A 112,661-nucleotide genomic window follows, 5' to 3' on the forward strand; every position below is an offset into this window, starting at 1 on the left:
ATGAGCTGCCGCGTCACCGCCGGCGACAGGATCGGCTCGCCCGCCGCCACCTTCCTGATGGCCTGCACCAGGTCGCCCGGCGCGATGTCCTTCAGCAGGAACCCGGCCGCCCCCGCCCGCAACGCCCGCAACACCTGCGCGTCGGCGTGGAACGTGGTCAGCACCACCACCTCGGGCGGCTCGGACGTGCGGCGCAGCGTCTCGGTGGCGGTCAGGCCGTCGATGCCGGGCATGCGGATGTCCATCAGCACGACGTCGGGCCGGTGCTCGCCCACCAGCGGCGGCACCTCGGACCCGTCGGCCGCCTCCGCCACGATCTCGATGTCGGCCACGCCGCCGAGGATCATCGACAGCCCGGCCCGCACCATCGCGTCGTCGTCGACGATCAGCACCCTGATCGGCCCGTCACCGGTCATCCCTCACCCTCTCCATCCGTCTCCGCCGGCCACGGCAGCCAGGCGCGTACCGCGAACTCCCCCTCCGGCGTCGGCCCGTGCTCCAGCCTCCCGCCCGCCAGCTCCGCCCGTTCGGTCAGCCCGATGAGCCCGGCGCCGGCGCCGGGGAGGCGCGCGCCGTGCCGCACCGCACCCTGGCGCGCCATCAGCGGGTTGCGGACCTGCACCGACAGCCCCTCGCCCGGGGCGCCCTCGACGGTGACGGTCACCGGGGCGCCGGGCGCGTGCTTGCGCGCGTTCGTGAGCGCCTCCTGCACGATGCGGTAGAGGTTGCGGCCCGGCCCCTCGGGCGCGCCGTCGGCCCGCAGGTCGAGCCGGACGTCGAGGCCCGCGTGGCGGCACTCCTCGACCAGCGCGGGCAGGTCGGCGAGCGTGGGCTGCGGCCGGTCGGGCACCGCGCCCTCACCCGCCTCGCCGCCGCTCCCGTCGGAGGCCGAGTGCCGCAGCACGCCGATCACCTCACGCAGGTCCTGCAACGCCAGGTGGGCGTTGGTCCTGATGGCCCCGGCCGCCCTGGCGATCTCGCCCGGCGGCGCGTCCGGCCGGAACTCCAGCGCGCCCGCGTGCAGGCTCAGCATCGAGATGCGATGCGCCAGCACGTCGTGCATCTCCCTCGCGATCCGCTCGCGTTCGAGCCGCTTGGCCTCCTCGGCGGCGCTGTCGGCGCGCTGCCGCAGCGACCAGACGAGCTGCCGCCTGGCCCTGACCACGATGCCCCACGCGAACACCGTCAGCACGAACGCCAGGCCGAGCGCCAGCGCCCACGTGCGGTCCTCGTCCGTCTGCGGGCGCAACGCGACGTAAGGGGCGAGCGTGACGAGGCCGAGCAGCGTGATCGGCCCGGAGATCTTGAACGGGCGGTGCACCGCCACCGTGAACAACGCCACCACCGACGCCCCGCCCACCAGGTCGAGATAGGAGGACAGCAGCGAGGTGACCACCGCGAACCCGACCGGCCACCTGCGCCGCAGCCACACCCCCGCGCACGCCAGCGCCCCCGTCACCTGCTCCACGAACAGCAGCGCCTCCGGCTGGCGCTGCGCCTGCAGATCCATCAGCGACAGGAAGGTCAGGCCGCAGGCGAACAGGAACATGAGGATGTCGACGATCCAGTCGCGCGTCGAGCGCCGTACGCGCCCGCCCGCGCGGCCGTCGCCCAGCAACACCGACGGCAGCGCCCACCGGTATTCCTGGGCGATGGCGCCGTCTCCCCGCAGTTCCGTCACGTTCATCGAGGTTAGGGCCTTCCAAGGGTGCGGCGACAGCGACCAAAGTCGGTGTCCTTCTCGACCAACGGCGGACGCGCGCGCCCCGGCCGCCGGGCGAGGCTGGACGGCATGCAAGCGGTGCTGAGGGTGTCCGGCTGGCTGCTGCTCCTGCAAGGGGTGGGCGGCCTGCTGAACACCCTGCTCGGATGGTGGCAGTGGGCCCGCGCCCTGCTCGTGGTGGACCTGCTGCCGGTTTTGAAGGGATATGAGGTGTTCGCGGCCATCGTGATGGGGGTGCTCGGCTTCGCGCTGCTCGCCGTCGCCGAGTCCCTGGAGAGAGCGGAGGACGGCGAATGAACGCGACCCGGCTGCGGCCGCCGCGACACCAGGTGGACCCGCGGGCCGTCGCCTGGTGGACGGTCCAGTGGCTCATCCTGATGGTGCCCGTCGCGGGGGCCGGCGTGGCCGCCTACTGGTTCCTCACCGAACGTCCAGGCTGGCTGGGCGCGGTCGTGGGGGTGTTCGCGGCGGGCTGCCTGGTGCTGGCGCTGGTGGCGCCGCGCGCCTCGTACCGGGTGGAGCGGTGGGAGGTCACCGACGAGGCCGTCTACACGCGCAAGGGGTGGCTCACGCACACCTGGCAGGTGGCGCCGATGTCCCGCATCCAGCGGGTCGACACCGCGCGGGGGCCGGTGCAGCGACTCTTCGGACTGGCGGACGTGACGGTCACCACGGCGTCGTCGGCCGGGGCCATCAAGATCGAGGCCCTGGACCACGAGGTGGCGGCGCAACTCGCCGACCGCCTCACCACCCTCACCCAGGCAACCCCGGGAGACGCCACGTGAACGGCCCACATGCCCCGGGAGGGGCACACGACCCGGGAAGGGCGGACGGCTTCGAAGCCGCGCACGGCTCGGAAGGCGTGCATGGTGCGGCACACGGTCCGCACGGCCCGGCAGGCGGCGCACTCGGCCCGAGCCGCGGCCCGCACGGCTCGACCGGCGGTGCGCATGGTGCCGACGGACGCGTGCCCGGGCCGGAGGGCGGGAGCCTGCGGCAGGGAGGCCGTGGGGCCTGGGCGGTCGGCGACGCGTCCCAGCCGCCCCTTCCCCAAGAGGCGCCCTCCCGTGCGCGGGCGGACATGCCACGGGCGGGGGCCGACGCGACCTTGCCCTCCCCTCCTCCATGGACAGCACCCCGTACGGGCGCGAGCGTGCCGGCGGAGTGGCGGGGGCTGGCGGCGCGGAGTTTGTGGGCGTCCGGGGTGAAGTCGCTGGCGATCGTCGCAGGGGCCTCCGCCGGGCTGGTGCGGTTCCTGGCGGGACGGGACTGGCCGGTGGGCGGCGTGGTGGCCGTCTGCGCGGGTGCGGCGGTGCTGATCGTGGCCGCCGTGGTCGCGTACGACGTGCTGCGGCTGCGCGCCACCCGCTGGCGGCTCACTCCGGAACGGCTGGAGCTGCGGTCGGGGATCACCGTCCGGCAGCACCGGTCGATCCCGCGCGACCGGGTGCGGAGCGTGGACCTGCGGGCCGATCCGGTGAACAGGTTGTTCGGACTGACCGTGGTCAAGGTGGGCACCGGGGAGCGGGCGGAGGACGGCGCGGAGCTCGCGCTCGACCCGTTGAGCAGGCACGACGCCGAGGCGTTGCGGCGCACGCTGCTGCACCAGGGCGAGGAGGCCGAGGCGGGTGGCGGGCCGCTGGCGGAGCTGAGCTGGTCGTGGATCAGGTACGCGCCGCTGTCGGTGTGGACGTTCACCGGCGCGGCCGTGGTGCTCGGCACGCTGTACAAGGCGCTCGACTCGTTCGGGCTGAAGGGGTTCACGACACGGCTGGCGGTGGAGGGGTGGGCGTGGCTGACGGCGCGGCCGCTGGTGACCGTCCCGCTGGTGCTGGCGGTGAACCTGGTGGTGGGGGCGGTCGGCGCGGCGCTGCTGTTCGCGGAGTCGTGGGGACGTTACCGGCTGGAGCGCGAGCCCGGCCGGCTCCGCCTGCGCAGGGGGCTGCTGACCAGTCGTTCGCTGACGCTGGAGGAGCGCAGGCTGCGCGGGGTGGAGATCGGCGAGCCGCTGCTGCTGCGGCTGGGCGGCGCGGCCAGGCTCCGGTCCATCGCGACCGGGCTGGGCAAGCGCGCCGACGACGAGACCGAGGACGTGGCCGCCCTCACCCCGCCGATGCCGCGGGCCGTGGCGCTGCGGGTCGCCACCGCGATCACGGGGGCCGGGGTGCCCGTGCTGACGGCGCATCCGCCGGCGGCCAGGCGCAGGCGGCTGGTGCGTGCGCTGGTCACGGCGGCGCTGATGCTGTCCGTGACCGTTGTGGTGGCGGCACTGGACTGGGTGGGTGCCGGGCTGGGCGGCTGGATGTGGCTGGTGCCGGTGGCGGTGCTGGCGTACGGGGTGTGGCATGCGGCGGCCGGGGCCGCGAGTCTCGGGCACGCGCTGACCGCTCGCCATCTGGTCGCGAGGAAGGGTGCGGTGGTCAGGCGTACGGTGGCGCTCGATCGCAGGGGCATCGCGGGCTGGACGTTCACCGAGTCGTACTTCCAGCGCCGCGCCGGGCTGCTGACGGTCTCGGCGACGACGGCGGCGGGCCGGGGGCACTACGAGGTGCTGGACGTGGGCCGCGGCGACGGCCTCGACCTGGCCGCGCGGGCCGTTCCTGGGCTGCTGGAGCCGTTCCTGACCCGGGAAAAGCAATGAGCCGCGTGATCCCCCACGGTTTGCCCATGCCCCTGTACTGGACAAACATGATCGCGCGGCTCAGGTGCTTGCAGACATAACGCTATTTGTCCCGCTTGCAACCGGGTTGCAGCCGCATTAACCGTTGCCACAAATCGTGAGTCAGAGTCACGATAGGCGGAGACGCCGGGCGTGCGCGGAGGGGCGCCGCGCGGCATCGACCGGGGCGCCTCATCCGGCGCCCCGGCCCCGCCCGAAGACCCCGCCCGAAGGCCCAGCGAAAGCCCTGCCCGAAGGCCCGTCCGTCCGAAGGGCCGTCCGTCCGAAGGGCCGTCCGTCCGAAGGGTGCGAGAACCTACCCGGCCGACTTCTCCAGGTACGCCTTGATCACGGTGAGCGCGCCGGCCATGGCTTCCTTCTCCGGCATCATCACCACCTCGGGCGAGTTGGTCGCCTTGTCCTTGGGCCGCTGGTGGCCGCTGTAGTCGACCTGGATGACGACCGGCCCCTTGCGCACGATCACCGAGCCGCTGGAGGCGGAGACCTCGCCGCTCCTGCTCCGCACGTACTGCTGGTACGCCTGGTCGCCCAGCCCCTTGACGTCGGTCAGCGCACCCCAGGTGATGCCGCCGATGGAGGACTTGGCGGTGGTCTTGGTACGCCCGTACTCACTCGCGTAGAACGCCTTGGCCGCGGACTCGTCCGCCGCCCCCGCCCGGTTCGTGAAGCGGTGCACGGTGATCAGCACGCTGCGGATCTTCGTGACGCCGGGCCCGCCGGAAAGCTCGCGGTTGAGCCAGCGGCACTCGGTCTGGGTGTCGGCGCCGGCCGCGGTGCCGCGCGCCCGCGTGGCGGGCTCGGGCACGAGCCGGGTGGCCGTCTCCGTCACGGCCTGGCACTCGGCGGGAAAGGAGGCGAGCACGGTGGGCGAGGGCGTGGCGCTGACAGTCGGCGAGACGGTGGCGGCGGCCGTCGGCTCGGCCTTCGCCAGCACGCCGGGATTGCTCGCCTGCCAGGCCGCCACACCCTTGGCGAAGTGCCCGATCAGGCCGCTGACCTCGCGGATGGCGTTCGCCTCCGTGACCGCCTGCGCGCTCTCGTTGCTCAGGATCTGGGCGTCCTTGCGCTGCTGGCCCGCCTGGAACTTGACCTCGATCGTCATGTCGCCGACGCGGGCGTGCGCGGTGCCGAACGCGTACCAGAGCAGCTTGCCGTCGCGGCGCCAGGTGTACTGGGCGAACGCGGCGTCGCCGACGCCCTGAACGTCTTTGACCGGGGAGACGTACTCCTTCTCGTCGGGGTCGAGCGACGGCTTGGCGGTCTCGCCGTACTTGCCGCTGCGGTACTCCATCTCGTACGACGTCTGCGCCATCGCCCGGCCGGTCTTGGCGCCCTCGCCCTTGTGCTGCTCGATCTTGACGTCGATCTCGCGGCTGCGCCAGAACTCGCCGAACGAGATGCGCTGGTTGATCCAGTTACAGCCGAAGTTGACCGTGTAGTCGCTGTCTCTGGCCGACCTGGAGACGGTCGCGCCGGGCACGAGCCGCTCGGCCTCCTCCTTGGACAGCATGGCGCACACGTCGGGGGCCTCGGCGGCGGACGCGGGCCGCTGGGCGGGCGACGACGAGCGGGTGCCGGGCGGGGCCGCGCCGCCGGAGCGCTGGCCGTACAGGAGGTAGGCCCCTACTCCGCCCGCCGCGACGAGCACGACGAGTGCGGCGGCGAGGGTGGGCATGAGCCAGGCCGGCCGCCGCTTCTGCGGAGGCTGCGGCATGGGCGGCACGGTGGGGGGCAGGTGGGGCGGCCCGCCCGGGTACCCGCCAGGCGGCGGTCCAGGCGGTCCAGGCGGTCCAGGCGGCATGGGAGGCATGGATGGCATGCCGGACGAATACGGCCCCCCAGACGGAGGCGACCCGGCAGGTGGCGGCCCGGCAGGTGGCGGCCCGGCAGGTGGCGACCCGGCAGGTGGCGACCCGGCAGGTGGCGGCGGCTGAGGGGGCCGGCCCGGCACCTGGTAAGGGTTGGTGGGCGGCTCGAACTCGCTACCGGGGTTCACGCGGACTCCTGAGGTTGCCCTGACTTGCGGGGAGACATGCTAGTCACGCCCTCCGCAAGGCGCCTACAGCATCTCTGACCGGCATGTCTCATTTCGCCAGCGCCGCCGCTACCAGCCGCGCCGCCGCGAGAGCGGTCTGCGGGTCCGCCATGGCGTCGGCCGCCTCGTCGCCGGGTGAGACGACGGCCGACACGTCCTCGCGGTGCCACACCACCTCTCCCAGCAGGTTGCTGGTGCGGAAGAGCAGGATGCTGTCGGCGGTGCCGCTCTCGGTGGAGTTGATGTAGAACCTGAAGCCGTTCTGGGCGATCGCCGTCTCCCCCACGCCGGTGACGTCCCTGACGGAGCCGTACGCCTGCCGCTGCCCCATGCCCTCGGCGGCGGCGCGGGTGCTCTTCTCGCTGGCGAAGCGGCGCCGCGCCACCTGGGGGCCGTCGAGGTCGCCGGTGGGCCGCTCGGCCCAGACGCGGACGACGAGGCTACGGGCGGGCAGGGTGCCCTCGCGGATGAGCCACTGGCACTCGCCGGGCCGGGTGAGGCTGCGTTTGGGGGTGCCTTTGACGAGCTGGGCGGCCTGGGCGTCGGTGAGCAGGGTGCACGGGTCGGGGGCGGTGGCGTACCTGCCGGTGTCGTGGCCGCCGAGCGCGGCGGCGGCGTACCAGCCGCCCGCGCCCAGCGCCAGGACGGCGGCGAGCGCGGCGGGCAGCAGCCACCACCTGCGGGATCGCGCGGGGGCGGAGGCGGGGCCGGCACCGGCGAGCCGGGTCAGCACCTGGCGGATCTGCAAAGCCGTGGGGCGGGCGGCCGGGTCTTTGGCGAGCATGGCCATGAGCAGGCCGCCCAGCTCGCGCCCGGCCCTGGCGGGGAACGGCGGCTCGTGCAGCAGCACCGCCGCGGCGACGGCGGCGGGCAGCGCCCGCTCGAACGGCGCGCGGCCCTCCACCGCCGTGTAGAGGCTCGCGCCGAGCGACCACAGGTCGGCGGACGGGCCGGACGGCTGCTCGTTGAGGCGTTCGGGAGCCATGTAGCCGGGCGAGCCGGCGCTGCCGAACACGTCGCCCCTGCCGCCCATGGGCGCGGCGATGCCGAAGTCGGTGAGCATCGCCGTGCCGTCGGACTCCAGCAGAATGTTGGCGGGCTTGACGTCCTGGTGCAGCAGGCCGTGCGCGTGGGCGACCTCCAGCGCCGACAGCACGCGCAGCCCGACGGCGGCGACGAACTCGGGCGGCAGCGGCCCCCGTTCCTTGATCACCTTGTCGAGCGAGCGGCCGGTGGTGAGGTCCATGATGATCCACGGCTGGTCGCCTTCGAGCACCACGTCGTGCACGAGCACGATGGCGGGGTCGCGCAGCCGCCCGGCGGACCTGGCCTCGTGCATGGCCCGGTCGGCGAACTCGGCGCGCTCGCGCGGGCCGAGCCCTTCGGGCACGCGCACCTGCTTGACCGCGACCTGCCGGTCGAGCATCTCGTCGATCGCCCGCCACACCGTGCCCGCGCCGCCCTGGCCGAGGCGCTCGATCAGCCGGTAGCGGCCCGCCAGCAGGTAGAGGTCACTGGGCATCGCGCAACGCCCGCACGCTCGCCTGCGCGGCTTTCAGGGCCGCCTGCCTGATGTCCTCGTCGGTCGGCTTCTCGCCGAGCGTGGTGTACTCGACGCTCACGACGAGGTTGGCCAGCCGGTAGTAGACGTGGGCGGAGACGACGCGGCCCGTGGGGCCCTTCAGCTCGAAGCCGAACGCCTCCTCGCCGACGCCGGAGAGCTGCCGCACCGGCGTGCGCGCGGCCCGCATCGACTTCTTCACGCCGATCTCGGGCCAAGTCCAGTCGATGCTGTCGTACTTGGCCCAGTAGCGCTGCTGGTTCTGGAAGAGCGTGCGGGCCGAGGACTCGGTCATGGACCACGGGTCGACGGTGTCGGAGTCCTTCTGCACTTGCAGGCCCACGCCGGTGCCGGGCAGCGGCCAGCCGCACTTGGGGCCGATCTCGTCGGAGTCGGGGCGCCCCTTGGGCGGGCTCTGCGTGCGCAGCAGCCGGCCCACCTCCTGCTGGTCGATGAGCGTGCAGACGTCCATCGGCACGGTGAACGCGCCGGCCGCGCCGGCGTCGCCGCGGTCGAGCAGCACGAACGTGGTCGCGCCCGCCGCCGCGAGCACCGCGGCCCCGGCGGCGATCCAGAGCGTGGCCCGGCGCCGCCGCCCGGCCGCGCGCGGCGCCGTCACCTCGGCGTTGACCGGAAGCTGCGGCGCGGGGCCGCCCGCCGCGACCTGGCGCAAGGCTTGCAGGACCACGCGCGGGTCGGGCCGGGCGGCCGGCCGGTAGGCCATCATGGCGGTCACCACCGGCCCGAGCGGCCCCTGCAGGTCGGGCACCGGCTGCGTGAGCGTGGCGCGGATGCGCTGGGCCGCCGAGCCCTCGTAGGCGGGCACGCCCCTGAGCGCGACGTGCAGCGTGGCGCCGAGCGACCACAGGTCGCTGGCTGGGCCGCCGGGCTCGCCCTCCAGCCGCTCCGGCGCGATGAACCCGGGCGAGCCGATCATCAGCCCCTGCTCGGTGAGCGTGGCCTGGCCCTCCTGGCGGGCGATACCGAAGTCGGTGAGCACCACCCGCCCGCTCTCGGTCAGGAACACGTTGCCCGGCTTGACGTCGCGGTGCTGCATGCCCTGGGCGTGCGCGGCCATCAGCGCCTCGAGCACGTCGGCGCCGACCCTGGCGGCGTAGCCGGGCGGCATGGGGCCGAACTCGCGCACGGTGTCGGCCAGCGTGCGGCCGCGCAGCAGCTCCATGACCAGCCAGGGGCGCTCCTGCTCGACGACCACGTCGTGCAGCGCCACGATGCCGGGGTGGCGCAGCCGCGCCATGGCCTGCGCCTCGCGCACGGCCCTGGTCACCAGGTCGTGGCGCTCCTTGTCGGACATGCCCTCGGGCAGCGTGAGCTCCTTGACCGCGACATCGCGATCAAGCATCTCGTCCCTGGCCAGCCACACTTTCCCCATGCCGCCCGCGCCCAGCGGACGCAGCAGGGAGTATCGGCCGGCAAGTCTTCCCGCGGACATAAAGGGAAGGGTAACTAAGGATCAAGAGGGGTGCTTACTCGTTCCTGTCGGTCTTCGTCTCTATGGTCTTGGTTCGTGGATGCGGTTCAAGGCACTCTCGACGAGCTCGGCACGCCGCTGAGCGAAGTCACGTTCGTCGTGTTCGACCTCGAGACGACCGGCGGCGCGCCCGCCGAAGACGCCATCACCGAGATCGGGGCGGTCAAGGTGCGGGCGGGCGAGGTGCTCGGCGAGTTCTCGACGCTGGTCGATCCCGGGGGGCCGATACCGCCGTTCATCTCCGTGCTGACCGGCATCACCGACGCCATGGTGGTGGCCGCCCCCAAGATCGAGACGGTGCTGCCGAGCTTCCTGGAGTTCATCAGGGGGGCCACGCTGGTGGCGCACAACGCGGGGTTCGACACCCGCTTCATCAAGGCGGCCTGCGCGGCGCTCGGCTATCCGCCGCCGGGCAATCCGGTGGTCGACACGGTCGACCTGGCCAGGCGCGTGCTGACCCGCGACGAGACGCCCAACGCGAAGCTGGCCACGCTCGCCAGGTTCTTCCGCAGCCCCGTCGAGCCGTGCCACCGCGCGCTCCAGGACGCCAGGGCGACGGTCGACGTGCTGCACGGGCTGATCGAGCGGGCCGGGTCCTTTCAGGTGCACACGCTGGAGGAGCTGAAGTCGTTCGTCCGGGCGCCGACGCCGGAGCAGCAGCGCAAGCGGCACCTCGCCGAGTCGGTGCCGCACGCGCCGGGCGTCTACCTGTTCGAGGACGAGCGGGGCGAGGTCCTCTACATCGGCAAGAGCACCAACCTGCGCAACCGCGTCCGCTCCTACTTCACCGCCGGCGAGACCCGCCCCCGCATCCGCGAGATGATCGGCATCGCCGAGCGGGTGCGGCACATCGTCTGCTCGACCGCGCTGGAGGCGGAGGTGCGCGAGCTGCGGCTGATCGGCGGCGCCAAGCCGCGCTACAACCGCCGCTCCCGCTTCCCGGAGAAGATGGTGTGGCTCAAGCTGACCACCGACGTCTTCCCGCGGCTGTCGATCGTGCGCGATCTCAAGGACGACGGCGCCACCTACCTGGGCCCCTTCAGCAGCACGCGGCTGGCCGACGACGCCCGCATCGCGCTGCACGAGGCCGTTCCGCTGCGCCAGTGCACCCAGCCGATCTCGCTGCGCACCCGCCGGGCCGCCTGCGTGCTGCACGAGATGGGCCGCTGCGGCGCGCCCTGCGAGGGGAGGGAGAGCCCCGAGGAGTACGCCGTGCACGTCGAGAGCGCCCGCCGCGCCATGACCCTCGACGCCTCCCCCGTCTTCAGCGCGGTCGCGGCCCGCATGGAGCGGCTGTCGGTCGAGCAGCGCTACGAGGAGGCGTCGGTCGACCGCGACCGGCTGGCCGCGTTCGTCCGCACCGCGGCCCGCATGCAGCGGCTCAGCGCCATCACCCGCATCCCGCAGCTCGTCGCCGCCAGCCCGGCCTTCGGCGGCGGCTGGGACATCCACGTGGTCCGCTACGGCCGGCTGGCCGCCGCCGGGGTCATGCCGAAGGGCACGCACCCGACCCCGTTCGTCGCCTCGCTCAAGGCCACGGCGGAGGTGGTCATCCCCGGGCCGGGGCCGGTGCACGCGGCCAGCGCGGAGGAGACGGAGTGCATCCTGCGCTGGCTGGAGTCGCCCGGGGTGCGGCTGGTGGAGGTCGACGGCGAGTGGAGCCTGCCCGCCCAGGGTGCGGCCCGGCACAAGGCTCGCATTGACCTCGCTTACCGGCATCTCGACCAACGTCGCCCTCGGGAGGGGCGACCTTTGAGGTGAAACGATAGAGTTGATACATGGTCACGGCTATCGTCCACATCAATGCAGAGGTAGACCGGATCCCGGAGGTCGCCCAGACGATCGCCGAGATCCAGGGCGTCAGCGAGGTCTACTCCATCACCGGCGAGTACGACCTGCTGGCCATGGTGCGGGTCGCGGCGTACGAAGAGATCGCCGAGGTGGTGCCGGGCCGCATCAACAAGGTCGCCGGCGTCCTGCACACCGAGACGCACATCGCCTTCCGCGCCTACTCCAAGCACGACCTCGACGCGGCCTTCTCGATCGGCTTCCCCGAGGCCGACTGACCCCGCGCCGGCACGTCCCACCGACAACGCCGAACGGGCCCGGACGAGAGCGTCCGGGCCCGTTCGGTTTGTGGCGTCAGGGTCAGTGCGTGATGCTGCGGTCGTCGCTCCCGCCGCTGCCGATGGCGGCGTGCTCGTCCTCGTGCTCGTGCCCGTGCCCGTCGTCCAGCGGGATCTTCTCCCCGCCGTACGCCCTGGACATGCGCCCGCGCAGCTTGCCGAGCGGCCCGCGCATGCCCTTCGGCGGGATGCCCGAGGCGTCCTCGTCGACCGGCAGCATGGGCACCGGCTCCTTGCCCCGCATGTGGGCCTCGATGTCCTCCGACGGCGGCGTGTGGACCTCGATGAACTCACCGTGCGGCAGCCGCTTGATCACGCCGGACTCCACACCGTGCGAGACGATCGCCTGGTCGGAGCGCTGCAGGCCGAGGCAGATCCGGTAGGTGATCAGGTAGGCCAGCGCCGGCCCGACGAAGACCAGCACGCGGCCCGCGTAGGTCGTGTGGTTCAGGCTCACGTGGAAGTTCGCGGCGATCTCGTCGTTGGCGCCCAGCAGCCACAGCACACCGTAGAACGTCATCGCGGCGATGCCGATCGAGGTGCGGTGCGGGTTGTTGCGCGGCCGGTCGGCGATGTGGTGCTCGCGGTTGTCGCCGGTCACCCAGCGTTCCAGGAAGGGATACAGCGCCAGGCCGGTCATGATGATGCCCATGGGCACCAGCGCCGGGATGATGACGCTCAGCGGCAGCGTGCCCGCGTTCGCGGTGCCGAAGAGGTTGATCTCCCACGGCGGCATGAGGCGCAGCGAGCCTTCGAGGAAGCCCATGTACCAGTCGGGTTGCGAGCCCGCGGAGATATCGGCCGGTGTGTAGGGACCGAACAGCCAGATCGGGTTGATCTGGGTGAAGGTCGCCAGACCGCTGATCACGCCGAGCGTGAACAGGAAGTACGCGCCCGCCTTGGCCATGAAGGCCGGGTAGAACGGCGCGCCGACCACGTTCTGGTTGGTGCGGCCCTTGCCCGGCATCTGCGTGTGCTTCTGCACCCACATGAGCACCATGTGCGCCGTGACCAGCGCCAGGAGGATGCCCGGGATGAGCAGGATGTGCAGCGAGTAGAACCGGGAGATGACATCCTCACCCGGATACTCCCCGCCGAACAGGAAGAACGTGATGTACGTGCCCACGAGCGGCAGCGAGATCGCCACGCCCTCGGTGATCCGCAGACCGGCACCGGAGAGCAGGTCGTCGGGGAGGGAGTAGCCGGTCAGGCCCTCGGCCAGCGCCAGGGTCAGCAGCAGCACGCCGATGATCCAGTTGATCTCGCGCGGCTTGCGGTAGGCGCCCGTGAAGAACACCCGCAGCATGTGGACCGTCATGCCGGCCACGAAGAGCAGGGCCGCCCAGTGGTGCATCTGCCGCATGAGCAGACCACCACGGACGTCGAAGCTGATCTCCAGCGACGACGCGTAGGCCTCCGACATCATGACGCCCTTGAGCGGCGCGTACGAGCCGTCATAGGCGACCTCCATCATGCTGGGCTTGAACCAGAGCGTCAGGAACGTCCCGGTCAGCAGCAGGATGACGAAGGAGTAGAGCGCGATCTCACCCAGCAGGAACGACCAGTGGTCGGGGAAGATCTTGCGCAGGTTGCGCTTGAGGAAGTTGGCGCCACCGAGGCGCTCGTCGAGGAAGTTCGACGGGCCGGCGATGGCCTTCGGCGTGGCCTTCAGCTCGCTCATGCCTGGCCTCCCTTCTCCCTGGCGGCGGCCTCCGCGTCACCGCGCTCCCAGTAGCTGGGCCCGACCGGCACCTCGAAGTCGCCCTGGGCGATGAGGTAGCCCTCGGCGTCGACGGTGATCGGCAGCTGCGGCAGCGGCCGCGCGGCCGGGCCGAAGATGACCTTGGCGCCGTCGGCGGCGTCGAACGTGGACTGGTGGCACGGGCACAGGATGTGGTGCGTGTTCTGCTCGTAGAGGGCGGCCGGGCAGCCCACGTGCGTGCAGATCTTGGAGTACGCCACGATGCCGTCGTGGGTCCAGTTGAGCCTCGTGCCGCTCTTGATCTCTTCCGGACGGAACTTGATCAGGATCAGCGTGGCCTTGGCCAGGGCGTTGAGGTCGTGCTGGTAGCCCTCGGGGACGACCGACAGGATGCCGCCGGGCGAGTTGAAGTCGGCGGCCCTGATGGGCTGGCCGGTGCCCTCGACGACGAGCCTGAGCGGCTTGCCCTCCTTGGTCTTGGTGCCCCACACCGTGTGGCGCAGCTCCTTGTTGAAGCGCGCGCCCGGCATCCGGCTGTTGTCCAGGTCGCGCAGCAGCACGAGCGGGACCAGGCCGAGCGGCGCCGCCGCCAGCAGCAGCGTGCGGCGCAGCAGCTTGTGCTTGACGAAGCCGCTCTCGTTGGCCCCCCGCACGAAGGTCTCGGCGACGACGTCACGGTCGGCCTCGTCGGAGGCCATCGTGTGGCGCTCCTGGATCAGGGAGTACTTCGGCATGATCTGGCGGACCCAGATCACGATGCCGACGGCCAGGCCCAGGATCGCGATGGTGAGCGAGCTGCCCAGCGCCAGGTTCGAGGTGCCTGTGGCCTCCGGGCTGCCGACCTGGAAGTACACGTAGGAGATGATGAAGGCGATGGCCGCGAGGAACGTGATCGTGAAGCAGAGCGCCACGATCTTCTCGGCCTTGCGGGCCTTGACCGGGTCCTGCAGCGTCACGCCGGGGACATCCTGGTCGGCCTCTGTCGTTTCCGCGGTGCCGAGCATCGAGGTGCCCGGCGCGGGGGTGCCGATGACGCGCTTGGGCACGCGCTCATCCGGCTGCTCGATCTCGTGCTCGTTGTCTGTCATGACTTCTGTCGCTTCTTCGCGGTGATCCAGATGGCGGCGAGTGCGAGGGCGGCGATGCCCACTACAAACGCTACGAGACCTTCGGTGACCGGGCCAATACGCCCGAGGGCGAAACCTCCCGGGTCCCTCTGCTCGCGAACCTGGGTGATGTAGGCGATCATGCTGCGCTTCTCTTCGGGCGTGATCGTCGTGTCGTTGAAGACCGGCATGGCCTGCGGACCCGTGACCATCGCCTCGTAGATCTGCGTCGGCGTCGCCTCGTTGAGGTTGGGCGCGTACTTGCCCTGCGTCAGGGCGCCACCGGCACCGACCCAGTTGTGGCACTGGATGCAGTTGGCGCGGAAGAGCTCGCCGCCCTTGCCGGCGTCACCGAGCTTCGGGTCGACCTGCTCGGCCCCGGGGACCTGCGGGCCGCCGCCGAGCGACTGCACGTAGGCCGCGATCTGCCGGGTCGTCGTCTCGTTGACCCACGGGGCCGGGGGCTTGCGGGGCGCCTGCGGGCCGGGCGCGGCGGCCGGCATGCGGCCGGTGCTCATCTGGAAGTCGACGGCCGCGGCCCCGACGCCGATGAGCGTGGGCGCCGTCATGGTGCCCTGCGCGTTGGTGCCGTGGCAGCTCATGCAGTGCTTCTCGAACAGGCTCCTGCCCTCGGCCACGTCGTCGACCTTGCCTGCCGCCAGTGCCGCGTCGGCAGGCTTACCCGCCTGGACAAAGGCGGCGTATACCATCCCGACCAGCGCCAACGCCAAAATCAGGACGGCGTATCTCGCGAGGGGATGCCGCCGCCAAGCGGTGATCCTAGTCACAGAGATCCCGTTCCTTAACGAATGATGTAGATGGTCGCGAAAAGACCGATCCAGACGACGTCTACGAAGTGCCAGTAGTAGGACACGACGATCGCGCTGGTGGCCTGCTCATGCGTGAAGCGCTTCGCGGCGTACGTGCGTCCCAGCATGAACAGGAACGCGATCAGGCCACCGGTCACGTGCAGGCCGTGGAAGCCCGTCGTCAGGTAGAACACCGAGGTGTAGGCGTTAGCGGACAAGGTCGCGCCCTCTGACGCCAGCTCCATGTACTCGTAAAGCTGCCCGGCGACGAAGATCGCGCCCATGAGGAAGCTGACGATGTACCAGAAGCGGAGCTTTCCGACCTGCCCCTTCTCTGCGGCCCACACGCCAAGCTGGCACGTCACACTCGACAGGACCAGGATGATCGTGTTGACCGTCGCGAACGGGATGTTCAGGTGAGCGCCCTCGGCGAGCTCCATGCCCGCCTGGTGCAGTGACGGGCCCCATTCGAGGCCCTTGCCCTCGCTCACCGACCGGATGGTGAAGTACATCGCGAACAGCGCCGCGAAGAACATGAGCTCGGAGGACAGCCAGACGATCGTGCCCACACTGACCAGGTTGGGTCTGCGGTACGACTGTGCTGTCGTCGTCGAAGTTATTGCGGATGCTGTCGCCACGGGCAGCATTATTGCGGCTCCGGTGGTCGGTCCGGCGCACGACCCCCCGTTAGCAGGTACAAACCGGGACCCAACCTGGGATAATTGCCACATAACACCCACCAGGCATGGTGGCCTGGGTATGTATCGCGGCACACCGGTACGATCCCAGGTGACCATACCGCTTCGACTGATAGTGAGCGCGACCGATGTCCACTGGGAGCACCGACGAGAAGATGAAGGTCCTCGTCTACAGCGACGACGCCGCAACCCGGGCCGAGGTGATCCAGGCCATCGGCAGGCGCCCCGCGGCCGACGTACCGCTCGTGGAGATCGTGGAGTGCGCCACCGAGCCCAAGGTCCACCAGTGGCTGGGCTCCGGCGAGATCGACGTGGCGATCCTCGACGGCGAGACGCAGCCCGCCGGCGGCATGGGCGTCTCCCGCCAGGCCAAGGACGAGGTCTACGACTGCCCGCCCATCTGCCTCATCATCGCCAGGCGCGACGACCGCTGGCTGGCCGAGTGGTCAAAGGCCGACGCCGTCGTGCCGCAGCCCCTGGAGCCCATGGTCCTGGCCGACACCGTGGCCGACCTGATGCGCCGCCGCAACTCCACCCGTCTCAACGCTAAGTAGGTGCCCATGGACTCCCGGACGACCTGGCCCTCCCTGCTTTCCGCTCTCCTGTCCGGAGAGCACCTCACTTCCGACGAGTCGGCCTGGGCGATGCGGGAGATCATGTCCGGCGCCGCGACGCCGTCCCAGATCGCCGGCTTCGTGATCGCGCTGCGCGCCAAGGGCGAGACCGTGGCCGAGGTCGTCGGGCTCGCCCGCACCATGCTCGACCTCGCCACGCCGCTGAGCGTCGAAGGGCCGGTCGTCGACATCGTCGGCACCGGCGGCGACCGGGCGCACACCGTGAACGTCTCCACCATGGCCGCCATCGTGGCCGCCGCGGCGGGGGCCAGGGTCGTCAAGCACGGCAACCGCGCCGCCTCGTCCTCGTGCGGCGCCGCCGACGTGCTGGAGCACCTGGGCATCCGGCTCGACCTCACCCCCGAGCAGACCGCCCAGGTGGCGCGCGACGCGGGCATCGCCTTCTGCTTCGCCCCCGTCTACCACCCCGCGCTGCGCTTCGCCGGCCCCACGCGCAAGGAGATCGGGGTGCCCACGATCTTCAACTTCCTGGGGCCGCTCACCAACCCCGCCCGCCCGTCCGCGCAGGCCATCGGCGTCTACGACCCCAACATGCTGCCCGTCCTCGCCGGCGTCTTCGCCGAGCGCGGCGTCTCCGCCCTCGTCTTCCGCGGCGACGACGGCCTCGACGAGCTCACCATCGCCGCCACCTCCACCGTCTGGGTCGTCAGAGACGGCACCGCGACCCAGACCACGTTCGACCCGGCGGTGCTCGGCATCCCGCGCGCCGACGTCGGCGCGCTGCGTGGCGGCGACGTCGCCTTCAACGCCCAGGCGGTGCACGACCTCCTGCGCGGCAAGACCGGCCCGGTACGCGACGCCGTGCTGCTCAACGCGGCGGCCGCCCTGGTCGCCCTCGACGGGCCCGGCGACGACCTCGACTCGGCCATGATCGACGGGTACGCCCGCGCGGTCCAGGCGGTCGACTCGGGCGCGGCCGCGGCCACCCTCGACCGCTGGATCGAAGCCAGCAGTTCCTTCCGCCCGGCTTCCTGACGGCCCCTCTGTCCGGGCTCCGCGCCTTCTCACCGGAGCCCGGCCCCTCGCTCACAGCGGCGCACCACCCGACGGCTCCCGCGCCCCCCAGTTCCCCCTGTCGCCGTGCGCGCCGCAGAAGGGCCTCAGCGCCGCGCCCGGCGCAGGTGGTGGCGAGACGGCGGCGTCGGCCCGCCTCCGCAGCGTCAGGCATCGGAGGCGGCGGCTCACGGGCGCAGCGAAGCGGCGCTCGGTGAAGCGGCGCTCGGCGAAGCGGCGGCACCCGTGCGTGGGTGTGGCTGACGCAGCAGCGCCACCCACGGGACCCGGCGTCAGCGCGCCGCAGCGGGCGGCCCCATGTGGCGACAGGGCCGTCCGGGGCGGCTCAGCGGAGGGCGAGGGTGGGGCCCGCCTTGAGGGAGCTCCACTTGAGCCACTGCCGCCAGTTCTGCTGCCAGTGCCCCCACCCGTTCGTGGGCTCCAGCTTCCGCGGCGACCCCGTGATGATGATCGGATCCCCGATCAGGGTGTTCTTGATGAACCAGGCAGCGTTGTCCGGGCTGATGTTCACGCACCCGTGACTGACGTTCGAGTTCCCCTGCGACCCCACCGACCACGGCGCGCTGTGCACGTACTCGCCGCTGTTGGAGATCCGCACGGTGTTGTACACGGTGAGCTGGTAGTAGCCGGGCGAGCCGGGCCCGATGCCGGGTGAGGTCATGACGGTGACGGGTTCGCGGGACATGGCGAGGTGGATGCCGGAGGTGGTGTAGTACTTCCACTGGCCGCCCTGCCCGGCGCTCATGGGCATGGTGCGGATCTTCTTGCCGTTGCGGCGGACGACGAGCACGTGCTCGTCGGTGCTGCCTCGGGTGATCTGCGATCGGCCGATCTTGAAGTCGAGACGGACGTCGCGTTTGCCGTACATGCCGGGCGCGCCGCGCACTCCGGCGAGCTTGGCCTCCACGCGGACCTTGGTGTGGGCGGGCCAGTACTTCTCGGGGCGGAAGTCGACGTGCTGGCTGTCGAACCAGTGCCAGGCCCCTTCGACGGGTTTGGAGCTGTGGACGGTGAGGTTGCGTTCGATGGCGATCCGGTCGGTGACGGGCTTGTCGAAGGCGATCATGATGGGCATGCCGATGCCGACGGTGAGGCCGGTGTCGTCCTTGTTGGGGGTGATGGTCTCGATGTCGAACGTCTTGTCGCCCTTGACGGTGGAGAACGCGCTGCGGGTCTCGCTCGACCGCCCCGAGGCGTCCACGGAGACGGCGGTGACCGTGTAGGAGGTGCCGGGCCGGGCGGTGCCGAGGCTGCGCCAGCGGGTGCCGTCGGAGCTCAGGACGCCCTTGAGCGGCCCGCCCTTGCCCCCTTCCACGCGTACGCTCTTCAGCGTGCCCCCGTGGACGGACACGACCACGGGCTGGTCCGTGGGCACGTTCGTGCTCTTGTCCGCCGGAGACACCCCTACGGGGGCGCCCCGCGCCCCGCCTGCCATGGCGACCCCTTCGGGGTCGTCGGCGGGGGCCGCCGAGCACGCCGTCAGCAGCGCCAGGGCCAGCAGGCCGGCCGTTCCATACGCTCCGCGCCCCACGAGTACTCCCTCGTCCACGATCGAGCCACTTCTGCCTCCTTTATTACCCTGAGTGATCAGATGGCCACATCCGCCCACTGGTAAAGAACACCAAAAAGCGGGCGTCCTCCCCCCAAGGGAGAACGCCCGCTCCAGGTGTGCGCGGCTCAGTGCGAGAAGTGGCCCCGGTAGTACTGGAACACGAACCCGATCATGGCCATGATCACGAGGAAGACCCCGATCAGGAACATCCAGAAGCCGATCACGAACCCGGCGAAGGCGAAGGCCGCCGCCAGGCACAGGAACAGCGGCCACCAGCTGCTCGGGCTGAAGAAGCCCAACTCGCCCGCGCCGTCGCTGATCTCGGCCTGCTTGTTGTCCTCCGGCTGCGCGCCGATGCGGCGCGCGGTGAACATCAGGTAGTAGCCCACCATGAACGCGAAGCCGACCGAGATGGCCATGGCCGTCGTGCCGACGGGCTCACCCTTGCCGGTGGCGGCCTTCGTCCAGAACCAGTAGGCGATGTCCACGCCGGCGAAGAACAGGCCGCACAGCAGGAACAACCATCCCTGCACCTTCATCAGGACTCAACCTCCGGGTGGTCGGACTTGGTGGAAGCGTGCGGGAACCGCTTGTCGAAGGCGGGGCGCTCGGACCGGATGCGCGGCAGCGAGGTGAAGTTGTGCCGCGGCGGCGGGCAGCTCGTCGCCCACTCCAGCGAGTTGCCGTAGCCCCACGGGTCGTCCACGGTGACCTTGGGCGCGCTGCGCCAGGTCTTCCAGACGTTGTAGAAGAACGGCAGCGTCGAGGCGCCCAGGACGAACGCGCCGACCGACGACAGGAGGTTGAGGTCGGTGAAGCCGTCGGCCGGGCTGTAGTCGGCGTAGCGGCGCGGGAAGCCCGCCATGCCGAGCCAGTGCTGGACGAGGAACGTGGTGTGGAAGCCGATGAACAGCAGCCAGAAGTGCAGCTTGCCCAGCTTGTCGTCGAGCATCTTGCCGGTGAACTTGGGCCACCAGAAGTAGAACCCGGCGAACATCGCGAACACGACGGTGCCGAAGACCACGTAGTGGAAGTGGGCGACGACGAAGTAGGTGTCGCTGATGTGGAAGTCGAGCGGCGGCGAGGCCAGGATGACGCCCGTCAGGCCGCCCAGCAGGAAGGTGATGAGGAAGCCGACGGAGAACAGCATCGGCGACTCGAAGCTGAGGTGGCCGCGCCACATCGTGCCGATCCAGTTGAAGAACTTCACGCCGGTCGGCACCGCGATGAGGAACGTCATGAACGAGAAGAACGGCAGCAGCACCTGGCCGGTCGGGAACATGTGGTGCGCCCAGACCGTGATGGACAGACCGGCGATCGAGATCGTCGCGCCCACGAGGCTGATGTAACCGAAGATCGGCTTGCGGCTGAAGACCGGGATGATCTCGGTCACGATGCCGAAGAACGGCAGCGCGATGATGTACACCTCGGGGTGGCCGAAGAACCAGAACAGGTGCTGCCAGAGCAGCGCGCCGCCGTTGTCGGAGGCGAAGATGTGCGTGCCGAGCTTGCGGTCGGACTCCAGCGCGAGCAGGGCGGCGGCCAGCACGGGGAAGGCCATCAGCACGAGCATGCTGGTCAGCAGCACGTTCCAGGTGAACATCGGCATGCGGAACATGGTCATGCCGGGGGCGCGCATGCAGATGATCGTGGTGATGAAGTTGACCGCGCCGAGGATCGTGCCCAGACCCGACAGGGCCAGACCCATGATCCACAGGTCGCCGCCGATGCCGGGCGAGTTGATCGCGTTCGACAGCGGCGTGTAGGCGAACCAGCCGAACGAGGCGGCGCCGCCCGGGGTGAAGAAGCCGGAGACGGCGATGAGGCTGCCGAACAGGTAGAGCCAGTAGCTGACCATGTTCAGGCGCGGGAAGGCGACGTCGGGGGCGCCGATCTGCAGCGGCATCAGCTCGTTGGCGAAGCCGGCGAACAGCGGCGTCGCGAACATCAGCAGCATGATCGTGCCGTGCATGGTGAACAGCTGGTTGAACTGCTCGTTGCTGGTGAACTGCAGCCCCGGCTGCGCCAGCTCGGCCCGCATGACGAGGGCCATCACGCCGCCGATGAGGAAGAAGGCGAACGACGTGATCAAGTACATGTGCCCGATGATCTTGTGATCGGTCGAGGACATCCACTTGGCGATGATCTGACCCTTGGTGCTACCCGAGGGCCGGACCGGCGCGGTCGTCAGGGGTTCGTGAATGGCGGTCACTGGGCACTCCCAGCCTGGTTGGTCGCGACGTACTGGTCGAACTCAGCCTGCGGAACGAGCTTCACGGAGAACAACATCCGGCTGTGGTCGACACCGCACAGCTCGGCACAACGGCCGGCGTAGACACCAGGCTTGTTGAGCGTCGTGATCTGGAACTTCCGGCCGGGGTCGCCCTCGGGGATGCCGGGGATGACGTCCCGCTTGAACAGGAACTCCGGCACCCAGAACGAGTGGATGACGTCGTCGGTCTCGAGGTCGAACTCGACCTTGGTGTTCACCGGCAGCACGAGCTGCGGGCCCGCCTTGTAGTCGCTCACCGGCACGCCGGCGACGGGCTTGGTGCCCTTGCCGTTCACCGTGGTGGTGAAGCGCCAGCTCCACTGGAAGGCCTCGACCTTGACCTTGACCGGCGCGTTGCCGTCGACCTTGGCCAGAGCCTCGCTGTCGCGGGCGGTGAAGAAGAAGAACACCGACACCATCACCAGCGGGATCAAGGTGTAGAGCATCTCGATCGGCAGGTTGTAACGCACCTGCGGCGGCAGCTCGGCCTTGGCCCTGCGCTTGCGGTGGAAGATGCACGCCCAGATGATCAGGCCGATGACGACGGCACCCGTGGCGAGTGCGGCGATCCAGGCCCCGTTCCACAGATTCTGGACGATCCCGCCCTGCTCGGTGATGTGGTCGGGAAGAAGGCCGCGAGACCAGTCGGCCTCGGGGACGTCATTAGCACACGCCGTAGCAGTGGCCAGCAGCAACGCCAAAGCGGCGGCGCGCGGCACCCTGCGCCGGGCCAACGAACGCCGCGTCGTACGGCGAGTCGGACTCACGGATCGCCTACCCCACAGATGAAGCCCAAGAGTCTTTCCCTTGGGCGCTCGTATTGCTCTTTCTGCATCAAGCACAGACTGACAAGCAGACACATTAGCGTGCAGGGGCCTCGCCCTACCGCGCGACCCCTCGGTGGCGCCGCAAGTGGGACGATGAGTCTCGTGGCTTACTTCGACGCGGCTTCGAGCGAACCGCTCCACCCTCAGGCGCGCGAGGCGCTGCTGGCGGCGATCGACTCCGGCTGGGCCGACCCCGCGAGACTCTATGGCGAGGCCCGCCGCGCGCACCTGCTGCTGGAGCAGGCTCGCACGGAGGTGGCCGAGGTGCTGGGCGCACGCCCCGACGAGGTGTCGTTCACCGCGTCGGGCACGCAGGCCGTGCATCTCGGCGTCCTCGGCACCCTACACGGAAGGCGCAGGGCCGGGCGTCATCTCGTGGTGAGCGCGGTGGAGCATTCCAGCGTGCTGCACGCCGGTCAGGTGCACGAGCGCGAGGGCGGCACGGTCGAGACGGTGGGCGTGGCGCTGAACGGGCGGGTGCACCTCGACCGGTTCGCCGAGGCGGTCGCGCGGCCCGGCACGGCTTTGGCGTGCCTGCAGACGGCCAACCACGAGGTCGGCACGCTGCAGCCGGTCGAGCAGGCGGCCGAGGCGTGCCGCGAGCACGGCGTGCCGCTGCTGGTGGACGCGGCACAGACGGCCGGGCGGCTGCCGGTGCCGCCGGGCTGGTCGGTGCTGACGGCCAGCGCGCACAAGTGGGGCGGCCCCGCCGGGGTGGGGGTGCTGGCGGTGCGCAAGGGCACGCGGTTCCGCTCGTACCTGCCGGAGGACGAGCGGGAGCGGCGGCGGGTGCCGGGCTTCGAGAACGTGCCGGCGATCGTCGCGGCGGCGGCGGCCCTGCGCGCGGCGGCGGCCGAGGCGGAGCGGGAGCAGGCGAGGCTTTCCTCGCTCGTCGACAGGATCAGGGAGACGGTCCCGAGGATCGTTCCTGACGTGGAGGTCATCGGCGACCCCGTTGACCGGGCGCCGCACATCGTGACCTTTTCGTGCCTCTACGTTGACGGGGAGGCGCTGCTGGGCGAGCTGGACAAGGCCGGATTCGCCGTATCGTCCGGAAGCTCGTGCACCGCTAGTACGCTTCGTCCATCGCACGTCCTCGAAGCGATGGGCGTGCTCACGCATGGGAATGTCCGGGTGTCGCTGCCCAGGGGCGCTTCCGCCGGCGAGGTCGACAGGTTCCTCGCCGTGCTGCCCGATCTGGTGCGCCGCATCCGCCAGGACGCGGGAGTCGCATGACCGAGGTGACGCAGCCGGCTTTGACGATCGACGCGCTGGGGAAGAAGTGCCCCGTCCCGATCATCATGCTCGCCGAGCAGATCAACCACGTCCCGCTGAACGCCGTGGTGGCCGTGCTGGCCGACGATCCCGCGGCCTACACGGACGTCCCGGCGTGGTGCAGGCTGAAGTCGCACCGGCACGTGGGGTCGTACGAGCTGCCGGAAGGCGGCTGGGCGATCCACGTCATGCGGAACTACTGAGCTTCCGGCCGTCCGCAAATCCCTGATTGGGCTCTGTCTGGTGGGTAGGGGCCCTGCGTACGAGTCCATCGACATGCAGGGGAAAGCCATGATCAGCGGACAACCGAACGAGACCGCCCGCGACGTCATGAGCACGGGAGCGGAGTGCATCGGCGCGCACGAGACCCTCGACCGGGCGGCGCAGATGATGCGGAACAGCGACGTGGGCGCCCTGCCCGTGTGCGGGCCGGACGACCGGGTCACCGGCATCATCACCGACCGCGACATCGTCATCAAGTGCGTGGCCGCCGGTCACGACCCGGCGCGGGTGACGGCTGGCGAGCTGGCCACCGGCCTGGTCTGGGTGGCGTCGGACGCCACCGTGGAGGAGGCGCTGGCGCGCATGGAGGAGCACCAGATCAAGCGGCTGCCGGTGATGGACGGAGGCCGCATCGTCGGCATGATCAGCGAGGCCGACCTGGCCAGGCACCTGCCTGACGACCAGCTCGCCGAGTTCGTGCACCGGGTGTACGCCTTCCGCTGACCGCGCGCGGGCACCGATCGTCGAGGCCGTCCCCTGCTCCGGGACGGCCTCGCTCGTGTCACGGGTGGTAGCAGCGGACGTGCTCGCCGACCTCGGCGGCGGCCTCGGCCCCGTACGCGGCGGCGAAGCGCTCCATGAAGCCCTTCTGGCCCAGCTCGTACTCCTGCCCGCCGACGCGCTCCAGCACGTGCGTGGCGGTGAGGTTGCCGATCTGCCCGCACCGCTCCAGCGACAGGCCCCAGGCCAGGCCGGACATGAAGCCGGCGCGGAAGGCGTCGCCGACGCCGGTGGGGTCGGCCTTGCCGCGCTCGGGGGCGGGGGCGACCTGGATGGAGGGCTCGCCGGCGCGGTCGATGACGGCGCCCTTGGGGCCGAGCGTGGTGACGCGGACGCCGACGCGGGACAGGATCTCCTCGTCGGACCAGCCGGTCTTCTGCTCGATGAGCCCCTTCTCGTAGTCGTTGGAGAACAGGTAGGCGGCGCCGTCGACGAGCTGGCGGATCTGCTCGTCCTCCATGCGCGCGAGCTGCTGGGAGATGTCGGCGGCGAACGGGATGCCGCGCTGGCGGCACTCGTCGGTGTGGCGCAGCATCGCGTCGGGGTCGTTGGGGCTGATCAGCACCAGGTCGAGCCCGCCCACGCGGTCGGCGACGGGCTGCAGCTCGATGAGCCGCGCCTCGGCCATGGCGCCGGTGTAGAACGAGGCGATCTGGTTGTGGTGCTCGTCGGTGGTGCACAGGAAGCGGGCGGTGTGCTGGGTCTCGGAGACGTGCACGGAGCCGCAGTCCACGCCGTGGCGCTCCAGCCAGGAGCGGTAGTCGGCGAAGTCGTTGCCGACGGCGCCCACGAGGATCGGGTTGAGACCGAGGCAGGCCATTCCGAAGGCGATGTTCGCGGCGCAGCCGCCGCGCCGGATCTGGAGATCATCGACCAGGAACGAGAGTGACACCCTGTCGAGTTGCTCGGCGATGAGCTGATCGCCGAAGCTTCCAGGAAAGGTCATCAGGTGGTCTGTCGCGATTGAGCCGGTCACGGCAATGCGCACGGGATTCTTCTTCCTCGTTGTCAGCAGGCCAATAGGCCCCACGAGAATACGCGAAGGTCCCGCGCGCACAAAGGCGAGCGGGACCTGCTTCGAGCGCCGTTCGAGCGCTAGTTGAACGAGTCACCACAGGCGCACGAGCCCGTGGCGTTGGGGTTGTCGATCGTGAACCCCTGCTTCTCGATCGTGTCGACGAAGTCGATGGAGGCGCCCATCAGGTAGGGGGCGCTCATCCGGTCGGTGACCACGCTGACCCCGCCGAAGTCCGACACGACGTCGCCGTCCATCGAACGGTCGTCGAAGAAGAGCTGGTAGCGCAGGCCGGAGCAACCTCCCGGCTGCACGGCGACCCGCAGCTGCAGGCCCTCCTCGCCCTGCTGCTCGAGCAGGCTCTTGACCTTGGCGGCGGCCGCGTCAGTCAGGATCAGGCCCTGTGCCGTGGTCTCGCTGCTCTCAACCGTCATCTGCTGACTCCCTAACCCGGCTGTCTGTTTCTGACGTCCTACTAATGACGCTACCAACACCTGGGCGTTGCCACACATTCCCGGGGGTCCGCTCGCTCCTCTGGGGCCCGGAATAACCACAAGGTCCCATGTGTCATGATGAGTATCGTCAAATCGACGATAAGGGGGTACGGCCATGGCTGCCCAGACGGGACTGCCGCTCTACGTCCTCGGCCGGGGTGCCGATCCGCACAGCGAGAAGGGGGTCGACTGCCCCGGCGAGCTGCCGCCCGCCTCCGATCCCGACCTCGTGGACCGCGCCAGGAAGGCGAAGGAGGCGCTCGGCGAGCGCCTGTTCGTGCTCGGCCACCACTACCAGCGTGACGAGGTCATCCAGTTCGCCGACGTGACCGGCGACTCCTTCAAGCTCGCCCAGCAGGCCGCCGCCCGGCCCGAGGCCGAGTTCATCGTCTTCTGCGGCGTGCACTTCATGGCCGAGTCGGCCGACATCCTGACCACCGACGCCCAGAAGGTCATCCTGCCCGACATGGCGGCCGGGTGCTCGATGGCCGACATGGCCACGTTCGACCAGGTCGAGGAGTGCTGGGAGGCCCTGGAGGACGCCGGGCTGGCCGACCAGGTGATCCCCGTCACGTACATGAACTCCAGCGCCGACATCAAGGCGTTCTGCGGCAGGAACGGCGGCGCGGTCTGCACCTCCTCCAACGCCCGCCGCGCCCTCGACTGGGCCTTCGAGCAGGGCCAGAAGGTGCTGTTCCTGCCCGACCAGCACCTCGGCCGCAACACGGCGGTGCTGGAGATGGGCATGTCGCTGGAGGACTGCGTGGTGTGGAACCCGCACCGCCCCAACGGCGGGCTCACCCAGGAGGAGCTGGAGCGCGCCAGGATGATCCTGTGGCGCGGCCACTGCTCGGTGCACGGCCGCTTCACCGCCGAGTCGGTGGACGACGTGCGCGCGCGCATCCCCGGCGTGAACGTGCTCGTGCACCCCGAGTGCCGGCACGAGGTCGTGCTCAAGGCCGACCACGTGGGCTCCACCGAGCACATCATCAAGACGCTGGAGGCCGCGCCCGCCGGGTCGAGCTGGGCCATCGGCACCGAGCTGAACCTGGTCAAGCGCCTGGCCCAGACCTTCCCCGACAAGAACATCTCGTTCCTCGACCGCACGGTCTGCTACTGCTCCACCATGAACAGGATCGACCTGCCGCACCTGGTGTGGGCGCTGGAGTCACTGGTGCTCGGCGAGGTCGTCAACCAGATCACCGTCGACGACGACACCACCCACTGGGCCAAGGTCGCCCTCGACCGCATGCTGGCCCTGCCGTAGCGCCGTTTCCGGCTTCAGGCGAACTCGTAGCCGAGCGTCACGTGCACCGTGAGGCTCTGGCGGCCGGGGCTGAGCGACGGCTCACTCTCGGCCGCCATCGTCTGCGGCGCCGTCCGCCGCAGGGGCCGCGGCGGGCCGCCCGTGTCCTCCCGCACCTCCACCACGCGGCCCAGCGGGCGCCCGGCCAGCTCGGCGTACTGGGCCGCCTTGGCCGCCGCCTGCCGGAACGCCCGCGCCCGCGCCTCGGCCAGCGCCGGGCCGGGCTCGGCCACCTCGAAGGCCACGCCGTGCAGCCTGGCCTCCTCGCCCACGCCCACGACGGTGTCGATGACGTGGTCGCCCCTGCCGATGTCGCGCACGACGATCTCGAGCCCCTGCGCCGCCCGGTACGCCGACACCTTCGGGTACGACTCGTACTCGGGGCCCAGGGACAGCTCCGACGTGGACAGGTCGTCAGGTGCGATGCCCGCCTGCCGCAGCGCCTCGCCCAGCCGCGCCGCCGCGGCCCGCACGGCGGCGAACGCCTCGCCCGCCGACGCCCTGCGCACCTCGACGCCCGCGTACAGCCGCAACGTGTCGGGCGCGACCAGGACGGAGCCCTCGCCGCTCACCGTGATGTCCACGAGCTCCCAGCTCCCCTCGGGTGGGTTCGGACCTGATCCTAGGTCGGCGGGCGCGGCTACGGGGAGACCCGGCTGAACCGGAAGCCCATCCTGTCGAACTCCGCCTTCTCCCGCGCCGTGGCGATCACCCGGGCCGCCCTGCCCGCAAGATCGGTCACCACGGCCTCGTACCCGCCGCCGCGCTCCCGCCACACCGCCACGTGGCCGTCGTCCCACCAGCCGATGAGCCGGTTGCTGGCCACCGGGATCCGGACCGGCTCCGCGCCGCCCGAGGTGGGGTACGCGCACAGCGAGGTGCCGGCCGCGGCGCAGTGGGCCAGGAACCGGGTGCCCGACGGCGAGACGTCGTCGCCCTCCACCCACACCGGCGTGCCCACGTCCGACAGCGTGCGCAGGGGCCTGCCGTCGAGGTCGTAGAACCTCATCCGGCCGCCGGACCACGTGCCCACGGCCCGGCCGCCGGCGTCCCAGAAGAAGCGCCACTCCCCCGCGCCCTCGTCGCTGATCCGGAACGCCCGGCCCTTCTCCAGGGCCACGTCGACGATGCCGAAGCCGTACTCGGTGGCGTCGCCGTCGCTGCCCCGGTAGAGGGTGACCAGGCCGTACCTGCCGTCGGGGGACCAGCGGGGCGTGGTGGGGAAGATCGGCTTGCGGCTGACCTCCACCACGCGCCGGCGGCCGGTGACGTGGTCGACGACGGACACGGTGGCGAACAGGTCGGTGCTGTAGTCGACGTCGGTGCCCAGGGCCAGGTTGGTGGACGGGTCGAGGGCGTACTCGAAGTAGCGGGTCTCCGGGGTGAAGCGGCCGGTGGCGTGCTTCCTGACGTACAGGCGCCGGCCGCCGTCCACGGTGTAGGAGGCGAGCCTGATGGGGTCGCCGTCGCGCTCCTCCAGCCGTACCGACGTGCCGGGGAGGGTGAGCGGGCGGGCGGCGGGCGCGGTCGCGGGGGCCGGGAACGGCGTGCCGACGACCGCGTTCGTGCGTCCGGCGGTGCCGGACAGGCGGGCGGCGGTGAACGCGCCGGCCGCCACGAGCACGAGCACGCCCGTGACGCCGCCCGCCACCACCCAGCCGGTACGTCCGCGCCCGGCGGGCCGGCCCGCCGTGGCCGTGCCCTGCCGCAGCAGGCCCGTGGCCGATCCCGTCGGGGAGCCGGCCGGTGAGCCCGTCGGCGCGGCGGGCTCGGGGGCGCCCGGGGGCTCCTCCACCGGCCGCCGGCCGGTCACGTCGGTGGGGCCCTCCGGATCCCCGGGCGGCCGGCGGCCGGGCGCGTCGGCAGAGGTCGCGCGGCCGAGCAGGCGCATGAGGGCCTCGCTCGCCGACGGCCGCCGCGCGGGGTCCTTGGCCAGGCAGTCGTTGACCAGCGCGCGCAGGGCCGGATCGGTCAGGCACGCGGTGTCGGGCTCGGCGTGCATGATCCGGTTGACCACCGCGGGCACGCTGTCCTGCCCGAACGGCGGCTGCCCCGACGCCGCGAACACCAGCGTGCACGCCCACGCGAACAGGTCCGACTTCTCCCCCGGGCCTGACTCGGAGAGCTGCTCGGGCGCCATGTACGACGGCGTGCCGATGACCGAGCCGGTGAGTGTCGAGGCGATGTCGAGCGCCTTGGCGATGCCGAAGTCGATGACGCGCGGCCCGTCGGGGGCGAGCACCACGTTCGACGGCTTGAAGTCGCGGTGCACGATGCCCGCCTGGTGGATCGCGACCAGCGCCGTGACGGTTCCGACCGCCAGCCGGTGCAGGGTGGTGCCCGAGCGGGGGCCCTGCTCGCGTACGACGTCGGCGAGGGTAGGGCCCTCGATGTACTCGCTGACGATGTACGGCCGCCCGCCGAACAGGCCCGTGCCGACGACCTGGGCCGTGCAGAACGGCGCCACCCGCCTGGCCAGCGCCACCTCACGGACGAACCGCTCCGACGCCCCCGCGTCGCCCGCCAGGTCGGCGCGCAGCAGCTTGAGCGCCACCTGCGTGCCCTCCGGGCCGGTGGCGAGGTAGACGATGCCCTGCCCGCCCTCCCCGAGCCGCCCGGCCAGGCGGTACTCGCCCACCGTCGCGGGGTCCCCTGGTCTCAGGGCCGCGAGGTCCGGCATCGGCGACTCCCCTGTACGGCGTCCTTGCCGCCATTCTTACGGGTGAGCCGGGGTTCCGTCATGTGTTCGGGCAAGGGTACGTGATCTGGAACGGCGCTCGGCGGGGCGGGCGGGCGGCTCGGGCGGCTTCGCAGGCGTGCGGCGCGGGTGAAGGCGTCCCGTACCCGGCGGGCGCGCGGCTCAGGTGACGGCGTGGGCGATGGCCTGCGGGGCGTGGAGCTGGAGGTGGCGGCCGGCGCGCGGCAGGCGCACGTGCTCGGCGGCCAGCGCGTCCGCGAGCCGTCCGGCGCAGCCGTCCGGGTCGCCGGCGCTGAGCACGGTGACCGGCACGTCCGGGAACGGCTTCTCCTCGCGCAGCCGGCGCAGGTCGGCGGCCATACCGCGGCGGGCCAGCCACTCCCCCACCGCGGCGGCGAGCACCCGGCCCGTGCCGTAGACCCCCGACGGGTCGGGCAGCCCGGTGAGCAGCCGGTGCGCGGGCGGCCCGGCCACGCGGGCCAGGGCCGTCGCGCCCCAGGTACGGCCCAGCGCGGGCAGCCACCGGCAGGCGGTCCTGGCGAACGGCAGCGGCCGGCGCTCGGCCGTGCACGCGGGCTCCACGAGGACGAGCCTGGCCAGGCACAGCGGGTGCAGCCGGGCGAACGCCTCCGCGTGCCAGCAGGCGACGCCGTGGGCGACGAGCGTCACCTGCTGGGGGTGCGCGGGCGACAGCGCGGCCAGCCGGGCGGCCTCGTCGTACAGGGTGGGCGGGACGGGCGCGGACGGGCTCAGCCCGAGCCCCGGCCGGTCGAAGCGGATGACGCGGTGGCCGCCCGCGAGCCGCGCGGCGACGGCGTCCCAGTGGAACCAGGCGCCCGCGAGCCCGGCGGTGATCAGCACCACCGGCCCGGCCCCCTGCACGACGACGTGCGCCCGCCCGCGCCCGCCCGGCCCGGGAACGGCCCCCGCGCGGCTCCAGAGCGGATCGTCATCCGCGCGAACACCCTCGGCGCCGCTCCAGTCCGCGCGAACCCCGTCGGTGCCGCTCCAGGCCCGGGCGTCGTCCGTGCGGACGCGGGCGCCGCCCACGCCCCCCATGCGGCCGGGCGCGATCCGTGGCCCGGCCTCGTCGGCTGTGGCGTCGGCTGCGGCGTCGTCGGCGACGAGCAGGCGGAGGGCGACGTACACGAGCCACACCGCGATCATCGTGAGCTGGGCCCGGTGAGCGAGGCCGACGCCGTGCCCGGCGGCCTGCGCGCCCGCGGTGAGCAGGGTGGCGCCCAGGGTCAGCCACGTGAACAGCCATGACGCCCGCGCCCGCCACCGCGCGCTGAGCAGCACCATGGCGACCAGCACGGCGATCGTGCCGAGCACCCGCGCCGCCGCGTGCGCCACGTGCGCGGCGGAGGCCCCCTGGCGCCCGCACAGGGGGTCGCTGAGTGCGGCGCAGTCGAGCGGGAACAGCCCGGCCACCACCGTGAGGAGCCCGAACGCGGCCAGCGCCAGCCAGCCCGGCCACTCGCGGGCCACCCTGGGCACCAGCGCCACCCCGGCCAGGCACGCCAGCCCCGCGAGCACGTCGCTGACCCGGAACAGCCGCGTCCACGGCTGGTTCCTGGCGGCGAGCTCGCTGACGTACCCCTCGGTCCGGTCCACGGCGGGGGTGGTGAACTGGCCGGTCACCCAGGCGCTGGCGAGCACCGCCGTCACGATGAACGCGCAGGCGGCGAGGACGAACAACCTTCGCTCCACGTGACAATTAGATCACTATGGGCTACGGCCGCCCATGAGCGCCCCGGTCAGAGCCCTGGAGCGCCCCAGACAGGGAACCATCGGCTGAGGTCCTTCTCCAGCGGCAGCTCGCCTTCGAGGGCGCCTCTGGCCTGCAGTTCGAGCGGGTTGTCGCGCTTCTGCCCCGCCATCGGGGCGAACGGGTAGAAGGTGCCGCGTTTGTACAGGTAGACGACGGCCAGCCGCCGGCCGTCAGGAGCGGCGAACGACACCAGCGAGCACAGCAGCGAGGGCCCGAACCCGGCACCCTCCAGCGTGGAGTTGACCGCGTGCAGCTCGGTGACCAGGTCGCCGAGCGCTTCCGAGGAGCGCCGGACCAGCAGCCAGGTGTAGCCGTAGCCGTCGTCGGACTCCTCGACGCGCTCCCCCAGCAGCGCCTTGGCGTCGCTCTCGGCCGTGGCGAACGCGCCGCCCTCCGCGGCCCTGAACGCCACGGAGCCGAGACCGGTCGGTGTCAGCCCGGTCGCCGCCTGCAGCGTCACGGCCGCCGACGGCAGCGCGAACAGCGCGTCGAGGTTGGGCTTGACCGGTTTCGTCCGGCCGAGCAGCGCGTCGAGCCAGCCCATGCGTGCTCAGCCCCTTCCGAGCTGCTGAGAGATGGCGGCGAGCTGGTCGAGCCGGCGCTCCAGCGTCGGGTGCGTGGAGAACAGGTTCGCCAGCGACTGCCCCTTGGCCAGGGCCGGGGCGAAGTAGAAGGCGTTAAACGGCTCCGCCTCGCGCAGGTCGCGGGTCGGGATCCTGGCCATCTCGCCGCTCACCTTGGTCAGCGCGCTGGCCAGGGCCGACGGGCGCTGGGTGAGCAGGGCGCCGGCCCGGTCGGCGGCCAGCTCCCGGTAGCGCGACAGGGCGCGGGTGAGCAGGAAGCTGACGGCGTACACGATGACGGACACCAGCAGCACGATCGCGCCGACGGGCAGCCCTCCCTGGCCGCCGTTGCGGCGGCCGCCGAGCCCGCTGTAGAGCGCGAACCTGGTCATCAGCCCCGCCACGATGCCGAGGAACGAGGCGATGGTCATGACGGCCACGTCGCGGTGGGCGACGTGGGACAGCTCGTGGGCGATCACGCCCTCCAGCTCCTGCGGCTCGAGGCGGCGCAGGATGCCGGTCGTCACGCAGACGACCGCTCTGTTCTGGTTGCGGCCGGTGGCGAACGCGTTGGGGACGTCGGAATCCGCGATCGCCACCCGCGGCTTGGGCATGTCGGCCAGGGCGCACAGCCGGTCGATGAGGCCGTGCAACTCAGGGGCCTCCTGCGGCGAGACCTCCCGCCCGTGCATGGCGAACAACGCGATGCGGTCGGACAGGAAGTACTGCACCAGCAGCAGGCCGCCCGCCAGCACGAGGACGGTCAGCGCCCGGACGCCGAGGGCGATCAGGACGCCGACGAACACGACGTAGAGCAGCCCGAGCAGGAACATCGTCACGACCATGCGGCTGGTCAGGCCGCGGTCGGACGCGAACCGCGTGCGCACGGGGATCAGCCCGGGATGAGGCCTTGGTCGCCCAGCATCTCCCGGACCTCCTCGATCGAGGCGTCCGCGGGGGGAAGGATCAGCTCTGACGGCTCAAGGCTGTCGTCGGGAAGCGCCTTGCCCACGTGGCGCACCTTGTCGAGCAACGCGTGCAGCTTGACCCTGAACGCCTTCTCGTCACTGGCCTCGATGGCCGCTTCGAGCTCGCTGTCGAGCTCGTTGAGCACGGAGATGTCGTCGGCGGAGATCTCCACCTGACCCTCGCCCATGATCCTGACGATCATGCGCCCTCCCCAGGCTGGCGGTACTGCTGGGTCTGGCCGCCCTGCTGCTGGGGCTGCGCCTGCGGCTGCGGCTGGGCCTGCTGCTGCGGGCGGCCCTGCTCGATCGCCGACTGCGGCGCCGGGCCCTGGCCCAGCTCGGCCTTCATCCTGGCCAGCTCCAGCTCGACGTCCATGCCGCCGCCCATGCGGTCGAGCTCGGCCTGGATGTCGTCGCCGCGGGTGCCGCTGAAGTCGTCGAGGGCGCCGCTGGCCAGCAGCTCGTCGATGGCGCCGGCACGGGCCTGCATCTGCGCCGTCTTGTCCTCGGCGCGCTGGATCGCCAGGCCGACGTCGCCCATCTCCTCGGAGATGCCGGAGAACGCCTCGTTGATGCGCGTCTGCGCCTCGGCGGCGGTGTAGGTGGCCTTGATCGTCTCCTTCTTCGTGCGGAAGGAGTCGACCTTGGCCTGCAGCCGCTGGGAAGCCGTGGTCAGCTTCTCCTCCTCGGCCTGGAGGTTGTCGTGCTGCACCTTCAGGTCGGCCATCTGCGTCTGCAGGCTGGACCGGCGCTGCAGCGCCTCACGGGCGAGGTCTTCGCGCCCGACGGACAGCGCCTTGCGGCCCTGGTCCTCCAGGCGCTGGGCCTGCTTCTCGAGCCCGCTGATCTGCAACTCCACCCTCTTGCGCGAGGTGGCGACGTCGGCCACCCCCCTGCGCACCTTCTGCAGCAGCTCGAGCTGCCGCTGATAGGAGTAGTCAAGGGTCTCGCGCGGATCCTCCATCTTGTCCAGGGCCTTGTTGGCCTTGGACTTGAAGATCATCGAAAGTCTCTTCATCACGCTCATGCGCGTCGGCCGTCCCCTTCTAGGTCGTGCTGGTGTCAATCCCAATGCAGCGCAGCCGCCTTGGGATTACCCTACGCATAACGCACGGGGGCGTCACTAAGTTGCAGTCCAGGTAGGGTTGACGCGTGTTGCGACGCCGTTCCCAAACCTCCGTGGACGACACCCCCGTCCCCGTTGACGATCCTAAGCCCCAGGGTAAAGGTCGTCCCACACCCAAGCGCCGGGAAGCCGAGGGCAAGCGGCGCCAGTACGTCTCCGCGCCGAAAGACCGCAAAGAGGCGTACCGGCAGATGCGGGCCAAGCAGGCCGCCGAGCGCGAGAGGGCCCGCCAGGGCATGCTCGCAGGTGACGAGCGGTATCTTCCCGTTCGTGACAAGGGCCCCGCGCGCAAGTTCGCGCGCGACTGGGTCGACTCGCGGCGGCTGCCGAGCCAGTATTTCCTGCCGTTCTCGCTAGTGATCCTGCTGGCCACCTGGATCCCGTGGCCGATGGCGATCCGCGCGCAGGTGCTCGGCTACGTCGTCACGATCGGCTGGCCGATCATGATGATCGGCGTGCTCGTCACCTCCGTCTACGTGTCGTGGAAGGTGAAGAAGCTCGTCGCCGAGAAGCTGCCGGACGAGAGCGTCAAGGGCGTGGGCTTCTACGCGGCGATGCGGGCGCTGCAGATCCGCAAGCTGCGCTTCCCGCCGCCCCAGGTGCTGCCCGGCGGCAAGCCCGTCCAGCCCAAGCGCTGACCGCTACGGCTGCTCCAGCCCGAGCGCCGGCCGCTACGGCTGCTCCCACCGCAGCAGGCCGCGCGTGACCGCGGGCCGCCGTCCTTCGAGCGGGGTACCCCGCTCCAGGGCGTCGGCGACGGCCCGCACGAGCGCGTGGTACGACGGCATGCGCGGCTCCGTCGCGCCCCCGACGACGGCTCCGCCCGCGGAGTCCACGGCGGCGAACGTCCCTTCCTCCCGCTGGTAGAGGAACGGGATCAGCCGGCCGTTCCAGTGCTCGCCGGCGGGGTCGGTGCGCGGCCGCGCGCACAAGGCGCGCCAGGCGTCCCTGATCTCGCGCGTGCTGAGGTTGGTCGCGCCTTCCGACCAGAACCCGAGGCCGAACCCGTACGCGCCGCGCGAGCCGTTGTGGCGCAGCAGGGAGGCGCGCAGGTCGTCGGGGAAGTCCACGCCCATCTGCGCCTCGGCGATCGCGATCGTGCGGGCCCGGCCGGGCGCGCCCAGGGTGCGGTACGTACGCGGCGCGTTCGCCTTCAGCCACCGCTCGATCCGCCGCCACTGCAGGTTCACCGCCTGCCTGACCCGCGGGTCGATCGGCCGCACGGTCACGGGGCGGGGCGCGGGCGAGCAGGCGGGGTCAGGCGTCGCCGTCGGCGCGGCGCTCGGCACCTGCGTCGGAGCCTGGGTCGGGGCCTGCGTCGGAGCCTGGGTCGGAGCCTGGGTCAGCGCCTGGGCCGGGGCCTGCGCCGATGTCTGGCTCGGGGCCTGCGTCGGGGTCTGGGCTCGGGCCCGCGCCTGGCCGGCGTGCCCCGTCATGGCCGGTCGGCCGCTGTCCGGGATCAGGGCGGCCGTCAGGGTCACCGCGACGATTCCCGCGATGCCCGCCCACACCAGGCCCATCCGCGTGCGGCGGGCCGCCGGAGCGGGGGCCGGGGGGACGGTCAGCCTTTCTGGCATGCGGGCGCGGCGGCGCAGCCGTACCGCTATCGCGGTCAGGATGGCCGCCGTGAGCGCCAGCCGTACGAGCTTCAGCACGTCGCGCACCCTATCCCGAATCGGATCATCCCATGTGCCGGGATTAAGGTCGGATCCATGGAATTCCGTCACCTCGGTCGCAGCGGTCTCATGGTCAGCGAGATCAGCTACGGCAACTGGCTCACCCACGGCTCCCAGGTCGAGGAGGACGCCGCCAAGCAGTGCGTGCAGGCGGCGCTCGACGAGGGCATCACCACGTTCGACACCGCCGACGTCTACGCGGGCACGAAGGCGGAGGAGGTGCTCGGCCGCGCGCTCAAGGGCGTCCGCAGGGAGTCGCTGGAGATCTTCACCAAGGTCTACTGGCCGACCGGGCCCGGCAAGAACGACCGCGGCCTGTCGCGCAAGCACATCACCGAGTCCATCCACGGCTCGCTGCGCCGCCTGCAGACCGACTACGTCGACCTGTACCAGGCGCACCGGTACGACGCCGAGACCCCTCTTGAGGAGACGCTCAAGACGTTCGACGACCTCGTCCGCCAGGGCAAGGTCCTCTACGTCGGCGTGAGCGAGTGGACCGCCGACCAGATCGCCCAGGCCCTCAAGATCGCCGACGAGATGGGCTTCGACCGGATCGTGTCGAACCAGCCCCAGTACTCCATGCTGTGGCGGGTCATCGAGTCGGAGATCGTGCCGCTGTGCGAGCAGGAGGGCGTGGGCCAGATCGTCTGGTCGCCGATCGGCCAGGGCGTGCTGACCGGCAAGTACCTGCCCGGCCAGCAGCCGCCGGAGGGCTCGCGCGCGACCGACAAGAGCGGCAGCGCGATGATCTCCCGGTTCATGAACGACGACGTGCTCACCCGCGTCCAGGAGCTGAAGCCGATCGCGGCCGACCTGGGGCTGTCGATGGCGCAGCTCGCGATCGCCTGGGTCCTGCAGAACCCGAACGTCTCCAGCGCCATCATCGGCGCCAGCCGGCCCGAGCAGGTGCGTGACAACGTCAAGGCGGCCGGCGTCAAGCTGGAGGCCGACGTGCTCAAGCGCATCGACGACGTGCTCGGCTCGGTCGTGGAGCGCGACCCGGCCAAGACGCAGAGCCCGCCCAAGCGCCCGTAGCGCCCCGGGCATCGAAAACCCCTTGAGCCGCCACGGCGCTCAAGGGGTTTCTCGTGTGATCGCCCGGTCACTCCTGACGCAATGACAAACCCGTGTACTCGACGCGGTCCTCATCGAGCAGGGCGACCTGCTCGACTCCCGATTCCAGCAGGTCACGCCAGTTTTCGCCGAGCCACGACTCCGCGTCCGCCTGGCTCGGAAAGACCTCTCGCGGCAAGGGGCGGTCCGTTACCTCACCACCGTTTGCATTTTCATAACGCCATCGCCATGTCATGCCATACGCTCCTTCTCCGCGGCTTCGCCGGCGCACCCTCCGCAGGCACTGGAACCCTACTCCCGAGTCCGCCTGACTCTCCTTTACCTCCTCCGCCGCCGCTTCACCCTCACGCGCGGGGCGGCTCGCGGCCGCTTGTACGCTCGGCGCGGTGAAAGTCCTTCTCACCGGTACGGCGAGCGGCGCGGGCTGGCCCGAGCCCGGCTGCCGCTGCGCCTCCTGCTCGGCCCTGCCTCCGGCCCACCGGCGCCCGTTCGGGCTCGTCGTGGACGGCGCGATCCCCTTCCCCTTCGCCGATCCCCCCGCCGGGTACCGGGTCTGCGCGGGCGGGCTGGGGCTGGCCGGGCCCGACGGCTCCCGCCTGCTCCGCCTGCCGGAGGACCGGCCCGTGCCTCCCGGCGGAGACCGCTACGACCTCGTGCTCATCGACCTCCTCGGCCGGCCGGAACGCCTCGGGGAGCTGCGGCGGGCCGGCCTGGCGGACCGGGCGACGACGGTGGTGGCGGTCGGGCTCGATCACCGGGTCCGCTCGGAGGAGGAGCTGTCCCGGCGGCTGCGGCTCTGGGGCGCGATCGCCGTTCCCGACGGCGCCGAGCTGGAGGTCGTGTCAGGGGGGACCGGCGAGGCAATGGTGCGGCGGGCGCTGCTGCTCGGCGGGGCGCGGTCCGGCAAGTCGGCCGCGGCGGAGCTGCGGCTGGCGGCCGAGCCGTACGTGACGTACGTGGCCACCGGGCCCGACGGGGCGGGCGACGGCGAGTGGGCGGCGCGGGTGCGGGCGCACCGGGAGCGGCGGCCCCCGCACTGGGACACCGCCGAGACGACGGACCTGGCCGGCACGATCCGCGCGGCCACCATGCCGCTGCTCGTCGACGGGCTCGGGACGTGGCTGGCGGCGGTGTTCGACGAGCACGGGGCGTGGGAGGGGGATCGCGCGCCGGTCGCCGCCCGCTGCGACGACCTCGTGGCGGCGTGGCGGCAGGCGCCGGAGCCGGTCGTGGCGGTGTCGGACGAGGTGGGGATGGGCGTGGTGCCCGCCACGGCGAGCGGGCGCGCGTTCAGGGACGCCCTGGGACGGCTCAACGAGCGCCTGGCGGCCGAGTCGGAGTACGTGGCGCTCGTGGTCGCCGGCCGCCTCATCGAGCTCTGAGCCTCGGCCGAGGGACGAGGAGCGGGCCGCCCGAGGCGTCAGGAGCGGCCCCCCCGGGGGGTCAGGAGCGGGCCGCCCGGGCGTACCAGCGGCCGTCCACGCGGTCCACGTGCAGGGGGCGGCCGAAGCAGTCGCTGAGGTTGGCCGGGGTGAGCACGTCGGCGACCGGGCCCGCGGCGAGCACCCTGGCGTCGCGCATGAGCATGGCGTGCGTGGTCGTCGCCGGCACCTCCTCCAGGTGGTGGGTCACCGTGACGGTGGTCAGCACGGGCCGGGTGGCGGCCAGGTCCTCGACGGCGGTGATGAGGTCTTCGCGCGCGGGCAGGTCGAGCCCCGCGAACGGCTCGTCGAGCAGCAGCACCGCAGGGTCGGCCATGAGCGCCCTGGCGACCCTGATCCTGGCCCGCTCGCCCTGCGAGCACACGCGGAACTTCCGCTCGGCCAGGTCCTTGCAGCCGAGGTCGGCCAGCAGCCGGTGGGCGCGGTCGTGCTCGGCGTCGCCGTACTTGTCCCACAGCGGCACGCTCGTCGCCGTGTGCCCGGTGAGCACCACGGTGTGCGCGGTGGCGCCCTCCTCCTCCATCAGCTCCTCGTCGATGAGGCGCTGGCTCTCCGCGACGAGGCCGATGTGGCGGCGCAGCTCCCGCACGTCGACCCGGCCGAGCCGGTGCCCGAGCACCTTGACGGTGCCCTCACTGGGATGGCGCACGGCGGCCGCCAGCGACAGCAGCGTCGTCTTGCCCGCGCCGTTGGGGCCGAGGATCACCCAGTGATCGCCGTAGTCCACCTGCCAATCGACGCCGTCCAGTAGCGCTTTGCCGACAACCCGGACACCTACGCCTTCCAGTTCAACCACGTGCATCCCGCCACACTAGTGGGCCCTAGGATCCTGCGTTATGCGGCTGATGGACGGGCTGAGGTTCGCCCTGGGCACGTTGAGCGTGTTACCCGTGCGGGTCGAGCGGGTGGATCGGCAGGTGGCGGGGCAGGCGATGACGCTGGCCCCGGCGGTGGGGCTGCTGCTCGGGCTGCTCGCGGGGGCGGTGCTGCTGCTGCCCGCGCCGCCGCTGCTCGGGGCCGCGCTGGCGCTGGGGCTGCTGGCGCTGCTCACCCGCGGCCTGCACCTCGACGGGCTGGCCGACCTGGCCGACGGGCTGGGCAGCGGCAAGCCGGCCGACCAGGCGCTCGACATCATGAAAAAGTCCGACATCGGGCCGTTCGGCGTGGTCACGCTGGTGCTGACGCTGCTCGTCCAGGTCGCGGCGCTCGCCGACGCCGGGGTCTGGGCGCTGGTGACGGCGTGCGTGGCGGGGCGGCTGGCCCTGACGTGGGCCTGCCGCTCCGCCGTCCCCGCCGCCCGCCCCGACGGGCTGGGCGCGATGGTCGCGGGCACCGTACGGCGCCCGGCCGCCTGGCTCGCCACCGTCGCCGCACTGCTCGCCGCCGCCGTGATCGGCCTGCTCACCGCCCCCGGCGCCGGCCTCTGGGCCTGGGACGGGAACGACGAGCCGGCTCGCGAGCTTTCGGCCCGCCACATCTCCATGGCCGGCTCGTGCCCGGAGCCCGCCGAGCCCGGCCTGCGGTACGACGCCGACCCGGAGGCGTTCGTGACCGCGGTGGCCGTCTCGGAGGAGGACATGAGCCCCTCGGGCCGGTTCTCCGGGGTCGTGGTGGCGCCGGTGGCGCTGCTCGCCGGGCTCGGGACCGCCCTACTGCTGCTCGGGCACGCCCGGCGCCGTCTGGGCGGGATCACCGGGGACGTGCTCGGCGCCCTCGTCGAGACGGCCGCCGCCGCCACGCTCGTGGTGTACGCCATCCTCGGGTGAGGCGGGCCAGCCCGGGTGCGGCGGGCGTACCGGGAAGAAGCGGAGCAGCACGGCGGCCAGCAGCGCGAGCAGCGCCCAGCCGACCACGCCGGTCAGGCCGGCGAGCAGTTCGTTCGGCGGGTGGGCGGCATCGCCGAGCAGCAGCGCGACGGAGGCGATGGCGTTGACCGCGCCGTGCGCCACGACGGCGGGCCACACGCTGCCCGTTCGCAGCCGCAGCCACCCCAGCACCAGCCCGAGCAGTACGCAGAAGCCGATGAACACCAGCGCCGCCCAGGAGCCCAGCCTCGGGTAGTTGTAGCCGAGCAGCGTCAGCGGGGCGTGCCAGAGACCCCAGACGAAGCCGGACAGCAGCAGCCCGGCGAGCACGCCGTTGGTGGAGGTGAGCCGGGGCATCAGCCAGCCGCGCCAGCCCCATTCCTCCCCGAGCGCCGGGATCGCGTTCAGCACGGGCCCGGCGACGACGGCGATGACGATCTGCGTGATGGCCGGCGTGGTGAGGTCGGCGGGCGGCGTGACGCCCTGCGCCCGCCAGACCGCCTTCAGGAGGCTGAGGTGGTCGAGGTCGAGCGTGACCAGTCCCACGGCGGCGCTGATCCCCACGGAGAGGAACGCGAGCAGCGGCACGCCCAGCCAGGCCGCCGCCATGAGCGCGAGGGTGCGGCCCTTGCGCTCGCCGAGCGTCAGGCCCGTCCGCCTGGCCCACTGCCGGAACGGCGTGCGGGAGAGGGCCCACACCCCGAGCACGCCCACGCTGGGCGTGAACATCATGAGCGTGCCCAGCACCATCATCAGCGGCGAGCCGAGCCCGCCGCCGAACCACAGGGGCAGCGCGACGGCCCAGGACAGCCCGAAGGCCAGGACGGTGAAGACGAGCAGAGGTCTTTTCATGAGGGGACTCGCTCCGCTATGAGGGCGTTGATGAGGGAGGCGCCGCGCTCGGCGTCGTCGATGCTGATCGCCAGCCGCCCGCCGGAGCGGTAGCGCAGGACCAGGCATTCGCCGCCGCGCAGCATGATGGTGGCGCGGCCGGGCAGCCCGCGGAAGCCCCAGCCGCCGACCTCGCCGGGCGAGAGCCGCTCGCACCAGGCCGACTCGATCTTCGACAGGGGGATCCGGCGCGCCGGCCAGCCGAGCGGGCCGAAGCCGATCGTGACCGCGTCGTCGCCGGCCCTGACGGAGAGCGCCGAGCCGGCCAGCGCGGCGACGAGCACGATCGCGAACCCGGGCAGCAGCCGGGGCACGAGCCCGCCGGACGTCACGCCCAGGATGGTGAGCGCGCCGGTGACGGCGACGCCGGCCAGCGCCAGGGCGCTGACGGCGGCGAGCCACCGGTTGTCCACGCGGCTGACCCAGACGGCCCGCTGGCCCGCCCGGAGCCTGAGCGCGGGCGGCGCCGCGTCCCGGGGGGACGGCTCGTCGGGGGCGCCCTTACCCAGGTAACCGACCAGGGACCCGGCGACGGCCGCGGCGGCGATCACCAGCGGGACGTGCCAGCCGGGCAGCAGGGTCGCGCGCCAGCTCGGGGCGTCGAGGTTGACGGCCAGCGTGGAGGCGTCCGCGCCGAGCAGGAGCACCCCGGACGCGGCCATGCCGGCGTAGGAGGTGACCCGCGCGGCGCGCCGGTCGCGGGCCCGGCCGAGCAGGAGGAACAGCAGCCACAGCCCCGTCCACAGGATCACGGTCGTGATCACGTGGGCGGTGACCGAGTTGGAGCCGTCGGGCACGGCGCCCGAGGTGCCCCAGTGGGTGGCCATGGGGTCGGGGAGCCGGTCGCGCAGCGCCAGGGGCCCCAGGAGCAGCGCGGCGGCCACGGCGAGCCACCACACGACGGCGACGACACGGGCTCTCACGTCAGTTCCTCCACGATGGTGATGAGGTCTTCACGGCTGTAGCCGTACTTCTTGGCCTCGTCGAGCAGTTCGCGTGCGCGTTGCACGAGCAGGGCGCGCCCGTCGGCGCGGCGCGCCACGCTGACGCCGCGGCCCCTCCTGAACTCCAGCAGCCCTTCGTCGCGCAGGTCGCGCAGCGCGCGCAGCACGGTGTTGGGGTTGATGCCCAGCGCGGCGGCCAGGTCGCGGGCCGGCGGCAGGCGGTCGCCCGGCCGGTAGGAGCCCTCGCCGATGGCGCGGCGGATGGCGCCCGCCACCTGTTCGTGGAGGGGGCGCGCGTCGTTGAGATCGAGCGTCAGCAGCATGGTGCTAATGACACTAGCACCATTAATCAGATCGTGCTGACCGGCGATTGGTAGGATGAACCCCTGTTTGTGAGTACGTAGAAGACGTGGATAGCATCGGTTTACGTGACCACTGTGCGGCTGAACTCAGCAGATCCCGTCTCTGTCGACACCGACGCGTTGATCGTCGGTTTCCGCCCCGGCCAGGACGGCCCCGTGCCCGCGGTGGGCGCCGAGTCCCTTGACGCCGCCTTCGGTGGCAAGCTCGCCGCGTCGCTCGGCGCCGTGGCGTTCACCGGCAAGGCGGGCGAGCTGGCCAAGCTGCCGACGTTCGGCGCCATCGCCGCCCCGGTGCTGGTCGCCGTGGGCCTGGGCGACTCCCCCGCACCCGAGGGTCTGCGCCGCGCCGCCGGCGCCGCCGTCCGCTCACTCGCCGGCACCGCGCGCGCCGTGCTCGCGCTGCCCGCCGGCACCCCCGAGGAGGCCGAGGCGGTCGCGCTCGGCGGCCTGCTCGGCGCCTACGCCTTCACCCGCTACCGCACCGCCGGCGAGCAGAAGGCCCCCGTCGCGGACCTCACGGTGGTCTCCGGGCAGTCCGGCGACGTGGCCGAGCGCGCGAGCGTGCTGGCCGAGTCGGTCTCCCTCGTCCGCGACCTGGTCAACACCCCGCCCTCCGACCTGTGGCCGGCCAGGTTCGCCGAGCTCGCCGAGCAGGCGGGCGCCGAGGCCGGGCTGAGCGTCGAGGTGCTCGACGACAAGCAGCTCAAGGACGCCGGCTACGGCGGCCTCATCGGCGTCGGCCAGGGCTCGGTCAACCCGCCGCGCCTGGTCCGCCTCGCCTACAGCCACCCCGAGGCCGGCAAGACGCTCGCGTTCGTCGGCAAGGGCATCACGTTCGACTCCGGCGGCCTGTCGCTCAAGCCGTCCGCCTCGATGGACTGGATGAAGTCCGACATGGGCGGCGCCGGCGCCGTGCTCGGCGCCCTCATCGGCATCGCCCGCCTCGGCCTGCCGGTCAACGCCGTCGGCTACCTCTGCCTGGCCGAGAACCTGCCGAGCGGCACCGCGCAGCGGCCCTCCGACGTCATCCACAGCTACAGCGGCAAGACCGTCGAGGTGCTCGACACCGACGCCGAGGGCCGCCTGGTCCTCATGGACGGCATCGCCCGCGCCGCCGAGGACGATCCCGACCTGATCGTCGACGTGGCCACCCTCACCGGCGCCCAGATCGTCGCGCTCGGCTGGCGCACCGCCGGCGTCATGGCCAACGACGACGCCATCAGGGAGCTCGTGGTCGAGGTGGCCACCGAGGCCGGCGAGGGCGCGTGGGGCATGCCGCTGCCCGAGGAGCTGCGCAAGGGCCTCGACTCCCCCGTCGCCGACATCGCCAACCTGCACCCCGAGCGCTGGGGCGGCATGCTGGCCGCGGGCATCTTCCTCAAGGAGTTCGTGCCCGAGGGGGTGCGCTGGGCGCACATCGACATGGCCGGGCCCGCGTTCAACAAGGGCGAGCCGTACGGTTACACACCGAAGGGCGGCACGGGCGCCATCACCCGCACCCTCATCGGACTCGCAGAGCGGCACGCGAGCATCTGAAACAAATGAAAAGATGACGGCATCACGAACACCCCGACAAGGAGCCTTCCCGTGGCCTATGACATCGTCGTCCTAGGGGGCGGCAGCGGCGGTTACGCCTGTGCCCTGAGGGCGGCTGAGCTGGGCAAGTCGGTCGCCCTGATCGAAAAGGACAAGATCGGCGGCACCTGCCTGCACAGGGGATGCATCCCCACGAAGGCCCTGCTGCACTCCGCCGAGATCGCCGACGAGACCCGCGAGAGCGAGTCGTACGGCGTCAAGGCCCGCTTCGAGGGCATCGACGTCCAGGGCGTGCACGCCTTCAAGGACAAGATCGTCACTCGGGCCTGGAAGGGCGTGCAGGGCCTGCTGAAGGCCGCGGGCGTCACGATCGTCGAGGGCGAGGGCCGTCTCGTCGGGCCCGACCGGATCCAGGTGGGCTCCGAGGTCTACGAGGGCCGCAACCTCGTCCTGGCCACGGGCTCGGCCCCCAAGTCGCTGCCCGGCCTCGAGATCGACGGTGAGCGCGTCATCACCAGCGAGCACACGCTCAAGATGGACCGCGTGCCCAGCTCGGTCATCGTGCTGGGCGGCGGCGTCATCGGCGTCGAGCTGGCCAGCGTCTACCGCTCGTTCGGCGCCGAGGTGACGATCGTCGAGGCGCTGCCGCACCTGCTGCCCACCGAGGAGGAGTCCAGCTCCAAGCTGCTGGAGCGGGCCTTCCGCCGCCGCGGCATCAAGTACGAGCTGGGCGTCTTCTTCGACAGCGCCAAGACCACCGAGACGGGCGTCGTCGTCACCCTGGCCAACGGCAAGACCCTCGACGCCGAGCTGCTGCTCGTCGCCGTCGGCCGCGGCGCCGTGTCGGCGGGCATGGGGTTCGAGGAGCAGGGCATCGCCATCGAGCGCGGCGCGGTCGTGGTCGACGAGCACTGCCGCACCTCCGTGCCCGGCGTCTACGCCATCGGCGACCTGATCCCCACCCTGCAGCTCGCGCACGCCGGGTTCGCCGAAGGCATCATGGTGGCCGAGCACATCGCCGGCCTCAACCCGCCGCCCATCGACTACGCGGGCGTGCCGCGCATCACCTACTCCGACCCCGAGGTGGCCTCCGTGGGCCTGACCTCGGCGCAGGCGGCCGAGCGCGGCATCGAGACCGTCGAGCAGGTCTACGACCTGGCGGGCAACCCCAAGAGCCAGATCCTCGGCACCTCGGGCGCCGTGAAGGTCATCGCCCAGAAGGACGGCCCGGTCGTGGGCGTCCACATGGTGGGGCGGCGCATCGGCGAGCTCGTCACCGAAGGCCAGCTCATCTACAACTGGGAGGCCCTGCCCGCAGAGGTCGCCCAGCTCATCCACGCACACCCGACCCAGTCCGAGGCCATGGGTGAGGCGATGCTGGCCCTGGCCGGCAAGCCGCTGCACGTACACAACTAGTCCAGCCCTCGAGATCAGAACGCGAGAGAAGAATAACGATGCCGGTCTCCGTACAGATGCCCCAGCTCGGCGAGAGCGTTACCGAGGGCACGGTAACCCGTTGGCTGAAGAAGGAGGGCGAGCGCGTCGAGGCCGACGAGCCGCTCCTCGAGGTGTCGACCGACAAGGTCGACACCGAGATCCCGTCGCCGTCCGCCGGCGTGCTCACCAAGATCGTCGTCGCTGAGGACGAAACGGTCGAGGTCGGCGCCGAGCTCGCGATCATCGACGAGAACGGCCAGCCGGGCGCTGCGGCCCCCGCTCCCGAGGCGGCCCCCGCGCCGGCTCCCGAGCCCGAGCCCGCTCCGGCCCCGCAGCCCGAGCCCGCGCCCGCCCCGCAGGCCTCCTCGATCCCGCAGCCGGCCCCGGCCCAGCCCGCCCCGGCCCCCGCGCCTGCCCCGGCTCCGGCTCCGGCCCCCGCTCCGGCTCCTGCGCCCCAGGCCGCCCCCGCGCCGCAGGCCGCTCCCCCGGCCCAGCCGGCCGCGCCCTCCGGCGACAGCCCCTACGTGACGCCGCTGGTGCGCAAGCTCGCCAACGAGCACGGGGTCGACCTCGACTCCATCAACGGCACCGGCGTCGGCGGCCGCATCCGCAAGCAGGACGTCCTGGAGGCCGCCAAGGCGCAGCGCGAGCAGGCCGCTGCCGCCGCCCAGCCGGCCGCCCAGCCCGCCGCGCAGGCTCCCGCCCCCGCTCAGGCCGCCGCCCCGGCCCCGGCCGCCCAGGCTCCCGCCGCGGCGCCCGAGCCCGTCGAGGTCGACACCACCCTGCGCGGCCGCACCGAGAAGATGTCGCGCCTGCGCCAGACGATGTCCAAGCGCCTGGTCGAGTCGCTGCAGACGGCCGCCCAGCTCACCACCGTCGTCGAGGTCGACGTCACCAAGATCGCGCGGCTGCGCGACCAGGCGAAGGCCGACTTCCAGCGGCGCGAGGGCGTCAAGCTCACCTTCATGCCGTTCTTCGAGATGGCCGCCATCGAGGCGCTCAAGCAGCACCCCAAGCTCAACGCGACGATCAACAACGAGACCATGGAGGTCACGTACTTCGACGTCGAGCACCTCGGCATCGCGGTCGACACCGAGCGCGGCCTGATCGCGGCCGTCATCAAGAACGCCGGCGACCTCAACCTCGCCGGGCTCGCCCGCAAGACCGCCGACCTCGCCGAGCGCACCCGCGCCAACAAGGTGACGCCCGACGAGATCACCGGCGGCACGTTCACACTGACCAACACCGGCAGCCGTGGCGCCCTGTTCGACACGCCGATCCTCAACCAGCCGCAGGTCGGCATGCTGGGCACCGGCGCCGTCGTCAAGCGGCCCGTCGTGATCGACACGCCTGAGGGCGAGGTCATCGCGGTCCGGTCCATGGTCTACCTCGCGCTGACCTACGACCACCGCCTGGTCGACGGCGCCGACGCGGCCCGCTTCCTGACGACGATCAAGCGTCGCCTGGAGGAGGGGCGCTTCGAGGCGCAGCTCGGCCTCGCGTAACCTCGCACCTCCGGGTCTGTGATCGGCCGGGCGGCTCCCACGGGACCGCCCGGCCCTTCACTGTCCCGGCTCTCTCGCACGGGCCACTCACTGTCCCACGCCCGGACGCCCTCCCACGCCCGGACGCCCTCCCACGCCCGGACGCCCTCCCACGCCCGGACGCCCTCCCACGCCCGGACGCCGTCCCACGAGCGGGCGCCGTCAGGTGGGCCGGGCTGTGGAGTGCAGCGGTGCGGCGTGTGCGGGGCGTGCGGACCGGCGAGTGAGGGGGGCCGGGCGTAGTGTGCAGGTATGGCGATCATCGTGACGGGCGCGTCCGGGCTGCTCGGGACGGCGCTGGTGGCGGCGCTGCGGGCCGGTGGGCGAGAGGTGGTGCGCCTGGTGCGCAGGCCGCCCCAGGGGGACGGCGAGGCGTTCTGGGACCCGGCGGAGCAGGTGGTGGACCTGGCCGCGCTGGAAGGGTCGCAGGCCGTCGTGCACCTGGCGGGCGCGTCGATCGCCGGGCGGCGCTGGACGCCGGCGTACAGGCGGGAGCTGGTCGAGAGCCGCACGCGGGGCACGCGCGTGCTGGTGGACGCGCTGCGCGAGCTGTCGCGCCCGCCCGAGGTGCTGCTGTCGGCCTCCGGCATGGACTTCTACGGCGACACCGGCGACCGGGTGATCGACGAGGGGCAGGGCAAGGGCCGCGGGTTCCTGGCCGACCTGTGCGAGGCGTGGGAGGCCGAGGCACGGCGGGCGGGCGAGGCCGGCATCAGGACGGTGCAGGCGCGCACGTCCCTGGTGCTGAGCAGGGACGGCGGCGCGCTCGGCCGGATCCTGCCGATCTTCAGGATGGGCCTGGGCGCGCCGCTCGGCACGGGCCGGCAGTACTGGTCGTGGATCAGCATCGACGACTGGGTGGGCGCGGCCCTGCACGTGCTGCGGACCCCGGGCATCGAGGGCCCGGTGAACTTCTCGGCGCCGCAGCCGGTCACGAACGCCGAGTTCACCAGGACGCTCGGCAAGGCGCTGCGGCGCGGCACGGTGCCGATCCCGGTGCCGGCGTTCGCGCTGGCGGCGGGGCTGGGGGCGTTCGCCCGCGAAGGACTGCTGGTCAGCCATAGGCTGGAGCCGGCCAAGCTGACGGCCGGCGGCTACCGCTTCGCGCATACCCGCCTCGACGAGGCCCTGCGCGCCGTACTGTAGTTCCCCCGTCCATCCTTCTAGCATCCTGGAGAGATCTGACATGAGCCGGTCAGGGCAGTCGCACATCCTCGCCATCGGAGGCGGGTCGTTCCGTGCCAGCAGGCGCCACGGCCAGATCGAGGCCGGCGGGCTGCTGCGGTACGGCCTCGACCTGACCGGGCAAGACCGTCCGAAGCTGGGCCTGGTGGCCACCGCCACGGGCGACTCGGCCGACTGGCTGCTGAAGATGTACGGCGCGTTCGCGGGCTGGGACGTCGAGCTGAGCCACCTGACGGTGTTCCCGATGCCGAACGTGCCGGACCCGCGGGCGTGGATCCTGGAGCAGGACATGATCTATGTCAGCGGTGGCAGCGTGGCCAACCTGATGGCGTTGTGGCGCCTGCACGGACTCGACGAGGCGTTCGAGGAGGCGTGGCGGGCCGGGGTCGTGCTGTCGGGGCAGAGCGCGGGCGCGCTGTGCTGGCACGTCGGGGGCAACACCGACTCCTTCGGGCCCGACCTGCGGGTGTGGGCCGAGGGGATGGCGCTGCTGCCGTTCTCGTGCGGGGTGCACTACAACTCCGAGCCGCAGCGGCGGGAGCTGCTGCAGCGGTCGGTGGCCGAGGGCGAGCTGCCCGGCGGGTACGCCGCCGACGAGGGCGTGGCCCTGCACTACGTGGGCACGGAGTTCATCCAGGCGGTGAGCGTCGAGCCGGCCGGTTACGCGTACAAGGTCGAGACCGACGACGCCGGGAAGGTAAAGGAGTTCAGGATCGAGCCACGTTTGCTGACCCCCTGATTACCCTTCGAGGGTGAGGGAACGGCACAATAGGCTCATGCGCCCCATCCCCGGGGACGATCCCCACGCACTCGCCATCGTCCGCCTCGGTGTCGACGTCCCCTACGAGCAGGCCTGGTCGTTGCAGCGCTGGGTGCACGGCAAGCGGGTCGCCGGAGAGCTCACCGACACCGTCCTGATCCTCGAGCACGCGCCCGTCTACACGGCGGGCAAGCGCACCGCCCCGCACGAGCGGCCCTCCGACGGCACCCCCGTCGTCGACGTCGACCGCGGCGGGCGGCTCACCTGGCACGGTCCGGGGCAGCTCGTGGCCTACCCGATCGTGGCGGTCTCCGACGTGGTGGCGTTCGCCTGCCGCCTGGAGGACGCAATGATCCAGGTGTGCGCCGACTTCGGCGTCACCGCGAGGCGGGTGGCCGGCAGGGCCGGGGTCTGGGCGCTCGGCGACCCGGCTCTCGGCCTGCCCGACCGGCAGCTCGGCGCGGTCGGGCTGCGGATGGCGCGCGGGGTGACCATGCACGGCTTCGCGCTCAACTGCGCCAACGATCCCCGCTGGTTCAACCGCATCGCGCCGTGCGGCATCCCCGACGTGGGCGTCTCCTCCCTCTCGGCCGAGACGGGGCGGCGCATCGTGGTCGAGGAGGTCATGCCGATCGCGGAGAAGCGGCTGGCGGAGGCGCTCGGCAAGGAGCCGTTCGACCTGCACGAGGAAGACCTGCTCCGCCGCTGACGCATTTGTCCGGCGACGACCTCCTGCGCCGGGCGGATCCGTGCGGCAAGCACCTCCTTCGCCGCCGGCCGGAGAGGTTGACCAAATCGGCATCTGGTAGCCGCGCGTTCCGGGCTTACCATCGCCTTTGTGACGCGTCTTTGCGCCCTCGTGCTCGCGCTCGTGGTGCACCTGCTGACGCTGGCGTTCGTCGCGCTGGGCGGGTGGATCATCCTGCGTGAGCCAGGATCGATACTGTCGTGGCTCCTCGGCGGCGTGAGCCTGGCCATCGGGTGGGCGTTGCGGCCCCGCCTGGGCCGGTTGCCCGCCGACGCCGATGTGCTCGACCGCGCCGCCGCCCCCGAGCTGTACGCGGTGGCGGACCGGGTGGCCGACCGGGTGGGGGTGAAGCGGCCCAGCAAGGTCGCGGTACGTGACCTCGCCACCCGCACCGGCTACGACCGGATCGGGGTGGCGCGCACCCCCGTGCTCATGGTCGGGCTGCCCCTGTGGCTGGCGCTGTCGCCCAAGCAGCGGGTGGCCCTGCTGGCCAGGACGTACGCGCGGCTGCCGACCGGTGACGAGCGGGTCGTGACCGAGGCGCTGGCCACGCTGGAGTGCTGGCGCGACGCCCTGGTGGGCCCCGGCGCCGGGCCGTTGCAGGCCCGCTCCGACGCCCAGGACAAGATCGCCACCACCAATCCGATGGCGTACGACGCGATGGCCTCCCCGTTCGGCGTGACGGGGCTGCTCGGCCGGCTGGTCGGCCGGGTGCTCGGCGGCCCGGTCCTGCTCACCCGGTACGTGCTGACCCGCCTGGCGCGCGCCGGCGAGAGCCGCGTCCAGGCCAGGCACCGGGCGCTGGCATTGCGCGTGGCCACGGAGGAGGAGCTGGCCGAGCTGGAGGCGCTGGAGGAGCGCGGCGGCTACGTGGCGCCGATGCAGGCGGCGGCGCTGCGGGGCGAGAGCGTGTCGGCGATCCGGCGTACGGTGCTGACGAAGTTCCAGCTCACGGCGGACGGCGTGTTCCCCTCGCCCCCGCACAGCGAGCTGCTCGGCAACGAGCAGTCCGACCGGATCGACGAGGAGCTGGCGGCCCACTACGCGCGGGCGATCCGCGGCTTCGGCCTCATCTCCTGACCCTCGACGAGGTCGCTGTCGCGGCGGACGTAAGCTGAGACCGTGACCGTTGCTCCTGAAGGCCGAAAGCTCCTCCGCCTGGAGGTGCGTAACGCCGAAACCCCTATCGAGCGCAAGCCCCCGTGGATCAAGACCAAGCTGAGGACGGGCCCCGAATACACCGAGCTGAAATCGCTCGTGCGCCGGGAGGGCCTGCACACGGTCTGTGAAGAGGCGGGCTGTCCGAATATCTACGAGTGCTGGGAGGATCGCGAGGCGACCTTCCTGATCGGCGGCGACCAGTGCACCCGCCGCTGCGACTTCTGCCAGATCGACACGGGCAAGCCCAAGGAGTACGACCGCGACGAGCCGCGCCGGGTCGCCGAGTCCGTCCAGCAGATGGGCCTGAAGTACGCGACCGTGACCGGCGTGGCGCGCGACGACCTGCCCGACGGCGGCGCCTGGCTCTACGCCGAGACCGCCCGCCAGATCCACGCGCTGCTGCCCGACTGCGGCGTGGAGCTGCTGGTGCCCGACTTCAACGGCAACCGCGAGCAGCTTGAGGAGGTCTTCTCCAGCAAGCCCGAGGTGTTCGCGCACAACGTCGAGACGGTGCCGCGGATCTTCAAGCGCATCCGTCCCGCCTTCCGCTACGAGCGCTCGCTCGCGGTGATCACGATGGCGCGCGAGGCCGGGCTCGTCACCAAGTCCAACCTGATCCTGGGCATGGGCGAGACGCGCGAGGAGATCGTCGAGGCCATGCGCGACCTGCACGCGGCCGGCACCGACCTGCTGACGATCACCCAATACCTGCGGCCGACGCCGCGCCACCACCCGGTGGAGCGGTGGGTGAAGCCGGAGGAGTTCGTGGAGCTGCAGGCCGAGGCCGAGGCGATCGGGTTCGCCGGGGTGCTGTCGGGGCCGCTGGTGCGCTCGTCGTACCGCGCGGGCCGGCTCTACAAGCAGGCCATCGAGGCCCGCCAGAACGCCTGAACGCCGAGGGCCGTCGAGGCCGGTCGGATCGCCTGAACAAGCACGCCGAGGCCCGCTTGGGTGTGGCTTCGTGAGAGCCCCGGGATGACCTCCCGGGGCTCCTTCATGTCGGGAAATATGGCGTTTCTTCCGGGTGCGTGTGAACGGGCTAGCATGACAGGCCGCAGCCGAGGGAGGGCGACGCGCATGGCCGTTCTGATCCGCACCAGTGACCTGCCGGCCGCACGTCGCCACGACGCCTGGCGCGGCATCGTCTGCGACACGCTCGGGCCGCTCGACCTGCGCATCGACCCCGACGCGCCGTTACATGGCGAGATCGAGTTCGGCAAGCTCGGCAGCGTGGGCGTCGGCCGCATCCAGACCTCCACCCCGCACAGCGTGCACCGCACCTCCGGCCTGATCCGCCGCGACAACCCCGAGCTGTACCGCGTGGTGCTCACCCTGTCGGGCAGCCCGCGCCTGTCGCAGGACGGCCGCAACACGCAGCTCAGCCGGGGCGAGTTCGCGATCTACGACTTCTCCCGGCCGTACGAGCTGGCCTACGACTCGGCGGTGTGGCTGGCGGTGTTCAGCGTGCCGCGCGGGCAGCTCGCCGTCCCGGCCGACGCGGTGGCGGAGCTGGCCGCGCTGCCCATCACGGCCGAGTCGGGGGCCGCCGCGCTGGCCGTGCCGCTGCTGCGGCGGGTGGCGCTGGACCACGACACCTACCGGCCCGGCAGCGCCGCGCGGCTGTCCGGCGTGGTGGCGGACCTGGTCAGCGCCGCCGTGGCGGAACGCCTGGACCAGGCCCGGTCGCTGCCCGCCGACGCCCGGCAGCGGACGTTGCTGATGGAGGTGCACGCGTTCATCGAGCAGCGGCTGGGCGACGCCGAGCTCGACCCGGCGACCGTCGCCGCGGCCCACCACATCTCCGTGCGCTACCTGCACCGGCTGTTCGAGTCGGAGAACACGACGGTGGCCGCCTGGATCCGGCAGCGCCGTCTCGAACGGTGCCGCGCCGAGCTGATCTCGGGCGGCAAGCAGTCGGTCAGCACGATCGGCGCCCGCTGGGGGCTGCCGGATGCCGCCCATTTCTCCAGGTTGTTCCGGCAGGCGTACGGGATGCCGCCGGCGGAGTACCGCCGCGCCCACACCGTCCGCTGACCCTCAAGGCACCCGCCTCCCGTGCGCTGATCCTCAAGGCACCCGCCTCCCGTGCGCTGATCCTCAAGTTCCCTGGCACCCAGATCCAAGACCGGCGGGGCCCTCCCGCAGCACACTTGAGTCACAGCACGCGCAAGAGAAGGGATGCGGAGATGCAGCTTTTCGTCAACGTCCCGGTCAAGGACCTCGACCGGTCGGTCAAGTTCTTCACCGAGCTCGGCTTCAACCTGTTCGGCATGGGCCAGGGCCTCGCCTCGGTCATCATCAGCGAGCAGACGCAGGTCATGCTGCTGGAGGAGCCGGTGTTCGGCTCGTTCACCACCAAGGAGATCGCCGACGCGAGCAAGAGCACCGAGGCGATCCTGGTGCTGGGCGTGGAGAACCCGGCCGCGGTCGACGAGCTGGTCGACAAGGCCCTGGCGGCCGGGGCCACCCCGGCGGGCGTCCCGCAGGAGGGCGGCCCCCGCTACCAGCGCGGCTTCGCCGACCTGGACGGGCACCACTGGGAGGTGCTGTGCCTGGTGCCACCGGCCGAGTGAAGCGGGACACGATCATGCCTGATGTGGTGAAGTCGCCCGACGGGACCCTCATCGCCTACGACCGGCACGGCGAGGGGCCCGCGGTCGTCCTGGTGCAGGGCGCGTTCACGGACCGGCGGCATCCGCTGATGACCGCGATCGCGACCGGGCTGTCGCGGTGGTTCACGGTCTACAACTACGACCGGCGCGGGCGCGGCGGCAGCGGCGACACGCAGCCGTACGCGGTGGAGCGGGAGGTCGAGGACCTTGCCGCCGTCATCGGGGCCGCCGGCGGGTCGGCCATGGTGTTCGGCGGGTCGTCGGGCGCGGCGCTGGCCCTGGAGGCGGCGGTCGCGATCCCGGGCATCTCGAAGCTGGCCGTGTGGGAGCCGCCCTACCACGTGGACGACAGCGCGCCCGCCCTCCCCCTCGACTTCGCCGAGCGGCTGTCCCTGCTGGCCGAGACGGGCAACCGCGCGGAGGCGGTGGAGCTGTTCCTGGTCGAGGCGGCCGAGGTGCCGCGCGAGGCCGTGGCCGGCATGCGGTCGCACCCCGCCTGGGCGGAGATGGAGGCGGTGGCGCACACGCTGGCGTACGAGGCGGCCGTGCTCGGCCCCGGCAACGCGCTCCCGGCCGCCCTCCTGGCCGACATCACGCAGCCGACGCTGGTGCTCAACGGCGCCGACAGCCCGGCGTGGATGGCGAACGCGGGGCTGGAGGTGGCGGCGGCGGTGCCGGGGGCGGTGCGGCGCGTCCTGGAGGACCAGACGCACAACGTGGCGCCGGAGGCGCTGGTACCGGAACTGCTGGAATTCTTCGTGACCGCCTGACGCCCCCGGCGCCGGGCGGGCGCATCGGACGGGGACGCCCGGCAGGCGCAGGAAGCGGGCACGTCCAGGCGGGGGTTCGGGGCGGCTCACGGGCCGGCTTTGCGTAACGCGAAGATAACAAACCTATCGGGCACTCGGTTTTCTGGGTGACACTGTGCTCGTGGACCTCGATGAACTGATCTCCCGCCTCGACCTGCCCACCAAGATCAGCCTGCTGACCGGCGCCGACATGTGGTCGCTGCCCCCGCTGCCCGAGATCGGGCTCGACCGGCTGGTGATGAGCGACGGCCCCATCGGCGTACGGGGCGAGCAGTGGAGCGCCGGCGCCCCCTCGATCGCCCTGCCCAGCCCGACGGCACTCGCGGCCACCTGGGACGTGGAGCTGGTCCGGCGGGCCGGCCGGCTGCTCGCCCAGGAGGCGCGGCGCAAGGGCGTGCACGTCCTGCTCGCGCCCACCCTCAACCTGCACCGCTCCCCCCTCGGCGGCCGGCACTTCGAGTGCTTCTCCGAGGACGCGTTCCTGACGGGCGAGATCGGCGCGGCGTACGTCGAGGGCGTGCAGGAGGGCGGGGTCGCCACCACGCCCAAGCACTTCGTGGCCAACGACTTCGAGACCGACCGCTTCACCGTGGACGTGGTGGTCGGCGAGCAGGCGCTGCGGGAGCTGTACCTGCGGCCGTTCGAGCGGGTGGTGGAGGCCGGGGCGTGGGGCGTGATGACGGCCTACAACTCGGTGAACGGGACCACCATGACCGAGCACTCCGAGCTGGTGAACGGCGTGCTGAAGGGCGAGTGGGGCTTCGACGGGTTCGTGGTGTCGGACTGGACGGCGGTGCGCTCGACCGAGGCCGCCGCACTCGGAGGCACCGACGTGGCCATGCCGGGGCCGTCGGGGCCGTGGGGCGCGCTGCTGGAGGCGGCCGTGCGGGAGGGCCGGGTGCCGAAGCCGGCCGTGGACGACCGCGTCCGCCGCATCCTCCGCCTGGCCGAACGCGTCGGCGCCCTCCATCCGGACGACCGCGTCGGCGCCCTCCATCCGGACGACCGCGCCGGCACCGCCGGCCCCGCGCCGATCGACGGGGTGGCGCTGGCGCGGGAGATCGCGGCTCGGGCCTTCACCCTGCTGACCAACGACGGTGTTCTGCCGTTGCGGGGCGGCCCGACGCTGGCCGTCATCGGGGCGGCGGCCCGGGAGGCGCGCGTGATGGGCGGTGGGAGCGCGCAGGTCTTCCCCGAGCGGGTCGTCTCGCCGCTGCAGGGATTGTCCGAGCGCACCGGCGTCCGGTACGCCCTGGGCACCGATCCGCGCATCCGCCTGGCTCCGATCCCCGGTCCCGTCACGGCGGAGTTCCTGGATGAGGCGGGGGTGGTGCTGAGGGAGGAGCGGCTGGCCGGCGGCGAGGCTCGGTGGCTGGGACAGCTGCCGCCTGGGGTGGATGCGGGACGGCTCAGGAACGTCCGGTTGCGGGCGGCGTACACGGCCGGATCGAGTGGTGAGCACGAGCTGTCGGTGGCCGGGGTGGGGGCGTTCAGGCTCGCCGTGAACGGCGAGGTCGTCCTCGACGAGAGCATCGGGCTGGACGGTGGCGATCCGGCCGCCGCGTTCCTGTCGCCGCCGGAGAGGCGGGTCGCCGTGGCGATGGCGGCCGGTGAGACGTACGAGGTGGTCGTCACGCATCCGGCCGGCACGTTCGGCGGGATGGCGGTGGTGTCGTTCACGCTCGGGCACGCGGAGCCGGCGCCCGGCGAGGACGAGCAGCTGGCCGAGGCGGTGCGGGTGGCCCGCGAGTGCGACGTGGCGGTGGTGGTGGCCGCGACGACGCCGGAGGTGGAGAGCGAGGGGTTCGACCGGGCGGACCTGCGGCTGCCGGGGCGCCAGGACGAGCTGATCAGCGCCGTGGCGGCGGCGAACCCGCGCACGGTGGTCGTCGTCAACGCGGGCTCGCCGGTGGAGATGCCGTGGCTGCCGGAGGTGGCGGCGGTGCTGCTGACCTGGTTCCCCGGGCAGGAGGCGGGGGCCGCGCTGGCGGACGTTCTCTTCGGTGACGCCGAGCCCGGCGGGCGGCTGCCCACGACGTGGCCGGAGCGGCTGGCGGACGCGCCGGTGCCGGCGGTGACGCCCGTGGACGGGAAGGTGTGCTACGACGAGGGCGTGTTCGTCGGCTATCCGGCGTGGCGGCGGGCCGAGCGGGCGCCGGCGTTTTGGTTCGGGCACGGCCTCGGGTACACGACCTGGTCGTACGACTCGATCGCGGCCGAGGGGAGCACCGTGACCGTGGCCGTCACGAACACCGGCACGCGCCCCGGGCGGGAGGTCGTGCAGGTGTACGCGGGGCCGCGCCGGACGCTGGCCGCGTTCGACGTGGTCGAGGCGGAGCCGGGGCAGACCGTGGTCACGACGCTGTTCCTGCCGGAGCGGGCCTTCCAGGTGTGGGAGGACGGCTGGCGCACGGTCGAGGGCGAGCACCTGGTGGAGGTGGGCCGCAGCGCGGCGGACCTCAGGCTGTCGGCAACGGTGAAGATCTAGTCACAGCCGGAGAACGGCCGGGGCGCGTTTTCCATAGTGCACCAGTTGGTTTGTATCCTTCTGAGCATGGCAAAGTCCGAGGACTCAGAGAAGCCGGGGCGCATCAAGCAGCTCCGCATGATCGCGCAGATCATCAAGCAGGCCAACCCCAAGGGGATGCCGATCGTCTTCCTCTCGGCGGTGGGCACGCTGGCTGTGGTCGTCGTGATCGGTCTGGTCACGGGCTACTTGTGGTATTCGGTGTTCATCGGCGTCCTGGCCGCGCTCACCGTCGGCCTGGTGGTGTTCGGCCAGCTCGCGCAGCGGGCCCAATACTCGATCCTGCACGGCCAGACCGGTGCGGCGGCGGCCGTGCTGCAGGGCATGCGCGGCAACTGGCAGGTGACGCCGGCCATCGCGGTCAACCGCGACCAGGACCTCGTGCACCTCGTGGTGGGGTACCCGGGTGTCGTGCTGGTGTCCGAGGGGCCGGGCAACCGGGTGGCGAAGATGCTGAAGGCCGAGAAGCAGCGCATCTCGCGGGTGGTGCTGGGTGTCGAGATCTACGACGTTCAGTGTGGTGACGGCGAGGGGCAGGTGCCGCTCGGCAAGCTGCAGCGGCACCTGATGAAGCTGCCGCGCAACCTGAAGAAGCCGTCGGTCAACGAGGTGAAGGACCGGCTGCGTTCGCTGCCGCGCAACATGCCGATGCCGAAGGGCCCGATGCCCAAGGGCGCCCGCATGCCGCGCGGCCCGAAGATGCGCTAGTGCCGTCCCCCGCGTCCCGGCCCGGAGAGACGCCGGTGCCGTCCCCCTCGTCACATCCCGAGGAGACGCCGGCGCTGTCGGCTTCGTCACGGGCCAATCGTGGCTGGTGGGACGGCAACGCCGACGACTACCAGGTCGAGCACGGCTCCTTCCTGCGCGACGACGGGTTCGTGTGGGGCCCTGAGGGGCTCGACGAGGCCGACGCGCGGCTGCTCGGCGACGTGCGCGGCCGGCAGGTGCTGGAGATCGGCTGCGGGGCCGCCCAGTGCGCCCGGTGGCTGGTGCGGCAGGGGGCGCGGGTGGCGGCGTTCGACATCTCGCACCGCCAGCTCCGCCACTCGCAGCGCATCGACCTCGACACAGGGGTGCGCGTCCCGGTGGTGCAGGCCGACGCGGAGGCGCTGCCGTTCGCCGGCGGCTCCTTCGACGTGGCCTGCTCCGCCTACGGGGCGCTGCCGTTCGTGGCGGACCCGGTGGCGGTCTTCCGCGAGGTGCGCCGGGTGCTGCGGCCGGGCGGGCGGTTCGTGTTCTCGGTGAGCCATCCCGTCCGGTGGGCGTTCCCGGACGATCCGGGGCCGCGCGGGCTGACGTCCGACCGGTCGTACTTCGATCGCACGCCGTACGAGGAGCGTGACGAGCGCGGCGCGCTCACCTACGTCGAGCACCATCGCACGATGGCCGACTGGGTGAATCTGCTGGCCGCCTCCGGGCTGACGATCGCCGGGCTGGTGGAGCCCGAGTGGCCCGAGGGGCATGAGCGGGTGTGGGGCGGCTGGAGCCCCCTGCGTGGCCGTCACCTGCCCGGCACGGCCATCTTCACCTGTGTGAGTTGTTAGCGCGCGTACCTGGCGGCCATGGCGTGGAAGACCTCCTTGGGCTCCCAGCGGGTCTCGTCGAGCATCCTGATGACGCCGTACGAGCCGAGGTCGTCCTCGCCGAAGCGGTTGTAGGCGGCGTAGGTGAACCACAGGGCGGTCTCCACGCCCTCCGCCTCGAAGATGTCCAGCAGCTCGTTGAAGTAGCGGACCTGCTCGCCCTCGTCGCGCACCGCGCCCTCGGGCACCACCCAGGCCATGCCGCCCAGGTCGCCCGCCCCCTTGTAGGCGCAGGTGCCGAACTCGGTGACGGCGACCGGCTTGCCGTGCGTGAACAGGGCGCGCAGCTCGTCGGTGTAGTCGTGGGCGTTGTAGGCGGCGCGGTAGGCGTCCATGCTCACGACGTCGAACGGCGTCCAGTCGATCTGCTCCCAGGGCCCCGCGGCGTAGGTGATCCGCCCGCCGAACACCGGCCGGACCGCCTCCATCATCTGCGCGAGGTAGGCGTTGAAGCGCGGCATGACGTCCGTCATCAGGCCGCGCCACCAGTTCTCGTCGCCGGCCCCCATCGTGTTGAGCCGGTCGCGGTAGGTCTCGCCGTCGATGAAGCCCTTGCCGAAGGCGCTGGTCTCGCAGCCGGTGACGTAGACGACCTCGGCGCCCGTGCGGCGCAGGCTCTCGGCCAGCTCCGCGCCCGCGGTGAGGGCGGGGATCAGCTGTTCCTGGTCGAGGTCCACGGGGAACGGCGCGAACCACACCTCCAGCCCGGCGGCGGCGGCCCGCTCGCCGGCGACGGTCATCCGCCGCGGGTCCATCCCCGAGATCCGGACCACCTCGCAGTGCAGGTCGTCGGCGATGACGTGCATGTCGCGGGCGACGGTCTCGGGGTCGAACGTCTCGCGGGACGCCGAACCCGGCAGGAACCCCGTGTCGTAGTTGATCCCCTTTTTCACGATTTTTCTCCCTCGATGGATGAGAAGCCGTGCTCCAGGAGGTCGAAGGCCAGCTCGATCTCCTCCCCCAGCGACCGCTGCGCCTCCTCCAGCGGGACGCCCGTGGACAGCCGGTGGAAGAACGCCTCCTGCAACGTGGTGATGGCGGCGGTGACCTGCCCCGCCAGGAGCCACGGCACGAGGCCGCGGCCGGGCATCGCCGCGCCGAGCGCGGCGGCCAGCTCGGAGCGCTCGCCCATGGTCGTCTGGTACACGCCGGCGAGCAGGGCGGGGCTCGAGGAGATGACCCGCACCCGCACCAGCAGCCCCTCGACGTCCACCCCGCCCATGCCCTGCCGGGCCATCCCGCGGTAGTGCTCGCGCAGGGCGTCGAGCGGCGACTGGCCCTCGCGCCGCCCGGCCACGATCGCCGCGTGGTCGTCCTTGATCGCGTCGAGGACCAGGCACTCCTTGCTCGGGAAATAGTTGAACAGGGTGACCTTGGCGACCCCGGCCGCCTCGGCGACCTCGTTGACCGTCACGGCGTCGTAGCCGCGCTCGTCGAACAGCCGCAGTGCCACCTCGGAGATCCGCCGCCGGGTCTCCTCCTTCTTGCGCTCCCTGAGCCCCGCCATCATGCGGACAGCATAAACCGTACCGGGTTTAAATTTAAACCCGGTACGGCTTTCAGGCTGAAGGACTACATCCGGACGACCATCGTGTTGGACGCGCGGTCGTGGATCCCCCGGTGGTCGCGATCCCAGATCGCGGCCGGGACGACCAGCGCCAGCAGCACCGTGCGCACCGCGACCGGCAGCAGCCTCGGGTCACCGCCGTCCATCGCGGCGACCCTGATGCCCATCAGCCGGTGCCCGAACGTCTGGCCCATCCAGCCGACCAGCACGAGATACTGCAGCGCGAACACCAGCACCGGCGCCCACGGCGACTCGGCGGGGTTCATCCGGAGCAGCAGCTGCACCACCACCCACGTGCAGATCATCCAGTCGATGACGAGCGCGCCGATCCTGCGGCCCCAGCCCGCGATCGACCCGCTGCCCTCCTCGGGCAGCCCCAGGCGCTCGCCGGGATATCCGAGATCGATACCGGCGGACCTGACCCCGCCCAGCCAGGTCTGCGTCCACCGAGGCTCGTTCCTGCTCATGCCTCCACGGTAGCCGCCCGGGGGGCCGGTCCGGATTGTGACCCAACCGCGTCACCGACCCGCCATCATGGACGCCATGCCACACGGGGATGATCTCGACCAGCGCTTCAACGAGCTGGTCGCGCAGATAGACGCCGAGCAGCGGCGCAAGATGCGGGCGGCGGCGAAGAAGGGCGCCAAGGCGTCACGGCGGGCCAGGAACGCGGAGCGGGAGCGCTTACGCCCGGCCGCCACCACCTGGGAGGACCCGGCCCCCCGGCGCGGGGGCAGGCGGATCTGGCCGGCGCTGGCGGGGGTGACGGCGGTGGTCACGGCCGCGAGCCTCGTCCTCACGCTCCGGCCCAGCCTGCTCACGCCGGTGGGCGCGGTGCCGGAGGAGACGATGCCGGTGGCGGCCCCGCCGGCCTCGATGAACGCGGGGCCGGTCCCCGAGGAGACGACACCGGTGCGGCCCACCGCGCAGGGGCCCTTCGCGGGATCACCGGCGGAGGGGTGGGCCGAGGGCGCCGACGGTTTCGACCTGCCCAAGGCGAAGGCGACCGGCGGCCTGTCGGAGAAGGACGTGGCCAAGGGGATCGAGCGGACCCGCGCCTTGCTGGCGGCCGCCCACCTCGACCGCAAGACGCTCTTCGGGGGCCATCCGGCGGCGTTCGTGAAGCTGCTGCCTCGCGACGAGCGGTCGTGGTTCACCAAGCGGCTGCACCGCGAGGGCCGCGACGGCACCCGCTCGTGGGTGACCAGCTTCGCGCCCAAGACGGCCGAGCGGGCCAGCGACGTGGTCAAGGTGCGCGGCAGGACGAAGCTGTCGTCGTTCCGGCTGGACGGGCGCAGGGGCGCCAAGCTGGAGACCGACCACATCATCGTGCACGCCGTCCAGCGGCCGGGGCAGCCGGAGACCGCCATCCGCCTGGTGACGCGCCAGCGCGGCACGTTCCTGGTCTACCGGGAGGGAGGCGAGCTGGTCGTGTGGGTGCGACAGATGGGCGGGAGCGCGACGCCCGCCCGGTGCGACGTGGACGACGCCTACATCCACCCCTTCTACGCCGACTCCGCCCCCAGTACGAAGCGGCCGGAAGGCGCGCCCGTGGACCCGTACGACCTGGACGCGCCCGACCCCGACGGCGACTGCCACGCCTCCAAGCGCACGTGAGCACGCCCCCCGCGACGGCTTCGCGGCACCCTGACCCTGCGTAACACGTGCGAAACAATCGAGACACCGTACGGAAACGGCCGCGCCCTAGCGTCGCAATGATGGCCAGTCCCCAGGGAGGTTCGAGAGTGTTCAACTCCGCCGACGACGTCCTGAAGTTCATCAGTGACGAAGGGGTGCAGTTCGTCGATGTCAGGTTCACCGACCTGCCGGGGACGACGCACCACTTCACCTTCCCGGTTGAAAACTTCAGCGCGAGCGTCTTCACCGACGGACTCATGTTCGACGGCTCGTCGATCCGCGGCTTCCAGCAGATTCACGAGTCCGACATGCTCCTGCTGCCCGACCCGTCCAGCGCCGTGGTGGACCCGTTCCGCCAGCACAAGACGCTCAACCTGAACTTCTTCGTGCACGACCCGCTGACGGGCGAGGCCTACAGCCGCGACCCGCGCAACGTCGCCCGCAAGGCGGAGGAGTACCTCAAGGGCACGGGCATCGCCGACACGGTGTACTTCGGCCCGGAGGCCGAGTTCTACATCTTCGACGACGTCCGCTTCGAGACGAAGCAGAACGCCGGCTACTACTACATCGACTCCATCGAGGGCGCCTGGAACACCGGCAAGGCCACCGAGGGCGGCAACCTCGGCTACAAGCCGCGCTACAAGGGCGGCTACTTCCCCGTCCCGCCGATGGACCACTTCACCGACCTGCGCTCGGAGATGGTGCGCAACCTCATCGAGGTCGGCATCGACGTCGAGATGCAGCACCACGAGGTCGGCACGGCCGGTCAGGCGGAGATCGACTTCAAGTTCGGCACGCTGCTGAAGACGGCCGACAACCTGATGCTCTACAAGTACGTGATCAAGAGCACGGCGCTGGAGTACGGCCACACGGTCACGTTCATGCCCAAGCCGATCTTCGGTGACAACGGCTCCGGCATGCACTGCCACCAGTCGCTGTGGAAGGACGGCTCGCCCCTCTTCTACGACGAGGTCGGCTACGCGGGCCTGTCCGACACCGCCCGCTACTACATCGGCGGCCTGCTCAGGCACGCGCCGTCGCTGCTGGCGTTCACCAACCCGACGGTCAACTCCTACCACCGGCTGGTGCCGGGCTACGAGGCGCCGGTCAACCTGGTCTACTCGCAGCGCAACCGCTCGGCCTGCGTGCGCATCCCGATCACGGGCTCCAACCCGAAGGCCAAGCGCATCGAGTTCCGCGTCCCCGACCCGTCGTGCAACCCGTACTTCGCGTTCTCGGCGATGCTGATGGCCGGCATCGACGGCATCCGCAACAAGATCGAGCCGCCGGAGCCGGTCGACAAGGACCTCTACGAGCTGCCGCCGGAGGAGGCCCGCAACATCCCGCAGGTGCCGGGCTCGCTCACCGACGTGCTCAACGCGCTGGAGAGCGACCACGACTACCTGCTCGAAGGCGGCGTGTTCACGCCTGACCTGATCGAGACGTGGATCTCCTACAAGCGGGAGAACGAGGTCGACCCGATCCGGCTGCGCCCGCACCCGCACGAGTTCGAGCTTTACTACGACGTGTAGTCGTCCCGTCACGGCCCGGCATCCCATGAGGTGCCGGGCCGTTTCGCGTTGAGGGAGGGCCCCATAGGGTGTGATGATCGCGAGATGACTCCCAGTCGAACGGATGAGACATGACCCCCTCCTCACCGCTCACCCGCAGGGGCCTGCTCAAGCTCGGCGCCGGTGTCGCCGCCACCACCGCGCTGGCGCCCGTGAGTGCCGCCTCCGCCGCCGAGGGCCGCTTCGAGCTGACCGCCCCGTCGACGTCCCTCATCTGGCGCAAGGCCCTCCAGGACGAGACGGTCCTGCAGTCGTTCGCCATCGACAACGCCCACGGCCACATCTACACCGTCCAGGTCAAGAACGGCACCGGCTCCGACGCGGCCGGCCACCTGTGCCTGACCAAGCTGAGCCTGACGGGCTCGATCCTCGGCCACATGTACCTCATGGGCTTCGGCCACGGCGTCCAGATCGGCGTGGAGCCGTCGGGCTCGGCCGCCTACCTGTGGACCGAGACCGACGGGGCGCCCGTGGAGAACAGCTCGCGGGGCACCCGGCTGTGCCGCTTCAAGTTCGTCAACGGGCAGACGCTGACCACGTCGTCGTCGGCGCTCACCAAGTACTCCCTCGTGCCGGGCGCCACCAACACGACGTGCACGATCGACCCGTCCACGGACCGGCTGGTGACGCGCTACTGGAGTGAGGGCTCGTTCAGGTTCGCGGTGTTCCCGCTGGCGTCGGTCAAGGCGGGCGCGCCCGAGAAGCTGCACGACATCGCCCAGCCCGCCGGCCTGGGCACCTTCCAGGGCTACGCCGCCTACGGGAACTTCGTCTACATCCTGACCGGCAACTCCTACGACATCAGCCCGCCGCCCGGCGACACCTCCATCACCTGCCTCGACCTGCGCACCGGCGAGCAGGTGCAGCGGGCCAGGAGCGTGGCGGGCCAGTCGCTGAACTACCGGGAGCCGGAGGGCATGGGCATCCAGATCGTGTCGGGGGCGCCCCGGCTGTGCCTGGGCCTGGCCTCCGAGCCGGGGCCGCGGCTGGCCAGCATCTTCTACAAGAGCGAGCTGATCTGACGGGTCAGGCGGGGAACTCGAAGCGGGGCGCGGCCGGGGTCAGGATCGCCGACTTCGGGGTGACGGGCCAGAGCGTGTTGAGCTCGTCGGCGAGCGTGGCCACCAGCGCCTCGACGTCGGCGGCGGCGGTGTCGTGCAGCGCCTCCGCGACGATCAGCACGTTGGCCGTGCTGTCACGCACGGCCGAGTGGCCGCTCTGGCGGTTGGTCCAGCGGCGGGCGTGCGCCCGGCCGGCCGCGTCGGCGAAGATCACCTCGCCGGCGGGCGGCTGCTCCGTCGCGCCGCCGAAGGTCAGGTACGTCTCGTCGCCGGCGGCGTACCGGACCTCGACGTGGGAGGTGATGCGGGAGACGTCGAAGACGGCGATGGGGACGGCGTAGGCGATGGACACCGCGTTGCACAGGTCGATCAGGGGGTGCAGGCGCGGCAGCGCGCCCTCCTTCCTGAAGCGGCGCAGCAGCGCCTCGGAGGCGCACCGGTATTGGGTCGGCTTGAGCCCCATGCGGGCGAAGGTGCGCCGCCACGCCTGGATCTCCGGCAGGTCGCTCTCGGAGGCGCCGGCCAGCCGGGCGGCGGCCCGCTCGGCGTGGGCGGCGATGCGCGCCCCCGCGTCGGCGTCGGGGGTGATGCCCTCGGCGTAGAGGGCCGCGGGGACGAGCTCGGGGAAATCCCGCCAGATGTCGCTCGAATGCTGGAAGAACACGTGCACCCCATCGTCGTGGCCGCTGAGCCTCTCACGATACTCCGATCACCGCGCGGCGAGCGGCAACGGCGTACCCGGCGCAGGTCAGCGCCGCCAGGACGGCCGCCGTCAGCAGGGGCTGCCCGATGACGCCCATGACGGCGACGCCGAGCGTGGCGCCGACCTGGCGGAAGGCGTTCAGGACGCCGCCGGCGGTGCCGGCCGTGCCGGGCGGGGCGCTGTTGACCATCCCCGCCATGAGGGCGGGCAGCACGAAGGACAGGCCGAAGCCCAGCACCACGAGCCAGGGGATGAGCACGTCGGTGAGCGCGGTGCCCGCCAGGCCGGCCGCGATGAGGGCCAGGCCGCCGAGGATGGGCGGGCGCGGGCCGTAGCGGGCCACGAGGCGGCCGGTGAGTAGCGGGTTCACCGTCATGGGCAGCGTGAGCGGCAGGAACGCGAGCCCGGCGGCCATCGGGCTGAGGTGCTGGGTGTCCTGGAGGAGCAGGGTCAGCACGAACAGGGCGCCGGAGAAGGCGAAGTTGGCCACCGTGCCGGCGAGCAGCTCCGGCCAGGTGGCGGCGAGCAGGCCGCCGGGCAGGGCGGGGGCGTGGCTGCGCCGCTCGGCCAGCACCAGGGCCGCCAGGACGGGCAGGGCCAGCAGGGCCGCCACGGGGGCTGCGTCGATCAGCGCCTCGGCGACCAGGCCGAGCAGGGCGCAGGCCAGCACCTGGACCCACCAGTCGATCATGCGGCTGCCGCGCGGCGAGGTGACCTTGCGCATCGCCAGCAGGCTGATCAGGGCGATGGGCGGGTTGAGCAGGAAGACGGCGCGCCAGCCGTACAGGTCGACGAGGACGCCGCCGAGCAGCGGGCCGGCCGCCAGCGCGCTGCCGGTGATGGCCGCCCACAGGCCGGTGGCGCGGGCCCGGGCGGCGGGCTGCGGGAACATCTCGGCGAGCAGGCCGAGCGAGCCGCCCGTGCACAGCGCGCCCGCCACCCCGAGCAGGGCGCGCAGGCCGATCAGCACGCCCAGGTTCGGGGCGGCGGCGCTGAGCAGCGAGATCACGCCGAACGCCGCCACGCCGAGCTTGAAGACGCGGGCCGCGCCGTACCGGTCGGCGACCGCTCCCCCGGTCAGCAGGCAGGCGGCGAAGGCGACCGTGTACGCGTTGACCGCCCACTGCTGGCCGGCCAGCGAGCCGCCGAGCGATTCCCGCAGATCGGGCAAGGCGATCGTCAGGACGGTGGTGTCGAGGATCACCAGGAAGTAGGCGAGGGAGAAACCGAACATGCCCTTCAGCCTGCTGAAACGCGGTGCCGTGGCTCAACAGGCGCTGCCGCAGGGAGCATTCGGGAAAGCCTTATGCTGGTTCGCATGGAGTTGCGGCAGTTGAAGGGGTTCGTGGCGGTGGCCACGTCCGGCTCCGTCACGGCGGCCGCCCATGACCTGGGCCTGGCTCCCGCCTCGGTGTCGGAGCAGGTGCGCAGGCTGGAGGCGGGCCTCGGCGTCGCGCTCTTCGAGCGTACGGCGCGCGGCATGCGGCTGACCGAGCCGGGCACGGCGCTGCTCGCGCGGGCGCAGGGCCTGCTCGACCACGCCGACGAGGTGCGGCGGGCCGTGACGGGCGCACGCCGGCGGGTGCGCATCGGCGCGCTGGAGATGCTGGCCGCCGCCAAGCTGCCCGCCGTGATCCGCCGGCTGGCCGAGCGCCGTCCCGACCTCGACGTGAGCGTGGAGTCGCGCACCCGGCAGTCGCTGCTGGACGCGGTGGCGGGCGGCCGGCTGGACGCCGCGCTGCTGCTGGACCTCGGCGACCGGGTCGGCGGGCTGGGGTTCGCCCGGCCGGCCGGGATGGACCACGTGGACGTGGGCGAGGTACGGCTGTCGCTGGTGGCGGCGCCCGACGGCGACCGGGAGCCGCTGCTGGTCAGCCCGTCGGGCTGCTCGATCCGGCTGGCGGCCGACCAGCTGTTCGGCGCGGAGGTGCCGCGCAGGGAGCTGTCCAGCATCACCACCGCCCGCGAGTGGTCCAGGCAGGGCCTGGGCGCGGCACTGCTGCCGGACTTCGCGCTGGGCTCCGACCTCGACTCGGGGGCGCTGGTGGAGCTGGGCCTCGACGCGCCCGCGCTGGCGCTGCGGCTGGTGTGGATGCGGGAGCGCGAGCCGTCCCTGCGCGACGTCCTGTACGCCCTGAGCGCCTCTTGACCGGTCTCAGGGCCGCTTGAGGCGGTAGAGCACGTGCCGCCGCAGCGGGCTGCCCTCGGGCACCCTGGGGTGGTCGAAGTCCTCGGCCGGGTCTCTCGTCATGCCGAGCCGCCGCATCACCTCCTGGGAGCGCACGTTGGACGCGGCGGTCATCGAGATGATGCCGTCGAGCCCGGCCTCCTCGAAGGCGTACCGGGCGGCCCGTCCGGCGGCCTCGATCGCGTACCCGTGGCCCCACGCCGGGCGCGCCAGCCGCCAGCCGATCTCCACGGCGGGCAGGAAGGGCGCCTCGAAGGTCTGCAGCGCGAGCCCGGTGAAGCCGATGAACGCCCCGCTCTCCCGCACCTCCAGCGCCCACAGCCCGTAGCCCAGCCGGTCGAACTGCTCCTCGATCCGGTCCACCATCGCATCGCTCTGCGCCCGGGTGAGCGGGGCCGGGAAGTGCTCCATCACCTCGGGGTCGGCGTTCATGGCCGCGAAGGGCTCCTTGTCCGCCTCGCGCCATCGGCGCATGATCAGCCGTTCCGTCTCCATCCGGCCTAGCGTACGCGCCCGGGGGCGTCCGCTCAGCGCCGCGACTTGATGCCGGTGATGCGCCGGAACACGTCCCACCAGAACGGCGCCCCGAACAGCAGCGCCACGTACGTCAGCAGGAAGCCCGGCCAGTGGCTCGGCGTCGTGATCCGGCCCCACCACACCGGGAAGTTGCCCTGCACGCTCGGGTCGCCCTGCGCCGGGATCGACACGCTGACCATCGCCTGCCCCATCAGCTTCACCAGGGCGGGCTCGCTCAGCAGCTCCGTCACGCACGGCACCGGGTCGCCGCCCGTGCACTGCTGCTTCAGCTCGTTGTACGCGTCGGGCCCCGCCTCGGTCACGGCCGTCACCGAGGCGCGGAAGGCGTTGTCGCGCAGCAGCGTCTTGGCGTACTCGAAGCCGTCCATGGAGAACAGCAGCGTCACCACGACGCCCAGCAGGGCCACCGCCCACTTGACGTAGCGGCGGTAGAGCATGGACAGCCGCTGCATCTCGCCGTCGAACCAGGTCTCCACCCCCTTCCTGAACCGGTCGAGGTCGCCCTGCGCGCTTTCCCACACGCCCTTCAGGTGGCCGTAGAGGGGGCTGTCGATGCGCTGCAGCTTGTTGAGGAACTCGGGGATGTTCCCGTTCTCGGTCGCGGCCAGCTCCATCACGGCCACCGCGAACCGCTCCGGCGGGATGTGCGCGATGCTCGTCTTCCCGCGCTTGCGGTGGTCGATCTCCCGTACCCGCGCGTACAGGAGGTTCATCATGGAGTCGCTGGTCTTCGTCGCGGGCATCTCGCCGGCGTCGGCGGGCGCCGGCTGGTTGCTGTGCTTCGGACGGGGGTCGGGCCCGAACGGCAGCGCGACCAGCACGTCCCGGAGGCTGCCGGGCAGCCACGACGGCGCCTTGTCCCCGACCCCGTCCAGGGTGTCCCTGAGGTAGGCCCACAGGAACTTGCTGCGGATGGACAGCACCCGCACGAACGCCTCGTTGAGGCCGCTCACCAGCAGCGACAGCAGCAGGAACGCCACCACCAGGCCGAGGGCCAGATCCACGTATACGGATAACACCGCGCCTTGATACACCCACGCCGCGTATCAGCGCAATGACGCACGGCATTGCGCGGAAGGGGGTCAGGCGCCGTAGAAGACCCGGTCCATGACTTTGCGGGCGCGGCGGGTGACGCGCCGGTAGTCGTCGAGGAAGTCCTCGGAGCCGTCGGGCGGGTAGCCGAGGGTCTGCGCGAGCATCCGGCGCTCTCCCCCGTCGCGCGGGACGCTGTCGCCGGGACGGCCCTTCACCAGCATGATCGCGTCGCGCACCCGCGAGGCGAACCGCCAGGACTCCGCCAGCACCGTCTCGTCGTCCGGATCGAGCAGGCCCTCCCCCACGGCGGCCCGCAGCGCCTCCAGCGTGCGGGTGGTGCGCAGGGACGGGAGCGCGCCGGCGTGGCAGAGCTGGAGGAGCTGGGCCACCCACTCCACGTCGGACAGCCCGCCGGGCCCGAGCTTGGTGTGCAGGGCGGGGTCGGCGCCGCGCGGCAGCCGCTCGGCCTCCATGCGGGCCTTGAGCCGCCGGATCTCCCTGATCGCGTCGTCGCGCAGGCCGCTCTGCGGGTAACGCAGCTCGTCGATCATCGCGGTGAAGGCCGCCCCCAGCTCGGCGTCGCCGGCCGAGAAGCGGGCCCGCAGCAGCGCCTGCGCCTCCCACGGCGCCGACCAGCGGGAGTAGTAGGCGCGGTAGGAGGCCAGCGTGCGCACCAGCGGCCCCTGGCGACCCTCCGGGCGCAGGTCGGGGTCGATGAGCAGGGGCGGGTCGGGGGCGGGCAGCGACAGCAGGCGGCGCAGCTCGTTGGCGACGGCGAACGCGGCGTCGCCGGCCTCCCGCTCATCGGCCCCGGGCCGCGGCGAGTGCACGAACATGACGTCGGCGTCGCTGGCGTAGGAGCACTCCATGCCGCCCAGCCGGCCCATCGCGATGATCGCGAAGGAGGTGACGGGCGGGACCTTGCTGAGCGCGGCGTCGAGCGCGGCCTGGAGGGTCACGTCGTTGAGCCGCGACAGGGCGGTGCCGACGGTCTCGATGTCGATCAGGCCGGAGATGTCGGCCACGGCGGTGCGGAACAGCTCTTTGCGGCGCAGCGCCCGCACCGCCGTGACGGCGCCCTCGGGGTCGCCGGCGTAGCGGGACACGGCGGCGGACGCCTCGCCGAGCAGCGACTCCGGCGGGCGCACGGCCAGCTCGTCGTCGGAGCCCAGCATCGCCACCGCGTCGGGGGCGTGCATGAGCAGGCCGGTGGCGTAGCGGCTGGTGCCGAGCACGCGCGCCATCCTGGCCGCCACGGCGGTCTCGTCGCGCAGCAGCCGCAGGTACCACGGCGTGCTGCCCAGCTTGTCGCTGACCTGGCGGAACCCGAGCAGCGCGGCGTCGGGGTCGGGCGTGTCGGCGAACCAGCCGAGCATGACCGGCAGCAGCGTGCGCTGGATGGCGGCCCGCCGGGACACGCCGGTGGACAGGTTCGCGATGTGCCGCAGCGCGCCGCGCGGATCGACGTAGCCGAGCGCCTCCAGCCGGGCCGCCGCGGCGGCGGTGGACAGCCGCGCCTCCGACTCGGGCAGCCGCGCCACGGCCTGCAGCAGCGGCCGGTAGAACAGCTTCTCGTGCAGCCGCCGCGCCTCCATCGCGTGCCGCCGCCACCGCGCCGTGAACTCGCCGACGGGGTCGGCCTGCATGCCCAGCGCCCGCCCCAGCCTGCGTAGATCGTCGTCGCCGGTGGGCACGACGTGGGTGCGGCGCAGCCGGTGGAGCTGCAGCAGGTGCTCGACCTGCCGCAGGAACGTGTACGCCTCGGCCAGCCCGCGCGAGTCGTCGCGGCCGACGTAGCCGCCCCGCGACAGCGCCGCCAGCGCGGGGAGCGTGGCCCTGCGGCGCAGCAGCGGGTCGAGCCGGCCGTGCACGAGCTGCAGGAGCTGCACGGCGAACTCGATGTCGCGCAGCCCGCCCGGCCCCAGCTTGAGCTGCCGCTCACCCTCGGCCCGCACGTGGGCCTCGACACGGCGGCGCATGGCCTGCACGTCCTCGACGAAGTGCTCGCGGGTGGCGGCCGACCACACCATCTCGTTGACCGCCTCGACGTAGGCGGCGCCCAGCTCCAGGTCGCCGGCTACGGGCCGGGCCTTGAGCAGGGCCTGGAACTCCCACGTCTTGGCCCAGCGGCGGTAGTAGGCGAGGTGGCTGGCCAGCGTGCGCACCAGCGGCCCCGAGCGGCCCTCGGGGCGCAGCCCGGCGTCCACCTCCCACAGCGAGCCCTCGGGGGTGGTGGCGGAGCAGGCCCGCATCATGGCCTGGGCCAGCCGGGTGGCGGCGCGCAGCGCCTTGGCCTCGTCGGCGCCCTCCCTCGGCTCCGCCACGAAGATCACATCGACGTCGCTGATGTAGTTGAGCTCCCTGGCGCCGCACTTGCCCATGCCGATGACGGCGAAGCGCACCTCGCCGGCCTCGACCTCGGTGCGGGCGACGGCGAGCGCGGCCTCCAGGGCGGCGCCGGCCAGGTCGGACAGCTCGGCCGTGACCTCGCCGAGCGTGGCCTGGCCGGTCAGGTCGCGGGCGGCCAGGTGCGCCAGGCGGCCCCGGTAGGCGACGCGCAGCGCCGTCAGCGCGCCGGTGCCGCCCTCGGCGGCGCGCGGCTCGCTCTCGCCAGGCTCGGCGCCGACCGCCCGCAGCAGCTCGGCCCTGGCCTCGCCCAGCCGCTGCTCGGCCAGGCGGGCCACCTGGCCGGGGTGGCGGACCAGGTGCTCGCCGAGCGCGGCGCTGACGCCCAGCACGGCCAGGAGCCTGCTGCGCAGGACCTCGTCGGAGCGGACGGCGTCGAGGACGGCCGGCTCGCGCTCGACCAGGCGGATCAGCGAGACCAGCGCCTGATCGGGATCGGCCACCTCGACCAGGGACTCCAGGATGTCGTCCAGGTCGGCCTCCGACTGGCGGACGAGCTGCGCCGCCCTGGCGGCGTCGGCGAAGCCGAGCTTCGCGAGGCGCGCGGCGGTGGATTCGATCCTGGGCACCCCTCCATCTTGACAGCTCTTCCGCGTTTCGCCGTAACATACGAACGCAACGTTGCGTTGCGTTCCGAGGGGGTCGAAATGGCGGCAGGGCGGGTTCCGGCAGGTGTGGCGTGGGGGTTGCTGGCCGCCTGGGCGGTGCACGACGCGGAGGAGCTGGCGACGATGGCGCGGTGGACGCGGGGGGCGCGGCCCCGCCTGGAGGAGCGCTTCCCGCGGGTGCCGTGGGAGCGGATGGAGGTGTCGCAGGCGCACGCGAGCGTGGCCATCGGGCTGATGGGCGGGGTCATGGCCACGGCCTCGGCGCTGGGGGCGCGCACGGGCGGGCGGAGCGCGGTGTTCCAGGCGGCGCTGGCCGGGTTCGGGGTGCACGGGGTGGTGCATCTCGCCCAGGCCGCGCTCTTTCGCGGGTACACGCCGGGCGTGGTGACGGCGCCGGTCGTCGTGATCCCGTACGCGGTGTGGGCGTGGCGGCGGCTGCGGCGGGCGGGGGTGCCGGCGACCGGGCCGGGGGCTGCGGTGGCGGCGTTCCCGCTGGTCCTGGCGGGCGTGCACGCCGCCGCGCACGCCCTCACCTCAGGCAGGAAAAAGGTCAGGCGGGGCGGCCTTTCCTGACGATGTCGGCGAACGCGCGCGCCGCCGGGCGCCAGGTGGCCACCAGCGCGCTCTCGGCGGCCTTCACCCCGGCGTTGAGCTCCTCGGCCGCGTCCAGGCCGGAGTCCGCCGTCCACGAGGCGAAGATCTCCGGCGTGGCCTCGGGGTGGAACTGCACCGCCCAGGCCGCCTCGCCGAGCCGGTAGGCCTGGTTCGGGTACTGGGCGCCGGTCATCAGCGGCACGGCCCCGTCGGGCAGCCGCGTCATGGCGTCCTGGTGGTACTGGATCGCCACGGCGGTGGTGATGCCCGACAGCAGGGGGTCGGTGGCGGCGGCGGGCAGCGCGACGACCTCGCGGGCGCCCACCTCCAGCCCGTTCCCGCCGCGCTCCACCGTCCCGCCGCACGCCAGGGTGAGCAGCTGCGCGCCCAGGCAGATGGCCAGCGTGGGGGTGGCGTCGTCGACGGCGCGGCGCAGCAGGTCGCGGGTGGCGGGCTGCCAGGGGCTGCGCTCGTCCTCCCAGGCCGCCGCCGCACCGCCGAGCACGACGAGCCCGTCCGCCGCCCGCTCGGGGACCTCCTCCCCCAGGTACGGCCGCACGACCTCGCAGGCGACGCCGAGCCACTGCGCGAGGTAACCGAGCCCGGCCTCGGCCTCATGTTCGATGACGGTGATTCGCATATGAGGAATTATGTGGAGATTATGAGGATTGACGAGGTCGGCGGTCTGCGGATCGCCACGTTCGGAACGGGACCACGCACGATCATCGCCGTCCACGGCATCACCGCCTCGCTCATGGCCTGGGCCGGGGTCGGGCGGCGGCTGCCGAAGGGCTGGTCGCTGGTGGCCATGGACCTGCGCGGGCGCGGGCACAGTGCGGGCCTGCCCGGCCCGTACGGGCTGCCCAGGCATGCCGAGGACGTGCTGCGCGTGGCCGACCACGTCGGAGCCGGCCCGGACGCGGTGCTGACGGGCCACTCCATGGGCGCGTACGTGGCGGCGCTCGCCGGCGCCCGGCGCGAGTTCGCCAGGGTCGTGCTGGTGGACGGCGGGATCCCGCTGGCGCCGATCCCCGAGGGCAAGGACCCCGACGCGGCACTGGAGGCGGCGCTCGGCCCGGCACTGGCCCGGCTGCGGCAGACGTTCCCGTCGGCGGAGGCGTACGTGGACTTCTTCCAGGCGCACCCGGCCTTCGCCGGCCGCTGGAACGCCGACGTCGAGGCGTACGTGCGCTACGACCTGACGGGCCCCGAAGGCGCGCTGCGCTCACGCGTGGCGGGCGAGGCGGTGCTGGCCGACGGCCGGTGGCTGCACCTGGAGCGGGAGGCCATCAGGGCGGCGCTGGAGGCGATCAAGGCGCCGCTGTTCCTGCTCAGGGCGCCGCGCGGGCTGCTCGACCAGGAGACGGGGATGCTGCCCGACGACCTGGTGCGGCCCTGGAAGGAGCGGCTGCCGGGGCTGCGCGACGAGGTGGTGCCCGGCTGCAACCACTACACGATCCTGTTCGACGAGCGCTGCGTGGCCACCGTCGTGGACCGGCTGACCGCTTAGAACGGCGAAGGCCCCCGAGAGCGGCTCGGGGGCCTTGGTCCGTTCGTTCGAAGAGAGCTCAGCGTGGAGCGATCCACGTGGCGCGGGCGGCGGCGACCAGCGTGCCGTCCACCTCGTAGATGGCGCTCTGGCCGAACATCTTGCGGCCGTCGCGCCCGGTCGGGCGGGCCACCACGGAGTAGCGGCCACCCGGCAGCACCGGGCGGTGGATCTGCACGGCCAGGCGGCCGAGCAGGGCGCTCTCACCGGGGCCGAAGTGCGCCCAGCCGGTGATGCAGTCGAGCACCGCGCCGACGATGGAGGCGGGCACGCCGTCCTCGCCGGTCACGGTGAACGGCACCCGCCAGCCGGCCGCCACGAGGTCGGTGCCCTCCACCGGGCCGGGGAAGATCCGCAGGCCGTCACCGGGCTCGCGCAGGCCGCAAGCGAAGCACTCCGCGAACGGGTGCGCCTTGAGCCCCGCGAACCCGGCCTCGGCGCGGGCCGCGTCGTTGAACGGCACGAACCCGGGGCCCTCCAGGTCCTCGGCCACGGGGATCGCCTCGACGAGCAGCTTGTCGCCGTGCGAGAGGGACACCGTGTTGGCCACGTGCTCCAGCCGCAGCTCGGTCTCCAGCGGCGTGGGGGCGTGCAACGTGACCTCGACGGCTGATCGGTTACCGTTCAGCGCCTCCGCCATGGTGCCCGCGATCCAGCCGCCGTTGGCGACGCCCACAGGACCACGGAAGCGCTGGGGAACGGTCAACACGGTCTGCAGGGCAGCCGTCGTCATGCCACACCCTCCTATATCGCCACACAAGGCGAGAAGTCCGGAAATATCATAAAGAGCAGGCCGATTTTACTGGACTCCCGGTTTACCTAGGATGCGGGGGTCCGGTGGCTGCTCGGTACGTCTCCATAACGCCTTGAAGGGGCCCGAAACTTCCCCACCGGGTAACGAGACGCTAGGCGCCGCGGATCACGCGGATGTGACTCGGGGGTCAGAAGCAACGAAAATCGGCCCCACTCGGAAACCGCTCCGGGAGTGAGGCCGATCAAGGCGTTGGCAGTACCTTAACGAGGTTTCCGGCCCGCCGCGACCAAACGGCGGATTCTCGCCGATCGCGGAGCGGGGTGCGCGTCTCGGCCCATCCTCGGAGAGGCTGGTACCACACGCCTATGCTGGCGCGGCAGGGGTAGGTACGGCGGATCGGGCGGAAGGGTGTTGCGTGTGGAGGGGGCGAGGCTGCGGTACCCGCCGGGGGCCCTGGTCATCCTGACGGGGCTGCCGGGAGCGGGCAAGACCACGCTGCTGCGGCGCCTGTACGGCATGCACGGCGCCGAGAGCCTGCCCGTGACCTCCGGCGCGGTGGCGGTGATCGACTCGGCGCAGTCGAAGCGGCACTGGCAGGGCCGGCTCGCGTGGGCGCCCTACCCGGTGCGCCGCGCGGTGGTGTTCGTCACCCACGTGACGCGCATCCGGCAGGCCCTGACGCAGGGGCACGCGGTGGTGGCGCACAACCGGGGCTGCGGCCCGTACGTGCTGCGGGGTTTCGCCTGGCTGGCGCGCCGGCACGGCGCGGACTTCCACCTGCTCCTGCTGGACGCCCCGCCGGATGAGGCGCTGGCGGGGCAGCGGGCCAGGGGCCGGGTGGTGGCGGCCCGCACGTTCGCCCGGCATCAGCGCAGGTGGGACAGCCTGCTCACGCGGGTGAAGGGCGGCGACCCGGCTCCGGCGGCCGGGGCGCGCATCATGGACCGGGCGGAGGCCGGGCTGCTGGAGGCGATCGTGTTCGACTCGATCAGCGGCACCGGCCCGCGCCGGCCGTCGCGGACGTAGGTCAGAGCACGGGCAGGTAGCGGCCGAGCTCGAACTCGGTGACGTGGCGGCGGTACTCGCGCCACTCGCTGCGCTTGTTGCGCAGGAAGAAGTCGAAGACGTGCTCGCCCAGCGTCTCGGCCACCAGCTCGCTGCGCTCCATGACCTCGATCGCGTCGTTGAGCGAGCCGGGCAGCGGCTGGATGCCGAGGGCGCGCCGCTCGGCGCTGGTCAGGGTCCAGACGTTGTCCTCGGCGGCGGGCGGCAGGTCGTAGCTCTCCTCGATGCCCTTCAGCCCGGCGGCCAGGATCAGCGCGAAGGCCAGGTAGGGGTTGCAGGCGGAGTCGAGCGAGCGGAACTCGATGCGGGTCGAGCCGCCCTTGTGCGGCTTGTACATGGGCACCCGGACCAGGGCCGAGCGGTTGTTGTGGCCCCAGCACACGTAGGAGGGGGCCTCGCCGCCCAGCCCGGCGATGGCCTCGGCGCCGCCCCACAGCCGCTTGTAGGAGTTGACCCACTGGTTGGTGACGGCGGTGATCTCGGCGGCGTGCCGCAGCAGCCCCGCGATGAACGAGCGGCCGATCTTGGACAGCCGGTAGTCGGTGCCCGCCTCGTAGAAGGCGTTGCGGTCGCCCTCGAACAGCGACATGTGCGTGTGCATGCCGGAGCCGGGGTGCTCGGTGAACGGCTTGGGCATGAACGAGGCCCAGATGCCCTGCTCCAGCGCGACCTCCTTCATGACCAGGCGGAAGGTCATGATGTTGTCGGCCGTGGTGAGCGCGTCGGCGTAGCGCAGGTCGATCTCCTGCTGGCCGGGCGCGCCCTCGTGGTGGCTGAACTCGACGGAGATGCCCATCGACTCGAGCATCATGATCGCCTGGCGCCGGAAGTCGTGGCCGGAGCTGTGGGGCGTGTGGTCGAAGTAGCCGCCGGAGTCGATCGGCTCTGGCCGCTGGCCGGGCTCGGGACGGTTCTTCAGCAGGAAGAACTCGATCTCGGGGTGGGTGTAGAAGGTGAAGCCCATGTCGGCGCACTTGGCGAGCGTGCGCTTGAGCACCCAGCGCGGGTCGGCGTGCGACGGCGTGCCGTCGGGCATGAGGATGTCGCAGAAGATGCGCGCCGCGCCCGGCGTCTCGCTGCGCCACGGCAGGATCTGGAACGTGGCCGGGTCGGGCTTGGCCAGCATGTCGGACTCGTAGACGCGGGCGAAGCCCTCGATGGCCGACCCGTCGAACCCGATGCCCTCGGCGAAGGCCCCTTCCAGCTCGGCAGGCGCGATCGCGACGGACTTGAGGAAGCCGAGCACGTCGGTGAACCACAGCCGGATGAACCGGATGTCGCGTTCCTCGAGTGTGCGGAGCACGAACTCCTGCTGGCGGTCCACAGCATCCCCTCGTTCGACGGACGGTATCGGGTCACACACCAGCATGCCGTGTCCGTGTTTCGCACACGTTACGGGGGGTGCCGGTGCGAGCCTCGCTGACAAAGGGCCCGCCCCGACTTACTGTGATCACGCAGTCAGTCTCGGGGGAGGCATTGGTGGCCATCGACCTGCTCAATCACAAGCTCGATCGGGCGTTCGACCACATCGACGCGAGCGGCAACGGCGTCGTCGAGCGCGAGGACCTGCTGGGGCTGGGCGCCCGCATCCTGGTGGGCTTCGGGGAGTCCCCCACCTCGGTCACCGGGGCGAGTCTCGTGGAAAGCTTCGACCGCATCTGGTCCACCCTGTCGGAGACGCTGGAGCGCGACGGCGACTCCGGCATCGCGCGCCCCGACTTCCGCAGGGGGATGACGGCGGCGTTCGTCGAGGGCGACCGCTACGACGCGGTGTTCCGGCCGGCCACGGTCGCGGTGGCGGAGCTGTGCGACGGCGACGACGACGGGCAGATCGGGCCGGGCGAGTTCCGGACCATGCTGTGCGCGTTCGGGGTGGCCTACGACGACGTGGACGAGGCCTTCGACCGGCTCGACCGGGCGGGCAGGGGCACGCTGACCGTGGAGGAGCTGGTCGTGGCCGCCGCCGACTACTACCGCGGCGACGACCCCAACGCCGCCGGCAACTGGCTGTTCGGGCCCCTGTGATGACCACCACGACGACCGGCACCACCGTGTTCGCCGCCGTGCGCAGCACGGTGCGCACCGCGCTGCGCTCGGCGCTGACGTCCCTGCTGCCGCTGCCGCGCAGGGGCGGCTCGGCCGCGCTGGCGCTGCTGCCGCTGACCGAGCGGGTGCCCGCGATGGCGGCGCCGTGCCGGATGCACCCCGCCGTGTACGCGATCGAGGCCGCGGTCATCGACTGGGCCAGGCGCACCGGCCTGCGCGCCGACCCCGGCGTCGGCTACCACCGGATGGCGGGCCGGGCGTTCGCCGAGTTCGACGCGGCCGCGGCGGCGCTGTTCGCGCAGTGGCTGACCTGGCTGTTCCACCTGGACGACGAGCTGGACGAGCACGCGGGCCCGCTGGAGATCTTCCACGGCATGCTGAAGGGCAGCTCGCGCCACCCGCTGGAAGCGGCCTTCGCCGACCTGTGGCGGGTGACGAGCGTGCGGATGAGCGACCGGTGGCGGGCCAGGTTCGCGGTGGGGTTGCAGCGCCAGTACGACGCCTGCCGCGCCGAGGCGGAGAACCGGGCGGCGGGCCGGATGCCGACGCTGGAGGAGTACCCGGCGCTGCGCAGGGGCACGGTCGGGCCGTACCTGTACGACCTGGTGGAGCCGTGCCTGCGGGTGGAGGTGCCGGTGTGGCTGCACGAGTCGGACCCGTGGCGGCAGCTTGTGGACGCCTGCAGCGACGTCACCGCCTGGTGCAACGACGTGGCGTCGCGGCCGAAGGAGCGCGGCGACGTGCACAACTTCGTGGTGCTGGCGATGCGGCAGCTCGGGCTCGGCGAGCGGGAGGCGACGGCCTGGGTGCTCGACCGGATCGCGGGGCGCTGCCTCGACATGCGCAAGGCGGCCAGGCGGCTGCCGCTGGACGATCTGGAGCCGAAGACGGCCAGGGACGTCAGCAAGGTGGCGTGCGCGTACCTGGCGGCGCCGCGCGCCCACCTGGACTGGCTGCTGGAGTCCCAGCGCTACGCGTAGGCGACTCTCAGGCGTGGGGGCTCTCAGGCGTGGGGGGCGGGGCCGGCGGCGAGCATGTCGCCGGCCAGGGTGCGGCGGTAGACGACCTGCTTGCCGATGCGCATCCCGACCGCGAGCCCGCCGCCGCTGAGCACGCCGAGGTGCTGGCTGACCGCGCCGGGCGTGAGCGCCATGCGGGCGGCCAGCGCGGAGGTGGTGGCGGGCTCGGCGAGCGCGAGCAGGATCGCGGCCCGGCTCCTGCCGATCAGCGCGGACAGCGCGCCGGGCGCGGGCGGCGGGCCCTGCTCCCACAGCGTGCCGACGCCGTGCACGGGGTAGACGAGCATCGGCTGGTACGGCGCCGTCATCACGGCCACGGCCGGCCAGTAGAACGCGCTGGGCACCAGGATGAGCCCGTCGCCGTTGAGCCCGCCGTCGGCGCACCAGGGCCGGTCGATGAGCAGCCGCTCCCCCGTCCACACCACGGCCGGGTCGAGCCCGGCGAACAGCTCGCGCGCCCCGCCCTGGGCGAGCTGCCGCGAGCGGCGCAGCACGTCCCGCTCCAGCAGCGCGTACACGCGGGGCCAGAACTCGGCGAAGCACTCCTCCCAGTACGTCTCCAGCGCGTCCGCGACCCTGGACACCCCGGCGGCGGGGTCGGAGGCGAAGCGGGCGAGCGCGGCCGGGTCCGTGCCCTGGATCCGCCCGATCTCCCGGCGCGCCTGCTCGGGGTCGGTGCGCCTGACCCGGTCGAGCTCGGCGGCGAAGTCGGGCAGCGGCGTGTCGGGCGGCGGGGTGATGAAGTCGGCGAGGTAGCCGGTCGGGGGCACGAGCGCGAACAGCTCCGACAGGTCGAGCCCGGCCAGCCGGGGCCGCACGGCCTTGATCCAGGGCAGGTGGATCGACTGCCTGGCGGGCTGCTGGAGGGTGCGCAGGCTCGCCACGAGCTCCCACAGCGGGGAGAACGCGAACCGGAGGCGCGCGACGTCGTCGGGCGTCAGCACCCACGTGATGGACATGCTTTTAGTCTGCGCTAAATCGTTCGCCGTACAAAGCCGGAAATCTCACTCTTTGAGGCGTGTCGAGCTCTACCGTCGAGAAAACCTCTTCTTTCCTCAAGGCGCAGGTCGCCGGGCTGCCCCGCCCGTTCTGGGCTCTTTGGGGCGGCACGCTGGTGAACCGCCTGGGGACCATGGTGATGCCCTTCACGGGCGTCTATCTCACCCAGAGCCGCGGCCTGTCCGTGGCCGCCGCGGGCCTCGTGATGGGCCTGTTCGGGGTGGGCTCGCTGCTGTCGCAGCTCGTGGCGGGCGTGCTGACGGACCGCATCGGGCGGCGGGCCACGCTGTCGGGCGGCATGCTGGCCACCGCCGTGTGCATGCTGGCGCTGGGCTACAGCACCTCGCTGCCCGCGATCCTGGCCTCGATGTTCGCGCTCGGCCTGGTGGTGGACGTCTACCGGCCGGCTTCGAGCGCGCTGGTCGCCGACCTCGTCTCCCCCGAGGAGCGGCCCCGGGCGTACGGGCTGCTGTTCTGGGCGATCAACCTGGGTTACTCGGTGGGCATGACGGCCGGCGGCTGGCTGGCCGGGCTCGGGTTCGTCTGGCTGTTCTGGATCGACGCGCTGTCCAGCGTGGTCTTCGCCGTGCTGGTGTGGCGGGCGGTGCCGGAGACCCGGCCGGAAACGAGGCAGAAGACCGGCGGGTTCGGGGTGGTGCTGCGCGACCGGGTGATGGTCGGGTTCACGCTGGTGGTGCTGGGCAACGCGCTGGTCTACGCGCAGACGATGACCATGCTGCCGGTGGCGATGACCGGCGTCGTGAAGCTGTCGTCCCAGGAGTTCGGGCTGGCCATGGCCATGAACGGGATCCTCATCGTCATCGTGCAGCCGCTGGTGTCCGGCCGGCTGGGGCGGATGGACCCGGCGCGCACGTTCGCGCTGGGGGTGGCGGTGATGGCCGCGGGGTTCGCGATGACCGCGTTCGTGACCACCACGCTCGGGCTGGCGGTGACGATCGCCATCTGGACGGCCGGCGAGATCATCACGGCCGGCATCCCGGGCGCCATCGTGGCCGCGCTGGCCCCCGCCGAGCTGCGCGGGCGCTACTCGGGGCTGTTCGGGCTCGCGTGGTCGCTGGCGGCGGTGCTGGCGCCGCTGGCCGGCGGGCCGCTGCTGGAGCTGGGGCCGCGGGTCCTGTGGTTCACGATCGGCGGGGTCGGCCTGGCGGCCGCCGCCGGCATGCTGCTGCTGGGGCCTGCCGTGCGCCGCCGTGACCCGGTATCGTCGCTCTGACCAGGTGCGGAGCGCGTTGAGAAAATTTTGATCGGACGTTGGCAGCCCACCGATAATTTTCACCCGGTCACGGGGTGGGAAGGGCGGATGGGATGCGCCGCGCAGGTCTGGCGCGAGGCGTGGCGATCGGGATGGCCACGCTCGCCGTGGTGTTCGAGCTCACCGACATCTGGGTGACGGCACAGCTGCCGCAGCCGTCGTGGACGCCGCTGCCGCTCGCGCCCGAGGACATGGCGGGCACGGCGTTCTCCGTCTTCGGCGCGATCCTCGTGCACAGCAGGCCGCGGCTGGTGATCGGCTGGCTGCTGTGCGCGGGCGGGCTGAGCGCCGCGGCCAACATCCTGACGGCCAACACCTTCCACCTGCTCTACGGCGACCCCGCCGCGGGCCGCCCGATCATCAACCTCACGTGGCACGTGCTGCAGCTGACGCTCGGCGTGCTGCTCCCCCTCCTCTACCCGGCCGGCAGGCTGCTGTCGCGGCGCTGGCGCTGGGTGGTCGTGCTGGCCGTGGCGGGCATGGCCCTCGACTGGGCCGGCGTGCTGAGCGGGCAGGGCGCGCTCAGGCAGCCCGCCCACTGGACGGTGTCGGCGGCCATGACGCTGGCGTTCGTCTCGCTCGTGGTGCGGTTCGCGCGCGGCGACGCGACCGAGCGGCGCCAGCTCCTCTGGGTGATGATGACGCTGCCGGGGCTGCTGGTGCCGTGGGTGCTGGGCGACCCCTTCTGGTGGCTGGCCACCCTCTTCATCCCGCTCATCCCGGCGGCCATCGCGGTGGCGGTGCTGCGCTACCGGTTGTTCGGCATCGACACGCTGATCAGCCGCGCGCTGATCGGCACCGGGCTGGTCATCGTGACCACCGGCGTGTACGTCGCCGCCAGCGCCGCGAGCAGCATCTTCCTCGCCGAGGTGGACCGGGTCGCGGGCGTCGCGGCGGCGGTGTTCGCCGGGGCCGCGTTCCAGCCGATGCGGCGCGGCATGCAACGCGGCATCGACCGGCTCCTGTACGGCAGCACCGGCGTGCCCGGCTCGCTGGCCAGGCGGCTGCGGCACCGGCTGCAGCACGCCGACCCGGTGCACGGCCTGCTGGCCACCCTCGACACGCTGCGCGAGGGCCTGTCGGTCACGGGCGTGACGGTCGAGCTGGACGGCGCCGTCACCACGTCCGGCACCGTCTCCGCCGGCGCGCCCGCGCGGGTGATCCCGCTGGTGTGGCACGGGGAGCCGGTCGGGCTGCTGCTGGTCGGGCCGACCGACCGCCGCAGGTTCCCCGCCGCGCACGACGAGCGGGTGCTCGCCACGCTCACCCCGTACATCGCCGACGCGGCGCACGCGGTGCGGCTGACGGCCGCGTTGCAGCGCTCGCGCGAGCGCATCCTGACCGCGCGCGAGGAGGAGCGGCGGCGGCTGCGGCGCGACCTGCACGACGGGCTCGGCCAGTCGCTGACCGGCATGGCCATGTCGATCAACGCCGCGCGGCTGTCCGTGCGCACCGCGCCGGAGCGCGCCGACCTGCTGCTGGCCGAGCTGCGGGCCGGCATGGACGCCGTCAGCGGCGACATCAGGCAGCTCGTGTACGACCTGCGCCCGCCGGCGCTCGACGAGCTGGGCCTGGCCGGGGCGCTGGCGGAGCTGGCCGGCGCCCCGGTCGAGGTCTCCGGCCGCCTCGACGGGCTGCCCGCGGCGGTCGAGGTGGCCGCGTACCGGATCGTGCAGGAAGCGCTCACCAACGCGCGCAAGCACGCGGGCGCCGCCACGATCACGGTCGCGCTGCGGCGCGGCGAGACGTTGCGGATCACCGTCACCGACGACGGGAGCGGGATCCCGCCGGACGCGCGGCCGGGGGTGGGGCTGGGCTCGATGCGCGAGCGGGCCGCCGAGCTCGGGGGCACGTGCGTGGTCCGGGACGCGGAGGGAGGGGGCACGGTGGTGGAGGCCGAGCTACCGCTCTGAGCACGATGCGATATCTCCCCATATACCCAGGCCCGTTCTCCCTCTACAGTTACGCCTGACATGCTGACTTTCACCGCTCTCGGACCGTTCCAGGCCTGGGCCGACGGAACCCCCCTCGACCTCGGCGGCCAGCGGCAGCGGGCGGTGCTCGCGCGCCTGCTCGTCGCCGGCGGGCGCGCCGTGCCCGTGCACACCCTCATCGACGAGCTCTGGCCGGGCGAGCCCCCGGCGCAGGCCCTGTCCACCATCCAGGGCTACGTCTCGCGGCTGCGCCGCGCGCTGGAGCCCGGCCGCGCGCCCCGCGAGGAGGCGGAGGTGCTGGTGTCCGCGCCGCCCGGGTACGCGCTGCGCGCCCGTACCGAGCAGGTGGACGCCTGGCACTTCGAGAGCCTGGCCAAGTCCGACGGCCCGCCCGCGCGCGTGTGGGAGGCCATGGAGAGCGCGCTCGGGCTGTGGCGGGGGCCGGCGCTGGCCGAGTTCGCCGAGCTGAGCTGGGCCGCGACCGAGGCCGGGCGGCTGGAGGAGCTGCGGCTGATCGCCGTCGAGCGGCGCGCCGACGCCGGGCTCGCACTGGGGCGGGCGACGGCGCTGGTGGCGGACCTGGAGGCGCACGCGTCGGCGTACCCGCTGCGGGAGGAGGCGTGGCGGCTGCTGGCCGTGGCGCTCTACCGGATGGGGCGCCAGGGCGACGCGCTGGCGGCGCTGCGCAGGGCGCGCGCCGTGTGGCGGGACGAGCTGGGGCTCGACCTGTCGGCGGGGCTGAAGCGGCTGGAGGCCGACATGCTGGCCCAGCGCCTGGAGGAGCCGCCGGTCGCCGTCACGGGCCCCGTGGTGGAAGGTCCGGTGGACGGGCCGGTGGACGGGCCGGTGGACGGGCCGGTGCTTCGGGTGCTGGTGGCCGACGACCAGGCGCTGGTGCGTACCGGGCTGAAGGCCATGCTGGACAGCGAGGCCGGGTTCGCGCTGGCGGGCGAGGCGGCCAACGGCGAGGAGGCGATCGCGGGCGTCCGCGAGACGCGGCCCGACGTGGTGCTGCTCGACATCCAGATGCCGCGCCTCGACGGCCTGGCCGCCGCCCGCCGGATCCTGGCCGGCGAGCGCCCGCCGAAGGTCGTGATGATGACCACGTTCGGCAGCGACGAGAACCTGTACGCGGCGCTGCGGGCGGGCGTGAGCGGGTTCGTGCTGAAGACGTCGCCGCCCGAGCAGATCCTGGCCGCGCTCAGGGCGGCCGCCGCCGGGGACGCGCTCATCGACCCGGCCGTGACGACGCGGCTGATCTCGGCGTTCACCGGGCGCCCGGACCCCGACTCCCCTCCGGCGCTGGCCGGGCTGCCCGACGACCGGCTGGACGTGCTCAAACTCGTCGCGCGAGGGCTGACCAACCGGCAGATCGGCCAGACGCTGGCGTTGCCGGAGGAGGAGGTGGGCCTGGTGGTGAAGTCGCTGCTGGAGCACCTCGGGCTGTTCGACCGGGCACAGCTCGTGATGGCCGCGTACGAGTCGGGCCTGGTCACCCCTGGAGGCAAATGACCGCCTTTTCGTCGCTTTGACGATAAAAATCGGGGCGTACTAGGCTGGTCACGTGGCACAACTCCGCATTGCCCTGGCACAGACGAACCCGACCGTCGGCGACCTGAGCGCCAACGCCGACAAACTGATCGCGTGGACCCGCGACGCGGCGGAGCGCGAGGCCCATCTCGTGGTCTTCACCGAGATGTTCCTCACCGGCTACCCCGTGGAGGACCTCGTGCTGCGCACGTCCTTCGTGGACGCCAGCATCCGCACGCTGGAGGAGGTGGCACGCAGGCTGGAGCGCGAGGGCCTCGGCGACCTGCCCGTCGTCGTCGGCTACGTCGACCGCGCCGGCCTCGCCCCCCGCGTCGGACAGCCGAAGGGCGCCCCGCTCGACGCCGCCGCCCTGCTCCACAAGGGCGCGGTCGTCACCCGCACCGCCAAGCACCACCTGCCGAACTACGGCGTCTTCGACGAGTACCGCTACTTCGTGCGCGGCGACCGGCTGCCCATCTTCCGGCTGCACGGGGTCGACGTGGCCATCGCGGTGTGCGAGGACCTCTGGCAGGAGGGCGGCCCCGTGTCCGTCGTCGGGCAGGCGGGGGCCGGGCTGCTCGTGGTGCCGAACGCCTCGCCGTACGAGAAGGAGAAGGACGACGTACGGCTGGAGCTGTGCGTGCGGCGCGCCCAGGAGGCCGGCTGCGGCCTCGTCTACGTCAACCAGGTCGGCGGGCAGGACGAGCTGGTCTTCGACGGCGACTCCATCGTGGTCGACGGGGCGGGCGAGCTGGTCGCGCGGGCCGGGCAGTTCAAGGAGGAGCTGCTGGTCGTGGACCTCGACGACCTGCCCGTCTCCGACGCCGAGCCCGGCACCTACCCCTACGACGCCGGCGACGGCTCCACCATCACCGTCGAGCGGCTCGTGCTGTCCTCCGAGCCCGTCGCCCCGTACCCGCCCGTGCCCGCCGCCGTCCCCGAGCGGCTCGACCTGCACGCCGAGGTCTACTCGGCGCTCGTCCTCGCGGTCCGCGACTACGTGGCCAAGAACGGCTTCCAGTCCGTCATCCTCGGCCTGTCCGGCGGCATCGACTCCGCGCTGACCGCCACCATCGCCTCCGACGCCATCGGCCCCTCGCGGGTCAACGTGGTGCTCATGCCCTCCCGCTACTCCTCCGACCACTCGCTCGCCGACGCCCAGGAGCTCGTCCGCAGGCAGGGCGTCAACGCGCAGGTCGTGCCGATCGCCGACATCGTCAACGCCTTCGAGAAGGAGATCGACCTGTCGGGCCTGGCCGCCGAGAACCTCCAGGCCAGGGTGCGCGGCATGATCCTCATGGGCCTGTCGAACGAGCACGGCCACCTCGTGCTCACCACCGGCAACAAGAGCGAGCTGGCCACCGGCTACTCCACCCTCTACGGCGACTCCGCCGGCGGCTTCGCGCCCATCAAGGACGTGCCCAAGACGATGGTGTGGGAGCTGTCCAAGTGGCGCAACGCCCACTCCGACCCCGACTTCCTCCTCCAGGCCGAGCGGCCCATCCCGGAGAACTCCATCGAGAAGGAGCCGAGCGCGGAGCTGCGGCCCGACCAGCGCGACACCGACTCGCTGCCGCCGTACGAGGTGCTGGACCGGCTGCTCGACGACTACGTCGAGAAGGACATGGGCTCGCAGGAGCTCATCGCGGCCGGGCACGATCCGGCGCTGGTGACACGGGTGATCCGGCTGGTGGACCTGGCCGAGTACAAGCGGCGGCAGTATCCGCCCGGCCCCAAGATCACGCCCAAGAACTTCGGGCGCGACCGTCGCCTGCCCATCACCAACCGGTGGCGCGAGACCACCGGCTGAGCCGCCCGCACCTTCGGCGCCTTGAGGAAGCGTAACCTGTAGGTTACGCTTCCTTGGCATGGCGGTCGAAGCATGTGGAGACGACACATGCGGGAACGAGACATCTGGAGACAGCGCATCTGGAGACAGCGCATGTGGAGACAGCGCATGTGGAGGCGAGGCGGCCGGGGCGCGCCTTGACGAGGTGGCGGGCGCCGTGGCCGACCCGGTGCGGCGGCAGATCCTCGAGCTGCTGCTGCGAGGCGGGCCGCTGCCGGCCGGCGACGTGGCCGGACGCTTCGCGATCAGCCGGCCCGCCATCAGCCGCCACCTGAGGGTGCTCCGGCGCAGCGGCCTGGTCCGCGACGAGCTGGTCGGCCGGCAACGCCTCTACACGCTCGACCCCGGGCCGTTCGAGGAGCTGGTCGCCTGGCTCGGCCCCTTCATGCGCCCGTCCGGATGGGAGCACCGCCTCGACGCCCTGGAGACCGAGGTGTACCGCACGCGCCGCGAACGCCGTACCACAGGGGACGCCAGGCAGGGCGTCACCGGACAGGAGAGCACCGCATGAGCCTCACCCCCACCGGCCGGCTGTTCGGCACCGAGCACGGGACCGATCTCGTCCTCACCCGCACCTTCCGCGCGCCCGCCGAGGACGTCTGGGCCAGCCTCACCGAGCCCGAGCGCACCGCCCGCTGGTTCGGGCCGTGGGAGGGCGACGCCGAGCCCGGCGGCACGGTCAAGGTGCGGCTCGTCTTCGAGGACCAGCAGCCCTGGTACGAGCTGCGCATCGACGCCTGCGAGCCGCCCCGCCGCCTGGCCGTCTCGTCCCTGGACGAGCACGGGGCCTGGCATCTGGAGCTGATGCTGGAGGAGGCGGGCGGGGTGACGGAGCTGCGGTTCGTCCAGCACCTCGACACGACGGACGGAGTCGGGGAGATCGGGCCCGGCTGGGAGTACTACCTGGACCTGCTGGTCGCCTCCCGTGACGGGTCCCCGGCGCCCGGCTTCGACGCGTACTACCCGTCGATGCGCGCGTACTACACGGAACTCGCCGCCTCCGGCCGCTGACCGACGCCCCACCACCACCGCACCCGTGAATTGTCGGTGGCTCCTGGCACAGTGGCCCGGTGGCTCAACCCCTGAAAGACCTGATCAACGAGCGCTCGGTGACGGTGCTGGCCGATGGGCTGAGCGCGGCCTGGCCGGCGTTCCCGCGGGCCCGCTTCACCGCGCGGGCCCTGACCGGCCTCGACGGCCTGGAGCTCAAGGCCCGCGTCACGCACGTGGCCGCGGCCCTGCACGACGCGCTGCCCCTGCCCTATCCGGAGGCCGCCGCGCTCGTGCGCGAGTGCGCCGCCACGCTCGACATGTGGAGCGGCTGGCCGGCCACCGAGCACACCGCCACCCACGGCCTCGGCCACCTCGACGACGCGATGCGGACGCTGGCCGCGCTCACCCCCTACGCGACGGGCGAGTTCGCCGTCCGCCCCTACCTGGAGCGTTACCGCGACGACGCCATCAAGATCATGCTCGATTGGGCGGAGTCACCCGACGAGCACCTGCGCCGGCTGGCCTCGGAGGGCTCCCGCCCGCGCCTGCCGTGGGCGAGCCGGGTCGGCTGGCTGATGACGCCGGGCCCCACCCTGCCCCTGCTCGACCGGCTGCGCGACGACCCGAGCGAGTACGTCCGCCGCTCGGTCGCCAACCACGTCAACGACCTGGCCAAAGACCACCCGCAGGTGGCCCTGGAGCTGCTGGCGAAGTGGCGCGCCGGCGGCGGCTCCCACGTGGAGCGGGTGCTGCGGCACGCGGTGCGCGGCCTGCTGCGGGCCGGCCACCCTGAAGCGCTCGCCCTGGTGGGCGCCACGCCGGGCAGCGGCGCCGTCGACGCCCTGTCCCTCGACTCCGCCACGGTCGCCGTGGGCGCCAAGCTCGCCTTCACGGTCACCGTCACGGCCGAGACGGCGGGGCCGGTGCTCCTGAAGTACGCGGTGCGGCGGTCCGGCTCGCGGCGCGTGTTCCACCTGGGGCAGCGGGAGGCGAGCGGGCCCGGCCAGACGTTCACGGTCCGCAAGACCCACTCCTTCCGCCCGGTCACCACCCGCGACGAGCCGCCCGGCGCGCGGGAGCTCGACGTGATCGTCAACGGTAGGGTGGCCGCGACCGTCCCGTTCACGCTGACCGAGGCTCCGCTGACCTCGGCCTCGTGACGTACCGGCAGGAAGGGCTTCCATGACGGACGAGGCACGCGACGTGGACCTGCTCCGGATCGAGCTGGGCGTCATCTGGCGCCTGGACGACCGCGGCCGCCTGCCCGGCCCGGAGACCATGGTGATCGGCGCGGCCTCCGACGGCCTGACCGCCGCCGTCGCCGGCCACGTCCCCGACGACCTGGCCACCCGCCTGCTCTCCCTCATCACCGGAGCCGCCCTCCCGCCCCCTGGCGTGCCTCCGGGGGTCCTGGCCGACTGCCGGGAGCTGCTGGGCGGCGAGCGGGTGAAGGTGACCGGCGGCCCGAGCTACCTGGTGGTCCCGCCGCTCCAGGCCGACGTCACGGCCGAGGTGCTGCGATCCGACTCGGCCGAGCACGTCCGGCTCGTCCGCTCCTTACCGCGTCCCGCCTCCTGGGAGGAGGACGAATGGGGCAGGCTCACGAGCCTCAGCGCGGGCACGCCCTGGGCGATGGTCGCGGACGACGGCCAGGTGGTCTCGATCTGCCACAGCGCCCGCCTCACCCCGGCGGGCGCCGAGGCCGGCACGTGGACCTCACCGGCCTACCGCGGCCGGGGCCACGCCGCCGCCACCACCTCCGCCTGGGCCGCCCAGTTCTCGGGGATCCACCTGTTCTCCAGCACGAGCGCGGACAACCACTCCTCACAACGAGTGGCCCGCCGCCTGGGCCTGCGCCCACTCGGCTGGATCTGGCACCTCACCACCTGACCCCGCACCCCACCGCCTGGCCCTCGTCCGCCGTCACTTCGGCTGCTGTCTGCGTCGGGAACGCCGGGCGAGCGAGCAGGCAGTGCGTCAGCGGACGGATGTCGCTCGCCCGACTCCTGCGGTCGCTGCCGCCAGAGAGCAGGTTGCGACGGGATCGGCTCGTGATGCCGTCGGTCGCCGGCCGGCGGATCAGTGCCCTGCCCGAAGGGGCGGACACCACCACGGTGACCGCACTGCCGGCCTCCTGTGAGGTGGCCACCGGGCGCGGCCGCCGTGACTTCGCGGTGCTGATGCTGATGGCACGGCTCGGCCCGCCTGCCGTCGAAGTGGCCGCACCGGGCCTGGAGGACGTGGCACACCGGCTCCGGCACCGCGCGGCCTCGCAGGTGCCGGCCCGGGGGCGGGAACCGGTCGCCTCGAGCGGGGCGAAAAAAGATCGCAAGGCTGCGAACCTTCCTCCCCCGGGCGCTGTCCAACCCCCATGTACGGCAACCTGGAGATAGACAGGAAGACGTTCATTCCATGCATCAAGCCGGCCACCTCGACCCGCAGGATCCACCAGGGGTGCAAGATCCTCCGCAGGCACCCGCATGATCCGATGATCGCGAGGATCGACCACGACCACTACAGGGTCGGCAGCAGGGCCTTCATCGAGGCGCGCCAGGCGGCTTCCTCCAGCCGCGCGTCAACGACGCCGAGGGTTGCCTGCGCGACAACGACGGCGCCGTCCGCGTGAAGATCTCGGTCACCGACTGCTGAGCCGTGCTCCCAGAAGATCGTGACGTGGCCGGCGCCTCTCTCCTTCTTCACCCGCAGCAGCCGGTTCACGTCCCCACCCCCAACGGATGACCCCATATGCGCAAGAGAGATGTCCGTTCAACCACAGCCGCCACCGGCCCGGGCTCCCGGGCAGGGGCCGCGCCGCCGCCGGCGGCCTCCGGGCGTCCGAGCCCTTGGCCGCATGGACGCGTCCCAGCGACGTCGAGAGCGTTGCTGGCAGAGGACCCGCACACGGTCGGCGGCTACTGGCTGGCCGGCCGCCTGGGGCAGGGAGGCCAGGGTGTCGTCTACGAGGCGTACGACGGTGACGGCACCCGGGTGGCGCTCAAGCTCCTGCACGCCGACGGCGGCCGCACGCAACTGGAGCGATTCGCGCGCGAGGTCGAGGCCGCGCGACGGGTGGCCTCCTTCTGCACGGCTCGGGTGTTGGACGCCGATCTGGCGGGCCCGCGGCCGTACATCGTCAGTGAGTACGTCAGCGGGCCCAGCCTGCGCGCAGCCGTACGGGAGGGGCGCTCGTTCGCGGGGGACGACCTGCACCGGTTGGCCACGGCGATCGCCACCGCGCTGGCCGCGGTTCACGAGGCGGGGGTGATCCACCGCGATCTGAAGCCCGACAACGTCCTGCTCGGTCCGGACGGCCCGCGGGTGATCGACTTCGGTATCGCGCGTACCGAGGAGATGTCGGTGACGTCCACCGGACTGGTCGCCGGCACGCCCGCCTACATGCCGCCCGAGTCGTTCAGCGGGCGGCGGGCGGACGCGGCGGGCGACGTGTTCGCCTGGGGCGCCGTGGTGCTCTTCGCCGCGCGGGGAACGGACGCCTTCGCCGGGGACAACGCCGCCGCGGTGATCCACCAGGTCCTGTCGGCCATACCCGACGTGGGCGGGTTGCCGCCGGCGCTGCGCCCGCTGGTGGCGGCGGCGCTGGCCAAGGAGCCGCAGGCGCGGCCGACCGCCCGGGAGTTGCTGCTCGCCCTGGTCAGCGGGAGCGGCGAGGCGACCGGGCTGTTGCGGGCGGGCAGTGAGCGGGCGCGGCAGATCGCCTCGGACGATGGCCTGGACCCGGGGCTGGGGACGATCGCCGAGGACGCCTACACCGCGCTCCCGGAGGAGCAGCGGCGGCTGGTGCCCGGAGTGTTCCTGCGGCTGCTCACCCTGGACGAGTACGACATGGAGACGACCCGCCCGGTGCCCGTGGCCGAGCTGGAGTACGGCGGGCAGGACCTGCGGGCCATCCTCCGGGCGTTCTCCTACGTGCTGTCCGAGCGTGAGGGCCAGATGGTCCTGACCCGTCCCGCCGTCCTGCGCGCGTGGCCTCGCCTGCGCGGCTGGGTGAGCGCGGAGAGACCGGGCCTGGCGGTCGTCGGGCAGCTCAGCCAGGCCGCCCGCCACTGGGACGACAACGGTCGCGGCGACGGCGACCTGCTGCGCGGCAGCCGGTTGCAGGCGGTCGAGAGCTGGGCCGCCTCCGAGCGCCGCCACATGACGCTCACCAGGCTGGAGCGGGACTTCCTCGACTCCAGCCGCCGGGCGCTGGCCCGATCCAGGAAGCTGCGGCGCGGCGCGCTGGTCACGCTGGTCACGTTGCTCGTCGTCGCTCTCGCCGGCGCGGTCGCGGCCGTGTCCGCCGCGGGCGAGGCCAACAGGGAGCGGGAACGGGCGGAGGCGCAGAAGCGGCAGGCGTTGTCCCGGCAGCTGGCGACGCAGAGCGTCCGGCTCGTCGGCACCGAGCCGACGGTCGGACACCTGCTCGCGGTCACCGCCTGGCGGCTCGCGCCGACCAAGGAGGCCCGCCACAGCCTCCGTAACGCGCTCGCCGGGCCAGCCGTCTTCACCAGGCCGGGCCCGGCGCTCGCGCTGGCCTTCAGCCCCGACGGCGAGGTCCTCGCGACCAACGGGAACGAGGGCGTCGTGACACTCTGGAATGCTGCCACCCACCGTCCGGCCGGCACCCTGACCGGTCAGAAGGAGACGGCCACCGAGGTGGCGTTCAGCGGCGACGGCCGGCTCGTCGCGGCGGCGGCCGAGGACGTGCGGATCTGGGACGCCGCCACGCACGAGCAGGTCGGCGAGCCGCTCCAGGGCGGCGGCACCGTGGCGTTCAGCCCGGACGGCAGGCTCCTGGCCACCGGCGGCGACAGGGTGCGGCTGTGGGACGTGGCCACGCGCGCACAGGTCGGTGACGCGCTTCCCGCGGCCGAGGCCGTCGCCTTCAGCCCGGACGGCAGGCTGCTGGCGACCCACTCCTCCCGCGAGGCCGAGGCCCACGTCTGGGACGTGGCCTCGCGCAGGCAGGTCGCCTCGCTCGAAGCGCACCTGTCCCCCTCCGGCATCAGCCACCTCGCCTTCAGCCCCGACGGGAAGCGGCTGGTCACCAGCAGCCACGCGCTGCGCCTGTGGGACGTCGCCACGTGGCGCCCCATCGGCAAGCCGCTCATGAACAGGCAGATCGGCGGCATCCGCGTGGCGTTCAGCCCGGACGGCTCGGTCCTGGCGACCACGAGCGACGGCGGCCGGGCCCGGCTGTGGGACGTGGCCACGCGCGAGGAGCTCAATCCCAAGCTCGCCGGTCACACGATCGGCCTGTACAGCGTGGCCTTCAGCCCCGACGGGAAACTGCTGGCCGCCGGCGGCCTCGACGGGCTGCGGCTGTGGAGCCCGTTCACCCACCGGCAGCTGGGCGCTCCCCTGCCCACGGCGGGCACCACCGCGCGCGCCGCGACGTTCAGCACCGACCGGCGCAGCATCCTGACCTCCGACGCGCGGCAGGTCAGGCTCTGGGACCTCGCCACGCGAACGCCGATCTTCACCATCAGGCCGGGTCAGCCCATCAACACCGCGGTGCGCAGCCCGGACGGTGGCACGCTGGCGATCGGCCTGGAGTCCGAGCTGACCTGGTGGGACGTCGCCGGCCGGCGCCAGGTGAGCTCGGTGCGAACCCCCCAGCACGTCATCGGGCCGGCGGCCTACAGCCCGGACGGCCGAACCCTGGCCATCGCGCTCACCCCGGACCCGGAGACCGGCGCGAAGCCCGAAATATGGCTCTTCGACACGAGCACCCATCGCCGGACCAGCCGCATCGTCCGCCCCGAGAACATCTCGCAGCTCGTCATCAGCCCCGACGGCAGATACCTGACCGCGGTGGACATCGCGGAGAACGCCCAGCTGTGGGAGCTGGCCACCCGCGCCGAGGCCGGCCCGCCCATCAGCAGGGCGAAGAGCGTCGCCTTCTCCCCCGACGTCAGGACCCTGGCCGTGGCCGGGAACGCGGGAACGCGGCTCATCGACCTGGCCTCCCGCAAGCAGCTCGGCCGCGACCTGGGCGGGCACTCCGGCGTGATCACCGCCGTGGCCTTCAGCGCCGACGGCGCCACCCTCGCCACCGCCAGCGACGACAAGAGCGTCCGGCTGTGGGACGTGGCCACGCACGAGCAGGTCGGTGCCGCTCTGCCTGGCCGTAGCAGGGTCTCGCAGGTGGAGTTCGGCGACGGCGTGCTGGCCACGGTGAACGATGACGACACCTTCCGAATATGGGGCGTGGCCGAACCCGCGGACCTGGTGGCCGCCGCCTGCGCCCGCGCCGGCCGTACGCTCAGCGCCGAGGAGTGGGAGCAGTACCTGCCGGGCGAGCCCTTCCGGACGGTGTGCGCACCGTCCTGAGCCACCGGGCCGCGCCGGCCGCTGGAGGGGCGCAGACGTGCGTGCCGCTCAGGTGCCTGCGTGCAGGACCTCCCGTTCCCAGGCGTCGCGGGGCTGGGTGTGCAGGCGCCAGTAGTGCTGGGCGATGTCGTCGGGGTCGAAGGGCGTGCCGGGGGCGACGGCGCCGGCGACGGTGACGCTGGCGGCGTGGACCCCCGACGGCCCGTACTCCTCGTCCAGCATCGCCACCAGCGTCCGCACGCCGGCCTTGCCCAGCGAGAGGCTGACGTAGGCGGGCTTGGGCTCGGGCATGCCGCCGGTGACGATGAACGTGCCGCTGCCGCGCCGCGCCATCGCGGGCACCACGTGCGCGGCCGTGACGAGGGCGCCCACCACGTTCACCGCCCACGCGTCGAGCTGCGCCCGCGCGTCGGCCTCGCCGATCGAGTCCGGGCGGATGATGGCGGCGTTGTAGACGACGACGTCCGGTGTGCCGAGCGCGCCCGTCGCCGCGTCGAGCGCCGCGCGCAGCTCGCCCTCGTCGCCGCAGTCGGCCCGGTACGTGCGCACCCCGTCCAGCCCGAGCCCGCTACCGGTGCGTGAGATCAGCCCCACGTCCAGCCCCTCCTCCAGGAACCGCCGGGCCACCGACCGCCCGATCCCCGGCCCCGACCCGACGATCATCGCTGCGGGCATGGATCCGCTCCTTCGCGTTGTTCTCGCTTGCATGACGCCCACGACGGTAAGGCGTCACATGGATGTGAAGGTCAAGGAGCTCATGAGGATCGGTGACCTGGCCCGCGAGACCGGGGTCAGCAGGCGGCTGCTGCGTTACTACGAGGAGCAGGGCCTGCTGCGGCCCCGGCGGCTGGCGAACGGCTACCGCGAGTACGACGACACGGACGTGGCCGCCGTCCGCCACATCCGTACGATGCTCGCCGCCGGCCTGCCCACGGCGGTGATCGCGCGGCTGCTGGCCTGCGTCCACGACGACGGCGACCGGATGGTGCCGTCCGCGTGCCCCGGCATGCTGGCCAGCCTCCGACGCGAGCGCCGCCGCCTCGCCGAGACGATCGACCGGCTCCAGACCTCCCAGCAGGCCCTGGACACCATGCTCGCGACCGTCCTGGAGCAGCGCTCCTGATCCTCCCGGTCACCGCCGGTCGCACGCCGGCCCGGGATCAGGGGCGCAGGTCGGTTCGTGCCTTTCCCGTCGCCGGGTCGTAGGGGACGGAGAGGTGCTGGTGCACCATCACCCACGTGCCGTCGCGCCGCTCGAACACCCGCGTCCCCCGCGACCAGCTCTCCCCCGACTCCCCCACCCGTACCAGGTCGAGCCCCCACGAAACCGCCAGATCCTCCCGGACCAGCACCTTGAGGTCAGGGTTGGACAGGGTGATGGGAGCGTCGCCGGCCGCCGCCAGGCCGCGCTCGCACACCTGGCGCACCGCGTCCACGCCGACGTGCTGGAGTGGCGCGTCCTGCTCGTACGACACCACGTCCTCGGCGATGGCGGCCATCATGCCGTCGAGGTCCTTGGCGGCGGTGCCGGCGTACCAGCGCTCGTGCACCTGCCGCACCTCCGCCTCCGCGGCCCCTTGGTCGCCGATCGGGAACGAGTGGTGCTCGTGGGCGACGACCCACCGCCCGCTCTCCTTCCTGAGCCCGAACGTGATCCGCAGCCGGGCGCCGAGATCGTCCGTGACGGGGCCGCAGCGGAGCAGCGCGTGGGCGAAGGCGACGTCGGCCCCGGCCGTCACGTCGAGCGATGCGATGTCGAACGCGACGCCCCGCGCGAGCCATGCGAAGAACGGCGGCCACGCCTTGCGGTACGCGTCGATGCCGTGCAGGTTCTCCGGCACGTCGTGCATCACGATGTCATCGGCGTGGCCGGCGACGACCCCGTCGAGGTCGCCGGCGCGCACGGCCGCGGCCCAGCGCTCGATCAGGGTGCGGATGTGCTGCTCATCGGTGGTCATGGATCTTGCCTCCGGATGGATGGGATGGCCGGTCGGACGCTTCCGGGGTTACAACCCGCGCCATCCGCCGAACTCATCGCCCGCCACCGCCTCGAAGCAAGCTGGCCGGCAGGCCGAAGGTGGTGAGGTCGGCGTCCAGGAACGACACCACCTCGGCGATCCGGGTGCCGCGCAGCACGAGCAGGTCCAGCCCGCCCGGCACGTACCGGCCGGCCTTCTCGTCCCACATGTACGTCCCGAACGCGACCTGCCCGTTGGCCTCCGCCGCCAGGAACCGCCACCGCCGCCGCAGCGCCCCCTCCTCCAGGAACGCCCGGATGCCCGCGTGCCCCTGGTACCAGGCGGTCAGCGGCGGCATCGAATACTTGGCGTCCTCGGTCAGCATGGCCACGATGGTGTCGACGTCCCCGGCCTCCCAGGCGTCCGCGTACCGGCGGGCCAGCTCCCGCCGCTTCTCGTCGCCCAGCTCGCGCAGGGCCCGCTGCTGGGTGGCGGCGGGGAGCAGGCCGCGCAGGGTGGTGCGGGCGCGTTGCAGGGCGCTGTTGGCGGCGGCGACCGTGGTGCCGAGGAGGGCGGCGCTCTCGCGGGCGCTGTATCCGAGCACGTCGCGCAGCAGCAGGACGGCGCGCTGGAGCGCCGGCAGGTGCTGCAGCGCCGCCACGAACGCCAGCTCGACACTCTCGCGGGCGAGCAGCCGCGCTTCGGGGCCCAGCTCGTCCGTCCAGCCCATGAGCCGGTCGGGGTACGGCTCCAGCCACGCCACCTCGGTCGCCGGCGCGGCGCCGGGGCTGAGGTCGGCGGGCAGCTCGCGGCGGCCCCGGCGGTCGATGAGGGTCAGGGCACGGTTCGTGGCGATCTTGTAGAGCCACGGCCTGATCGGCCCCCGGTCCTCGAACCGGTCGAGGCCCCGCCACGCCCGGTCGAGGGTCTCCTGCACGGCGTCCTCGGCGTCGTGCGCTGAGCCGAGCATGCGGTAGCAGTGGGCGCGCAGCTCGTCCCGGAGCGGGCCGACCAGCCGCCCGAACGCCTCCTCGTCCCCGCCCCTGGCCGCCGCCAGCAGCTCACCCTGCGCGCCGCCGGGCTCCTCGGCCCAGGTCCGCGTCATCGGACACCTGCCTCGTATCGCGTGCCAAGATTCACGAGGTCACCGTCGCAGCCGTCCCTCGATCCCGTCGAGGATGAGCCCGAGCCCGAGGAGGAACTGGGCGTCGAAGTCGGCGTCCTGCACCCGGCTGAGCCGGGCGAGCTCGCCGGCGTGCTCGTCCAGGTGCCCGGCCACCCGGGCGCGGATCTCGGCGTCCGCGGCGGGCGTGCGTACCTTCTGCCACCAGGTGTTCTCCGCCGCGACGAACCCGTTGACGTACGACGACAGCGTCCCCACGGCGGCGGTCAGCACCGGACCGTCCAGCCCGGCCTCGGCCAGGGCGGCGTAGAACAGCCGGGAGCGGGCCAGCGCGTTGGGCCCGAGCAGCGGGCGGGTGGCGGTGAGAGCGGGCATCCAGGGGTGGCGGCGCATGACGGCGCGGCTCTGGCCGAGCTGGGCGGTCAGGAGGTCGCGCCACGGCAACGGCCGCGCGGGTGTCCCGATCTCGCCGATGACCTCGTCCAGCGCCAGATCCAGGACGTCTTCCTTGCTCCGGACGTACTCGTACAGGGACATCGTCCCGGCGCGCAGCCGCGCGGCGAGGGCGCGCATGGAGAACCCGGTCACGCCCTCGGCGTCGAGGAGCGCGACGGCGGCCTCGACGATGCGCTCGCGCGACAGCCTGGGCCGGCGCGGGCGGGCGTCCTCACGGAACCAGATCGTCTCCGGCATCCTCCCCAGCCTTTCCGTGCAGACTTTCCGTGCACTGTACGGAAAACCGTACGGCTAGCTTAGGCCACCCCGACGAACCCCGACGGAGGAGAGGCGACGTGATCGAGGAGCAGTGGCGGCGGGACTACGCGATGCTGGCGTTGCGGATCGACCGGCTGGCGACGGGCGGCGCGAGCGGCACCGCGCTGATCTACCGGGGCCCGGCCGAGTGGCGGGCGGCGGTGGCGGCGGAGCCGCCGGCCGTCGCGGGGGCGCTGGCGGAGGAGGCGGAGCGGCTGATGGAGTGCGCGCCGTCCGCCTACCTCCGGGCGCATGTACGCGCCGTCCGCGCCATGGCCCGCCACCTGGGCGGCGAGCGGCTGCCACTGGCCGAGTACGGGCGGGAGTGCCTGGGGCTGGAGCCGCGGTGGGTGCCGGAGGAGGTGTTCGAGCAGGCGCACGCCGACCTGGACCGGGCCTTGCCGAGGTCCTGTGCCGGCACCCTGGCCGAGCGGCTGAGGGCGTGGCAGGAGGCGCACACGCTGCGCGCCGTCGAGCGGCTGCCGGAGCTGGTGGACCGGGCGGTGGCGGAGACGCGGGCCCGGACGCACGAGATGATCATCCCGCTTCCGGCGGACGAGGTGGTGGAGTGCCGGCTCGTGGAGGGGGTGGGCTTTCACGGGGCGGGCGAGTACGAGGGCGGCCTGAAGTCCACGATCCACATCAACCGGGCGATCCCCTTCAACGTGGCCGACCTGCTGGATCTGGTGGCGCACGAGGGACATCCCGGGCACATCGCCGAGTCGATGCTGAAGGAGCTCCGCCTGGGGGCGGGGCAGTGGGTGCGGTTCATGCTCTCGCCGTCGTTCGTGCTCAGCGAGGGACTGGGACTGCTGGCGGAGGAGCTGATCTTCCCCGGCGACGAGGCGCAGGCGTGGCTGAGCGCGAACGTCCTGCCCGAGCTGGGCATCCGTCCGGACGCCAGCGATTTCGCGGCGGTGCACCGGGCCAGGAACGTGTTGTGGGGCGTCTGGGGGAACACGGCGTTCCTGGCGGCCGAGGGGCGGGACGAGGCGGAGCTGGCCGCGTACCTGGGAAGGTGGTCACTTTATGGCGACGGCGAGGTGGCGGCGGCGCTCGGGCTGCTCAAGCCGTCGCCGATGAGCCCGTACCTCTTGGGATATTTCCATGGATGGAACCTGCTGCGGCGGTGGGTGACCGGCCCCGAGCGGGCGCGGCGGCTGCTCACCGAGCAGCTACTCCCCAGCGACGTGACCGCCTGAGGTGCGTTCATCCGCAGCACGCCCGTCCGAGGCGCGCCCATCGGCAGCACGCCCGTCCGAGGCGCGCCGGGCGATGAGCTGCTCCACGCCGTCGAGCAGCAGGTCGAGGCCGAAGCGGAAGTCGGCGTCGTCGGCCCAGCTCTCGGCCCCGCGGAAGACGCCGGCGCGCACGGCGGCCGACAGCGCGGGGTAGGTGCCGGGGTCGAGCACTTCGGCCAGCAGCTCGCCGTAGTCGGCGGCGCTGCCGATGCCGCTGTCCGCGTACTCCTGGAGGCCGGTGCCGGCCGTGTGCACGATCGCCGCGTCGGTCAGCGCGTAGCCCGCCAGGGTACTGGCGACGTTGATCTTCTCGCCGTCGTCGAGGCCGGTGCCGTCGAGGGCGGCGAAGGCCCGGTCGAGCCAGAGGAGCCGCCGGGGGCCGAGGGGCGGGGCGAAGTTCGCGATCGGGAGCACCCAGGTGTGCCGCAGCACGATGTCGCGCTGGATGCGGGTCCACAGGGCGAGGTAGTCGCGCCAGGGCCGGCCGGACGGGTCGGGAGGGTCGGGGGCGACGGCGTCGGCCATCAGCACGAGCAGGTCGTCCTTGCTGCCGATGTAGCGGTAGAGGGCGGTCGCGGCGACGCCGACCCGGGTGGCCACGCTGTTCATGGAGACGCCGGCGAGCCCTTCGGCGTCGGCGAGCTCGATGGCGGCGGCGGTGATCGTGGCCAGGTCGAGCCGGGGCCGCGGCCCCCTGCGCGGCACCGGCTCGTGCCCCCACAACCGCCGTAGCACGGGGGGCAGCCGGTCTTCGGCCATCGAATCTCCTCCTTGACTCACTCCTAGGATTCTGCATTACCTTAAAACTATGAACGTCATACACAGTACGCCATTCACAGATGCCATTCTCGCCCGGGGGCTCACCAAGTCCTTCCGCGGGACCCGGGTGCTGTCCGGGATCGACCTGACCGTCCCCACCGGCTCGCTGCTGGCCCTGCTCGGGCCGAACGGCTCGGGCAAGACGACGACCGTACGCATCCTGGCCACGCTCCTCCCCCCGGACGACGGCACCGCCACCGTGGCCGGGCACGACGTGACGCGCGCGGGCCCGCAGGTGCGCCGCGCCATCGGGCTCACCTCGCAGCAGGCCACCGTGGACCCGTTGCTGACCGGCCGGGAGAACCTGGAGCTGTTCGCCGGCCTCTGCCACCTGGGCCGCCGCCAGGCCCGGCGCCGCGCGCAGGAGCTGCTGGAGCGCTTCGGCCTGCACGACGCCGCCGACCGCCGGGCGGGCACGTACTCGGGCGGCATGCGAAGGCGCCTGGACCTGGCCGCCAGCATGGTGTCGGCGCCGCCGATCCTGTTCCTGGACGAGCCCACCACCGGCCTCGACCCGCGCAGCAGGGCCGGGCTGTGGTCGGTGATCCGCGAGCTGCTCGCCTCCGGCACCACCATCCTGCTGACCACGCAGTACCTGGAGGAGGCCGACCATCTCGCCGACCGCGTCGTGGTCATCGACGGGGGCCGCGTCGTCGCCGACGACTCCCCCGCCGCGCTGAAGCGCCAGGTCGGCAGCGAACGCCTGGCCCTGCGCCCCGCGAACCCGGCGGACCTGCCCCGCGCCGGCGCCGCCCTGCCCGCCGCCCACCTCGACCCCGGCTCCGGCGAGCTGACGCTGGCCCTCCAGGGCCCCGACCACCTCCGGCACACGCTGGACCTGCTGCACGGCGCCGGCATCCCGATCGAGCACGTCGAGCTGCGCACCCCCACCATGGACGACGTCTTCTTCGAGCTGACGACGGTGGCGGCATGAGCGCCCCCAGCATCCTCAGCACCACCGCTGTGGGTGATTTGCGCCGCCTGGTCGGCCGCGACCTGCGCCGCGAGCTGCGCGTCCTCGACGGGCTGATCGTCAACACGGCCCTGCCCGTCATGATCATGCTCATGTTCGTGTACGTGTTCGGCGGCGCGATCACGACCGGCTCCAGCGGCCTCGACTACATCGACTTCGTCGTCCCCGCCGTCCTGCTCATGTCCGGCGGGTACGGCGCCGCCCTGACCGCCGTCACCATCGCCGAGGACATGACCGGCGGCATGATCGACCGCTTCCGCACGCTGCCGATCAGTGGCTGGGTCGTCCCCGCGGGCCACGTCGTGGCCTCGGTGATCCGCAACGTGGCCTCCTCGGCCATCGCCCTGGCCGCCGCGCTCCTGCTCGGCTTCCGCCCCGACGCCACGCTCGCCGACTGGGCGCTCGTCCTGGCCCTGGTGACCGGGTACGTGCTGGCGATGTCCGCGCTGGCGGCCGCGTGGGGGCTGCTGGTCCGCTCGTCCCAGGCGGCCGGGGCGTTCAGCTTCGTCGTGCTCTTCCTGCCGTACGTGTCGGACGGCATCGTCCCGGCGCAGACCATGCCGGGCCTGCTGCGCGACTTCGCCTACAACCAGCCGCTGACGCCGATCATCGAGACCATGCGGTCGCTGCTGCTGGGCCTGCCCATGGGCTCGTCGGCGGCCGTGGCGACCGCGTGGCTGGCCAGCGCGGTCGTGGTGTGCGTGCCGGTGGCGGCGGTGCTGTTCCGCCGCCGGACCGCCTCACGCTAGCAGCAGCGTCAGGCCGCCCGTCGTGTAGCAGACCATCAGCACGAACAGCGGGATCTGCCCCGCCACCGCCCGCGCCGGCGGCAGCAGCCGGACCGAGCGGTCGTGGGCGGCCACCACGCCCGCCACGTGGCCGAGCACGATGGCCAGCACCTGCACGGTCGCGATCGTGCCGGGCTCGAGGGCGTTCGGGTCCGCCTCGGCGTCCATTCCGAGCGCCAGGACGATCGCGTGCCGGCCCTCGATCACCAGCAGCGAGAAGTAGTGCGCGACCAGGTAGCCGACGGCGATCGGCAGCAGCGAATGGGCGAACCGGCCGGCCAGCCCCTTCGTGCCGCCGATCAGCCCGGCCACGCCGAGGCAACCTCCGTACAGCAGGGCCACGCCGGCGACGGTCGCCAGCAGCCCGGCGGTGCCCAGGCCCGTACGGCCGATCGGCGGGGTCTGCAGCGCGTTCACCCAGAACGGGCTTCCGGACAAGCCGTCGTAGGCGGTGCCGCCGAGCAGCACGCAGACAGTGGCGACCAGGCCGGGGGCCGGCGCGACGGCATCGAGGCCGTCGAACGGGTTGCGCAGCACGCGGGTGCCGTCCGCGCGCCTGCCCAGGGGTGACAGGTGGCCGATCAGGGTCGAGTACACCTCGAACGGGTCGCCGCGCTCCAGCCAGGCATGGCCGTAGGCGAGGGTGCCGGCGAGCTGGGCGGCGGCGTACAGGGCCAGGAAGAGCAGCAGCGTCGCGGGCGCGGCGGGCTCGGGCGCGACCAGCTCCATCCAGGTGAACGCGAGCAGGCCCGCCGCCGCCGGCCAGTACCCGAGCCGCGCCGGGTATTCGCGGCGGGGGCGGTCCGGCAGCAGCCGGAACGGGTTCAGCGCCCGCCACACGGGGCCGAGCAGCAGCGACGCGGGCACCAGGCCGACCCAGAAGAGCACGCACACCAGGTACGGGCCGGCGTTCTCGGTGGCCGGGCCGACCAGCAGCCAGCCGAGAGTGTAGGCGGCGGCCAGGAGCGCCAGGACCCGCCCGATCCCCCGGGCCCGGCCCGCACGTCCGGGGAGCCACGCCCGGCCGGGCAGCCGCAGCCGGACGGGAAGCAGCAGCCGGACGGGGTGGCCCGCCAGGTCGCCGCGGAAGCGCGAGTCCGCCCAGAGCAGGCCGAGCGCGAGGAACGAGACGACGAGCGCGGCGAACGCGCCCGCGTAGGCGTAGAAGATCGGGATCGGCAGATCGGACCGCTCCCCGACCCCGTGCGCGAGCACCCCGGCCGCCGGGAGCCGGCCGCCGTGCCCGAGCCCGCTGACCACCGCCCAGGCGCCCTCGCCGGCGAGCAGCCGGCCGCCGTGCCCGAGCCCGCTGGCCACCGCCCAGGCGCCGTCGCCGGTGAGTGCCCCGAGCGCCGTCACCGGACCGCGAGCTGGGTCAGGACGAGCTCGCTCCGGTGGGTCTCCACCTGGAACACGCCGGTCAGGTCCGCCGTGAAGCGCAGGGTCGCGGGCACGCCGGGCCGCAGCTCGGCCACGAGGTCGTAGCCGTGCACGTGCACCTCGTCGGCCACGTCGCTGGTGACGGTGATGCTGACCTGCCGCCCCCGCCCGACCTCCAGCCAGCCGGGAGGCGGCTCGACGCGGCCGCCCGCGATGGTGATGCGGGCGTCCGCCTGCCCGCTCGGCGCGCCCGTCGCCACCTCGTGGCTGTTGCCCGGGTCGCGATGCGTCTGCGACAGCGGCCCGCACCCGGCGACCAGCACCGACGCCAGCGCACCAGCCAGGAGTCCGGCTCTCACGTGGCGACCCCGGCCTGGTCGGCGGGCTGTTCGGCCGCCGTCCTGGCCCGCCGGGGCGCGAGGACGACGACCGCCCACAGCACCCAGAGCCCGGTGACCGCCCCTCGGATCCACCCCGGCCCCAGCGGGACCACCGGGATCAGGTACACCAGCCGATCGAAGGCGTCCGCGCAGGCCAGCGCCCCCACGATGATCGTGAGCCAGCCGAACGCGGGCCGCGCCGCCCGCAAAGCCGATCCCAGGCACAGCCACCACGCCCCCATGAGCAGCAACGCCGCCCCGGCCTGCGCCGAGCTGCCGAGCGCGGCGGCCACGACGTCGAGGGCGAAGCCGAGCGCGCCGGCCACGGTCCCGGCCGCGATGAGCCGGCGCCGGCGGCGGGTCAGCCCGGTCCAGCGTCGCGACCGCCACCAGAACAGCCCCGCCAGCAGCCCGAGCACGAGCGAGCCGCCGAGCGCGAGTTGCGCCTCCACCTTGCCCAGCCCTGACGCCCCGAACCAGTCGCACCCGGCGGGCAGCCGCGCGTCGGCGGCGCTGAAGTCGGCGCACAAGTACAGCTTGACGAGCTTGACCGGCTCGGCGAGCAGCCGGCGGGTCCCGCCCGACAGCTCGGGCGCCCGGCCGGCGCAGACGGGCAGCACCACGGGCGAGGACGGGCCCGTGTCCCCCTGCCAGCAGTTGCCGGTGCCCTGGCCGTCCCACCAGACGTCGAGCCCGTTCGGCCGCCGCTCGCCGGTGGGGCTGACGCCGAGGACGTTGCCCTCGAACCGGTTGAAGTCGGAGGTGTCGGCCTGCTTGCCGAGGTCGTTCTCGCCCCTGATGAACGCCGGCACGCCGAACAGCTGGAAGCCCGCCCGCCGGTGCCCCCACACCTGGTTGTTCCTGAAGACGTTGTAGTTGCCGCCGGCCACGATCACTCCCGTGCCCGGGGGCACGCCCACCTGCGAGCAGACGACGCCCCGCTCGTAGCCGCGCTCGGCGGGCGGCTTGGCGCAGGTGCCGTCGCGGGTGTGGCGGTAGTAGTCGCGGTTGTTGTCGTGGATCCTGTTGTTCTCGAACCTGGCGTGGTTCTGCGGCAGGCCCGGATGGGACGGCCAGAGGCTGTCCATCGTGGCGCCGACCATGTTGTCGTAGAAGTCGTTGTCGTGCACCCAGAGCGAGTCACCCGCGGTGCCCGAGTAGCCGAGCGCGTTGTCGTGGCTCTTGCAGCGGCGGATCTCGATGGCGTAGCGGGGCACGTCGTGGCCGCGGCCCTGGTTCAGGTTGGAGGCGCTGCCCGGGTAGAGGCCGCCGTCGCCGTTGCCGTACGCCTCGCAGTCGGTGTAGAGACCGTGGTCGCTGGCGAAGGTGAGGAAGCCGTACTCGTCGTTCCAGCGGGTCAGGACGCGGTCGATGACGAACCCGTCGGTCTCCAGCACGTACAGGGAGTTGAACGTGGTGCGCTGGGCGGTGAGGTTCCTGAAGTAGACGCCGTCGGCGCGGTCGGCCCGGATGGCGTTCAGCTTGCGGTACTCGGCGTCGATGACGACGTCCAGCGGGCCTGCGCCGGTGCCTTCGATCTGCAGGTCCCGCTTGCCGAGGATGGCGACGAGGTTCTGGTTGTGGGGGCACTGGAGCTGCTGCTCGTAGCTGAGGATCTGGTAGCCCCAGGTGGACCAGCGGGCGGGCAGGCTCGCGCAGGCGCCGGTGGGCGGGGGCTGGCTGGGCTCCTCGCGGTAGAGGCCGGGCAGGACGGCGATCGTCATTCCGGGGCGGTTCACCCGGTCGACGGCTTCCTGGAGGTGCCGCACCCCTTTTTCCTGACATTTCGCGAAAAGGGCGAGATTTCGGGTTTTGAGGTCGGCCGGAAATTGTGCGATTCGGCGTTCAAAATCGGATTTGTCGGTCTTGCAGACGAGCAGGTCGGGCTCGCCCTGCCGCAGGACCGGCACCGAGCCCGTACCGTCCGGGAACGAGACCGGGCGCTCCTCATGGGCCAGGGCCGCGCCGCCGCCGGCCACCAGCAGGCCAGACGTCAAGAAGACGATGGACGCGAGCTTTCGCAGAGGGCCCATGGCCGCGAGACTAGAACAAGGCTCATCTTCTGCCTAGGCCGAAAGATCCGGAAATAGTGGTGCCCCGCGGAGTCGGCCATCCGTGCAACTCCGTGGGGCATTCCGGGATGCTAGCCACCCCGCCTACATTTCTTCTCCATGCCTGGCGGACGGGCTCAGGGGGCCATGCCGGCCAGGGCCGCGTCCACGACCCGCTCGGCCAGGTCGAGCGACAGGTCGCCGGCCGGCCCCCACTTGGCGTGCCACAGCATGGTGCCGGAGATCAGCGCCATGCCCATGTCCACGTCGAGGTCGGCGCGCAGCTCGCCGGTGGCGATGCCGCGCTCGATCACCACGCGCATCGCCTCCCTGCGCGGCTCCACCGCCCGCTTCAGGAAACGCTCGAAGAGCTGCGGGTAGCGGTCGGCCTCGCTCATCGCGATGTTCATCACGCAACGGCTGCGGGCCTGGCCGTGCTCCCTGCGCATCGCGTCGACCAGCGCGATCAGGTCGTCACGCACGGACGTGCCGGACAGCGGGGGCAGCGGCGCCTTCAGCGTGGACAACGCGTCGACGACCAGGTCTTCCTTGTTGGACCAGCGGCGGTAGATCGTGGTCTTGCCGACGCCAGCCCGCGACGCGATCGCCTCGATCGTCAGCTCGGACACGCCCATGCCCTCGCCGATCAGATCGAGGGTCGCGTCGATGATCGCCTTCTCGGCCTTCTCGCTGCGCGGACGGCCCGCTGGGCGGGCAGTCCCGGATTCCTGGATCGTCATCGCGGCCTCACCATACCTCGCCGGCGCTGGCACGCCGGTCTTCAGGGCGGCGAGGCACGTACGCGCCGCCACCCGCCGATCGTTCAGGGCGACCCGGCAGGTACGCACCGCCGCCCGCTGATCGCTTCATCGGCCGGGCCGCCCGTCATCCGCGGGACGACGTCAGCACCGGCTCCTTCTGCTCCGCGTGCTTGGCGAAGCGCGGCTTGCCGGGCATCCACAGGGCCACCACCCCGATGCCGAGCAGCCCGATCACCGCCGACACCATCGCCGTGACGTGCATGCCGTCGACGAACGCGGTGAACGCCGGCTGGATCAGCTCCTGCCCCTTGGCGCCGAGCTCCTGCACGACCCCCATGGTCGCCATGATCGACTCACCGGCGGCGTGCCGCACACCCTCCGGCAGGGCCGTCAGCGCGGGCTCCATCTCGCCCCGGTAGCTGGACGACAGCACCGAGCCGAGCACGGCCACGCCGAGCGCGCCCGACACCTGGCGGACGGTGTTGCTCATGGCCGAGCCGACACCCGCCTTCTCCCGGGGCAGCGACTCCATGATGGCCGTGGTCGCGGGCGGCATGATGTTGGCCATCGCGGCGCCCTGCACGAAGAAGATGACCTCGATGAGCACGATCGAGGTGTTCTGGTCCATGAGGGCGTAGCTGCCCAGGGCCAGGGTGACCACGATCATGCTGACGGTGGCCGACAGCTTGGCGCCGAACCGCTCGTTCACCCGCTGGCTGAGCGGCGCGAAGATCAGCTGCGCGGCGGCGAACGGGATCATCAGCGCGCCCGCCTGGATCGGCGTGAACCCCAGCACGATCTGCAGGTAGAACGTGAGGAAGAACATCCCGCCCATCATCGCGAAGAACACGATGCCCATCATGCCGATGGCCGAGCTGAAGCGGACGTTGCTGAAGCTGCGCACGTCGAACACCGGGTGGTCGATGCGCCGCTCCCACCACACGAACACGCCCAGCACCGCCACGCCGATCAGCGTCGGCACCAGCACCTCGGCGCTCGCCACGGTGCCCACCTCGCCGCCGCGGATGATGCCGTACACGAGGGCCACCAGACCGATGATGGACAGCACCACGCCGACCGGGTCGAGCTTGGACGGCTTCGGGTCGCGCGACTCGGGCACCACGGCCGCGATCAGGATCATGCTGATCACCACGATCGGCACGTTGATCAGGAAGACCGAGCCCCACCAGAAGTGCTCGATCAGCAGGCCGCCCGTGATCGGCCCGACGGCCACCGCGAGCCCCACGCCACCGGCCCACACGCCGATGGCCTTGCCCCGCTCGGCCGGCGGGAACACGTTCGAGATGATCGCCAGCGTGGCCGGCATGATGGCCGCACCACCGATGCCCATCGCCGCCCTGGCCAGGATCAGCTGCATCGGATCCTGCGAGTAGGCACTGGCCAGCGAGGCCAGGCCGAACAGCAACATGCCGATGAACAACATGCGCTTGCGACCTGTTCGGTCGCCGATCACGCCGAACGTGAACAACAGGCCGGCGAACACGAGCGTGTAGGAGTTGATCGCCCATTCCAGCTCGCTCTGGGTGGCGCCCAATCCGACCGTCTCATCGGCGATGGTCTTCATCGCCACGTTCAGGATCGTGTTGTCGAGCACCACGGCCAGCAGGCTGAACACGAGCACGCCGAGGATGCCCCAGCGGCGTGGGTGTCCGGTGTTCGGGTCCATGTGAAGGTCCTTAATTTCGATACGTCTGAGTTTCGCAACGTCACCGTATCGCAAGCTATTCCGATACGCAACGGTCCCGTTTCGTAAACCTTGGGTAAACTCCCACCCCCACCCACCTGAACCCCCGCCCGAGCGGCCCTTCCCGCAGCTCACCCGCCCTCCGCCGCCTCCGGCCGCGAACATGCCGTCCCGGCTCATGCGGGCTCCCGCTCACACCTGCCGGCCGCCCCGGGCTAGGGGCCGCGCATGAGAACCACCCGACGCAGGCACCACACCGCCGCCGCACGGCACGGCGACCGTCAAGCACCGGCCTCCCGGCATGCGCACCGCCGCACGGCATGCGCGCCTCGGTAGGTACCTCGCCACGCGCACGACGCCGACGCGCGTGCGCAGGCCGCTCTCCCCGCACCTCCGGGCGCAGGCACGTGCCGGCAGGCGTGCCTCGACCAGGCGACTCGCCATCCGCACGCCGTGCCGCACGACGCCCGGCACAGGCACGTGTCCGGCAAACGTGTCCCGGCCGGGCACCTCGCAGCCCCACCCCGCTGCGACCACGCCCCGGCACGACCCCCGCCCGCGCTCCTGGCGACGCGGCGACGAGGCGGCGTGTGGTGGGGCCAGCGCGGGTCACGGTGGTCAGCCGGGTGGGACGCGGGCGGGCGCAGTGCCCCGGGAGCAGCCCCCGCTCACCCCCGGAGCAGCCCGCCGACCGGGCTCACGCACGGGACGGCGCCGGGCTCACTCCCGCGACGAACCCGCCTTCTCCACCTCCACGAGCTCGGCCGCCTCCTCCTCCAAGGACATCACCCCCGACGTGGCGGGGCGGCGGCGCCAGAAGGGGAGGGCGGTCAGGACCATGGCCACGCCGACCAGCCCCGCCAGGACGAACGCCCACTGCGGCCCCGCACCGTCGATGACGGCGCCCGCGATGGGGGCCGAGGCCGCGCCGCCGATCAGCAGGGCGGTGCCGTGGAAGCCCATCGCCTCGCCGCGGGCCGCGCTGGGCACCCACCGGCTGAGGACGTCGACCGTGGACGACAGCGCCGGCGCGCACAGCAGACCGGCGGGCAGGAGCGCCAGCACCAGCCAGTGCCAGCCGCCCCCGACGAACGCGACAGGGATGGTCAGCGCACCCATGGCCGCGATCAGGGCCAGAGGGGAGAAGCCGCGCGACAGCCCGCCGTACACGAAGCCGCCGACGAGCGAGAACACGCACCAGATCGCGACCGCGAGCCCGACCCACACGGTCTGGTCCGCCTTGTTCATGGTGGCGACCAGGGACAGCTCGGTCGCGGTGAGCACGAACGTGGCGGCCGCGGCCGTGCCGAGCAGCGCGACGAACGCGGGCGTGAGCCACTGCCGCCTCGGCACCTTGACCGACTCCGCCTCCAGCTCGGCGGCCGAGCGCACGGGCGGGTTGAGCACGATCAGGCCCAGCCCCGCCGCCGTCAGGCCGACGCCGATGGCCGTCAGCGTCACGCCGCTGCCGAATGTCGTGATGCCCGCCACCGCGAGCGCCGGCCCCGCCATGTAGGACAGCTCGACCAGCATCGAGTCGAGTGCGAACCCGCTGCGCCGCTGCTCGACCGGCACCATGGCCGCCAGGCACTGCCGCGTCACGCTGAACACCGGCAGCGCGAGCAGCCCCGCCACCGCCGCCGCCACGAGCAGGACGGGGAACGGCAGCGCCCACGCGGTCGCCCAGAACGCCGCCTGGGCCACGGTGGTGACGGCGAGCACCGGCCGCAGGCCGTGCTTGTCGACGAACCGGCCCGACAACGGCGAGCCGATGGCCATGCCGATCGTGCTGGCCATCGAGATCAGCCCGGCCGGGCCGTAGTCGAGCCCCATCACCTCGGCCACGTGCAGGGTCAGCGCCATGCCCACGGCCGTGGCGGGCACGCGGGCCAGCAGCCCCACCAGGAGCAGCGTGGGGACGCCGGGAATTTTGAGCAGGCGCCGGTAAGGGTCGAGAGCCATGGTGTTCGTTACCTCCGACGTCGATTCTGGCAAGAGGCACCGACAGTTTTGCCACTGGTTTTCGTGGATGACAGCGCGTGACATCATCGGAGTGAGTCCGGGGACGCCACTGGGGCGCCTCGAGACGTTCTGGAGGGTGATCACTATGTCCTCTTCGACCACGCTGTACGGCGGCGCGTCCGGGCGGCGCGTCACCGTCCGCGACCTCGCCGCCGCCAAGGAGCGCGGAGAGCGGTGGCCCATGGTCACCGCCTACGACGCGATGACGGCGCGGGTGTTCGACTCGGCGGGCATCCCGGTCCTGCTCGTGGGCGACTCGGCGGCCATGGTCGTCTACGGCTACGACTCCACGCTTCCCGTCACGGTCGACGACCTCCTGCCGCTCACGGCCGCCGTCGTGCGCGGCTCGTCGCGGGCCATGGTGGTGGCGGACCTGCCGTTCGGGTCGTACCAGGGCTCGCCGCAGCAGGCGCTGGAGTCGGCGGCGCGGTTCATGAAGGAGGCCGGGGCGCACGCGGTCAAGCTGGAAGGCGGGCGGCGGGTCCTGCCGCAGGTGGAGGCGCTGGTCTCGGCCGGGATCCCGGTCATGGCGCACCTCGGGCTGACCCCGCAGTCGGTCAACGTCATGGGCGGCTACCGCGTACAGGGGCGGGGCCAGTCGGGCGACGAGCTCATGTCCGACGCCAAGGACCTCGAACGGGCCGGGGCGTTCTCCGTGGTGCTGGAGTGCGTGCCGGCCGAGCTGGCGCAGCGGGTGACGACGTCGCTGGCGATCCCGACCATCGGGATCGGGGCGGGGGCGGCGACGGACGCGCAGGTCCTGGTGTGGCAGGACCTCATGGGGCTGACGCCCCGGCCGGCCCGGTTCGTCAAGCGGTACTCCGACCTCGCCGGCGAGATGGACCGCGCCGTACGGGCCTTCGCCGACGACGTGATGTCCGGCCAGTTCCCCGCACCCGAGCACACCTACACCTGAGCCACCCCGCTTGCCAGGACGCCCGCTCGCCGTGAGCGGGCGTCCGCGCGTGTGTCGGGGCCCGCGCGTGTGGCGGGGTCAGGACGTGGTGAGCGTCGCGGGGTCGGTGTTGGAGCCGCACACCACCACCGCGACCCGTTCGCCCGGCTCGGGCCGGTAGGCGCCGGACAGCAGCGCCGCGTACGCTGCGGCGCCCGCGTGCTCGGCCGCCAGCCGGTGCCGCTCCCAGAGGGTACGCCGCGCCGAGACGATCGCCTCGTCCGTCACGAGGACGCTCTCGACGCGCGGCCCGGACAGCACCTCGAACGCCAGCCCGCCGATCTTGCTGGCGCCGAGCGCGTCGGCCCCCACGCCGCCGACCTCGACCTGCACCGGCTCGCCCGCCTGGAGCGCCGCGTTGAGGGTCGGGATCCGCTCGGGCTCGACGGCCACGATCTTGGGACCGGAGCCACTACCAGGGGTGGCGGTGCCGAGGGTGATGCCGGCCGCGAAGCCGCCCCCGCCGACGGCGACCAGCACCGTGTCGAGGGCGGGGCCCTGCGCCGGGTCCGGCGCCCCGGTCGAGGCCGCGCCCACCTGCTCCACCAGCTCCAACCCGGTGGTCCCCTGCCCCGCCACCACCTCGGCCTGGTCATAGGCATGCACGCTGAGCGCCCCGGTCTCGGCGGCGCGTTTGGCGGCGGCGTCGGCGGCCTCGGAGTAGATGGCGCCGGTCTGGACGATGTGCGCTCCCAGCGCCCGCAGCCCGTCCACCTTGACGGGGCTGGTCACTTCTGGCACGTAGATCTCGGCCCGCACCCCCAGCGCCCGCGCCGCGTACGCCACGGCAAGCCCGTGGTTACCGCCGCTGGCGGCGATCACGCCGCTGTCGGGCAGCCGGCCGGCGGACAGGATGCGGTTGAACGCCCCGCGTACCTTGAAGGACCCGGCGTGCTGCAGCAGCTCCAGCTTCAGCCAGAGCCCGGGCGAGATCTGGATCACGGGTGTGCGGAGCACGTGCCCGGCGATCCGCCGTGCGGCGGCGAGCACGTGCTCATGAGTAACGGTCGTCACGGTCGTCAAGGCTATGCCAGGGCCTGGGACAGGTCGGCCCACAGGTCGTCGGGGTGCTCGATGCCGGCGGCGACGCGGACGGTGCCCTCGCCGATGCCGCTGCGCCGCAGCTCCTCGGGGGTGAGGGAGCGGTGGGAGGTGGAGGCGGGGTGCAGGACGAGCGTCTCGACGCCGCCGAGGGAGGGGGCGAGCAGCGCCACGCGTACGGAGCGCATGAACTTCTCCCCCGCGGCCCGCCCGCCGGCCAGGTCGAAGGAGAACACGCCGCCGAACCCGCCGGGCAGCAGCTTGCCGGCCAGCTCGTGCGAGGGGTGCGTGGCCAGGCCGGGCCAGTGCACGGCGGTGACGGCGGGGTGCTCGGCCAGCCGGGTGGCGAGGTGGTGGGCGTTGTCGCAGTGGCGTCGCATGCGCAGCGCCAGCGTCTGCATGCCGCGCAGCGTGAGCCAGCTCGCGAACGGGTCGGGCGAGGCTCCCAGCTCGATGGCGAAGTGCCACAGCTCGTCGTAGAGCTCGCGGCCGGACAGGACGACGATGCCGCCCACCACGTCGGTGTGCCCGGACAGGTACTTGGTGGTGGAGTGGACGACGATGTCGGCCCCGTGCTCGATGGGGCGGCACAGCAGGGGCGTGGCGAAGGTGTTGTCGACCACGGACAGGATCCCGAGGTCGCGGGCGGCCTCGCACATGGCGGGCAGGTCGGCGACCAGGGTCATCGGGTTGCTGATGGTCTCCAGGTAGACGAGCCGGGTCTCGGGGCGGACGGCGGCGCGCAGGGCGGCGGGGTCGTTCTCGGGCACGTACGTGACGGTGATGCCGAACCGGGCGACCAGCTCGTTGATCATGGCGGCGGTGCCCCCGTACAGGGAGCGCTGGGCCACGAGGTGGTCGCCGGGCTTGAGCAGGCCGAACAGCACGACGTTGATGGCGCCCATGCCGGAGCCGGTGGCGATGCCGTGCGCGCCGCCCTCCAGCCCGGCGACGGCCAGCTCCAGGGAGCGCACGGTCGGGTTGCTGTAGCGCCCGTACACGTACGCCCCGTCGGGGCGCCCCATCGACTCGGCCATCACGGCGGGGTCGTCGAAGGTGAAGCCGGAGGTCTGGTAGATCGGCACGCTGATGGGACGGCTGCCCTCGATGGGCGGCTGGGGGACGTGCA

At 72.4% G+C, this 112,661-nt stretch carries 106 protein-coding genes (2 of these 106 cut by a window edge); 52 read left to right on the forward strand and 54 right to left on the reverse strand.

Annotated features, from left to right (window positions below; genetic code table 11):
• Both HCN51_RS14810 and HCN51_RS14815 read right to left on the reverse strand, forming a co-directional pair.
• Positions 1-416: the 5' portion of a response regulator gene (locus HCN51_RS14810; RefSeq protein WP_168010214.1), read on the reverse strand. 253 nt of this gene lie to the left of the window's left edge; the window shows 416 of its 669 coding nt (coding positions 1-416); its start codon is at positions 414-416; the stop codon falls past the left edge of the window.
• The gene (locus tag HCN51_RS14815; protein ID WP_346433648.1) at positions 413-1,681 is read right to left on the reverse strand and encodes a sensor histidine kinase; all 1,269 of its coding nucleotides are present in this window, start codon (positions 1,679-1,681) and stop codon (positions 413-415) included. Before HCN51_RS14815 ends, HCN51_RS14810 begins: the two co-directional genes overlap by 4 nt.
• Positions 1,682-1,792: 111 nt before the next feature.
• Here HCN51_RS14815 and HCN51_RS14820 point away from each other — a divergent pair, with 111 nt between their 5' ends.
• From HCN51_RS14820 to HCN51_RS14830, 3 genes are all read left to right on the forward strand, one after another.
• Positions 1,793-2,020, forward strand: coding sequence for a hypothetical protein (locus HCN51_RS14820; protein ID WP_155128166.1), 228 nt, complete (start codon positions 1,793-1,795; stop codon positions 2,018-2,020).
• Positions 2,017-2,508 carry a PH domain-containing protein gene (locus HCN51_RS14825; protein ID WP_168010216.1) on the forward strand — a complete coding sequence of 164 codons (492 nt, stop codon included), beginning with the start codon at positions 2,017-2,019 and terminating at the stop codon, positions 2,506-2,508. Before HCN51_RS14820 ends, HCN51_RS14825 begins: the two co-directional genes overlap by 4 nt.
• Before the next feature lie 368 nt (positions 2,509-2,876).
• Positions 2,877-4,364 carry a PH domain-containing protein gene (locus HCN51_RS14830; RefSeq protein ID WP_168010217.1) on the forward strand — a complete coding sequence of 496 codons (1,488 nt, stop codon included), beginning with the start codon at positions 2,877-2,879 and terminating at the stop codon, positions 4,362-4,364.
• Positions 4,365-4,698: 334 nt separating this feature from the next.
• Here HCN51_RS14830 and HCN51_RS14835 read toward each other — a convergent pair whose 3' ends face one another.
• The 3 genes from HCN51_RS14835 to HCN51_RS14845 form a co-directional block, all read right to left on the reverse strand.
• Complete coding sequence (locus tag HCN51_RS14835; protein ID WP_168010218.1) at positions 4,699-6,117, reverse strand: hypothetical protein; 1,419 nt, start codon at positions 6,115-6,117, stop codon at positions 4,699-4,701.
• Between the two features lie 370 nt (positions 6,118-6,487).
• Entirely contained in the window at positions 6,488-7,960 is a 1,473-nt protein-coding gene (locus HCN51_RS14840) for a serine/threonine-protein kinase (protein WP_168010219.1), read from the reverse strand.
• Complete coding sequence (locus tag HCN51_RS14845; protein WP_168010220.1) at positions 7,950-9,452, reverse strand: serine/threonine-protein kinase; 1,503 nt, start codon at positions 9,450-9,452, stop codon at positions 7,950-7,952. Before HCN51_RS14845 ends, HCN51_RS14840 begins: the two co-directional genes overlap by 11 nt.
• A 75-nt stretch (positions 9,453-9,527) precedes the next feature.
• On the opposite strand from HCN51_RS14845, the gene HCN51_RS14850 reads away from it, so the two are divergent.
• The gene (locus HCN51_RS14850; protein ID WP_080041187.1) at positions 9,528-11,252 is read left to right on the forward strand and encodes a DEDD exonuclease domain-containing protein; all 1,725 of its coding nucleotides are present in this window, start codon (positions 9,528-9,530) and stop codon (positions 11,250-11,252) included.
• A gap of 17 nt (positions 11,253-11,269) precedes the next feature.
• A complete protein-coding gene (locus HCN51_RS14855) occupies positions 11,270-11,557 on the forward strand; it encodes an Lrp/AsnC family transcriptional regulator (RefSeq protein ID WP_080041188.1) in 288 nt (95 codons plus the stop codon).
• A gap of 82 nt (positions 11,558-11,639) precedes the next feature.
• Here the strand turns inward: HCN51_RS14855 and qcrB are convergent, their stop codons facing one another.
• From qcrB to ctaE, 4 genes are read right to left on the reverse strand one after another with little or no spacing between them, the layout of a single operon-like run.
• The gene (gene qcrB, locus HCN51_RS14860) at positions 11,640-13,298 is read right to left on the reverse strand and encodes a cytochrome bc1 complex cytochrome b subunit (RefSeq protein WP_168010221.1); all 1,659 of its coding nucleotides are present in this window, start codon (positions 13,296-13,298) and stop codon (positions 11,640-11,642) included.
• Positions 13,295-14,407, reverse strand: a complete 1,113-nt coding sequence (gene qcrA, locus HCN51_RS14865; RefSeq protein WP_080041190.1) for a cytochrome bc1 complex Rieske iron-sulfur subunit — start codon at positions 14,405-14,407, stop codon at positions 13,295-13,297. Before qcrA ends, qcrB begins: the two co-directional genes overlap by 4 nt.
• On the reverse strand, positions 14,404-15,213 hold the full coding sequence (gene qcrC, locus HCN51_RS14870; protein ID WP_168010222.1) for a cytochrome bc1 complex diheme cytochrome c subunit: 810 nt from the start codon (positions 15,211-15,213) through the stop codon (positions 14,404-14,406). Before qcrC ends, qcrA begins: the two co-directional genes overlap by 4 nt.
• Positions 15,214-15,227: 14 nt before the next feature.
• Complete coding sequence (ctaE, locus tag HCN51_RS14875; RefSeq protein WP_080041192.1) at positions 15,228-15,881, reverse strand: aa3-type cytochrome oxidase subunit III; 654 nt, start codon at positions 15,879-15,881, stop codon at positions 15,228-15,230.
• A 179-nt stretch (positions 15,882-16,060) separates the two neighbouring features.
• On the opposite strand from ctaE, the gene HCN51_RS14880 reads away from it, so the two are divergent.
• Positions 16,061-16,486 carry a hypothetical protein gene (locus HCN51_RS14880; RefSeq protein WP_080041193.1) on the forward strand — a complete coding sequence of 142 codons (426 nt, stop codon included), beginning with the start codon at positions 16,061-16,063 and terminating at the stop codon, positions 16,484-16,486.
• A 6-nt stretch (positions 16,487-16,492) separates the two neighbouring features.
• Complete coding sequence (gene trpD / locus HCN51_RS14885) at positions 16,493-17,542, forward strand: anthranilate phosphoribosyltransferase (protein ID WP_168010223.1); 1,050 nt, start codon at positions 16,493-16,495, stop codon at positions 17,540-17,542.
• A gap of 364 nt (positions 17,543-17,906) precedes the next feature.
• Here the strand turns inward: trpD and HCN51_RS14890 are convergent, their stop codons facing one another.
• The 4 genes from HCN51_RS14890 to ctaC form a co-directional block, all read right to left on the reverse strand.
• Positions 17,907-19,112, reverse strand: coding sequence for an Ig-like domain-containing protein (locus HCN51_RS14890; RefSeq protein ID WP_168010224.1), 1,206 nt, complete (start codon positions 19,110-19,112; stop codon positions 17,907-17,909).
• Between the two features lie 146 nt (positions 19,113-19,258).
• The gene (locus tag HCN51_RS14895; RefSeq protein ID WP_080041195.1) at positions 19,259-19,672 is read right to left on the reverse strand and encodes a cytochrome c oxidase subunit 4; all 414 of its coding nucleotides are present in this window, start codon (positions 19,670-19,672) and stop codon (positions 19,259-19,261) included.
• The gene (gene ctaD / locus HCN51_RS14900; protein ID WP_230466539.1) at positions 19,672-21,264 is read right to left on the reverse strand and encodes an aa3-type cytochrome oxidase subunit I; all 1,593 of its coding nucleotides are present in this window, start codon (positions 21,262-21,264) and stop codon (positions 19,672-19,674) included. Before ctaD ends, HCN51_RS14895 begins: the two co-directional genes overlap by 1 nt.
• 77 nt (positions 21,265-21,341) lie before the next feature.
• Positions 21,342-22,139, reverse strand: coding sequence for an aa3-type cytochrome oxidase subunit II (gene ctaC / locus HCN51_RS14905; RefSeq protein WP_206067030.1), 798 nt, complete (start codon positions 22,137-22,139; stop codon positions 21,342-21,344).
• Between the two features lie 186 nt (positions 22,140-22,325).
• Here ctaC and HCN51_RS14910 point away from each other — a divergent pair, with 186 nt between their 5' ends.
• The 3 genes from HCN51_RS14910 to HCN51_RS14920 all read left to right on the forward strand — a co-directional run bounded on the left by HCN51_RS14910 (position 22,326) and on the right by HCN51_RS14920 (position 24,233).
• Positions 22,326-23,468: a cysteine desulfurase family protein gene (locus HCN51_RS14910; RefSeq protein ID WP_168010226.1), complete on the forward strand. Its 1,143-nt coding sequence runs from the start codon at positions 22,326-22,328 to the stop codon at positions 23,466-23,468.
• Positions 23,465-23,710 (forward strand): sulfurtransferase TusA family protein, encoded by a 246-nt coding sequence (locus HCN51_RS14915; protein ID WP_080041198.1) that lies wholly within the window; start codon positions 23,465-23,467, stop codon positions 23,708-23,710. The genes HCN51_RS14910 and HCN51_RS14915 overlap by 4 nt, the downstream gene beginning before the upstream one ends.
• A gap of 88 nt (positions 23,711-23,798) precedes the next feature.
• A complete protein-coding gene (locus HCN51_RS14920) occupies positions 23,799-24,233 on the forward strand; it encodes a CBS domain-containing protein (RefSeq protein ID WP_080041199.1) in 435 nt (144 codons plus the stop codon).
• A gap of 58 nt (positions 24,234-24,291) precedes the next feature.
• Here the strand turns inward: HCN51_RS14920 and HCN51_RS14925 are convergent, their stop codons facing one another.
• Positions 24,292-25,278 carry a PfkB family carbohydrate kinase gene (locus tag HCN51_RS14925; RefSeq protein WP_168010227.1) on the reverse strand — a complete coding sequence of 329 codons (987 nt, stop codon included), beginning with the start codon at positions 25,276-25,278 and terminating at the stop codon, positions 24,292-24,294.
• Positions 25,279-25,385: 107 nt separating this feature from the next.
• Positions 25,386-25,739 carry an iron-sulfur cluster insertion protein ErpA gene (erpA, locus tag HCN51_RS14930; protein WP_043638338.1) on the reverse strand — a complete coding sequence of 118 codons (354 nt, stop codon included), beginning with the start codon at positions 25,737-25,739 and terminating at the stop codon, positions 25,386-25,388.
• 175 nt (positions 25,740-25,914) lie between these two features.
• On the opposite strand from erpA, the gene nadA reads away from it, so the two are divergent.
• Positions 25,915-27,066: a quinolinate synthase NadA gene (nadA, locus tag HCN51_RS14935; RefSeq protein ID WP_080041201.1), complete on the forward strand. Its 1,152-nt coding sequence runs from the start codon at positions 25,915-25,917 to the stop codon at positions 27,064-27,066.
• Between the two features lie 14 nt (positions 27,067-27,080).
• Here the strand turns inward: nadA and HCN51_RS14940 are convergent, their stop codons facing one another.
• The 7 genes from HCN51_RS14940 to HCN51_RS14970 form a co-directional block, all read right to left on the reverse strand.
• Positions 27,081-27,689, reverse strand: coding sequence for an SIMPL domain-containing protein (locus HCN51_RS14940; RefSeq protein WP_168010228.1), 609 nt, complete (start codon positions 27,687-27,689; stop codon positions 27,081-27,083).
• Positions 27,690-27,745: 56 nt separating this feature from the next.
• On the reverse strand, positions 27,746-29,785 hold the full coding sequence (locus tag HCN51_RS59405) for a serine/threonine-protein kinase (protein WP_168010229.1): 2,040 nt from the start codon (positions 29,783-29,785) through the stop codon (positions 27,746-27,748).
• A 180-nt stretch (positions 29,786-29,965) separates the two neighbouring features.
• Positions 29,966-31,516: an alpha/beta fold hydrolase gene (locus HCN51_RS14950; protein WP_168010230.1), complete on the reverse strand. Its 1,551-nt coding sequence runs from the start codon at positions 31,514-31,516 to the stop codon at positions 29,966-29,968.
• Between the two features lie 47 nt (positions 31,517-31,563).
• Positions 31,564-32,121, reverse strand: coding sequence for a PspA-associated protein PspAB (gene pspAB, locus HCN51_RS14955; protein ID WP_168010231.1), 558 nt, complete (start codon positions 32,119-32,121; stop codon positions 31,564-31,566).
• Positions 32,122-32,127: 6 nt separating this feature from the next.
• On the reverse strand, positions 32,128-33,027 hold the full coding sequence (gene htpX, locus HCN51_RS14960; RefSeq protein WP_168010232.1) for a zinc metalloprotease HtpX: 900 nt from the start codon (positions 33,025-33,027) through the stop codon (positions 32,128-32,130).
• A gap of 5 nt (positions 33,028-33,032) precedes the next feature.
• On the reverse strand, positions 33,033-33,311 hold the full coding sequence (gene pspAA / locus HCN51_RS14965) for a PspA-associated protein PspAA (RefSeq protein WP_080041207.1): 279 nt from the start codon (positions 33,309-33,311) through the stop codon (positions 33,033-33,035).
• Positions 33,308-34,135, reverse strand: a complete 828-nt coding sequence (locus HCN51_RS14970; protein ID WP_080041208.1) for a PspA/IM30 family protein — start codon at positions 34,133-34,135, stop codon at positions 33,308-33,310. Before HCN51_RS14970 ends, pspAA begins: the two co-directional genes overlap by 4 nt.
• A 125-nt stretch (positions 34,136-34,260) precedes the next feature.
• Between HCN51_RS14970 and HCN51_RS14975 the strand changes: the two genes are divergently transcribed.
• Positions 34,261-34,872 carry a DUF3043 domain-containing protein gene (locus HCN51_RS14975; RefSeq protein ID WP_346433649.1) on the forward strand — a complete coding sequence of 204 codons (612 nt, stop codon included), beginning with the start codon at positions 34,261-34,263 and terminating at the stop codon, positions 34,870-34,872.
• A 33-nt stretch (positions 34,873-34,905) separates the two neighbouring features.
• Here HCN51_RS14975 and HCN51_RS14980 read toward each other — a convergent pair whose 3' ends face one another.
• Positions 34,906-35,889 (reverse strand): SMI1/KNR4 family protein, encoded by a 984-nt coding sequence (locus tag HCN51_RS14980; RefSeq protein WP_168010233.1) that lies wholly within the window; start codon positions 35,887-35,889, stop codon positions 34,906-34,908.
• A 57-nt stretch (positions 35,890-35,946) separates the two neighbouring features.
• On the opposite strand from HCN51_RS14980, the gene HCN51_RS14985 reads away from it, so the two are divergent.
• Positions 35,947-36,945 (forward strand): aldo/keto reductase family protein, encoded by a 999-nt coding sequence (locus HCN51_RS14985; RefSeq protein WP_168010234.1) that lies wholly within the window; start codon positions 35,947-35,949, stop codon positions 36,943-36,945.
• A 67-nt stretch (positions 36,946-37,012) separates the two neighbouring features.
• Here HCN51_RS14985 and HCN51_RS14990 read toward each other — a convergent pair whose 3' ends face one another.
• On the reverse strand, positions 37,013-37,219 hold the full coding sequence (locus HCN51_RS14990; RefSeq protein WP_080041212.1) for a hypothetical protein: 207 nt from the start codon (positions 37,217-37,219) through the stop codon (positions 37,013-37,015).
• A 151-nt stretch (positions 37,220-37,370) separates the two neighbouring features.
• On the opposite strand from HCN51_RS14990, the gene HCN51_RS14995 reads away from it, so the two are divergent.
• Positions 37,371-38,366, forward strand: coding sequence for a bifunctional adenosylcobinamide kinase/adenosylcobinamide-phosphate guanylyltransferase (locus tag HCN51_RS14995; protein WP_168010235.1), 996 nt, complete (start codon positions 37,371-37,373; stop codon positions 38,364-38,366).
• Between the two features lie 61 nt (positions 38,367-38,427).
• Here HCN51_RS14995 and HCN51_RS15000 read toward each other — a convergent pair whose 3' ends face one another.
• On the reverse strand, positions 38,428-39,228 hold the full coding sequence (locus HCN51_RS15000; RefSeq protein WP_168010236.1) for an ABC transporter ATP-binding protein: 801 nt from the start codon (positions 39,226-39,228) through the stop codon (positions 38,428-38,430).
• Between the two features lie 34 nt (positions 39,229-39,262).
• On the opposite strand from HCN51_RS15000, the gene HCN51_RS15005 reads away from it, so the two are divergent.
• A complete protein-coding gene (locus HCN51_RS15005; protein ID WP_168010237.1) occupies positions 39,263-40,192 on the forward strand; it encodes an adenosylcobinamide-GDP ribazoletransferase in 930 nt (309 codons plus the stop codon).
• Here HCN51_RS15005 and HCN51_RS15010 read toward each other — a convergent pair.
• From HCN51_RS15010 to HCN51_RS15020, 3 genes are read right to left on the reverse strand one after another with little or no spacing between them, the layout of a single operon-like run.
• Positions 40,076-41,083, reverse strand: coding sequence for a CPBP family intramembrane glutamic endopeptidase (locus tag HCN51_RS15010; RefSeq protein WP_168010238.1), 1,008 nt, complete (start codon positions 41,081-41,083; stop codon positions 40,076-40,078). The genes HCN51_RS15005 and HCN51_RS15010 overlap by 117 nt on opposite strands.
• Positions 41,080-42,045 (reverse strand): DUF1648 domain-containing protein, encoded by a 966-nt coding sequence (locus HCN51_RS15015; protein ID WP_168010239.1) that lies wholly within the window; start codon positions 42,043-42,045, stop codon positions 41,080-41,082. The genes HCN51_RS15010 and HCN51_RS15015 overlap by 4 nt, the downstream gene beginning before the upstream one ends.
• Entirely contained in the window at positions 42,042-42,389 is a 348-nt protein-coding gene (locus HCN51_RS15020) for a GntR family transcriptional regulator (protein WP_080041218.1), read from the reverse strand. Before HCN51_RS15020 ends, HCN51_RS15015 begins: the two co-directional genes overlap by 4 nt.
• A 105-nt stretch (positions 42,390-42,494) precedes the next feature.
• Here HCN51_RS15020 and HCN51_RS15025 point away from each other — a divergent pair, with 105 nt between their 5' ends.
• The 14 genes from HCN51_RS15025 (at position 42,495) to HCN51_RS15090 (ending at position 58,291) form a co-directional block, all read left to right on the forward strand.
• Complete coding sequence (locus HCN51_RS15025; RefSeq protein ID WP_168010240.1) at positions 42,495-43,964, forward strand: leucyl aminopeptidase; 1,470 nt, start codon at positions 42,495-42,497, stop codon at positions 43,962-43,964.
• A gap of 51 nt (positions 43,965-44,015) precedes the next feature.
• On the forward strand, positions 44,016-45,380 hold the full coding sequence (gene lpdA, locus HCN51_RS15030; RefSeq protein ID WP_168010241.1) for a dihydrolipoyl dehydrogenase: 1,365 nt from the start codon (positions 44,016-44,018) through the stop codon (positions 45,378-45,380).
• Positions 45,381-45,418: 38 nt separating this feature from the next.
• Positions 45,419-46,906 (forward strand): 2-oxoglutarate dehydrogenase, E2 component, dihydrolipoamide succinyltransferase, encoded by a 1,488-nt coding sequence (gene sucB, locus HCN51_RS15035; RefSeq protein WP_168010242.1) that lies wholly within the window; start codon positions 45,419-45,421, stop codon positions 46,904-46,906.
• A 291-nt stretch (positions 46,907-47,197) separates the two neighbouring features.
• Positions 47,198-48,091, forward strand: coding sequence for a TIGR01777 family oxidoreductase (locus HCN51_RS15040; protein ID WP_168010243.1), 894 nt, complete (start codon positions 47,198-47,200; stop codon positions 48,089-48,091).
• A gap of 40 nt (positions 48,092-48,131) precedes the next feature.
• A complete protein-coding gene (locus tag HCN51_RS15045; RefSeq protein WP_080041223.1) occupies positions 48,132-48,869 on the forward strand; it encodes a Type 1 glutamine amidotransferase-like domain-containing protein in 738 nt (245 codons plus the stop codon).
• Between the two features lie 37 nt (positions 48,870-48,906).
• A complete protein-coding gene (gene lipB, locus HCN51_RS15050; protein WP_080041224.1) occupies positions 48,907-49,599 on the forward strand; it encodes a lipoyl(octanoyl) transferase LipB in 693 nt (230 codons plus the stop codon).
• Positions 49,600-49,728: 129 nt separating this feature from the next.
• Complete coding sequence (locus HCN51_RS15055; RefSeq protein WP_168010244.1) at positions 49,729-50,718, forward strand: M48 family metallopeptidase; 990 nt, start codon at positions 49,729-49,731, stop codon at positions 50,716-50,718.
• A gap of 42 nt (positions 50,719-50,760) precedes the next feature.
• On the forward strand, positions 50,761-51,690 hold the full coding sequence (gene lipA, locus HCN51_RS15060; protein WP_080041226.1) for a lipoyl synthase: 930 nt from the start codon (positions 50,761-50,763) through the stop codon (positions 51,688-51,690).
• Positions 51,691-51,876: 186 nt separating this feature from the next.
• Positions 51,877-52,833 (forward strand): AraC-like ligand-binding domain-containing protein, encoded by a 957-nt coding sequence (locus HCN51_RS15065; RefSeq protein WP_168010245.1) that lies wholly within the window; start codon positions 51,877-51,879, stop codon positions 52,831-52,833.
• A 152-nt stretch (positions 52,834-52,985) separates the two neighbouring features.
• On the forward strand, positions 52,986-53,372 hold the full coding sequence (locus tag HCN51_RS15070) for a VOC family protein (protein ID WP_168010246.1): 387 nt from the start codon (positions 52,986-52,988) through the stop codon (positions 53,370-53,372).
• 14 nt (positions 53,373-53,386) lie between these two features.
• Positions 53,387-54,181, forward strand: a complete 795-nt coding sequence (locus HCN51_RS15075) for an alpha/beta fold hydrolase (RefSeq protein ID WP_168010247.1) — start codon at positions 53,387-53,389, stop codon at positions 54,179-54,181.
• 160 nt (positions 54,182-54,341) lie between these two features.
• Positions 54,342-56,708 (forward strand): glycoside hydrolase family 3 protein, encoded by a 2,367-nt coding sequence (locus tag HCN51_RS15080; protein ID WP_346433650.1) that lies wholly within the window; start codon positions 54,342-54,344, stop codon positions 56,706-56,708.
• Positions 56,709-56,774: 66 nt separating this feature from the next.
• On the forward strand, positions 56,775-57,455 hold the full coding sequence (locus tag HCN51_RS15085) for a DUF4191 domain-containing protein (RefSeq protein WP_080041229.1): 681 nt from the start codon (positions 56,775-56,777) through the stop codon (positions 57,453-57,455).
• Positions 57,456-57,490: 35 nt separating this feature from the next.
• Entirely contained in the window at positions 57,491-58,291 is an 801-nt protein-coding gene (locus tag HCN51_RS15090; RefSeq protein ID WP_346433661.1) for a class I SAM-dependent methyltransferase, read from the forward strand.
• Here HCN51_RS15090 and HCN51_RS15095 read toward each other — a convergent pair.
• The 3 genes from HCN51_RS15095 to HCN51_RS15105 all read right to left on the reverse strand — a co-directional run bounded on the left by HCN51_RS15095 (position 58,288) and on the right by HCN51_RS15105 (position 60,364).
• Positions 58,288-59,223: a glycoside hydrolase family 113 protein gene (locus HCN51_RS15095; RefSeq protein ID WP_346433651.1), complete on the reverse strand. Its 936-nt coding sequence runs from the start codon at positions 59,221-59,223 to the stop codon at positions 58,288-58,290. The two genes, HCN51_RS15090 and HCN51_RS15095, sit on opposite strands and share 4 nt — an antisense overlap.
• Entirely contained in the window at positions 59,220-59,840 is a 621-nt protein-coding gene (locus HCN51_RS15100; protein ID WP_240972846.1) for a TetR/AcrR family transcriptional regulator, read from the reverse strand. The genes HCN51_RS15095 and HCN51_RS15100 overlap by 4 nt, the downstream gene beginning before the upstream one ends.
• Positions 59,841-59,902: 62 nt before the next feature.
• On the reverse strand, positions 59,903-60,364 hold the full coding sequence (locus HCN51_RS15105; protein WP_080041232.1) for an RDD family protein: 462 nt from the start codon (positions 60,362-60,364) through the stop codon (positions 59,903-59,905).
• 76 nt (positions 60,365-60,440) lie between these two features.
• Between HCN51_RS15105 and HCN51_RS15110 the strand changes: the two genes are divergently transcribed.
• The 3 genes from HCN51_RS15110 (at position 60,441) to HCN51_RS15120 (ending at position 64,128) form a co-directional block, all read left to right on the forward strand.
• Positions 60,441-61,514, forward strand: coding sequence for a hypothetical protein (locus HCN51_RS15110; RefSeq protein WP_168010249.1), 1,074 nt, complete (start codon positions 60,441-60,443; stop codon positions 61,512-61,514).
• Between the two features lie 128 nt (positions 61,515-61,642).
• Entirely contained in the window at positions 61,643-63,067 is a 1,425-nt protein-coding gene (gene glnA / locus HCN51_RS15115) for a type I glutamate--ammonia ligase (RefSeq protein WP_168010250.1), read from the forward strand.
• A gap of 110 nt (positions 63,068-63,177) precedes the next feature.
• A complete protein-coding gene (locus tag HCN51_RS15120; RefSeq protein ID WP_168010251.1) occupies positions 63,178-64,128 on the forward strand; it encodes a phage baseplate protein in 951 nt (316 codons plus the stop codon).
• A gap of 4 nt (positions 64,129-64,132) precedes the next feature.
• Here the strand turns inward: HCN51_RS15120 and HCN51_RS15125 are convergent, their stop codons facing one another.
• Both HCN51_RS15125 and HCN51_RS15130 read right to left on the reverse strand, forming a co-directional pair.
• Positions 64,133-64,831: a phenylalanine--tRNA ligase beta subunit-related protein gene (locus HCN51_RS15125; RefSeq protein ID WP_168010252.1), complete on the reverse strand. Its 699-nt coding sequence runs from the start codon at positions 64,829-64,831 to the stop codon at positions 64,133-64,135.
• 31 nt (positions 64,832-64,862) lie between these two features.
• Positions 64,863-66,104: an MFS transporter gene (locus tag HCN51_RS15130; protein WP_168010253.1), complete on the reverse strand. Its 1,242-nt coding sequence runs from the start codon at positions 66,102-66,104 to the stop codon at positions 64,863-64,865.
• A gap of 84 nt (positions 66,105-66,188) precedes the next feature.
• On the opposite strand from HCN51_RS15130, the gene HCN51_RS15135 reads away from it, so the two are divergent.
• Positions 66,189-67,019: a LysR family transcriptional regulator gene (locus tag HCN51_RS15135; RefSeq protein ID WP_168010254.1), complete on the forward strand. Its 831-nt coding sequence runs from the start codon at positions 66,189-66,191 to the stop codon at positions 67,017-67,019.
• A 6-nt stretch (positions 67,020-67,025) separates the two neighbouring features.
• Here the strand turns inward: HCN51_RS15135 and HCN51_RS15140 are convergent, their stop codons facing one another.
• From HCN51_RS15140 to HCN51_RS15150, 3 genes are all read right to left on the reverse strand, one after another.
• Positions 67,026-67,553 carry a GNAT family N-acetyltransferase gene (locus HCN51_RS15140; protein WP_168010255.1) on the reverse strand — a complete coding sequence of 176 codons (528 nt, stop codon included), beginning with the start codon at positions 67,551-67,553 and terminating at the stop codon, positions 67,026-67,028.
• 32 nt (positions 67,554-67,585) lie between these two features.
• A complete protein-coding gene (locus HCN51_RS15145) occupies positions 67,586-68,599 on the reverse strand; it encodes a hypothetical protein (protein ID WP_346433652.1) in 1,014 nt (337 codons plus the stop codon).
• 78 nt (positions 68,600-68,677) lie between these two features.
• Positions 68,678-71,605: a bifunctional [glutamine synthetase] adenylyltransferase/[glutamine synthetase]-adenylyl-L-tyrosine phosphorylase gene (locus HCN51_RS15150; RefSeq protein ID WP_168010257.1), complete on the reverse strand. Its 2,928-nt coding sequence runs from the start codon at positions 71,603-71,605 to the stop codon at positions 68,678-68,680.
• A gap of 78 nt (positions 71,606-71,683) precedes the next feature.
• On the opposite strand from HCN51_RS15150, the gene HCN51_RS15155 reads away from it, so the two are divergent.
• Entirely contained in the window at positions 71,684-72,217 is a 534-nt protein-coding gene (locus tag HCN51_RS15155) for an HXXEE domain-containing protein (protein WP_206067033.1), read from the forward strand.
• On the opposite strand, the gene HCN51_RS15160 is transcribed toward HCN51_RS15155, so the two are convergent.
• Positions 72,195-72,878 carry a type 1 glutamine amidotransferase gene (locus HCN51_RS15160; RefSeq protein WP_168010258.1) on the reverse strand — a complete coding sequence of 228 codons (684 nt, stop codon included), beginning with the start codon at positions 72,876-72,878 and terminating at the stop codon, positions 72,195-72,197. The genes HCN51_RS15155 and HCN51_RS15160 overlap by 23 nt on opposite strands.
• A gap of 21 nt (positions 72,879-72,899) precedes the next feature.
• Here HCN51_RS15160 and HCN51_RS15165 point away from each other — a divergent pair, with 21 nt between their 5' ends.
• Positions 72,900-73,748: an alpha/beta fold hydrolase gene (locus tag HCN51_RS15165; protein ID WP_206067034.1), complete on the forward strand. Its 849-nt coding sequence runs from the start codon at positions 72,900-72,902 to the stop codon at positions 73,746-73,748.
• A 58-nt stretch (positions 73,749-73,806) separates the two neighbouring features.
• Here HCN51_RS15165 and HCN51_RS15170 read toward each other — a convergent pair whose 3' ends face one another.
• Positions 73,807-74,520 carry a PaaI family thioesterase gene (locus tag HCN51_RS15170; RefSeq protein WP_168010260.1) on the reverse strand — a complete coding sequence of 238 codons (714 nt, stop codon included), beginning with the start codon at positions 74,518-74,520 and terminating at the stop codon, positions 73,807-73,809.
• A 438-nt stretch (positions 74,521-74,958) separates the two neighbouring features.
• On the opposite strand from HCN51_RS15170, the gene HCN51_RS15175 reads away from it, so the two are divergent.
• A complete protein-coding gene (locus HCN51_RS15175; protein WP_346433653.1) occupies positions 74,959-75,567 on the forward strand; it encodes an ATP-binding protein in 609 nt (202 codons plus the stop codon).
• 1 nt (position 75,568) lies between these two features.
• Here the strand turns inward: HCN51_RS15175 and HCN51_RS15180 are convergent, their stop codons facing one another.
• Entirely contained in the window at positions 75,569-76,930 is a 1,362-nt protein-coding gene (locus HCN51_RS15180) for a glutamine synthetase family protein (protein WP_080041245.1), read from the reverse strand.
• A gap of 155 nt (positions 76,931-77,085) precedes the next feature.
• On the opposite strand from HCN51_RS15180, the gene HCN51_RS15185 reads away from it, so the two are divergent.
• Both HCN51_RS15185 and HCN51_RS15190 read left to right on the forward strand, forming a co-directional pair.
• Positions 77,086-77,631, forward strand: coding sequence for an EF-hand domain-containing protein (locus HCN51_RS15185; protein WP_168010262.1), 546 nt, complete (start codon positions 77,086-77,088; stop codon positions 77,629-77,631).
• Positions 77,631-78,632 carry a terpene synthase family protein gene (locus tag HCN51_RS15190; RefSeq protein ID WP_168010263.1) on the forward strand — a complete coding sequence of 334 codons (1,002 nt, stop codon included), beginning with the start codon at positions 77,631-77,633 and terminating at the stop codon, positions 78,630-78,632. Before HCN51_RS15185 ends, HCN51_RS15190 begins: the two co-directional genes overlap by 1 nt.
• Before the next feature lie 23 nt (positions 78,633-78,655).
• Here the strand turns inward: HCN51_RS15190 and HCN51_RS15195 are convergent, their stop codons facing one another.
• Positions 78,656-79,630: a DUF5937 family protein gene (locus HCN51_RS15195; protein WP_168010264.1), complete on the reverse strand. Its 975-nt coding sequence runs from the start codon at positions 79,628-79,630 to the stop codon at positions 78,656-78,658.
• Positions 79,631-79,689: 59 nt separating this feature from the next.
• Here HCN51_RS15195 and HCN51_RS15200 point away from each other — a divergent pair, with 59 nt between their 5' ends.
• The 8 genes from HCN51_RS15200 (at position 79,690) to HCN51_RS15235 (ending at position 89,139) form a co-directional block, all read left to right on the forward strand.
• On the forward strand, positions 79,690-80,904 hold the full coding sequence (locus HCN51_RS15200) for an MFS transporter (protein WP_168010265.1): 1,215 nt from the start codon (positions 79,690-79,692) through the stop codon (positions 80,902-80,904).
• 92 nt (positions 80,905-80,996) lie between these two features.
• Entirely contained in the window at positions 80,997-82,856 is a 1,860-nt protein-coding gene (locus HCN51_RS15205) for a sensor histidine kinase (protein ID WP_168010266.1), read from the forward strand.
• 60 nt (positions 82,857-82,916) lie between these two features.
• Positions 82,917-84,389 (forward strand): BTAD domain-containing putative transcriptional regulator, encoded by a 1,473-nt coding sequence (locus HCN51_RS15210; RefSeq protein ID WP_168010267.1) that lies wholly within the window; start codon positions 82,917-82,919, stop codon positions 84,387-84,389.
• A gap of 52 nt (positions 84,390-84,441) precedes the next feature.
• Positions 84,442-86,217: an NAD+ synthase gene (locus HCN51_RS15215; RefSeq protein WP_168010268.1), complete on the forward strand. Its 1,776-nt coding sequence runs from the start codon at positions 84,442-84,444 to the stop codon at positions 86,215-86,217.
• A gap of 184 nt (positions 86,218-86,401) precedes the next feature.
• On the forward strand, positions 86,402-86,767 hold the full coding sequence (locus tag HCN51_RS15220; protein WP_346433654.1) for a metalloregulator ArsR/SmtB family transcription factor: 366 nt from the start codon (positions 86,402-86,404) through the stop codon (positions 86,765-86,767).
• On the forward strand, positions 86,764-87,267 hold the full coding sequence (locus tag HCN51_RS15225; RefSeq protein WP_168010270.1) for an SRPBCC family protein: 504 nt from the start codon (positions 86,764-86,766) through the stop codon (positions 87,265-87,267). The genes HCN51_RS15220 and HCN51_RS15225 overlap by 4 nt, the downstream gene beginning before the upstream one ends.
• Positions 87,268-87,326: 59 nt before the next feature.
• The gene (locus tag HCN51_RS15230) at positions 87,327-88,409 is read left to right on the forward strand and encodes a DNA alkylation repair protein (protein ID WP_168010271.1); all 1,083 of its coding nucleotides are present in this window, start codon (positions 87,327-87,329) and stop codon (positions 88,407-88,409) included.
• Between the two features lie 22 nt (positions 88,410-88,431).
• Positions 88,432-89,139 (forward strand): GNAT family N-acetyltransferase, encoded by a 708-nt coding sequence (locus HCN51_RS15235; RefSeq protein ID WP_168010272.1) that lies wholly within the window; start codon positions 88,432-88,434, stop codon positions 89,137-89,139.
• A 624-nt stretch (positions 89,140-89,763) separates the two neighbouring features.
• Here HCN51_RS15235 and HCN51_RS15240 read toward each other — a convergent pair.
• Positions 89,764-89,967, reverse strand: a complete 204-nt coding sequence (locus tag HCN51_RS15240; RefSeq protein ID WP_168010273.1) for a hypothetical protein — start codon at positions 89,965-89,967, stop codon at positions 89,764-89,766.
• 162 nt (positions 89,968-90,129) lie between these two features.
• Here HCN51_RS15240 and HCN51_RS15245 point away from each other — a divergent pair, with 162 nt between their 5' ends.
• The gene (locus tag HCN51_RS15245; protein WP_168010274.1) at positions 90,130-93,582 is read left to right on the forward strand and encodes a WD40 repeat domain-containing serine/threonine protein kinase; all 3,453 of its coding nucleotides are present in this window, start codon (positions 90,130-90,132) and stop codon (positions 93,580-93,582) included.
• A gap of 48 nt (positions 93,583-93,630) precedes the next feature.
• On the opposite strand, the gene HCN51_RS15250 is transcribed toward HCN51_RS15245, so the two are convergent.
• Entirely contained in the window at positions 93,631-94,257 is a 627-nt protein-coding gene (locus tag HCN51_RS15250) for an SDR family NAD(P)-dependent oxidoreductase (RefSeq protein ID WP_240972848.1), read from the reverse strand.
• A gap of 82 nt (positions 94,258-94,339) precedes the next feature.
• Between HCN51_RS15250 and HCN51_RS15255 the strand changes: the two genes are divergently transcribed.
• A complete protein-coding gene (locus HCN51_RS15255) occupies positions 94,340-94,705 on the forward strand; it encodes a MerR family transcriptional regulator (RefSeq protein ID WP_168010275.1) in 366 nt (121 codons plus the stop codon).
• 37 nt (positions 94,706-94,742) lie between these two features.
• On the opposite strand, the gene HCN51_RS15260 is transcribed toward HCN51_RS15255, so the two are convergent.
• From HCN51_RS15260 to HCN51_RS15270, 3 genes are all read right to left on the reverse strand, one after another.
• Positions 94,743-95,540 carry a nuclear transport factor 2 family protein gene (locus HCN51_RS15260; RefSeq protein WP_168010276.1) on the reverse strand — a complete coding sequence of 266 codons (798 nt, stop codon included), beginning with the start codon at positions 95,538-95,540 and terminating at the stop codon, positions 94,743-94,745.
• Positions 95,541-95,613: 73 nt separating this feature from the next.
• On the reverse strand, positions 95,614-96,645 hold the full coding sequence (locus HCN51_RS15265; RefSeq protein WP_168010277.1) for a sigma-70 family RNA polymerase sigma factor: 1,032 nt from the start codon (positions 96,643-96,645) through the stop codon (positions 95,614-95,616).
• Positions 96,646-96,684: 39 nt separating this feature from the next.
• Positions 96,685-97,356 (reverse strand): TetR/AcrR family transcriptional regulator, encoded by a 672-nt coding sequence (locus HCN51_RS15270; RefSeq protein WP_168010278.1) that lies wholly within the window; start codon positions 97,354-97,356, stop codon positions 96,685-96,687.
• Positions 97,357-97,454: 98 nt separating this feature from the next.
• Between HCN51_RS15270 and HCN51_RS15275 the strand changes: the two genes are divergently transcribed.
• Positions 97,455-98,618, forward strand: a complete 1,164-nt coding sequence (locus tag HCN51_RS15275; protein WP_346433655.1) for a hypothetical protein — start codon at positions 97,455-97,457, stop codon at positions 98,616-98,618.
• On the opposite strand, the gene HCN51_RS15280 is transcribed toward HCN51_RS15275, so the two are convergent.
• Positions 98,592-99,416 (reverse strand): TetR/AcrR family transcriptional regulator, encoded by an 825-nt coding sequence (locus HCN51_RS15280; protein ID WP_168010279.1) that lies wholly within the window; start codon positions 99,414-99,416, stop codon positions 98,592-98,594. The genes HCN51_RS15275 and HCN51_RS15280 overlap by 27 nt on opposite strands.
• A 49-nt stretch (positions 99,417-99,465) precedes the next feature.
• Here HCN51_RS15280 and HCN51_RS15285 point away from each other — a divergent pair, with 49 nt between their 5' ends.
• Entirely contained in the window at positions 99,466-100,410 is a 945-nt protein-coding gene (locus HCN51_RS15285) for an ATP-binding cassette domain-containing protein (protein WP_168010280.1), read from the forward strand.
• The gene (locus HCN51_RS15290; RefSeq protein ID WP_168010281.1) at positions 100,407-101,198 is read left to right on the forward strand and encodes an ABC transporter permease; all 792 of its coding nucleotides are present in this window, start codon (positions 100,407-100,409) and stop codon (positions 101,196-101,198) included. The genes HCN51_RS15285 and HCN51_RS15290 overlap by 4 nt, the downstream gene beginning before the upstream one ends.
• On the opposite strand, the gene HCN51_RS15295 is transcribed toward HCN51_RS15290, so the two are convergent.
• The 6 genes from HCN51_RS15295 to HCN51_RS15320 form a co-directional block, all read right to left on the reverse strand.
• Positions 101,190-102,596 carry a hypothetical protein gene (locus HCN51_RS15295; protein WP_240972850.1) on the reverse strand — a complete coding sequence of 469 codons (1,407 nt, stop codon included), beginning with the start codon at positions 102,594-102,596 and terminating at the stop codon, positions 101,190-101,192. The two genes, HCN51_RS15290 and HCN51_RS15295, sit on opposite strands and share 9 nt — an antisense overlap.
• On the reverse strand, positions 102,593-102,976 hold the full coding sequence (locus tag HCN51_RS15300; protein ID WP_168010282.1) for a cupredoxin domain-containing protein: 384 nt from the start codon (positions 102,974-102,976) through the stop codon (positions 102,593-102,595). The genes HCN51_RS15295 and HCN51_RS15300 overlap by 4 nt, the downstream gene beginning before the upstream one ends.
• A complete protein-coding gene (locus HCN51_RS15305; RefSeq protein ID WP_168010283.1) occupies positions 102,973-105,030 on the reverse strand; it encodes a right-handed parallel beta-helix repeat-containing protein in 2,058 nt (685 codons plus the stop codon). The genes HCN51_RS15300 and HCN51_RS15305 overlap by 4 nt, the downstream gene beginning before the upstream one ends.
• 155 nt (positions 105,031-105,185) lie before the next feature.
• Positions 105,186-105,788, reverse strand: a complete 603-nt coding sequence (locus tag HCN51_RS15310; RefSeq protein ID WP_080041267.1) for a TetR/AcrR family transcriptional regulator — start codon at positions 105,786-105,788, stop codon at positions 105,186-105,188.
• A gap of 145 nt (positions 105,789-105,933) precedes the next feature.
• On the reverse strand, positions 105,934-107,496 hold the full coding sequence (locus tag HCN51_RS15315; RefSeq protein ID WP_168010284.1) for an MFS transporter: 1,563 nt from the start codon (positions 107,494-107,496) through the stop codon (positions 105,934-105,936).
• A gap of 738 nt (positions 107,497-108,234) precedes the next feature.
• Positions 108,235-109,476 (reverse strand): MFS transporter, encoded by a 1,242-nt coding sequence (locus HCN51_RS15320; protein ID WP_168010285.1) that lies wholly within the window; start codon positions 109,474-109,476, stop codon positions 108,235-108,237.
• Positions 109,477-109,621: 145 nt separating this feature from the next.
• Between HCN51_RS15320 and panB the strand changes: the two genes are divergently transcribed.
• Positions 109,622-110,452 (forward strand): 3-methyl-2-oxobutanoate hydroxymethyltransferase, encoded by an 831-nt coding sequence (panB, locus tag HCN51_RS15325; protein ID WP_168010286.1) that lies wholly within the window; start codon positions 109,622-109,624, stop codon positions 110,450-110,452.
• A gap of 78 nt (positions 110,453-110,530) precedes the next feature.
• Here the strand turns inward: panB and HCN51_RS15330 are convergent, their stop codons facing one another.
• Together HCN51_RS15330 and HCN51_RS15335 are read right to left on the reverse strand one after the other, a co-directional pair.
• Positions 110,531-111,505, reverse strand: coding sequence for a serine/threonine dehydratase (locus HCN51_RS15330; protein ID WP_168010287.1), 975 nt, complete (start codon positions 111,503-111,505; stop codon positions 110,531-110,533).
• Positions 111,506-111,516: 11 nt separating this feature from the next.
• Positions 111,517-112,661, reverse strand: partial view of a trans-sulfuration enzyme family protein gene (locus tag HCN51_RS15335; protein WP_168010288.1) — the 3' portion only. Its footprint extends 31 nt past the window's final position; only the last 1,145 of its 1,176 coding nucleotides appear in the window; the start codon falls outside the window, past its right edge; it ends in the stop codon at positions 111,517-111,519.

This window comes from Nonomuraea composti (assembly GCF_012034275.1).
GTDB classification, from domain to species: domain Bacteria; phylum Actinomycetota; class Actinomycetes; order Streptosporangiales; family Streptosporangiaceae; genus Nonomuraea; species Nonomuraea composti.

Excerpts from the sequence above, each read along its gene's own strand:
- HCN51_RS14895 (WP_080041195.1), bottom strand. The coding sequence starts at position 19,672 with ATGAAGGTGCAGGGATGGTTGTTCCTGCTGTGCGGCCTGTTCTTCGCC.
- qcrA (WP_080041190.1), bottom strand. The coding sequence starts at position 14,407 with ATGACAGACAACGAGCACGAGATCGAGCAGCCGGATGAGCGCGTGCCC.
- HCN51_RS15280 (WP_168010279.1), bottom strand. The coding sequence starts at position 99,416 with ATGGCCGAAGACCGGCTGCCCCCCGTGCTACGGCGGTTGTGGGGGCAC.
- HCN51_RS15205 (WP_168010266.1), top strand. The coding sequence starts at position 80,997 with ATGCGCCGCGCAGGTCTGGCGCGAGGCGTGGCGATCGGGATGGCCACG.
- HCN51_RS15290 (WP_168010281.1), top strand. The coding sequence starts at position 100,407 with ATGAGCGCCCCCAGCATCCTCAGCACCACCGCTGTGGGTGATTTGCGC.
- HCN51_RS14915 (WP_080041198.1), top strand. The coding sequence starts at position 23,465 with ATGACCGAGGTGACGCAGCCGGCTTTGACGATCGACGCGCTGGGGAAG.
- HCN51_RS15100 (WP_240972846.1), bottom strand. The coding sequence starts at position 59,840 with ATGATGGCGGGGCTCAGGGAGCGCAAGAAGGAGGAGACCCGGCGGCGG.
- HCN51_RS14845 (WP_168010220.1), bottom strand. The coding sequence starts at position 9,452 with ATGTCCGCGGGAAGACTTGCCGGCCGATACTCCCTGCTGCGTCCGCTG.
- HCN51_RS15305 (WP_168010283.1), bottom strand. The coding sequence starts at position 105,030 with ATGGGCCCTCTGCGAAAGCTCGCGTCCATCGTCTTCTTGACGTCTGGC.
- HCN51_RS15310 (WP_080041267.1), bottom strand. The coding sequence starts at position 105,788 with ATGACGATCCAGGAATCCGGGACTGCCCGCCCAGCGGGCCGTCCGCGC.
- HCN51_RS15120 (WP_168010251.1), top strand. The coding sequence starts at position 63,178 with ATGACCCCCTCCTCACCGCTCACCCGCAGGGGCCTGCTCAAGCTCGGC.
- HCN51_RS15265 (WP_168010277.1), bottom strand. The coding sequence starts at position 96,645 with ATGACGCGGACCTGGGCCGAGGAGCCCGGCGGCGCGCAGGGTGAGCTG.
- HCN51_RS15065 (WP_168010245.1), top strand. The coding sequence starts at position 51,877 with ATGGCCGTTCTGATCCGCACCAGTGACCTGCCGGCCGCACGTCGCCAC.
- HCN51_RS15140 (WP_168010255.1), bottom strand. The coding sequence starts at position 67,553 with ATGGAGACGGAACGGCTGATCATGCGCCGATGGCGCGAGGCGGACAAG.
- HCN51_RS15195 (WP_168010264.1), bottom strand. The coding sequence starts at position 79,630 with ATGTCCATCACGTGGGTGCTGACGCCCGACGACGTCGCGCGCCTCCGG.
- HCN51_RS15190 (WP_168010263.1), top strand. The coding sequence starts at position 77,631 with ATGACCACCACGACGACCGGCACCACCGTGTTCGCCGCCGTGCGCAGC.
- HCN51_RS14910 (WP_168010226.1), top strand. The coding sequence starts at position 22,326 with ATGAGTCTCGTGGCTTACTTCGACGCGGCTTCGAGCGAACCGCTCCAC.
- HCN51_RS15000 (WP_168010236.1), bottom strand. The coding sequence starts at position 39,228 with ATGCACGTGGTTGAACTGGAAGGCGTAGGTGTCCGGGTTGTCGGCAAA.
- HCN51_RS14920 (WP_080041199.1), top strand. The coding sequence starts at position 23,799 with ATGATCAGCGGACAACCGAACGAGACCGCCCGCGACGTCATGAGCACG.
- HCN51_RS15155 (WP_206067033.1), top strand. The coding sequence starts at position 71,684 with ATGGCGGCAGGGCGGGTTCCGGCAGGTGTGGCGTGGGGGTTGCTGGCC.
- HCN51_RS15020 (WP_080041218.1), bottom strand. The coding sequence starts at position 42,389 with ATGCTGCTGACGCTCGATCTCAACGACGCGCGCCCCCTCCACGAACAG.
- HCN51_RS15235 (WP_168010272.1), top strand. The coding sequence starts at position 88,432 with ATGACGGACGAGGCACGCGACGTGGACCTGCTCCGGATCGAGCTGGGC.
- lipB (WP_080041224.1), top strand. The coding sequence starts at position 48,907 with ATGCGCCCCATCCCCGGGGACGATCCCCACGCACTCGCCATCGTCCGC.
- HCN51_RS15085 (WP_080041229.1), top strand. The coding sequence starts at position 56,775 with ATGGCAAAGTCCGAGGACTCAGAGAAGCCGGGGCGCATCAAGCAGCTC.
- qcrB (WP_168010221.1), bottom strand. The coding sequence starts at position 13,298 with ATGAGCGAGCTGAAGGCCACGCCGAAGGCCATCGCCGGCCCGTCGAAC.
- panB (WP_168010286.1), top strand. The coding sequence starts at position 109,622 with ATGTCCTCTTCGACCACGCTGTACGGCGGCGCGTCCGGGCGGCGCGTC.
- HCN51_RS15170 (WP_168010260.1), bottom strand. The coding sequence starts at position 74,520 with ATGACGACGGCTGCCCTGCAGACCGTGTTGACCGTTCCCCAGCGCTTC.
- HCN51_RS14970 (WP_080041208.1), bottom strand. The coding sequence starts at position 34,135 with ATGAGCGTGATGAAGAGACTTTCGATGATCTTCAAGTCCAAGGCCAAC.
- HCN51_RS15315 (WP_168010284.1), bottom strand. The coding sequence starts at position 107,496 with ATGGACCCGAACACCGGACACCCACGCCGCTGGGGCATCCTCGGCGTG.
- HCN51_RS15225 (WP_168010270.1), top strand. The coding sequence starts at position 86,764 with ATGAGCCTCACCCCCACCGGCCGGCTGTTCGGCACCGAGCACGGGACC.
- HCN51_RS14855 (WP_080041188.1), top strand. The coding sequence starts at position 11,270 with ATGGTCACGGCTATCGTCCACATCAATGCAGAGGTAGACCGGATCCCG.
- pspAA (WP_080041207.1), bottom strand. The coding sequence starts at position 33,311 with ATGATCGTCAGGATCATGGGCGAGGGTCAGGTGGAGATCTCCGCCGAC.
- HCN51_RS15250 (WP_240972848.1), bottom strand. The coding sequence starts at position 94,257 with ATGCCCGCAGCGATGATCGTCGGGTCGGGGCCGGGGATCGGGCGGTCG.
- HCN51_RS15285 (WP_168010280.1), top strand. The coding sequence starts at position 99,466 with ATGAACGTCATACACAGTACGCCATTCACAGATGCCATTCTCGCCCGG.
- HCN51_RS15045 (WP_080041223.1), top strand. The coding sequence starts at position 48,132 with ATGAGCCGGTCAGGGCAGTCGCACATCCTCGCCATCGGAGGCGGGTCG.
- HCN51_RS15010 (WP_168010238.1), bottom strand. The coding sequence starts at position 41,083 with ATGAAAAGACCTCTGCTCGTCTTCACCGTCCTGGCCTTCGGGCTGTCC.
- HCN51_RS15075 (WP_168010247.1), top strand. The coding sequence starts at position 53,387 with ATGCCTGATGTGGTGAAGTCGCCCGACGGGACCCTCATCGCCTACGAC.
- HCN51_RS14825 (WP_168010216.1), top strand. The coding sequence starts at position 2,017 with ATGAACGCGACCCGGCTGCGGCCGCCGCGACACCAGGTGGACCCGCGG.
- ctaD (WP_230466539.1), bottom strand. The coding sequence starts at position 21,264 with ATGTCCTCGACCGATCACAAGATCATCGGGCACATGTACTTGATCACG.
- HCN51_RS15105 (WP_080041232.1), bottom strand. The coding sequence starts at position 60,364 with ATGAGCAGGAACGAGCCTCGGTGGACGCAGACCTGGCTGGGCGGGGTC.
- HCN51_RS59405 (WP_168010229.1), bottom strand. The coding sequence starts at position 29,785 with ATGCCGGACCTCGCGGCCCTGAGACCAGGGGACCCCGCGACGGTGGGC.
- HCN51_RS15260 (WP_168010276.1), bottom strand. The coding sequence starts at position 95,540 with ATGACCACCGATGAGCAGCACATCCGCACCCTGATCGAGCGCTGGGCC.
- erpA (WP_043638338.1), bottom strand. The coding sequence starts at position 25,739 with ATGACGGTTGAGAGCAGCGAGACCACGGCACAGGGCCTGATCCTGACT.
- HCN51_RS14985 (WP_168010234.1), top strand. The coding sequence starts at position 35,947 with ATGGAATTCCGTCACCTCGGTCGCAGCGGTCTCATGGTCAGCGAGATC.
- HCN51_RS15165 (WP_206067034.1), top strand. The coding sequence starts at position 72,900 with ATGAGGATTGACGAGGTCGGCGGTCTGCGGATCGCCACGTTCGGAACG.
- HCN51_RS15110 (WP_168010249.1), top strand. The coding sequence starts at position 60,441 with ATGCCACACGGGGATGATCTCGACCAGCGCTTCAACGAGCTGGTCGCG.
- nadA (WP_080041201.1), top strand. The coding sequence starts at position 25,915 with ATGGCTGCCCAGACGGGACTGCCGCTCTACGTCCTCGGCCGGGGTGCC.
- HCN51_RS15040 (WP_168010243.1), top strand. The coding sequence starts at position 47,198 with ATGGCGATCATCGTGACGGGCGCGTCCGGGCTGCTCGGGACGGCGCTG.
- HCN51_RS14835 (WP_168010218.1), bottom strand. The coding sequence starts at position 6,117 with ATGCCGCAGCCTCCGCAGAAGCGGCGGCCGGCCTGGCTCATGCCCACC.
- HCN51_RS15135 (WP_168010254.1), top strand. The coding sequence starts at position 66,189 with ATGGAGTTGCGGCAGTTGAAGGGGTTCGTGGCGGTGGCCACGTCCGGC.
- ctaE (WP_080041192.1), bottom strand. The coding sequence starts at position 15,881 with ATGCTGCCCGTGGCGACAGCATCCGCAATAACTTCGACGACGACAGCA.
- HCN51_RS14820 (WP_155128166.1), top strand. The coding sequence starts at position 1,793 with ATGCAAGCGGTGCTGAGGGTGTCCGGCTGGCTGCTGCTCCTGCAAGGG.
- HCN51_RS14990 (WP_080041212.1), bottom strand. The coding sequence starts at position 37,219 with ATGACATGGCGATGGCGTTATGAAAATGCAAACGGTGGTGAGGTAACG.
- HCN51_RS14840 (WP_168010219.1), bottom strand. The coding sequence starts at position 7,960 with ATGCCCAGTGACCTCTACCTGCTGGCGGGCCGCTACCGGCTGATCGAG.
- HCN51_RS15005 (WP_168010237.1), top strand. The coding sequence starts at position 39,263 with ATGCGGCTGATGGACGGGCTGAGGTTCGCCCTGGGCACGTTGAGCGTG.
- pspAB (WP_168010231.1), bottom strand. The coding sequence starts at position 32,121 with ATGGGCTGGCTCGACGCGCTGCTCGGCCGGACGAAACCGGTCAAGCCC.
- HCN51_RS15270 (WP_168010278.1), bottom strand. The coding sequence starts at position 97,356 with ATGCCGGAGACGATCTGGTTCCGTGAGGACGCCCGCCCGCGCCGGCCC.
- HCN51_RS15070 (WP_168010246.1), top strand. The coding sequence starts at position 52,986 with ATGCAGCTTTTCGTCAACGTCCCGGTCAAGGACCTCGACCGGTCGGTC.
- sucB (WP_168010242.1), top strand. The coding sequence starts at position 45,419 with ATGCCGGTCTCCGTACAGATGCCCCAGCTCGGCGAGAGCGTTACCGAG.
- HCN51_RS14880 (WP_080041193.1), top strand. The coding sequence starts at position 16,061 with ATGTCCACTGGGAGCACCGACGAGAAGATGAAGGTCCTCGTCTACAGC.
- HCN51_RS15320 (WP_168010285.1), bottom strand. The coding sequence starts at position 109,476 with ATGGCTCTCGACCCTTACCGGCGCCTGCTCAAAATTCCCGGCGTCCCC.
- trpD (WP_168010223.1), top strand. The coding sequence starts at position 16,493 with ATGGACTCCCGGACGACCTGGCCCTCCCTGCTTTCCGCTCTCCTGTCC.
- HCN51_RS15210 (WP_168010267.1), top strand. The coding sequence starts at position 82,917 with ATGCTGACTTTCACCGCTCTCGGACCGTTCCAGGCCTGGGCCGACGGA.
- HCN51_RS15160 (WP_168010258.1), bottom strand. The coding sequence starts at position 72,878 with ATGCGAATCACCGTCATCGAACATGAGGCCGAGGCCGGGCTCGGTTAC.
- HCN51_RS15130 (WP_168010253.1), bottom strand. The coding sequence starts at position 66,104 with ATGTTCGGTTTCTCCCTCGCCTACTTCCTGGTGATCCTCGACACCACC.
- HCN51_RS15255 (WP_168010275.1), top strand. The coding sequence starts at position 94,340 with ATGAGGATCGGTGACCTGGCCCGCGAGACCGGGGTCAGCAGGCGGCTG.